75 protein-coding genes, 1 tRNA gene, 2 rRNA genes and 2 pseudogenes (1 of these 80 cut by a window edge) are annotated in these 86,624 nt (G+C 58.8%); 45 read left to right on the forward strand and 35 right to left on the reverse strand.

What is annotated here, in order from left to right; all coding sequences use genetic code 11:
* The 8 genes from Z945_RS0118730 to dtd form a co-directional block, all read left to right on the forward strand.
* A protein-coding gene (locus tag Z945_RS0118730; RefSeq protein WP_025053624.1) for a 5-bromo-4-chloroindolyl phosphate hydrolysis family protein crosses the window boundary here: on the forward strand, positions 1 to 790 show its 3' portion. 101 nt of this gene lie to the left of the window's left edge; 790 of the gene's 891 nt are visible here — the last part of the coding sequence; its start codon lies off the left edge, out of view; its stop codon occupies positions 788 to 790.
* A gap of 39 nt (positions 791 to 829) precedes the next feature.
* On the forward strand, positions 830 to 2,026 hold the full coding sequence (locus Z945_RS0118735; protein WP_025053625.1) for a toxic anion resistance protein: 1,197 nt from the start codon (positions 830 to 832) through the stop codon (positions 2,024 to 2,026).
* A 6-nt stretch (positions 2,027 to 2,032) separates the two neighbouring features.
* A complete protein-coding gene (locus tag Z945_RS0118740; protein WP_025053626.1) occupies positions 2,033 to 2,998 on the forward strand; it encodes a DUF2927 domain-containing protein in 966 nt (321 codons plus the stop codon).
* A gap of 34 nt (positions 2,999 to 3,032) precedes the next feature.
* Positions 3,033 to 4,151 carry an SPFH domain-containing protein gene (locus Z945_RS0118745; protein WP_025053627.1) on the forward strand — a complete coding sequence of 373 codons (1,119 nt, stop codon included), beginning with the start codon at positions 3,033 to 3,035 and terminating at the stop codon, positions 4,149 to 4,151.
* Between the two features lie 71 nt (positions 4,152 to 4,222).
* Positions 4,223 to 4,753, forward strand: coding sequence for a cytochrome b561 (locus Z945_RS0118750; protein ID WP_037971167.1), 531 nt, complete (start codon positions 4,223 to 4,225; stop codon positions 4,751 to 4,753).
* Between the two features lie 46 nt (positions 4,754 to 4,799).
* A complete protein-coding gene (locus Z945_RS0118755; protein ID WP_025053629.1) occupies positions 4,800 to 5,924 on the forward strand; it encodes a TFIIB-type zinc ribbon-containing protein in 1,125 nt (374 codons plus the stop codon).
* Entirely contained in the window at positions 5,921 to 6,595 is a 675-nt protein-coding gene (locus Z945_RS0118760; protein ID WP_025053630.1) for a nitroreductase, read from the forward strand. The genes Z945_RS0118755 and Z945_RS0118760 overlap by 4 nt, the downstream gene beginning before the upstream one ends.
* A gap of 1 nt (position 6,596) precedes the next feature.
* On the forward strand, positions 6,597 to 7,040 hold the full coding sequence (gene dtd, locus Z945_RS0118765) for a D-aminoacyl-tRNA deacylase (protein ID WP_025053631.1): 444 nt from the start codon (positions 6,597 to 6,599) through the stop codon (positions 7,038 to 7,040).
* Between the two features lie 63 nt (positions 7,041 to 7,103).
* On the opposite strand, the gene Z945_RS0118770 is transcribed toward dtd, so the two are convergent.
* The 4 genes from Z945_RS0118770 to Z945_RS0118785 all read right to left on the reverse strand — a co-directional run bounded on the left by Z945_RS0118770 (position 7,104) and on the right by Z945_RS0118785 (position 15,105).
* Complete coding sequence (locus Z945_RS0118770; protein WP_025053632.1) at positions 7,104 to 8,294, reverse strand: HlyD family type I secretion periplasmic adaptor subunit; 1,191 nt, start codon at positions 8,292 to 8,294, stop codon at positions 7,104 to 7,106.
* Positions 8,291 to 10,522, reverse strand: a complete 2,232-nt coding sequence (locus tag Z945_RS0118775) for an ATP-binding cassette domain-containing protein (RefSeq protein ID WP_025053633.1) — start codon at positions 10,520 to 10,522, stop codon at positions 8,291 to 8,293. The genes Z945_RS0118770 and Z945_RS0118775 overlap by 4 nt, the downstream gene beginning before the upstream one ends.
* Positions 10,519 to 11,769, reverse strand: a complete 1,251-nt coding sequence (locus Z945_RS0118780; protein ID WP_241434531.1) for a TolC family protein — start codon at positions 11,767 to 11,769, stop codon at positions 10,519 to 10,521. The genes Z945_RS0118775 and Z945_RS0118780 overlap by 4 nt, the downstream gene beginning before the upstream one ends.
* A gap of 135 nt (positions 11,770 to 11,904) precedes the next feature.
* Positions 11,905 to 15,105 carry an Ig-like domain-containing protein gene (locus tag Z945_RS0118785; protein WP_025053635.1) on the reverse strand — a complete coding sequence of 1,067 codons (3,201 nt, stop codon included), beginning with the start codon at positions 15,103 to 15,105 and terminating at the stop codon, positions 11,905 to 11,907.
* Positions 15,106 to 15,415: 310 nt separating this feature from the next.
* Here Z945_RS0118785 and Z945_RS0118795 point away from each other — a divergent pair, with 310 nt between their 5' ends.
* The 6 genes from Z945_RS0118795 (at position 15,416) to Z945_RS0118820 (ending at position 23,555) form a co-directional block, all read left to right on the forward strand.
* The gene (locus Z945_RS0118795) at positions 15,416 to 17,410 is read left to right on the forward strand and encodes a CocE/NonD family hydrolase (RefSeq protein ID WP_025053636.1); all 1,995 of its coding nucleotides are present in this window, start codon (positions 15,416 to 15,418) and stop codon (positions 17,408 to 17,410) included.
* Between the two features lie 118 nt (positions 17,411 to 17,528).
* On the forward strand, positions 17,529 to 19,133 hold the full coding sequence (locus tag Z945_RS0118800; protein ID WP_025053637.1) for an ABC transporter substrate-binding protein: 1,605 nt from the start codon (positions 17,529 to 17,531) through the stop codon (positions 19,131 to 19,133).
* 12 nt (positions 19,134 to 19,145) lie between these two features.
* A complete protein-coding gene (locus tag Z945_RS0118805) occupies positions 19,146 to 20,102 on the forward strand; it encodes an ABC transporter permease (protein WP_025053638.1) in 957 nt (318 codons plus the stop codon).
* The gene (locus Z945_RS0118810; protein ID WP_025053639.1) at positions 20,099 to 20,914 is read left to right on the forward strand and encodes an ABC transporter permease; all 816 of its coding nucleotides are present in this window, start codon (positions 20,099 to 20,101) and stop codon (positions 20,912 to 20,914) included. Before Z945_RS0118805 ends, Z945_RS0118810 begins: the two co-directional genes overlap by 4 nt.
* Entirely contained in the window at positions 20,914 to 22,566 is a 1,653-nt protein-coding gene (locus tag Z945_RS0118815; protein ID WP_025053640.1) for an ABC transporter ATP-binding protein, read from the forward strand. Before Z945_RS0118810 ends, Z945_RS0118815 begins: the two co-directional genes overlap by 1 nt.
* A 152-nt stretch (positions 22,567 to 22,718) precedes the next feature.
* The gene (locus Z945_RS0118820) at positions 22,719 to 23,555 is read left to right on the forward strand and encodes an alkaline phosphatase family protein (protein ID WP_025053641.1); all 837 of its coding nucleotides are present in this window, start codon (positions 22,719 to 22,721) and stop codon (positions 23,553 to 23,555) included.
* Between the two features lie 18 nt (positions 23,556 to 23,573).
* Here Z945_RS0118820 and Z945_RS0118825 read toward each other — a convergent pair whose 3' ends face one another.
* The 5 genes from Z945_RS0118825 to Z945_RS0118845 form a co-directional block, all read right to left on the reverse strand.
* Positions 23,574 to 24,512, reverse strand: coding sequence for an alpha/beta hydrolase (locus Z945_RS0118825; protein WP_025053642.1), 939 nt, complete (start codon positions 24,510 to 24,512; stop codon positions 23,574 to 23,576).
* Complete coding sequence (locus Z945_RS0118830; RefSeq protein ID WP_025053643.1) at positions 24,509 to 26,374, reverse strand: acyl-CoA synthetase; 1,866 nt, start codon at positions 26,372 to 26,374, stop codon at positions 24,509 to 24,511. Before Z945_RS0118830 ends, Z945_RS0118825 begins: the two co-directional genes overlap by 4 nt.
* A 198-nt stretch (positions 26,375 to 26,572) precedes the next feature.
* On the reverse strand, positions 26,573 to 27,004 hold the full coding sequence (gene lysM, locus Z945_RS0118835) for a peptidoglycan-binding protein LysM (protein ID WP_025053644.1): 432 nt from the start codon (positions 27,002 to 27,004) through the stop codon (positions 26,573 to 26,575).
* A gap of 69 nt (positions 27,005 to 27,073) precedes the next feature.
* A complete protein-coding gene (locus tag Z945_RS0118840; RefSeq protein ID WP_025053645.1) occupies positions 27,074 to 28,876 on the reverse strand; it encodes an ABC transporter transmembrane domain-containing protein in 1,803 nt (600 codons plus the stop codon).
* 133 nt (positions 28,877 to 29,009) lie between these two features.
* Positions 29,010 to 29,083: transfer RNA gene (locus Z945_RS0118845), tRNA-Gly, on the reverse strand.
* Positions 29,084 to 29,224: 141 nt separating this feature from the next.
* On the opposite strand from Z945_RS0118845, the gene Z945_RS20895 reads away from it, so the two are divergent.
* The 6 genes and pseudogenes from Z945_RS20895 to Z945_RS20905 all read left to right on the forward strand — a co-directional run bounded on the left by Z945_RS20895 (position 29,225) and on the right by Z945_RS20905 (position 31,809).
* Positions 29,225 to 29,662, forward strand: coding sequence for an SDR family NAD(P)-dependent oxidoreductase (locus Z945_RS20895; RefSeq protein WP_241434532.1), 438 nt, complete (start codon positions 29,225 to 29,227; stop codon positions 29,660 to 29,662).
* 9 nt (positions 29,663 to 29,671) lie between these two features.
* The gene (locus Z945_RS20900) at positions 29,672 to 29,851 is read left to right on the forward strand and encodes a Rossmann-fold NAD(P)-binding domain-containing protein (RefSeq protein WP_241434533.1); all 180 of its coding nucleotides are present in this window, start codon (positions 29,672 to 29,674) and stop codon (positions 29,849 to 29,851) included.
* 27 nt (positions 29,852 to 29,878) lie between these two features.
* Positions 29,879 to 30,202, forward strand: a complete 324-nt coding sequence (locus tag Z945_RS0118855) for a UPF0149 family protein (RefSeq protein WP_025053646.1) — start codon at positions 29,879 to 29,881, stop codon at positions 30,200 to 30,202.
* A 90-nt stretch (positions 30,203 to 30,292) separates the two neighbouring features.
* Positions 30,293 to 30,415, forward strand: coding sequence for a hypothetical protein (locus Z945_RS20980; RefSeq protein ID WP_277618922.1), 123 nt, complete (start codon positions 30,293 to 30,295; stop codon positions 30,413 to 30,415).
* 87 nt (positions 30,416 to 30,502) lie between these two features.
* A pseudogene (locus tag Z945_RS21050) lies at positions 30,503 to 30,565 on the forward strand (SEC-C metal-binding domain-containing protein); the annotation flags it as partial.
* Positions 30,566 to 31,236: 671 nt separating this feature from the next.
* Positions 31,237 to 31,809, forward strand: a pseudogene (locus Z945_RS20905) (tyrosine-type recombinase/integrase).
* 337 nt (positions 31,810 to 32,146) lie between these two features.
* Here the strand turns inward: Z945_RS20905 and Z945_RS0118870 are convergent.
* Genes Z945_RS0118870 through Z945_RS0118890 form a run of 5 tightly spaced genes read right to left on the reverse strand, consistent with a single transcriptional unit; the run spans position 32,147 to position 36,238 of the window.
* Entirely contained in the window at positions 32,147 to 32,611 is a 465-nt protein-coding gene (locus Z945_RS0118870) for a nuclear transport factor 2 family protein (RefSeq protein WP_025053647.1), read from the reverse strand.
* A gap of 6 nt (positions 32,612 to 32,617) precedes the next feature.
* Positions 32,618 to 33,085, reverse strand: a complete 468-nt coding sequence (gene cynS / locus Z945_RS0118875) for a cyanase (protein ID WP_241434534.1) — start codon at positions 33,083 to 33,085, stop codon at positions 32,618 to 32,620.
* A 17-nt stretch (positions 33,086 to 33,102) separates the two neighbouring features.
* Complete coding sequence (locus Z945_RS0118880) at positions 33,103 to 34,008, reverse strand: ABC transporter ATP-binding protein (protein WP_025053649.1); 906 nt, start codon at positions 34,006 to 34,008, stop codon at positions 33,103 to 33,105.
* Between the two features lie 10 nt (positions 34,009 to 34,018).
* On the reverse strand, positions 34,019 to 34,852 hold the full coding sequence (gene ntrB, locus Z945_RS0118885) for a nitrate ABC transporter permease (protein WP_025053650.1): 834 nt from the start codon (positions 34,850 to 34,852) through the stop codon (positions 34,019 to 34,021).
* 3 nt (positions 34,853 to 34,855) lie between these two features.
* On the reverse strand, positions 34,856 to 36,238 hold the full coding sequence (locus Z945_RS0118890) for a CmpA/NrtA family ABC transporter substrate-binding protein (RefSeq protein ID WP_025053651.1): 1,383 nt from the start codon (positions 36,236 to 36,238) through the stop codon (positions 34,856 to 34,858).
* Positions 36,239 to 36,436: 198 nt separating this feature from the next.
* On the opposite strand from Z945_RS0118890, the gene Z945_RS0118895 reads away from it, so the two are divergent.
* Positions 36,437 to 38,290, forward strand: a complete 1,854-nt coding sequence (locus tag Z945_RS0118895) for a sigma-54 interaction domain-containing protein (protein WP_025053652.1) — start codon at positions 36,437 to 36,439, stop codon at positions 38,288 to 38,290.
* Between the two features lie 328 nt (positions 38,291 to 38,618).
* Here the strand turns inward: Z945_RS0118895 and Z945_RS0118900 are convergent.
* Together Z945_RS0118900 and Z945_RS20750 are read right to left on the reverse strand one after the other, a co-directional pair.
* A protein-coding gene (locus Z945_RS0118900; RefSeq protein ID WP_152541145.1) for an IS3 family transposase occupies positions 38,619 to 39,729 on the reverse strand; the annotation gives its coding sequence in 2 pieces (ribosomal slippage) (positions 38,619 to 39,474 and positions 39,473 to 39,729; 1,113 coding nt in all).
* 189 nt (positions 39,730 to 39,918) lie between these two features.
* Entirely contained in the window at positions 39,919 to 40,077 is a 159-nt protein-coding gene (locus tag Z945_RS20750; protein WP_174412339.1) for a hypothetical protein, read from the reverse strand.
* A 424-nt stretch (positions 40,078 to 40,501) separates the two neighbouring features.
* On the opposite strand from Z945_RS20750, the gene Z945_RS0118915 reads away from it, so the two are divergent.
* Entirely contained in the window at positions 40,502 to 41,596 is a 1,095-nt protein-coding gene (locus Z945_RS0118915) for an efflux RND transporter periplasmic adaptor subunit (protein ID WP_025053655.1), read from the forward strand.
* Positions 41,593 to 44,673, forward strand: a complete 3,081-nt coding sequence (locus Z945_RS0118920; RefSeq protein WP_025053656.1) for an efflux RND transporter permease subunit — start codon at positions 41,593 to 41,595, stop codon at positions 44,671 to 44,673. Before Z945_RS0118915 ends, Z945_RS0118920 begins: the two co-directional genes overlap by 4 nt.
* A gap of 11 nt (positions 44,674 to 44,684) precedes the next feature.
* Here the strand turns inward: Z945_RS0118920 and Z945_RS0118925 are convergent, their stop codons facing one another.
* The 7 genes from Z945_RS0118925 to Z945_RS0118955 all read right to left on the reverse strand — a co-directional run bounded on the left by Z945_RS0118925 (position 44,685) and on the right by Z945_RS0118955 (position 52,470).
* Positions 44,685 to 45,230, reverse strand: coding sequence for a YaeQ family protein (locus Z945_RS0118925; RefSeq protein ID WP_025053657.1), 546 nt, complete (start codon positions 45,228 to 45,230; stop codon positions 44,685 to 44,687).
* A gap of 78 nt (positions 45,231 to 45,308) precedes the next feature.
* Complete coding sequence (locus Z945_RS0118930; RefSeq protein WP_025053658.1) at positions 45,309 to 46,937, reverse strand: thiamine pyrophosphate-binding protein; 1,629 nt, start codon at positions 46,935 to 46,937, stop codon at positions 45,309 to 45,311.
* An 86-nt stretch (positions 46,938 to 47,023) separates the two neighbouring features.
* The gene (locus Z945_RS0118935; RefSeq protein WP_025053659.1) at positions 47,024 to 48,526 is read right to left on the reverse strand and encodes a tripartite tricarboxylate transporter permease; all 1,503 of its coding nucleotides are present in this window, start codon (positions 48,524 to 48,526) and stop codon (positions 47,024 to 47,026) included.
* 12 nt (positions 48,527 to 48,538) lie between these two features.
* Positions 48,539 to 48,964 (reverse strand): tripartite tricarboxylate transporter TctB family protein, encoded by a 426-nt coding sequence (locus tag Z945_RS0118940; RefSeq protein WP_161634104.1) that lies wholly within the window; start codon positions 48,962 to 48,964, stop codon positions 48,539 to 48,541.
* Between the two features lie 72 nt (positions 48,965 to 49,036).
* Positions 49,037 to 49,984 (reverse strand): Bug family tripartite tricarboxylate transporter substrate binding protein, encoded by a 948-nt coding sequence (locus Z945_RS0118945; RefSeq protein ID WP_025053661.1) that lies wholly within the window; start codon positions 49,982 to 49,984, stop codon positions 49,037 to 49,039.
* Between the two features lie 33 nt (positions 49,985 to 50,017).
* A complete protein-coding gene (locus Z945_RS0118950) occupies positions 50,018 to 50,989 on the reverse strand; it encodes an MBL fold metallo-hydrolase (RefSeq protein WP_025053662.1) in 972 nt (323 codons plus the stop codon).
* A complete protein-coding gene (locus tag Z945_RS0118955) occupies positions 50,986 to 52,470 on the reverse strand; it encodes an FAD-binding oxidoreductase (protein ID WP_025053663.1) in 1,485 nt (494 codons plus the stop codon). The genes Z945_RS0118950 and Z945_RS0118955 overlap by 4 nt, the downstream gene beginning before the upstream one ends.
* A 164-nt stretch (positions 52,471 to 52,634) precedes the next feature.
* On the opposite strand from Z945_RS0118955, the gene Z945_RS19905 reads away from it, so the two are divergent.
* The 10 genes from Z945_RS19905 (at position 52,635) to ureG (ending at position 59,555) form a co-directional block, all read left to right on the forward strand.
* Entirely contained in the window at positions 52,635 to 53,330 is a 696-nt protein-coding gene (locus tag Z945_RS19905; protein WP_025053664.1) for a GntR family transcriptional regulator, read from the forward strand.
* Positions 53,330 to 54,271, forward strand: coding sequence for a DMT family transporter (locus Z945_RS0118965; protein WP_052862752.1), 942 nt, complete (start codon positions 53,330 to 53,332; stop codon positions 54,269 to 54,271). Before Z945_RS19905 ends, Z945_RS0118965 begins: the two co-directional genes overlap by 1 nt.
* Positions 54,272 to 54,378: 107 nt before the next feature.
* A complete protein-coding gene (locus Z945_RS0118970) occupies positions 54,379 to 55,266 on the forward strand; it encodes an urease accessory protein UreD (RefSeq protein WP_241434535.1) in 888 nt (295 codons plus the stop codon).
* A 1-nt stretch (position 55,267) separates the two neighbouring features.
* A complete protein-coding gene (locus tag Z945_RS0118975; protein WP_025053667.1) occupies positions 55,268 to 55,570 on the forward strand; it encodes an urease subunit gamma in 303 nt (100 codons plus the stop codon).
* An 18-nt stretch (positions 55,571 to 55,588) separates the two neighbouring features.
* Positions 55,589 to 55,759 (forward strand): hypothetical protein, encoded by a 171-nt coding sequence (locus Z945_RS20745; protein WP_169736954.1) that lies wholly within the window; start codon positions 55,589 to 55,591, stop codon positions 55,757 to 55,759.
* Positions 55,756 to 56,061: an urease subunit beta gene (locus Z945_RS0118985; RefSeq protein WP_025053668.1), complete on the forward strand. Its 306-nt coding sequence runs from the start codon at positions 55,756 to 55,758 to the stop codon at positions 56,059 to 56,061. The genes Z945_RS20745 and Z945_RS0118985 overlap by 4 nt, the downstream gene beginning before the upstream one ends.
* Positions 56,061 to 57,821, forward strand: a complete 1,761-nt coding sequence (gene ureC, locus Z945_RS0118990; protein ID WP_025053669.1) for an urease subunit alpha — start codon at positions 56,061 to 56,063, stop codon at positions 57,819 to 57,821. Before Z945_RS0118985 ends, ureC begins: the two co-directional genes overlap by 1 nt.
* 9 nt (positions 57,822 to 57,830) lie before the next feature.
* Positions 57,831 to 58,286 (forward strand): urease accessory protein UreE, encoded by a 456-nt coding sequence (locus Z945_RS0118995; RefSeq protein ID WP_025053670.1) that lies wholly within the window; start codon positions 57,831 to 57,833, stop codon positions 58,284 to 58,286.
* Entirely contained in the window at positions 58,252 to 58,923 is a 672-nt protein-coding gene (locus Z945_RS0119000) for an urease accessory protein UreF (RefSeq protein ID WP_241434536.1), read from the forward strand. The genes Z945_RS0118995 and Z945_RS0119000 overlap by 35 nt, the downstream gene beginning before the upstream one ends.
* Positions 58,920 to 59,555 (forward strand): urease accessory protein UreG, encoded by a 636-nt coding sequence (ureG, locus tag Z945_RS0119005; RefSeq protein WP_025053672.1) that lies wholly within the window; start codon positions 58,920 to 58,922, stop codon positions 59,553 to 59,555. The genes Z945_RS0119000 and ureG overlap by 4 nt, the downstream gene beginning before the upstream one ends.
* On the opposite strand, the gene Z945_RS0119010 is transcribed toward ureG, so the two are convergent.
* The 9 genes from Z945_RS0119010 to Z945_RS20655 all read right to left on the reverse strand — a co-directional run bounded on the left by Z945_RS0119010 (position 59,552) and on the right by Z945_RS20655 (position 69,442).
* Positions 59,552 to 61,162 (reverse strand): N-acyl-D-amino-acid deacylase family protein, encoded by a 1,611-nt coding sequence (locus tag Z945_RS0119010; protein WP_025053673.1) that lies wholly within the window; start codon positions 61,160 to 61,162, stop codon positions 59,552 to 59,554. The two genes, ureG and Z945_RS0119010, sit on opposite strands and share 4 nt — an antisense overlap.
* Positions 61,163 to 61,174: 12 nt before the next feature.
* Entirely contained in the window at positions 61,175 to 62,464 is a 1,290-nt protein-coding gene (locus Z945_RS0119015; protein ID WP_025053674.1) for a TRAP transporter large permease, read from the reverse strand.
* Positions 62,461 to 62,994 (reverse strand): TRAP transporter small permease, encoded by a 534-nt coding sequence (locus tag Z945_RS0119020; RefSeq protein ID WP_025053675.1) that lies wholly within the window; start codon positions 62,992 to 62,994, stop codon positions 62,461 to 62,463. Before Z945_RS0119020 ends, Z945_RS0119015 begins: the two co-directional genes overlap by 4 nt.
* 68 nt (positions 62,995 to 63,062) lie before the next feature.
* Positions 63,063 to 64,061 carry a TRAP transporter substrate-binding protein gene (locus tag Z945_RS0119025; protein ID WP_025053676.1) on the reverse strand — a complete coding sequence of 333 codons (999 nt, stop codon included), beginning with the start codon at positions 64,059 to 64,061 and terminating at the stop codon, positions 63,063 to 63,065.
* 550 nt (positions 64,062 to 64,611) lie between these two features.
* Positions 64,612 to 65,175 (reverse strand): hypothetical protein, encoded by a 564-nt coding sequence (locus Z945_RS0119030; RefSeq protein ID WP_025053677.1) that lies wholly within the window; start codon positions 65,173 to 65,175, stop codon positions 64,612 to 64,614.
* Positions 65,172 to 67,415 (reverse strand): xanthine dehydrogenase family protein molybdopterin-binding subunit, encoded by a 2,244-nt coding sequence (locus Z945_RS0119035; RefSeq protein ID WP_025053678.1) that lies wholly within the window; start codon positions 67,413 to 67,415, stop codon positions 65,172 to 65,174. The genes Z945_RS0119030 and Z945_RS0119035 overlap by 4 nt, the downstream gene beginning before the upstream one ends.
* Positions 67,416 to 67,417: 2 nt before the next feature.
* Positions 67,418 to 67,876 (reverse strand): (2Fe-2S)-binding protein, encoded by a 459-nt coding sequence (locus Z945_RS0119040; RefSeq protein WP_025053679.1) that lies wholly within the window; start codon positions 67,874 to 67,876, stop codon positions 67,418 to 67,420.
* A 100-nt stretch (positions 67,877 to 67,976) separates the two neighbouring features.
* The gene (locus Z945_RS0119045) at positions 67,977 to 69,089 is read right to left on the reverse strand and encodes an S-(hydroxymethyl)glutathione dehydrogenase/class III alcohol dehydrogenase (RefSeq protein WP_025053680.1); all 1,113 of its coding nucleotides are present in this window, start codon (positions 69,087 to 69,089) and stop codon (positions 67,977 to 67,979) included.
* A 215-nt stretch (positions 69,090 to 69,304) separates the two neighbouring features.
* Positions 69,305 to 69,442 carry a hypothetical protein gene (locus tag Z945_RS20655; RefSeq protein ID WP_161634105.1) on the reverse strand — a complete coding sequence of 46 codons (138 nt, stop codon included), beginning with the start codon at positions 69,440 to 69,442 and terminating at the stop codon, positions 69,305 to 69,307.
* A gap of 233 nt (positions 69,443 to 69,675) precedes the next feature.
* On the opposite strand from Z945_RS20655, the gene Z945_RS0119060 reads away from it, so the two are divergent.
* The 5 genes from Z945_RS0119060 to Z945_RS0119080 all read left to right on the forward strand — a co-directional run bounded on the left by Z945_RS0119060 (position 69,676) and on the right by Z945_RS0119080 (position 74,088).
* Entirely contained in the window at positions 69,676 to 70,590 is a 915-nt protein-coding gene (locus Z945_RS0119060; protein WP_025053681.1) for a metal ABC transporter substrate-binding protein, read from the forward strand.
* A gap of 19 nt (positions 70,591 to 70,609) precedes the next feature.
* The gene (locus Z945_RS0119065; RefSeq protein WP_025053682.1) at positions 70,610 to 71,494 is read left to right on the forward strand and encodes a manganese/iron ABC transporter ATP-binding protein; all 885 of its coding nucleotides are present in this window, start codon (positions 70,610 to 70,612) and stop codon (positions 71,492 to 71,494) included.
* Complete coding sequence (locus Z945_RS0119070; protein ID WP_025053683.1) at positions 71,494 to 72,369, forward strand: metal ABC transporter permease; 876 nt, start codon at positions 71,494 to 71,496, stop codon at positions 72,367 to 72,369. The genes Z945_RS0119065 and Z945_RS0119070 overlap by 1 nt, the downstream gene beginning before the upstream one ends.
* Entirely contained in the window at positions 72,369 to 73,217 is an 849-nt protein-coding gene (locus tag Z945_RS0119075; protein WP_025053684.1) for a metal ABC transporter permease, read from the forward strand. Before Z945_RS0119070 ends, Z945_RS0119075 begins: the two co-directional genes overlap by 1 nt.
* A 151-nt stretch (positions 73,218 to 73,368) precedes the next feature.
* On the forward strand, positions 73,369 to 74,088 hold the full coding sequence (locus tag Z945_RS0119080; RefSeq protein ID WP_025053685.1) for a flavodoxin family protein: 720 nt from the start codon (positions 73,369 to 73,371) through the stop codon (positions 74,086 to 74,088).
* Between the two features lie 53 nt (positions 74,089 to 74,141).
* Here the strand turns inward: Z945_RS0119080 and Z945_RS0119085 are convergent, their stop codons facing one another.
* Entirely contained in the window at positions 74,142 to 75,014 is an 873-nt protein-coding gene (locus Z945_RS0119085; RefSeq protein WP_025053686.1) for a MurR/RpiR family transcriptional regulator, read from the reverse strand.
* A gap of 135 nt (positions 75,015 to 75,149) precedes the next feature.
* On the opposite strand from Z945_RS0119085, the gene Z945_RS0119090 reads away from it, so the two are divergent.
* The 7 genes from Z945_RS0119090 to Z945_RS0119120 all read left to right on the forward strand — a co-directional run bounded on the left by Z945_RS0119090 (position 75,150) and on the right by Z945_RS0119120 (position 82,816).
* On the forward strand, positions 75,150 to 75,893 hold the full coding sequence (locus Z945_RS0119090) for an N-formylglutamate amidohydrolase (protein ID WP_037971535.1): 744 nt from the start codon (positions 75,150 to 75,152) through the stop codon (positions 75,891 to 75,893).
* Positions 75,890 to 76,459: a TRAP transporter small permease subunit gene (locus tag Z945_RS0119095; RefSeq protein WP_025053688.1), complete on the forward strand. Its 570-nt coding sequence runs from the start codon at positions 75,890 to 75,892 to the stop codon at positions 76,457 to 76,459. The genes Z945_RS0119090 and Z945_RS0119095 overlap by 4 nt, the downstream gene beginning before the upstream one ends.
* On the forward strand, positions 76,459 to 77,784 hold the full coding sequence (locus tag Z945_RS0119100; protein ID WP_025053689.1) for a TRAP transporter large permease: 1,326 nt from the start codon (positions 76,459 to 76,461) through the stop codon (positions 77,782 to 77,784). The genes Z945_RS0119095 and Z945_RS0119100 overlap by 1 nt, the downstream gene beginning before the upstream one ends.
* Before the next feature lie 44 nt (positions 77,785 to 77,828).
* A complete protein-coding gene (locus Z945_RS0119105; protein WP_025053690.1) occupies positions 77,829 to 78,866 on the forward strand; it encodes a TRAP transporter substrate-binding protein in 1,038 nt (345 codons plus the stop codon).
* Between the two features lie 61 nt (positions 78,867 to 78,927).
* A complete protein-coding gene (locus Z945_RS0119110; protein WP_025053691.1) occupies positions 78,928 to 80,292 on the forward strand; it encodes a glutamine synthetase family protein in 1,365 nt (454 codons plus the stop codon).
* 4 nt (positions 80,293 to 80,296) lie between these two features.
* Positions 80,297 to 81,667 carry an aldehyde dehydrogenase family protein gene (locus Z945_RS0119115; protein WP_025053692.1) on the forward strand — a complete coding sequence of 457 codons (1,371 nt, stop codon included), beginning with the start codon at positions 80,297 to 80,299 and terminating at the stop codon, positions 81,665 to 81,667.
* Between the two features lie 3 nt (positions 81,668 to 81,670).
* Positions 81,671 to 82,816, forward strand: coding sequence for an iron-containing alcohol dehydrogenase (locus tag Z945_RS0119120; protein WP_025053693.1), 1,146 nt, complete (start codon positions 81,671 to 81,673; stop codon positions 82,814 to 82,816).
* Positions 82,817 to 83,303: 487 nt separating this feature from the next.
* On the opposite strand, the gene rrf is transcribed toward Z945_RS0119120, so the two are convergent.
* Both rrf and Z945_RS0119130 read right to left on the reverse strand, forming a co-directional pair.
* Positions 83,304 to 83,418: ribosomal RNA gene (rrf, locus tag Z945_RS0119125) — 5S ribosomal RNA — on the reverse strand.
* A 110-nt stretch (positions 83,419 to 83,528) separates the two neighbouring features.
* A 23S ribosomal RNA gene (locus Z945_RS0119130) occupies positions 83,529 to 86,359 on the reverse strand.
* Positions 86,360 to 86,624 lie beyond the last annotated feature (265 nt).

Here is an 86,624-nt window from a genome sequence, read left to right on the forward strand (position 1 = left end):
CCGCAGCAATGTGATGTTCATTCCCGCCGTCGTGCTCTTGGCCACCACAATTTCTGATGGTGCCGTGGCGATGACGCTGGGCTTGGCGGGGACTGCGATCTGGACCCTGTCCGCTTGGCTGTTGACCGAAGGATTGCAAGCCGAAGCCGCGTTCGCCGAGCGCAAGATTGCCCGGCGGCCGGCGCTTCCACGCAAAATTCTGGCCGCTTTTGGCTTTGGCATCGGGACGTCACTGGCGGTTGCCGCGCATTTTGAGGACACCACCGCCCTTCTCGCCCCGATCCTCTATGGTGTTTGCTCTGGTGCTTTGCATCTCGTGGCCTTCGGCATCGACCCGCTGAAATCCAAAGGCATGGAAGGGATCGATACCTTTCAGCAAGACCGCGTTGCCCGTGTGGTCGACGAGGCCGAGAAACATCTCGCCGCCATGTCCGATGCGATCCGCCGCGCCGGGGACCGGCAGTCCACAGCCAAGCTTGAAGACTTTCAGGACAGCGCTCGCACGCTGATCCGCACTGTCGAAGAAGACCCGCGTGATCTGACCGCTGCCCGGAAGTATCTTGGCATCTACTTGCAGGGTGCGCGCGATGCGACGGTAAAATTCGCCGACATCTATAGCCGTACCCAGGACCGCGCCGCGCGGGATGATTACTTTGCCCTGCTTGACGATCTTGAGCAGAATTTCACCGCCCGCACGCAGAAATCCCTGTTGGATGACCGCAGCGACCTGACCATCGAAATCGACGTGCTGCGCGAGCGGCTGTCACGCGAAGGGGTGCGTCTGAAATGACAAACCCACTTTATGTAAAACTTTAAGGGATCACCATAAATGTCTGAGACTGTTCGTGAAAAAGCCAATCAATCCGTCGCATTGGTCGAAGAAGTGACCGCGCTGGTTTTGCCCGAACCGGCCGAGGCCGGCGCGATTATCCCGCTGGAGAAAGCCGACAAGCTTATGGGTGACGAGATCAAACGCCGCATGGCCGAGATCGATATGGACGACACCCAGTCGATCGTGTCTTTCGGCTCCGCCGCGCAGGCCGAACTGCAAGAGATCAGCCAGTCCATGTTAGCAGATGTGCGCAACAAGGACGTGGGGCCAGCGGGCGACAGCCTGCGCAACATCGTCAGCACCATCCGTGGTTTTTCCGTGTCGGAACTGGACGTGCGCCGCGAACGCAGCTGGTGGGAAAAGCTGCTGGGCCGGGCCGCCCCTTTTGCCAAATTCACCGCGCAGTTTGAAAAAGTCCAAGGCCAGATCGATCGTATCACCGACAATCTGCTGAGCCATGAGCACACGCTGCTTAAGGATATCAAATCGCTCGACATGCTTTATGAAAAAACCTTGCAGTTCTACGATGAGCTGGCGCTATACATCGCCGCCGGCGAGGCCAAACTGGCCGACTTGGACAGCAATGTGATCCCGCTCAAGGAGAAGGAAGTCGAAGCCGCTGCCGAGGACAATGCCGTCATGGTAGCCCAGGAACTGCGCGACATGCGCGCCGCCCGCGACGATCTGGAACGCCGGGTGCACGATCTGAAGCTCACCCGTCAGGTAACGATGCAGTCCCTGCCCTCGATCCGGTTGGTGCAGGAAAATGACAAATCGCTGGTCACCAAGATCAACTCGACCCTCGTCAACACCGTGCCCCTGTGGGAAACGCAACTGGCGCAGGCCGTCACCATTCAACGCTCGGCCGAGGCCGCATCAGCCGTCCGCGAAGCCAACGATCTGACCAACGAATTGCTGACCTCCAACGCGAAAAACCTGCGTGACAGCAACAAGATCATCCGCCAGGAAATGGAACGCGGCGTCTTTGACATCGAGGCCGTGAAACAGGCTAATGCCGACCTGATCGGCACCATCGAGGAATCGCTTCAGATCGCCGATGAAGGCAAGGCCAAACGCGCCGCCGCCGAGGTCGAGCTGCAAGAGATGGAAGCCAAGCTGCGCGACACGCTGGCCGCCGCCAGAGCCATGAAGACCGGTCTGGGCGAGACCGCTTCCGGTTCCGTTCCGGGCTAAGGTGGCATGATCCGCCGCTCTCTTCAGACGCTGGGAAAAGCAGGTGCCGGCATGGTCCTGCTGGCGGCACTTATGTCTTGTGCAGTGGCGGTTGAAGAACCCGTAGCACCTTCGCTCAAACCACAGGCCCGGCCGGCAGCCCCGGCACCGCCACCCGTGGTGGCCAAACCCACGTCACAGGCCAGCGCTCAGCTGCGCCAGTACCTCAATCAGGTGGAACAGGCGCAACTGGGCCAGGGCCTGCTGCGTCAGGATGGTGGGGGCACGGATACGCCGTTCAGCGCGGATGTTCTGGCACGAAATTTTGAGCAAATCGCCTTTTATAACGAATACAACAGCGCCTTTACCGGGCGCGGCGGGGCCAGCCCCCTGCGCCGTTGGGCGACACCTGTTCGGATGCAGCTGATCTTTGGTGACGGGGTGCCTCCGTCCCAGCGCCGCAAAGATACCGAGAGTGTCAAAAAATATGCCGCACGTCTTGGTCGTGTAACGGATCATTCAGTCTCTTTTGGCGGCACACCGAATTTTCTGGTCATCATCGCCTCCGAAGACGACCGGAACGCCGCCCTCGACATCGCCGCAACGCGGGTCGCAGGGATTTCAGCCGGTTCTTTGCAAGCCCTGCGCAATATGCGCCGCGATACCTATTGCGCAGTTGCCGCCTATGCCGCCGGTCCGGATGCGAGCACCTATACCGCCGCTGTCGCCGTGATAAGGTCTGAAAACCCCGATCTGCTGCGCCTGTCCTGCATTCACGAAGAATTGGCCCAGGGCCTCGGCCTTGCGAACGACAGCCCCGGCGCACGTCCTTCAATCTTCAACGATGACGACGAATTCGCCTTGCTGACCCGCCATGATGAGCTCTTGCTCAAGATGCTGTACGACCCGCGCCTGCGCCCCGGCATGACTGCGCAGGATGCCGCGCCCATTACCCGCATTCTCGCACGCGAATTGACCGGCGGACCGCTGTAACTCTTTCAAGAAACCGACGTAAAGGACCATTATCATGGGCATTTTCGACTTCCTCTCAGGTGAATTCATCGACGTCATCCACTGGACCGACGACACCCGCGATACGATGGTCTGGCGGTTCGAGCGTGAAGGCCATGCGATCAAATATGGCGCGAAGCTGACAGTACGCGAGGGTCAGGCCGCGGTCTTTGTGCACGAAGGGCAACTGGCCGATGTCTTCACGCCCGGTCTTTATATGCTTGAAACCAACAACATGCCGATCCTGACGACCCTGCAACATTGGGACCATGGTTTCAAAAGCCCGTTCAAGTCGGAAATTTACTACGTCAACACAACGCGGTTCAACGATCTGAAATGGGGCACCAAGAACCCGATCATCGTCCGCGACCCCGAGTTTGGCCCTGTGCGCCTGCGGGCCTTTGGTACCTATTCAGTGCGTGTCAGCGATCCGGCCCGCTTCCTGACCGAAATCGTCGGCACTGACGGCGAGTTTACGATGGACGAGATCAGCTACCAGATCCGCAATATCATCGTGCAGGAATTCTCCCGCACGATCGCCCGCGCCCAGATCCCCGTGCTGGACATGGCCGCCAACACACGCGAGCTCAGCAAACTGGTGGGCAAGGAAATCGAAGCGCAGCTTGCGGAATACGGGCTGGCCATGCCAGAGCTGTACATCGAAAACATCTCGCTGCCGCCCGCCGTCGAAGAGGTCATGGACAAACGCTCTTCCATGGGCGTGATCGGCAATTTGAATGAATATATGCAGTTTCAAGCTGCCGAAGCACTAGGGCGTGATGGTGGTGGCGCGGCCGCGATTCAAGCGGGACTTGGCGCGGGTCTGGGCATGCAGATCGGCCAGGCTGCCGCCACGCAGGCCGGACCCTGGGGCGCACGGCCGCAGGCGGCTGCCGCCGCAGCCGCACCGCCGCCCCCCCCACCGGTGGAGCATGTCTGGCACATCGCCGAAGGCGGCAAAACGACGGGCCCCTTCTCCAAAGCCGCAATGGGCCGCAAGGCCACCGAAGGCAGCCTAAGCCGCGAAACATACGTCTGGACCCCAGGTCAGGACGGCTGGCAGCGCGCCGAGGACGTGACCGAGTTGGCCCAGCTCTTCACGGTGCTGCCCCCGCCCCCACCAGCTGCGTCATAAAAAGGCCTGTGGCAGGGAATCACGTTGGCGGCGGCCTGAAACTTCAGCGCCACAGCCATCGTGAATAGCCTATGCCCAGCCGCCGTACCGCTCTCAAAGCTCTCCACTGGATGATGGTCCCTCTACTGGTCTGGTTCCTCCTTGTCACGCCAGATGACGTCCTGCCCTTCGGCCCGCGCGCGTTTCAGGCGCATTCGATGCTGGCACTGATTTTTGTAACCCTGTGCCTACTCTGGACAGCCGATTATCTGCGTCGGGGTCTGGCCAGCCGCCCCGGGCCAAAGCTCGGCCCTCGCGCAAGGGTGCTGCACCAACTGCTGCACAAAACCCTCATCTGGGGCCTTTTCGGCATCGCAGTGGGCGGTTTCCTGTTGGGCCTCACCTCCGCCACCTTGCTCAAAGCCGGAGGGTTTTTGCCCATCGCGCCCCCGCTAGGGTTGAGAGAAGCCAACGACATCATTGGCCAGATACATATTTTCGAGTTTTACCTCGTCGCTTTCATCGCACTGATACACGCAGCGTTTCACATCTGGCGGCACATCCACCTCAGGGACAACGCCCTGCGCATCATGGCCCCGAAAAGCTTGCATCGCTATTTATGATCCGGCCCATCTGGCGGCACCGCGCGTTCAGCGCTATGTCTGACCCATGTCGCCTGATCCAACCCCCTTTCACACGCCAGATACGCCATTGGCCGAACACCGGTTTCCCTGCGATACCTGCGGATCCGATCTGCGGTTCGAGCCGCGCACCGGTGATCTGGTCTGCGATCACTGTGGCAACACCCAACCCATAGATGGCCGCAGCACGCTGCCACGCCCCATCGCGGAACTGGACCTTGCCGCTGGGATAAGGGCCGATCTGCCAGCAGCAGAGATGGAAGAAACCCGCGTCACCTCCTGCCCCAATTGCGCGGCTCAGGTGGAATTCGATGCTGGCAAACATGCCACCGAATGCCCTTTCTGCGCCACGCCTGTTGTCATCGACACAGGAACCAACCGACACATCAAACCCCGCGCTGTCCTGCCCTTTGCTTTGGCCCAGAACGCGGCTCGCGATGCCATGAACGACTGGCTGGGGTCACTGTGGTTCGCGCCGAACGGGCTGCAGGAATACGCCCGCAAAGGCCGCGCAATGCAGGGTATCTATGTGCCCTACTGGACCTATGACGCGAACACCCGCTCCAGCTATCGGGGGGAGCGCGGCACCGTCTATTACGTCACCCAAACCGTGGTGCGCGATGGCAAGCGCCAACAGCGGCGGATCGCGAAGGTCCGCTGGAACAGCGTATCGGGCCGGGTGGCGCGGTTCTTTGACGATGTGCTGGTGCTGGCCTCCACCTCCCTGCCCAAACGCTTTACCGACGCGCTGGAGCCTTGGGACCTGGCCGCACTTGAACCCTATGCCCCCGAATACCTTGCCGGATTCCGGGCCGAGGCCTATGCCGTCTCGCTTCAGGATGGCTTTGTCGAGGCCCGCGCACAGATGGACCGCATTATCCTGCGTGACGTCAAGTTCGACATCGGCGGCGACCGCCAGCGCGTGCACAACGTGGACACGCAACTCAGCGATCTGACCTTCAAGCACATTTTGCTGCCGGTCTGGCTGGCGGCCTATAAATACCGTGGCAAGACCTACCGCTTTGTCGTGAATGGACGCACCGGACGGGTGCAGGGCGAACGTCCCTGGTCCGCTCTCAAAATCACCTTTGCGGTGATCCTCGGCGCGATTGCCGCAGGCATCATCGGCTATTTCGTGGCACTGAACCAATGACCGCATACGATACCCTGACCGACACCCTTAAAGCCCGCTACTCCTGCCGTGCATTTAAACCCGATCCCGTGCCGGACGACACCATCACTCAGATCGTCAACGCCGCGCGTCATGTGCCCTCATGGTGCAACGCACAGCCCTGGCAGGTCAGCATCACCAAAGGGGCCGCGACCGAGGCCTTCCGCACGCTGATGATGGAGACCGCAAGCGCAGGCACACTGCCGCAACCCGATATGGACTGGCCCACGAAATACGAGGGGGCCTATGGCGAGCGGCGCCGCACCTGCGGCTTTCAGCTTTATGATGCGGTCGGCATCACCAAGGAAGATCGCGCGGGCCGCGCCCGGCAAATGCTGCGCAACTACGCGCTGTTTGACGCGCCCCATGTGGCGATTGTCCATTCCCCCGCCAGCCTTGGCCCGTACGGCGCGATGGACACGGGCGGCTTTGTGACCGCCTTCACGCTGGCCGCGACAGCGCTAGGTGTCGCCACTATCGCGCAGGCCGCCATCGCCGCCTACGCACCGCAAGTGCGTGACCATCTGGGCATCGCCGACGACCGAATGGTCCTCTGCGCGATCTCATTTGGCTATGCCGATCCGGATGATCCCGCCAACCAGTTCCGCACCGGTCGCAGCAGCACCGACCACATTATCGACTGGAAGTCCTAAGATGCGCGCCCTCTTGCAACGTGTCACCCAAGCCTCCGTCACAGTCGACAGCACCGTGATTTCGCGCATCGGACCCGGCCTGCTGGTCTTCGTCTGCGCCATGCCAGACGACACCCAAGAGACCGCTGACGCACTGGCCGCCAAGATCGCCAAACTGCGATTGTTCAAAGATGCGGAGGGCAAGATGAACCTCAACCTTGCGCAGACCGGCCGCAGCGCCCTGGTGGTCAGTCAGTTCACCTTAGCCGCCGACATGTCGCGCGGCACCCGCCCCGGCTTTTCATACGCGGCAAAGCCGGATCTTGCCCGTACTCTCTACACCTATTTCGCGGACCAACTGGCCAGCCTCGGCATCCCGACAGAGCGCGGCCAGTTCGGTGCCGATATGTCCGTGGACCTAACCAACGATGGCCCCGTCACCCTTTGGCTGGATACGGAAAGCTAACCGCTGGTTTGGGTGAGACCCGCAGCCTCTGGCCATAGGCGACGCATGGATGAGTAACGCCGATCAAGGCTCGCGGAAGGCTTCCTTAGACTTATAAAGCGGCTTCAACAGATATTGCAGAACCGTCTTTTCGCCAGTGTGCAATTCCACCGATGCCTGCATGCCCGGCCTGATTTGCAAAGACGCTTGTCGCTCGGTCAGATGCTCCACATCGACCTTCAGCGTCACCTTGTAGTGCGGATCGCCCGCAGGGTCCCGCGCCCGCTCGTCCTTGAACGTATCGGCCGAAATCAACACGACCTCGCCCTTCAGTGATCCGTAGATCGTATAGTCATAGGCCGACAGTTTGACCGTCGCCTCCTGCCCCGGACGCACACCCGCGATGTCCTCAGGCTTGACCCGCGCCTCAACGAACAGTTCTTCGTCCATCGGAATGATTTGCAAAATCTCTTCGCCAGGGCGCACAACACCACCGATGGTGGTCACGCTCAGATTGTTCACAATGCCCCGCATCGGGCTGGTCAGGACGGTCCGGTTCAACTGGTCGGTCGATGCTTTCAGGTTCTGGCGCAGCGTTGCCAGCTCTTTCAACACATCGGAATATTCCTGCGCCCGGTCCAGTTCGGTCTGCGTGGTCACTTCGTCGAACCTGATCTGCGCATCGGCATAGGATTTACGCGCCCGCGTCGCCTCGATCAGCGATACGATGTTGCGGTCCAGAAGGTCGTTCATCAGGTTGGCCTCGCGCTCGGCCTCGACCAGCACCCGCTTGGCCCCGTCTGACCGGGACACGAAATCGGACTGCCGCGCCCGCAAGAGCGCACGTTCCGATTCCACGATGCCAGGCGTCCGTGTCACCCACTCGGCGGGTACGGTAAAATCGAACTGACCCGCCAGTTCGGCCTCCAACCGCAAGCGCCGGATTTCAAAGGCCGAGATCTGATCGCGCAGATCATCCACGGACGATTGAAACTGCGTGCCGTGCAGCCGCGCCAGCACATCGCCCCGGTTCACCACGTCCCCTTCGGCCACAGCCAGTTCCGCCAGAATACCGCCCTCAAGGTTCTGGATGATCTGGGGCCGCGAGGATGAGATCATCGACCCTTCAGCCCGCACAATCTCGTCCACCCAGGCAAAGGCCGCCCAGACCAGAAACACGACTACCGACGCGCCGGACAGCCAGATTACGGCTGAAGGCCCGCGCATCTGGCGGCCCATTTGCGCATCAAGCTGGGTTGTGTTCGCGAAAGTCATGCCGCCTGGCCTTTCCGGCTGGCAATATGGCTCAGCACCTTGTCCTTGGGTCCGTCAATCGTCATCCGTCCGGCCTGCAAGACCATTGTGCGATCGGTCAGCGCCAGGATAGGCGCGCGGTGCGTGGCGATGATGGCCGTACGGCCTTCCATCCATTTTTCCAACCGGCTGACCAGTGTGGCCTCCAGCGTCTGGTCAAGTGCTGCCGTCGGCTCGTCCAGCAGGCAGATCTTGGGGTCCTGCAGCCACAGCCGCGCCCAGCCGATGGACTGGCGCTGACCGATGCTCAGCCCCGCACCGTTGTCCTTGATCTCCAAATCCAGCCCTTTGTGGTGTTCTTTAACAAACGGCCCAAGCCCGGCAAAGTCGAGCGCCCGTAGCAGCCGTGCATCGTCACGCTCCAGCATGGTCAGGTTCAGGTTGTCGCGCATGGTGCCGGCAAACAGGCGCACGTCCTGCCCCAGATAGCCGATCAACCGGCGCAGATCGCGCGGCTCGATCTGGCTGAGTTCCGTGCCGTCGATCATCAAGCGGCCCGTTTCCGGCGCATAGAGCCCGCTGAGCAGTTTGAGCAAAGACGATTTGCCCGATCCATTAACCCCCAGCACTGCAACTTTCTGCCCCGGCAGGATTGCCAACCCTTTGATATCGAGCGTCGGTGCGCCGTCTTCCTCATAGCGGAACGTCACATCACGCAGCTCGAAATGCCCGTTCAAGCTGTCGCGGCGCAGATAGCTACGGCTGGTATCTGAATCCTGCTCGACCTGTGCAATCGCCTCCAACCCGTCCAGCGCAGATTTCACGTTGCCCCAGCGCGCCATCGTGCCCGCAAGCTGCGTGAGCGGCGCAAGGGTGCGGCCTGTCAGAATGCCTACCGCAATGATGGAACCTACGGTGAATTGCCCCGCGAACACCAGATAGGTGCCGGTGATCACCGCCGCTACATAGGTGCCCTGCTGCACACCTTGAGACCAAAAAGTCAGGGTCGAGGCGAGCTTGCGCTGCTCTGACGATTTCATCGCCTGAAGCGTGTTCAGCTCCTGCCACAACCGCGCCACACGATCTTCGCCGCGCTGGGTCTTGAGCGTATCAAGCTCGAAAATCGTCTCGTGCAACAGGCGCGAGGATTTGGCGCTGGCCCCTTGGGTTTCCTGCGTCAGGCGGATCATCTTTTTCTGCAACAGGAATCCCGGTATCACCATAAGAATGCCGCCCAGCACCAGCACCCAGACCACGTTGCCCGCGATGCTGGCCACGAGAAACAGGAACACAAAGATGAAAGGGATGTCAGCAATCGTGCCGATGGTCGAAGCTGTAAAGAACTCGCGAACAGAACCGAACTCGCGCATCGCCGAGAACACCTGATTGGGGGCCTGCCCCTTTGCGTCAGAGCGCATGCCAAGGATGCGGGTCATCAGCACCTGCAAGACCGAAATCTCGATCTGGCGGCCGGAGCCATCCATCAGACGCGCCCGCGCGATCTTGATGAAAGCCTCCATCAACAGGGCCAGACCGGCACCTGCGGCCAGCACCCAAAGCGTCGCTTCGGACTGGTGCGGGATCACGCGGTCATAGACCTGCAAGGAGAACAGCGCCACGGCCACAGCCAACAGGTTCGCGACGAAGGACCCCAAGGCCACCTCGGCCATCTGGCGTTTAAAGCGCCCAAACTGACCCCAGAACCAATGCGGTGCCGCACTTTCGGTCTTGTGGGTCTCGGCAACTTTGGCCAGCGGCGCTTCGGCCCGTACAACCATGCCGCCAAAATAGGGTTCGAAATCGGCAATCGGCACAATGGCACGATTGTCAGGACAGGTTTTGTCGAAAATAATCACATCGCCGCGTGTTTGGCCCATGACCAGCAGCACCTGACCTGAGGTCATATAGGCCAACGCAGGCCAAAGATCGGCCGTTAGCCCATCGGCGCGTGATACCTGTGCCAAAAGCCCAAGGCTGCGCAATCCATGCGCGATGGCCCCGGCTTCTTCCTTGGCGCCCGCGCCTTCGCGGGTCGCCGTGCCAATGGCTTCGAACAGATCGCGTTGCACGGCCTCGGCACCCAGCAATCCTGCATAGATGGCGGCCAGTTCTGCGCGCACACCGATCCGGGTCTCGAAGCTGTCTGCAACAACAGGCGCATCCGCCGGTTCCGCTGCGGTATTCGCCGCCGCGAGCCGCCCTTGGTTGCCGTTTGTAATCGTTAAAGTGAACGCACGTTTCTGACTCAAATCTCATCCCCGTCGGCAAGAACCCCCAACAGGCGTGCCAGTGAGACCTGCAACTGCTTGGCCTCATATTTCAGTGTGATTTCGGTTTGCTGCTGACGGGCAAAGGTCTCATAGACCCCGACCACATCCATGACCTGTCGTTGTCCGGCCTCGTACTGCTCCTGAAAGATATCGAGGTTGGTTTTGGCCTGCCGGGTCAACCCGGCCGCTACCTTAGCCTGACGGGTCTTGGCTGCGATCTGGGCCTCAAGTTTGCGCAGTTTGCGGTTGCTGTCTTCGGTCGCCTGCGCCACGCGGCGGGCAGCAGCATCTTTGGCCGCCTCGATCGCGCGGAGGGAGGCACCGGTGCCAAAGCCCAACAAGGTGTCAGAGCTTACGCGCAGCCCGATATCGGAATTCTCGCCAATGGTACCGCCTGCCGAAAGTCCGGGCAGTTGGTCGGCGCGGTCAATCTTGGCAGCCGCGATGGCGCGAACACGTTCGGCATCAGCCAGCACCACCTCAAGCGGTTCAGCCGCTGACGACAACACTGTGAAAGCCGGCACACCGCTCAGGCCCGACAAAGGTTCAATCGCCATTGCGTTCAATTCGGCCAAAGCTGTGGTTGCATTTTCGGCATTCGTGGCGCGGTCGGCTTTGATTTCGCCCAATTTCTGGCGCAGAATGTTCAGGTCGGAATTGTCCGAGACCCCGCCACGCACCCGCTCTGACATGATATATTCGAACCGCCCCATGTCGCGCAGGGCCACATCAGACAGGGCCGTTTTTTCGCGACCTTCGGCAGCGCGCAGATACAGCTGCAAAGCAGTCTGGACGCGGTCATTCGTGTCTTGCGCCAGTGATACGGCAGCGACTTCGACATCCGCGATGGCAAACTCGCGTTCGCCCTTCATCCGGCCATTATCAAAAAGCACCTGATCAACCACCAGATTGGCCACGAGCGACCCCAATGATGTCAGACTGATTTGCGGTCCGATCTTTGGTAACCAATTCTTGCTCGCCGCTTCCGAGCGCAGCGTCGCCGCGCGCAATTCAGCTTCGGCAGAGCGGCTGTTGGCGGCCAGAACCGCAGTGGCCACTTTGTCGTAGGTGCTGCCGTTTGGCAGCGCCGAGCGGCGGTTGACCAGCCCCTGGATAATCGTGCTTTCGGAATTGATCTTTTCGCTGTGGGTGGGCCGCGCCACCGAATTTGGGTCCGGTGCACGCATCCGTGCCACGAAATCAGCCGCCCCGCCCGCATCGGACAAGCAACCGCTCAGGGTGCATGTGACCACACACACCCCGACTGCCCTTTTTACACCTTGCCTCATGTCCCGCCCTCAACGTGCCGGTTTTATTGGGGGCGCGGGTCATTTGCCGCCCGCGCCTCTCCGTCTTCGTGTTTAGGTAATCACGTTTACATCGTCTTCGACGATCACTTTGCCTTCGGACCCCAAACCGTAGATTGTGTGGCCTGCGCCATCGCTGCCCTGACGGACCGCGCCTGCAATGGTCAGCGTATCGTCGCTGCCGCCCATGACCAGCAATTCGTTGGAGTTGCCGGACAGTGCCAGCAAGGAAGCTTCATCAATCGTCAGTCGTGCTTCCTCGGCAAAGCTGAGGTCGACGGTTTCGATGTTGTAGTTGCCCAGCGCCGGGTTGGAGATGGCTACAGTCGAGTTGGCCGCGCCATCATCCAGCACAACATATGTGCCCGTGGTGTTCTGTGCGCCATCTGTGGCCGTGACCACCAGATGGGAGCCATCAGGCACATCGGGGTTGAACACGATGTCTGTCTCATTGCGCAGGGCCGAGTTTTCGCTGGCGGAGGACACCTCTGTCACCGAGCCGTTGGCCTGCACTTGGTACACATCCAGATCATCGGTTGTCAGGTCCGTGGAGATGCCACGGAAGCCCACACGCCCTTCGATCAGCGATTCAATCACCGGGCCTTCGGGTGCAGCCGTATCAATCGCCAGCGTGTCGCTGATGGTATCCACGTTGCCGACCGCGTCGGTCGCGCTGACTGTGATCACGGCATTATAGGAACCCGTACGGATTGCCGATGGCGGGATTGTCACGCTCCAGTTGCCAGCCGTATCGACCAGCGCGGTGTGGTTGGTGCCGTCAAAGTTGACCACAACCTGCGATCCGACCTCGACTTGGCCGCCCAGATCAATGCCTGTTGCCGCTTCGGCGATGTTCACGGTACCATCAACGCCACCCGCACCGGATGTCATATTCAGCGGCACCACTTCGGTGTCGACAAAGACCACATCAGATGTTGTTGCTGTGTTGCCCGCCCGGTCTGTGGCTTGCACCGATACGCTTGCAGTGTAGGTGCCCTCGGTCACCTGAGCGGAGGTGTAGTTTGCTGTCCAGTTGCCGTTGGCCGCGACTGTCGCGGGCACCGACACGCCATTCAGCGTGACGATCACCGATGTCGATCCGACCTCTGTTGTGCCGGTGACTTGTACGCCGCCGCCTTCGATACGCTCAGCGCCGTTGATCACGCCATCGCCTTCGACAATGCTTGCGCGCACATCAAGGTTATCGACACGGGTGTCGACCTCGACGCTGTCGCTGGCGTTCAGCGTGTTGCCTGCAGGGTCGGTTGTCGTGGCTGAAATCTGCGCGGTATAGACACCCGGCTCCACTTCGGCGTTGGAATAGTTGGCCTGCCAATTGCCCGCCGCATCCGCGTTCACAGTCTTGCTGACACCGGCCAGCGTGACCGTCACAACAGCGTTGGGGTTCGATGTACCCGTGATCACCACACCGTCGCTGGCTTCCAGCTCGTTGATGATGTCATCGCCTTCGATCGGCGCAGGGCTGATTGTCAGGATACCGCCATCGCGGTCAATCTCAACGTTGCGATTGATGGTGTCGACATTGCCCGCAATATCCGTGGCAACAGCTGTCATCACCGCAGTTTGTGTGCCGGTCGGAATTTCACCCGCCGCGAAGTTCACTGTCCAGGACCCGTTGGCCGCAACCGTTGCTGCGTGCGTCGCACTGCCGAATGTGACCATCACGGTCGAGCCCGGCTCTGTTGTGCCGGTCATGACGAGACCCATTTCAGCCTCGGCGGCGTTGATCACGCCATCCGCGCCACCCGTGCTGCCTGTAAAGGCAAAATCACGGACGAGCGTGTCGATATCGACCATGCCAGTGGCGCTGCTGGAATTGCCCATCGCATCCGTGGCCACCGCTGTGACCTCTGCCTGCATTTCGCCGGTCGGCACTTCGCTCATGGCAAAATTAACGGACCAGTTGCCACTTGCGTCAACTGTGGCCTCGTGGCTGCCTGTGCCGAAAGTCACAACAACAGTCGATCCCGCCTGCGCCGTACCTGTAAGGGTCACGCCGTCTTCGCGCTCTACCGCGTTGACGGTGCCGTCTGTTTCCACGTTGGCAGTATCGATTGTCACCTCGGATACGGTGTCAATCAGAACCGTATCGGTCACGGTCGTCGTGTTGCCAAAGGCATCGGCGCTCATGATTGTTAGGCCGGTGGAATACTCGCCGCCTTCCAGCGATCCTGCAGCCCATGAGACAGACCAGGTGCCATCAGCCCCTACTATCGTCATCTGCTCGATGCCGCCGATGGTTGCCAGGATAGAGGCACCCGCCTCGCCGTTGCCCGAAATGGTCACGCCATCCGCAAAGCTGACCGCGTTGAAGAAGTCATCTACGGAGACTGTGCCGCCTGTCACTTCGATCAGCGGTGGGGTTGTGTCGATCACAAAGCCGGGACCGTCCAGAACGATCTCGCCATCGCCCGTCACCACGGTAACAACCGCTTCATATGTGCCATCCGCAGGGAAGTTTTCGCCCTCAAAGATACAGACGAAGTGCCCTTCCATATCAATGACGGTCTCGATCTGCTGGTCGCCCAGTGTCACGATCACAGCGTCGCCCGGTGTGCCACCGCCCGAGACTGTCGCGCTCAATTCCGCATCATCACCGCCCAGATTGGAAGAGCTGTCGGGATCATTGACGTAAGGCTCGCGTGTCAGATCACGGTCATTGTCGTCACCGCCGATCTCGCCGCCACCGCCGCCTTCGCCGTCACCGCCGCCGCTTGTACCCAGCACAGCCGCGCCACCAACAACGGCAGCTGCTGCCGCTGCACCGCCGCCGCCCAGCAGACCAGCTGCACCCAGCAGCGGAGCCGGAAACAGCGAGACTTCGTCATCGGCATAGCCTGTACCGGCAAGCTCGGTCCGACCCAGATAGATCAGATCATCAGAGGGGCTCCATTTGCCCCACTGCTCTGTCGGGCCGTACTGCGCATAAAGCTCGCCTGCGCCGGCATCCACAAAGGCCACCTCGTTCAGGTAGCCATCCGCAGAGATGAACAAACGGTTCGGGGTGCCCGCCGCGTTGAAATAATTGTTGATCGTAATCTCGCGCCCGTCGGTCAGCGTAATAACAAGATCATTGCCCGACCGCACCTGGGTCTGCATGTCGATCTGTCTGAGATTAAGAGATATCTGCTGGCCTGCGCCTGCCTGAATATCATGCGCTTTTGCGCCACTTGGCACGGTTCCACGCTGCAAGCCGCCCGCATTTTCGCGAACGACGAAATCAATCGCCTTCATAACACCACCACTCTACCTCGAGGCACCCGTTCTATGCAGGTCCTCTTCTTGTTTTGCCAAAAGCCGGTCCGTTCAAGCGCACCGTGCATTCGTTATTCTGCCTGATTTGGTAGCCGCTCGGCTTTCATTTTGCCAGTATTTTTTGAATAATCCTGCTAATTCAACCTATTGGTGCGTCTAAATAAGACCCTGTTTATGCCCACTTTTCACCGCTCTGTCGCCGTTGAGCCAATAAAAACCGCCCAACGGCCAACCCACGGCAACAAAGACACAGTTGACAACATTCTTGCCAAGACAAAGGCTTTGACCCATGAGCCAAGCCCCCAATACCCTCCGCGAAATTACCGAAACGCCTGATTTGGGCATCACCCTGTCCGATGGATGCCGCCTTTCGGCGCGCGTCTGGATGCCCGAAGATGCGGGAGATGATCCTGTTCCTGTGATCCTCGAATACCTGCCCTACCGCAAGCGAGATGGCACCTGCGCGCGCGATGCCCTGACCCATCCATGGTTCGCGCGGCGGGGATATGCCTGCCTGCGTGTGGACATTCGCGGCAATGGCGACAGCCAAGGGGTGATGGAAGACGAATACACCCCGCAAGAACTGGCTGATGCGGTCGAAGTGATCGACTGGGTCGCAGCGCAGCCGTGGTGCAACGGCAAGGTCGGCATGATGGGGATCAGCTGGGGCGGGTTCAACGGCTTGCAGGTTGCAGCACTTGCGCCAGACCCGCTGAAAGCTGTGATCACCTTGTGCTCTACGGTGGACCGGTTCGCGGATGACATCCACTACAAGGGCGGCTGCTTGCTGAACGAGAACCTGGGTTGGGGGGCCACTATGTGGGCCTATTCCTCCCGCGCGCCTGACCCAGCACTGCGCGAAGACTGGCGCGAGATGTGGCGGGAGCGTCTGACGGCAGAGCCTTTCCTGCCCGCCGTTTGGCTGCGGCACCAACGGCGCGATGCCTATTGGCAGCACGGCTCGGTGATCGAAAATTTCAGTACGATCAAAGCCAAGGTACTCGCTGTAGGCGGCTGGGGCGATGCCTATAAGAACGCCGTGCCACAACTGGTCGAAGCGCTGCCGGGGGCCAAAGGGATCGTCGGGCCCTGGGTCCACAAGTACCCGCATTTCGCCGCACCTGAACCGCGCATTGGCTTTCTACAAGAAGCGCTGCGCTGGTGGGACCGTTGGCTCAAGGATTTGGACACCGGGGTCGAGGATGACCCGGACTACCGTGCTTACCTCATGGACGGCGTGCGCCCTGCCGCGTGGTACACCGAACGCAAGGGCCGCTGGATTGCAGAGAACACAGGCGCGACCTCACACCTGCCAACCGAAACCCTGCACCTGACCGACGCAGGACTGACACCGACCGCCGGGACGTTAACGCAAACGGTGACCTCCCCTGCCCATACAGGTGCGGCTGCGGGCGAATACTGTGCCATCTGGCTTGGCCCTGAAATGCCCGGCGACCAGCGCGGCGATGATGCGCTCTCGACCACCTTTGACAGCGAACCGCTTGCAGCAGACATGAACATTGTCGGTGCGCCCAAGATCACGCTGGGACTTGCCGTAGATCAGCCGCAGGCACAGATCGCCGTGCGGCTGAACCACATCCATCCCGATGGTGCCGCCACGCGGATCACCTACGGCGTGTTGAACCTCTCCCACAGACACTCCGCCGCTGACCCCACTCCGATGACACCGGGCAGAACGGAAGAGATTACGCTTGCGCTTGATCACATCGCCTACCGCGTGCCGGCAGGGCACCGCCTGCGTGTTTCAATCTCCGATGCCTATTGGCCGCTGCTCTGGCCCTCGCCTTCCAAGACTGAACTTGCCCTGAGCGCAGGCAAGATTGCCCTGCCCCAACGTCCCGGTGGCAGTAACGACGAATACGCCTTCCCCCCACCCGAGGCCGCTGACCCTTGGGAAACCCAGGAACTACGCCCCGAATCCCATATCAGGCGACAGGAGACCGATATGGTCACGGGTGCCGTCTCGCTTGTGATCAAGGATGATTTCGGCAAGGTAAGGGACGCAGATCACGGGCTGATCGCCGGCTCTATTGCGCGCGAACGCTGGTCCATTCACCCCGACGATCCCCTGTCGGCCACCGGTCACTGCCACTGGACCGAAGAACTGGAACGCGATGGCACTGCCCTGCGCACCGAGACCACCAGCACGATGACCAGTGACGCAACGCATTTTCACCTGACGGCGCGACTGGAGGCCTACGAGAACGATATTCTGATCTATGAGCGCGATGTTACGGACAGGATTCCACGCGATAATCTGTAAATTTATGTTTACGATTTCGGGTGGATTAGCGCTTGCGATGCAGGCCCAAATGCTTAACCTTGACTCATCAATCAATAAAATGTGCGCAAAAGCGCGATCACCTCACGGGAGACCACCTATGAACGACCAACTGAAATCCATGACCGCTGATGTGGCCAAAGGCACGATGACGCGCCGCGAATTCGTCGGCCGCGCTGCTGCCCTCGGCGTGACAGCCGCCGTTGCAAACACCATGCTCGCAAATTCCGCACAAGCGGATGGCCATGGCACACCTGTCCGCGGCGGCATGATGAGAATCGGCTCTTCGGGCGGTGAATCCACAAACACCCAAGACCCGGCACTGACAGCATCCGAAGCACCGCTGAACAACATCCGCGCTTGGGGTGAACTGCTGGTCGAAGTCGACGCGAAAGGCGAACTCGATTACCGGATGGCCGAAAGCGTCGAAGCATCTGCGGACGCCAAACAGTGGGTTTTCAAAATCCGCAAAGGCATCCCGTTCTCCAACGGCAAGGACATGACGCCGGACGACGTGCTTAAGACGATGCAGCGCCACTCAAACGAGGAGTCGAAGTCGGGTGCCCTGGGCATCATGAAGGGCATCTCTGAGATGAAGGTCGACGGTGACAACTTCATCGTCAACCTTGACACGCCCAACGCCGACCTTCCCTTCCTGATGGCCGACTATCACCTGATGATCCAGCCCGGTGGCGGCATGGACGATCCGGGTGCCGCAATCGGTACCGGTGCCTATACGCTTGAGATTGACGAACCCGGTGTGCGCCACGCCTTCAAACGCCGTGATGATTACTGGGACGCAGATAACCGTGGTTTCGCAGATGAGATTGAACAGCTGGTGCTGAACGATGCCACCGCGCGTACCGCCGCTTTGCAGTCCGGTCAGGTCCACATTATCAATCGCGTCGACCCCAAGGTTGCTGCCCTGCTCGACCGTGCGCCGAACCTGCGTGTTGAATCCGTCGCCGGCCGTGGCCACTATGTATTTATCGCGCATAAAGACACCGCACCTTTCGACAACAACGACGTGATGCTTGCGCTGAAATACGCCATCAACCGCGACGAGATGGTCGACAAAATCCTGCGCGGCTATGGCACCAAAGGCAACGACATGCCGATCAACGCGGCCTACCCGCTGTTTGACGACACCATCCCGCAGCGTGAGCACTCCATCGAAAAGGCCAAAGAGCATTACGCGAAATCCGGCCACGACGGCTCGCCAATTGTGCTGCGCGTATCCGATGGTGCCTTCCCCGGCGCGGTCGATGCCGCGGCCCTGTTCCAGCAGTCCGCGCAAGCCGCCGGTATTCCGCTGGAAATCAAGCGTGAGCCTAACGACGGGTATTGGTCCGAGGTCTGGAACGTACAACCCTTCTGCGCCTCTTACTGGGGTGGTCGTCCGGTGCAGGACCAGATGTACTCAACGGCCTACCTGTCGACCGCAGACTGGAACGACACCCGTTGGAAGCGCCCGGAGTTTGACGAAATGCTCAACGCGGCCAAGGCCGAGCTGGACAACGCCAAGCGCAAGGAAATCTATTCCAAAATGGGCCGTATGCTGAACGAAGAAGGTGGTCTGATCCTGCCGATGTTCAACGACTTTGTGAATGGTGTGTCCAACAACATCGGCGGTTGGGCTAACGATCCGAACGGTCCTGTGATGAACAACAAATCACACATTAAATGCTGGGTGATGGACGCTTAAGGCGGCCTGATCATGCACCCCATCCTAAAACTGATAGCTCAGCGCGTTGCGCTGGGCTTGATGCTCCTCTTCGCAGCATCCATCCTTATCTTCGGCGGCACGATGATGCTGCCCGGCGACGTGGCCCAGCAAATCCTTGGCCAGTCCGCGACCCCCCAAAGTCTTGCAAACCTGCGCGAAAGCCTCGGCTTGAACGAACCCGCCATCAGCCGCTATTTCAGCTGGCTCGGCGGTTTTCTTCAAGGCGATCTGGGCACAGCCCTCACCAATGGCCGCGATATCGGCGAAAGCATCAGTGGACGGCTGGGCAACACGCTGTTCCTGGCCTTCTGGGCGGCTGTCATTTCAGTTCCCCTGGCAATTTTCCTTGGCCTGCTGGCGGTTCGCTACAAAGACCGCATTCCTGACAAGCTGATTTCGGCGGTCACCCTCACCACCATCTCGATCCCCGAATTCATGATCGGCTATGTGTTGATCTATTGGATTTCGATCAAACTGGGCTGGTTCTCTTCTGTCGCGATCATCAACGACAGCATGACGCTTGGCCAAAAGCTCAACGCGATTGCGATCCCCGTGATGGTGCTGACCCTTGTGGTGTTGGCGCATATGATGCGCATGACCCGGGCCGCAATTCTGAATGTGATGCAATCGGCCTATATCGAAACGGCCGAGCTTAAGGGCATGGGAATGCTCAAGATCATCCGCAAACACGCCTTTCCTAACGCCATCGCGCCCATTGTGAATGTGGTAATGCTGAACCTCGCCTACCTGGTTGTCGGGGTTGTCGTGGTCGAGGTGGTCTTTGCCTATCCTGGCATGGGGCAATACCTCGTCGACCATGTTGCCAAACGCGATGTGCCGGTGGTGCAGGCCTGCGGTCTGATCTTTGCTGCCGTCTACATCGGACTGAACCTGATCGCGGACATTGTGTCGATCCTTGCCAATCCAAGACTTCGGCACCCAAAATGAAAAACATCCCGCTTGCCGCCCTCATCGGCCTTTTCTTCACCGGCCTCTTCTTCCTCATGGCCCTTTTCGCCCCCCTGATCGCTCCTTACGGCATGGCCGAAGTTGTGGGCGACGTTTGGGAACCCTCCTCGAGCGAGTTCCTGCTGGGAACCGACAGCATCGGTCGCGATCTGCTGACGCGCTTGATCTATGGCGGACGCACCACGATCTTCATCGCGACCATGGCCACTTTGCTCAGTTTTACACTCGGCTCCATCCTCGGCTTCTTTGCTGCTGTATCGGGTGGCTGGGTCGATCAGGCCATCAGCCGTTTTGTCGACCTTATCATGTCGATCCCGTCGCTCATCTTTGCCTTGGTGGTCCTGTCGGTCATGCCGACCACGACAACCATTCTGATCCTTCTGATGGGCTTGCTTGATTCCACCCGCGTCTACCGCCTCGCGCGGGCAGTCGCCGTGGACATCACCGTGATGGACTATGTCGAAGCGGCCCGTCTGCGTGGCGAAAAGATTGGCTGGATCATCTTTCGCGAAACGCTGCCCAACGCGCTGTCGCCGCTGGTCGCTGAAATGGGCCTGCGCTTTATCTTCGCGGTGCTCTTCATCTCGACGCTCAGCTTCCTGGGCCTTGGCGTACAGCCGCCGATGGCCGACTGGGGCGGCATCGTGAAAGAGAACAAAGAAGGCATCAACTACGGCATCCAGGCCGCGCTTTACCCGGCCTATGCCATCGCGATCCTCTGCATCTCGATCAATCTTGTGGCCGACTGGATCCTGCACCGGACAACATCCCTCAAGGGAGGACGTGGCTGATGTCAGAAGCCCCAAGCGACACCCCTCTTCTCAAAGTGCGTGGCCTCAAGATCGGCGCTACCGTCTATCCCACTGGTGAGCGCCCCCGCCCCATCGAAATCGTTCATGGGATCGATTTTGATCTGGCACCGGGCAAGGTGCTGGGCCTGATCGGTGAATCCGGAGCTGGCAAATCCACCATCGGTCTGGCAGCGATGGCGTATGGCCGCGGAGGCGTGGAAATCACGGGTGGCGAAGTCACTGTGAACGGCCGCGACATCCTGAAATCCGGCCTGCGCGACGTGCGCAAACTGCGCGGAGGCGAGGTTACATATGTCTCGCAATCTGCCGCTGCGTCTTTCAATCCGGCGAAGCGGATCATGGAGCAAGTGACCGAAGCTGCGATCTTTCAGAACAAGTTCTCCAAGAAGGAAGCCGAGGAACGCGCGGTGGATCTCTTCCGCAAGCTCGGCCTGCCCGATCCCGAAAACATCGGCTCGCGCTATCCGCATCAGGTCTCGGGCGGCCAGTTGCAGCGTTGCATGACAGCCCTTGCGTTGTGTCCGCAACCCGATCTGGTGGTCTTTGACGAACCGACGACGGCCCTCGACGTGACCACCCAGATCGACGTGCTCGCAGCGATCAAGGAAGCGATCCGCGACACCGGCGTTGCCGCCCTTTATATCACCCATGACCTCGCCGTGGTGGCGCAGGTCAGCGATCACATCATGGTGCTGCAACAAGGCACAATGGTCGAATACGGCACCACCGACCAGATCATCAACGACCCGCAAGAAGAATACACGCAGGCGCTTGTCTCCGTGCGCTCTATCAAACACATCGAGAAAGAGCCGACCGACACGCCGCTGCTGCGGGTTGAGAACATCACCGCCCGTTATCGGGGCACCGATTTTGATGTGTTGAAAGGCATCAACGTCGAGCTTCACCCCGGTCAGACCCTCGCGATTGTTGGCGAATCCGGTTCGGGTAAATCGACGCTGGCCCGCGTCATCACCGGGCTGCTTCCGCCCTCTGACGGTACGATCACCTTCGACGGGCGCACCCTGTCGCCGGACCTGTCCACCCGCAGCCTCGAAGATCTGCGCGAGTTGCAGATGATCTATCAAATGGCCGACACCGCGATGAACCCGCGCCAGACGGTCGGCACCATCATCGGGCGTCCGCTTGAGTTTTACTTTGGCCTCAGGGGCAAGGCAAAACAGACCCGTATCCAAGAACTGCTGGACGAGATCGAACTGGGCGAAGGGTTTCAGGACCGCTATCCGGCGGAACTGTCCGGCGGGCAGAAACAACGCGTCTGCATCGCCCGCGCGCTTGCGGCCAAACCCAAGCTGATCATCTGTGATGAGGTCACCAGCGCGCTTGATCCGCTGGTCGCGGACGGCATCCTGAAACTGCTGTTGAAGCTGCAAAAGATCGAGGATGTTTCGTTTCTTTTCATCACCCATGATCTGGCCACGGTCAAAGCCATCGCAGACAGCATCGCTGTGATGTTCCAGGGCGAAGTCGTGCGTTACGGCCCTAAATCGCAGGTCTTGTCCCCGCCCTTCGACGCCTATACCGATTTGCTTTTGTCCTCCGTCCCTGAGATGAAAATCGGCTGGCTGGAAGAGGTGATCGAACACCGCCGTATGGAGAGTGCCGGCAACTGATCCGCTGCCGGACTTCTACCGTACACTGACCGCCGGAGAAGCAACGGTTCATCGTGGTGACGACGCTGTCTTTTAGCGTCACTCAACTGCTTAAGCGTTGCACCTGCGCACCGGCTCATCCACCATGAGCACAGCAAAAACCGGAGCCTGCAATGGACAACAAACTTCTGCTGATCATCCTTGATGGTGTCCCCTACCGCAATTTCCGCCGGCTGTTTGGTAATTTGGAAGGCTGGGTCGACAATGGCGATGCCCGCGTCTGGAAACACCGCGCTGTGCTGCCCTCCATTTCAGCCGCCTGCTATGCGTCGATCCACACTGGCGTCGCTCCGGCAGAACATGGCTGTACCGGCAACGGCAATGTATTTCGGTTGAAACACGATGATGTTTTCGCCCAGACCCGCAAGGCAGGCGGCGTCACTGGTGCCGTCGCGCACAGCTTCTGGTCCGAGTTCTTTAACCGCCATCCCTTTGATTACGTCCGCGATATTGAATACGACGAGCCGGACAGCAGCACCATCAACCACGGTCGGTTTCATACAATGACAGGCTATGGGCTGGTCAACCAGATGACGCCCTCGGACGTCGACCTGTTCGCAACCCTGACCAACCTTTGCCTGCGCTTTGGCCTGAATTACGGGATGCTGCACACCTGCACGCTGGACAGCATGGGCCACCGGTTTTTCCACGACTGTCAGGAAATAGATCATGCCTGCGCCGTGATGGACGAGATGCTGGCACCCTTCATCCCACAATGGCTGGCGGCGGGATACGAGGTGATCGTGACCGCCGACCACGGGCAGGACGAGCGCGGACATCACGGGGGACGTGGAGCTTTGCAGCAGGAAACTGCGCTCTACTACTTCGGCCCCGCCGAAGGCCCGCCAGAGGATACCGTGATCGACCAGAGGCAACTGGCCCCCACGATCCTGTCACGCCTGGGTGCGGCACCCGCCAGCACGATGAAGCAAAAAAGCTTTCTGACCTAAACGGGTGACAAGCTCACCCTAAGCATAGGGCCAATCGCCTTTGCCGAGGGCCGCAACCCCACCGACGACCCGATCGAAAAACCCCGCAGCCCGCGCCGACATGTTTCGTGCGCGCAGACAGGCATGGACCATACCTGCCTCGTTGAACCACACCGCCTGCCCGCCTGCGGATAGCAGCGCATCACGGTAGGCACCGCCGTCGCTGGCCAGCGGGTCACATTCTGCTGTGATCAATACAGTCGGTGGTAGGCCGCTGAAATCGCTGTCTTTCAAAGGCGCAAAACGCGGATCATTCTCATGACTTGCATCACCGCCTGACCGGACCTCGCGATAGAAATCAAGATCAGTCACCGTCAGCTGCGGGGCCTCGGCATGGGTGACATACGACCCTTGGCTCTGGTCCCCGCCCAGCCCCGGATAGATCAGCACCTGCCCGACGATCCGTCCCGCCACACGTCCCCGCGCATGGTGTGCAACAGCCGCCGCCAGATTTCCGCCCGCACTGTCGCCACACAGAACAACGACACCGCTCCGCGCGGCAGTGATCCCCACAAAAGCGGACCATGCATCGTTGAAACACCCAGGAAAGACGGTTTCAGGTGCCAGCGCATAGTCCACTGAAATCACATCAAACCCCGTGCGAGCGCAAAGCTCTGCACATATGTCATCGTGGCTTTCCAAACCACCGACCACAAAGCCCCCGCCATGATAGTAAATCACCGTTGGCCCGACATCGCCGCTGGTGTAGTGGCGGCACGCCACCCCGCCAAAATCCACATCCTGCGATGTGACCCCGGCAGGGCGTTGGGCGTGGAACACGCGGCACATGATGTCATAGGCCGCGCGTTGATCTGCAATTGACATCTCGACAGAATCCGGCGGATAGGCCGCATCAAGCCGCGCGATATACGCCCATGTCTCAGCGTCGATCAGCGCGGCATAATCGGGTGCGCTCAAGCGGCGTCCCATGGTGTGTTGAAGTCGCCCAGCGCGCCATTCACATCTGCATCGGAAGCACCATGCATTGCCAGTTTGGCCACCAAACCACGTTTCTTGTCGTCAATTACATGGTCCACGCGGGCTGAGAGACCAGCCTTTTCAAGAGCTTGATCAAAGATCCGCGTAATCGCATGTTTGCGCAAATCGGGCTTGAAGATCTTGCCCACCGCCGTCTTCGGCAGCTCATCCATGATGGTGATATGCTTGGGCTGTGCTGCGCGTTCCTTGACGTGCTCGGTGCAATAGGCAAGCAGTTCGTCCTCGGTGACGGAGGCACCTTCCACCAATTCCACAAAGGCACAGGGCAGTTCGCCCGCATGGGCATCAGGCTGGCCGATCGCACCGGCAAAGCTAACCGCATCATGGCCCAAAAGCGCCTCTTCGATCTCGGCGGGATCAATGTTGTGACCGCCACGGATGATCAGGTCTTTGGAACGGCCCGTGATCCACAGATAACCATCGCTGTCCACGCGGCCCAGATCGCCCGTGCGCAGGAATTTACCGTCGTGGTACAGGTCTTTGTTCTTCTCGGCTTCGGTGTAGGTATTGCCGACATAGACGCCGGGATTGGACACGCAAATTTCGCCCACCTCGTCGACAGCAACTTCCTTGCCATTGTTGACGATTTTGACTTCGGTATAGGGAAACGGAATGCCGATCGAGCCGATTTTCTTCAATCCGTCGACAGGGTTACCCGAAACCAAGCACGTGGCCTCTGTCATACCGTAGCCTTCGACGATGGTCATGCCGGTGGTTTTTTCAAACCGTTTGAACAACTCCATAGGTAGGGGCGCAGAGCCGGAGAAAGCCGTCTTCACGCTTGAGATATCGGCATTGACCGGACGCTGCATGGTCGCGGCCAGCGCTGTCGGGACAGAGACCACAAAAGTCACCTTGTAACGCTCTACCAGCTTCCACAGGTTATCGAAAACACCTTCGCCACGGTAGCCCTGCGGCGTGGGGAACACCACATGCGCACCGGAGGCCACGGCCCCCATCAACATCACCTGACAGGCCATCACATGGAACAGGGGCAGCGGGCAAAGCATCACGTCATCAGCGCTCAGCAGCGTTTCCGCACCGACCCAGCCGTTATAGATCGCGCCGGAATAGAGGTGCTGCGCGACCTTGGGCATGCCGGTGGTGCCGCCGGTGTGGAAATAGAACCCAACACGGTCTTCCTGCACGTCCTCAAAAGCCAGCGTAGTGCCGTGTTTTGCCATCTCGGCGTTAAAGTTCATGTATTTGGCTTGGTTGCCCACCAACCCCTTGGGCCGGATCAGTGGCACGATCCATGATTTCGGTGGCGTCAGATAACGCACCAAATCAACTTCGAGCACCGTGTGCACGCCCGGTGCCAGCTTGACCGCCTCAGCCGTTTTCTCGGCCACATCCGTCTTGGGGAAAGGCCGCAGGGTCACGACAATCGACGCGCCCGTTTCGCGAAGGATGGAGCCGATCTGTTCGGGGTCGAGCAGCGGATTGATTGGCTGTGCAATGCCGGCAACAGCGCCGCCCAGCAGGGTCAGCACAGTCTCGTTACAATTGGGGAGCACATAGGCGACCACATCCTTGGGACCGATCCCAAGATCGCGGAACATGTTCGCCGCCTGCGTGACCTTGCCGTGCAGCTGTTTCCAGGTGAAGGTTTCAGCCTTGTCCTTCGGACCCGACAGGATCTGATACGAGATCGCATTGTGGTTCGGAAACTTGTCGGTTGTCTGCGTCAATTGCCCATAAAGCGTCTTTGGCACATCGCGGTCTTCCCACGGCATTTGGGCCTCAATCGCAGCGCGGTCTTCCATCCCGGCGTATGTCATGTCTTTCCTCCCCTATAGCCCTTTTCGGGCCGATTTTTATGGCTTTTCACAAGATGCGGTGAATTCACCTTTTTCGCAAGCATTGGTAAAGGCAGAACGCCGCGTCACCTAAGGGCCTGCCATATGAAAGGCCGTCGCACCGAATGGATGCGACGGCCCTAAGACGATCTATGCTACCGGTTGCCCGGCGATACCGGATCAGGCGGCGGGAATCCGCAGGACCTGCCCAGGATAGATCTTGTCGGGGTGCGTCAACATCGGCTTGTTCGCCTCAAAGATCTCAGGGTAGCGGGACGCTTTGCCCAATGTCTTTTGTGCAATCGCCGACAGGGTGTCGCCACTCTCGACGGTGTGGAAGGTCGCTTCACCCTCGCCGCCTTCAATCTGGTCGTCCACTGCGGCCACGCCTTCGACGTTGCCCACAGCCAAAATGACTTTCTCTTTCATCTCTTGGCTGACAGCCTTGCCGCTGACCTTGACCTGATCGCCCTCGACCTTGATGTCGAGCCCTTCGGCATCCAGACCCAGATCTTTCAACTCGTCCTGAAGGGCGGCACCCGATACTTCCGCATCATCGTCGCCGCCAAAGACCTTCTTGCCGGCCCCTTTAACAAAACTCCACAAACCCATGTTGGTTCTCCCCATTTGGTGTTTCCGTGCGCAGTATGAGCACCTGCCACTGCAAAACAAAAGGGGGAATTATTCTGCGGCAATCCCATCGGTGAATTGCAGGCGGGCCAGACGTGCGTAAAGCCCGCCCTTTGCAACCAGTTCGTCGTGGGTCCCTGTGGCAACCACGCGGCCTGCTTCCAGAACCACGATGCGGTCGGCTTTCTTTACCGTCGCCAGACGGTGCGCAACGATCAGCGTGGTGCGGTTTTCGCTTAGCAGGTCCACCGCTTGCTGCACCGCGCGTTCGCTTTCGGCGTCAAGCGCACTTGTTGCCTCATCCAGCAGCAGCACCGGTGCGTCGCGCAGGATGGCGCGTGCAATAGCGATACGTTGTTTCTGACCGCCCGACAGCATCACACCGCGTTCCCCGAAATAGGCATCATAGCCATCCGGAAGTGCGGTGATAAACTCATGCGCAGCGGCGGCTTTCGCAGCAGCCTCAACTTCGGCATCGGTGGCCCCAAGACGACCAAAGCGGATGTTCTCGGCCGCGCTGGCGGCAAAGATCACCGGATCCTGTGGCACAAGCGCGATGGATTGGCGAAACGCGGAACGGCCCAAGTCACGCAGGTCAACACCATCCAACGTGATGCGACCTGCTTGCGGGTCATAAAACCGTTGGATCATCTGGATGATCGTGGTCTTGCCCGCCCCCGAGGGTCCGACAAAGGCCACCGTTTCACCCGGTGCGATGTTCAGGCTGACGCCATCCAGTGCTGCGATGGCAGGGCGTGCAGGGTAAGAGAAATGAACGTCTTCAAAAGCGATATGACCCTGCACCGGTTGCGGCAACACCGCCCCCGCGTCAGGGTCGCGCACGGTGTCCTCGGTTTCCAGCAGTTCGACCAACCGCTCTGTCGCACCTGCGGCCCGCTGCAATTCACCCCAGATTTCCGACAGGGCGGCCACGGCTCCTGCCACCATCACCGCATAAATCACGAACTGGATCAAAGCGCCGGGCGTCATATCGCCCAGCCGCACATCACGGGCCCCGATCCAAAGCACGCCTACGATACCGCAAAACGTCAGGAAGATCACTATCACCGTCATGAAGGCACGGATCCTGATCCGTGTCTTGGCCGCGGCAAAGGAGCTTTCAGTGATCTGGGAGAATTGCGCGCGGCTGGCGTTCTCGTGGGTGAAGGCCTGCACAGTCTGCACCGCTGACAGGCTCTCGGACGCATTGCCCGAGGAGGCCGCGATCCAGTCTTGGGTTTCGCGGCTAAGCACGCGCATCCGCCGACCCAATGTCAGGATCGGGACAATGACTGCCGGTACAATCAGCAGCACAAGCCCTGACAGTTTGGCGGAGGTCAGCAGCATCAGCACCAGCCCCCCCAGGAATATCAGCAGGTTGCGAAGCGCAATTGAAACGGACGACCCGATCACCGATTGAATAAGCGTGGTGTCTGTGGTGATCCGGCTCAGCACCTCACCCGTCATAATGCGTTCATAGAACGCCGGGCTCATTCCGATCACACGGTCAAATACGGCCTTGCGGATATCAGCCACGACACGCTCGCCCAAAAGTGTCACAAGCGCATAGCGCAAGGCAGTGCCCACGGCCAACAACCCGGCAATGGCAAGGGCTGCCATAAAATATTGGTCCAACAGAGCCGCATCTGACGTGCTGAAGTTATCGACCACTCGCCGCACCGCCAAAGGCAGCGTCAAGGATACCATCGCAGTCAACACCAGTGCAAGACCGGCCGCGATCACCAATTTTCGGTAAGGCCAAAGGAACGGAGCCAATGCTTTCAGCGCTCTGAAATTGCGCGACTTCTCGCGTTCTTCCGTGGAGTTCGGTGCAGGGGCAGGCGCGCGTGCCATAAACGATCCTCAAGTAGTCGTGCGGGCGTGATGACGCGACAGCGCGGCGGGGTCAAGCGTCACAGATGTCACAGCGCTGCTGCACAGTTTGTCGAAAGCCTGACACAAAATGCGGTTTGGAAAAGGGAGCTCCTGGAGCGGGCGGCGGGAATCGAACCCGCGTCATCAGCTTGGAAGGCTGAGGTCTTACCATTACACAACGCCCGCTCGGCGTGATACGACCTATGTCATGCTCGTTCTGAGGTCAAGTATGTGGTAAACACTGGGGAAGGAATTTCGATGACCAGACCGATTGCTGTGATCATAGGCGTAAGGGATGGGCAGTGAGCCGCGCTGGTGAGAAACCTGATGGCGGATTATTCTTTGACCCTTGCGGCATGCAGCGCGGACAAGATGCAGTCTCTGGCCGACGAAACGGGTGCCCGCACTGTTCTGTTGGATGCGACGGACGAACACGCTGTTGCGGCCCTGTTCGATGAGCTGCCGGACGCGCCGCGGGTTGCAATCTACAACCCCTCTGCGAGCGTACGCGGGCCGATCAGCGATCTGTCAGTGGAAGACGTTAGACTGGCTGTCGATGTAAAAGCGATAGGCTCTTTTTTGACCGGCAAATACGCCGCGAGACGGATGCTCAAAGCGGATCCGATCGACGGTACCAGAGGCAAAATCCTGTTCACTGGTGCTTCGGCGGGTGTCAAAGGCTTCCCGCAGTCTGCCCCCTTTGCCATGGGCAAGTTCGCTCAACGCGGGCTGGCCGAAAGCATGGCACGAGAGCTGCATCCTTAGGGCGTACATGTGGCCTGGATTAACATCGACGGCGGCATCCTCAACCCTAGCCGAACCGAGCCCAACGACAAACCTGGCTCCATGCTGCGTCCGGACGCGATTGCCCCTACCTACCGTCACCTGATTGACCAAGACCGTAGTGCGTGGTCAAACGAAGTCGCCGTGCGCCCGTGGGTCGAAAAATTCTAGGCGGATCTTGAGGGCAAGAAGCTGAATATGCTGACCGAAGACGAACTGGGCCAACTGAATTCACTGCTGCTGCCCCATACGGATGAACACGGCATGCTTCTCGGCGAGTTTGACGGCCTCTGTACAGGACTCATCGTATGTCCGGAGATGGTAATGCCCGGTAAGTGGTTGCCCTGCGTCTGGGGCAGCATTCCTGAGCGCTACGAACCCCTGGAAGACGTACAGGCCGCGATGGACCTCATTATGCGGCATTACAACGACGTGGCACTTTCCCTGACCCCGCCCGTAATTGAATACGGCGCTCTCTATGATGAGGATAAACGGACGGGGGAGATCCTCTGGGAGTGGTGATGTGGCTTTGAGCACGCGCTGCGACTGCGTCCGGACACTTAGAAACGCATCGTTGAAAGCGAAGACGAAGCAGCGGCCTCTTCCATCAACATGATGCTTGCACTCTACAACATCGCCGGCGGTCAGAGCGTTCTACCAAACGCTTCGATCAAGGCACTGATGAAAGAGGCCCCCGACCCTATCCCGAACCTGGTTCTGGCGATCAACGACTAGACGAAATCAGGTCTGATAGACGCACCCTTGCCCGCATGGTCAGCGGCAATTCAACCCCATGCCCCGGCCTAGGGAAATAAAGTCGGCAGAAACGCCCCATGCCCCTGCGGCTCAGGCCGCAAGTATAAGCGATATTGTGGGGCCAACTGAAAACTTTAGTCTCTTTGCAAACTGTCAGGCTCGAACCTGCGCAGGTGAACAATTAGTTTGTTGACACCTCAGGCAGAGACCTTGTGTCCGTCCTGCTCTGCCGAGCTCTGGCCACCAAAAATGCTGCACAACACATGAATGGCCGGTCTGACGGGACGCGCCGCAGCGGTGCCACGGTGTAGTCAATGGCAGCAAAGGGCCGTTGGTGTCGTTGGGGCGCGCCTACGTGAAGGGCGGAAACCGGATCTTAGCTGCACCTGCAAAACATCATTTTGCAGATCGGTGAAAGCGGTCATTCGAGACCCCGAAAGCCTTACCAACCATGCTGCGCCAGCCATCAAGGTCAGCTATGCGCAGGAAGTGACCTTAGCAAAGTTTGGGCAGTTTACCGAAAGCGCCTATTCATGCTTATTGCAGCGAATGCCGGATGAGAGCCCAACCTGTGAATTCGGAATTCTCGCTGCATGCGCGCGCAGCGAGAAGATCGCCGCATATGCAAAGTGCATTGCGACATTCTGCAACCGAGGAAGCGGCCGTTCAGGATATGCTACGTTTCGGCAGTCAGCGCTGTGCTGATGCGTGGTCGCGGAGGGTGGAGTGGAGGGCAAATCATGCCAAGAGTTCAACTTCCCGCAACCACGCCGAGACGCAGAGCCTGAAACAAAGGGCGTATCATCGGCCAAAAACGGCCGTTGCTTCCTAAGCAAGTATGGGCGATCCGCGCACGTCTAGAACTTGCGGGCAGCCTCAGAGACCTGACATTGTTCAATGTCGCGATCGACGGCAAGCTGCATGGCTGCGATTTGGTCAAACTCGCGGTAAACGATCTTGTTAAGGATGAGCGCGTTCGCGAAAGGGTTTCGATTATCCAGAGCAAAACCAAGCGCCCCGTTCAGTTTGAACTAACGGAACACACGTGCGAGTCGGTACTAACGTGGGTCAAGTCATCAGAGATGTTCGCCTGCCGGTTCTTGTTTCCCAGCCGGTTCAACGACCGGCCACACATATCGACGCGCCAGTATGGCCGGATTGTACGCGATTGAGTGACCGCGATTGGCCTAGAGCCGAGCGGTTACGGCACGCACTCGTTGCGCAGAACTAAGGCTGCGGAAATATATCGCAAAACTGGCAATCTCCGAGCCGTCCAATTGCTGCTTGGCTACACAAAGGTCGACAGCACTGTTCGATATTTCGGCGTCGAACTCGAAGATGCACTGAGTATCGCAGAGCGTATCGATATTTGAGTCAACTTGGCCAACGGTCCTGCCGTTCGCCATCTCAAAGCGGCCGCCAGCCCCTTACGCGGCGTTGATCGGTGTTGGACCCAGCCTGTGAATTCGAGTTTCTCGCTGCCCGCACACTCAGCAACAAGATCTTAGCAATTTCGCAATGTTGAGTACTGCGGGGCAACCGCTATTCTTTCGTTTGACACAGCTTCAGGACGGAAATGTCGAGTTGCGGACCAAGAAGCCAAGCACAGAAATGTGACGCGGTCATGGCACGCATTGGCGTCAGCGTCCAAAGGCGGTGGATATTTACAGTAAAGTTGGCGATCTTCGGGCTGGCCTGCTGGCTGGTTCTTTATAGGCCCAGATCCGACAATCCAGCATGAACTACCGGCCGTGGTCCGTGAGGCCATTGAAACAGCCTTTCTGACTCTGCGATTGCGACGTCATTGATCGACGCGTGGCGTACGGCCATGTAGCCCTCAGCGTCAAATTCCCAATTCTCGTTGCCGTGTGCGCGGTACCAATTGCCATCCGCGTCGTGGTATTCGTAGCAAAAGCGCACGGCGATGCGGTTTTCGCCATGCGACCAAATTTCTTTGATTAGCCGGTACCCATTTTCTTGCGACCACTTGCGGGTCAGAAAATCGCGCACCTCGTCACTACCATTCAGGAATTCAGAGCGGTTGCGCCACTTTGTGTCTGGTGTGTAGGCCAGCGACACCTTTTCAGGATCACGCGTATTCCACGCATCCTCTGCCATACGAACTTTCTTGACCGCATTGTCGTAGGAAGAGGGCGGCACTGGCTTACGGGTCATTGCTGATTACCAGCTGTTGTAGCCAAGGTATTTGCCCGACATTTCGACCTTTACGCGGTCACCCTTCGGGTTCTCCACTCGAGTCACCGTCATATCAAAGTCGATGGCAGACATAATGCCGTCGCCGAATTTTTCCTGGATCAGCGCCTTGAGGGTCGGCCCGTATACGCCGACGATTTCATAGAAACGATAGATGCACGGATCCGTCGGCACCGCTTGTTCCCAAATCTTCGTGGGGCTTTCCGCCAGCACGCTTTCAGCCTCTTGCGGCAGGCCCATGACACTGACCATCAGCTTGGCCTTTTCGGGCGAGAAGGCGTTCATTCCCATAGCGGCAGAGTGAGTCCAGACTGGGGACATGTCGATCTTTTCGGCGATCTCTTCCCATGTAAGGCCAGCCTGTTTCTTGGCCGACAGGATCATGGCGGTGACGTCTTCTTTGGTCATCATCTCAGTCATTACGAGGTCTTTCATGTTGTTCTCCTCCAATCTTAGCTGTTGACCGCCTTGAGGGCGGGTCGTTTGTCTTCGGGGTCTTCTGCAGGGTCTGCCAGATCGATCCGAACAGTTTCGGGTGCATTGGTCTGGCCGGCCTCTGTTGGCTGTCCAGCCAGTTCCTTTGATCGCTTGCCAAGGAACTGGACCAAATGATTTCGGATCGCATAGTAGTTGGGGTGTTCCACGATTTCGGTCCGGTTGCGCGGGCGCGGAATGGTGATTTCAACGCTTTCCGCCACGCGTGCATTCGGCCCGTTCGTCATTAGCAGGATGCGGTCGGCCAGCAGGATTGCTTCATCGATGTCATGGGTGATCATGAAGACTGTTTGCTCCATCTGGCCCCAGATTTTCAGAAGCTCATCCTGAATTGTCCCGCGTGTTAGCGCATCGAGGGCGCCGAAAGGCTCATCCAGGAGCAGCAACTTGGGATGGTTGGCGAAGGCCCGTGCAATAGACACCCGCTGGCGCATGCCGCCCGACAACTGGCTCGGTTTGCGGTGGATCACATCGCCCTCAAGCCCCACCATCGCAAGAAACTTGGTGGCGTGTTCTTCGACTTGGCTTTTGGTCCATTCAGGATGGCGCGCTTTCACGCCGAACATGACGTTCTTCAACGTCGTGAGCCACGGCAGCAACGAGTAGTTCTGGAACACTACCCCACGGTCAAGGCTTGGTCCCTTGACCTCTTGGCCATCCATAATCACAGCGCCGCTGGTCGGGTCGGCCAGACCCGCGAGGATGTTCATGATCGTAGATTTGCCGCAGCCAGAATGGCCAAGGATCACTACGAACTCGCCTTTCTCGACACCGAACGAGGCGTTTTCGAAGACGGTTAGCTCGCCGCCGGCACCGTCCGGGAACCGTTGGGTCAGCTTCTCGATACTTAGATACGGTTTCATGAGATGCCCTTTATTCGGCGTAGGTGACACGGCGCTGCAGCACGCCGAACATCGCGTCCAGAAGCATGCCCACCACACCGATAACGAGGATTGAGAAAACGACGGAGGTCAGATCGAGGTTGTTCCATTCGTTCCACACGTAGTAGCCGATCCCGGTCCCACCGACGAGCATCTCTGCCGCCACAATCACCAGCCACGCGATGCCGATGGAAATCCGCATACCTGTCAGGATAGTTGGTGCCGCAGCGGGCAGGATCACGGTGAAAGCAGTCTTGATTGGGCCAAGTTCGTGGGTGCGGGCCACGTTGACCCAGTCTTCCCGAACACCTGCCACGCCAAAGGCGGTGTTGATCAGCATGGGCCAGATCGAACAGATAAAGATCACAAAAATCGCAGAGGCTTCACTGTCACCAATGATGAACAATGCAAGCGGCATCCACGCGAGCGGGGAGATGGGCCGCAGCACCTGAATGAACGGGTTGAACGCCTTGTAGGCGACCTGACTCATCCCAATCAGGAAACCGAACGGAATGGCGATCAGGGCAGCAAGGAAATAGCCGGTCAGCACCCGGTAGATCGAGTATCCGATCTGTATGCCAATGCCTTTATCGTTCGGCCCGGCATCATAGAACGGATTACTCAACTGCTCCCACGCCTTGGCGAAAACCTGGCTGGGCGGTGGAACGCCAGCCTTGGGCGCGCCTGCGCCGGTCAATATTTCGTATTCCGTCAGCTCTTCTACGGCTTTTTGCGCGGGTATCGCGGCCTCCCATATCAGGAGGCCGACAACCAACATCAGAACGGATAACAAAGCCGCACGTTGGTTCAGTGAGAGGGTGCCCATGAATTACCCTTTCCCGATTGGGAAGCTGCTGACATATTCTTCGGGCGTCGCAGGATCAAACGTCTTGCCCATGATCATATGCGACTTGTAGGTCACGTCGGGCGCGTCGTATCCGAGGTCTTCCATGACCTTCTTGCAGTCGGCTGCCAGATAAACCTGTTCCGCCACGCCGCGGTAATCCACGTTACCTTCGATATAGCCCCAGCGTTTCATCTGGGTCAGGATCCACACGCCCATCGAATGCCACGGGAACGGATCGAAATCGATCCTGTCGGGCACGCGCTGTACCTCGCCCAACCCGTCGGCATAGGTTCCTGTCAGAACCTGTTCAATAACGGTTACCGGCTGGTTCAGATAGTTCGTCGGAGCGATCGCCGCCGAAATTTCTTTGCGGTTTTCCGGAGCAGAGGCATATTGCGTCGCGTCAATGATCGACTTCAACAAAGCGCCGTAGGTGTTCGGCAGTTCTGTTGCGAAGGACAGCGGTGCAGCAAAGGCGCAGCATGGATGACCTTCCCAGATTTCCTTGGTCAGTACATGAATGAAGCCGATGCCCTCATAGACGGCACGCTGGTTGAACGGATCAGGCGACAGATAGCCATCGAGGTTACCAGCGCGCAGGTTCGCAACCATTTCCGGCGGTGGCACTACGCGGATCTGGATGTCGACATCGGGGTCCAGCCCAAACTCGGCCACATAATACCGCAGCAGGAAGTTGTGCATGGAATACTCGAACGGCACGCCGAAGGTGAAACCCTTCCACTGGCTCGGATCCCGCTTGTCGAGGTGTTCATTCGACAACACGATGGCCTGTCCATTGATATTTTCAACGGCTGGCATGATGTAGGGTTCCGCAACCGACCCCGCGCCCAGCGTCATCGCCAAGGGCATCGGCGTCAGCATGTGCGACGCGTCGTATTCTCCGTTCAGAGACTTGTCGCGGGCAACGGCCCACCCAGCGGTTTTGATTACCTGAGCGTTCAGACCATAGCGTTCATAGAAACCCAGAGGCTGGGCCATGATAATCGGGGTGGCGCAGGTTATCGGCACGAAACCGATGTTCAGGTCTGTCTTTTCAGGCGGTCCAAGTTCATCGAGGATCGCGGCTTTCGCCTCGTTCAGCGGAAAGACAGACGCAAGTGCTGCGGCCATGGTTGATCCGCCCATCATCCCCATGAACGACCGGCGTCCGATGTCGCTTTGGCCAAAGACTGACCGCACGATGGCGCTTTCAACGGCGCGCTCCATCATGCCTTCGGATGTAGACAGGTCAATGCTGTCTTCGGTGTCTGGCGTAGATGCGCTGCACGTGTGGCAACTGCAATCAGCGGCGTGCCGTAGATCAGTTTTGGATGAGAATGGATTTCCAAGTGATTTGACAGACATGATGCAACCTCTCTGTTGTTTCCATCATGTTGGCAGCGAGAAATCGACAAATGAAGGCACGCGTCAAAAACGCAAGAAATAGATTTTTCGATTAATTTCAGTGCAATGCAGAAGATTGGCAGCCGAAAAGGTTACGATAATTCGTAATTTACGAAATTTCGTATTGCAGCTTTGTGCGTTTGCGGTCCGCATAACAGGATGCTCGATACCGATACATCTTACGATTCTTTTCTTGCCGGGGCATTTGGTCCGACCCTTCTGATTGATCTTGGCCAAGATCTCATTCTGGCCACGACGGCAGAAGCTCAATCACTGCTTGCAGACGACCTGACGGGTGCCAATTTCGCCCCGTTCATCGCCGATGGACTGGATATGTTCGTTGTCTTCCTCACTGAGGTCGAGCACCGGGGTGTGGCAAGGACACGACGAGTAACCCTGCAAAGCGCAAATCAAAAATCTCTTAACAGCGAGATCACGGGGCGGGCGGTTCGCCACGAAGGACGCCCCCTGTTGCTGCTTCACATGCTCGACTTTGAAACCCTCGAACGCCGCGCTGCCGACACCGCTGCAGGCAACCTATACAACGGCGGTTTGCTAGAATGGCAAAGGGCGCAGAGTTTCTTTTCTGATCTCGAACGTGAAAACCAATTGATCCTCAACGCCGCTGGCGAGGGCATTTATGGGGTCAATGCTGATGGCAAGACAACCTTTGTGAACAGAGCCGCTCAAGAGATGCTCGGATGGACCAATGAGGATCTACTCGGTCATGATATCCATTCGAAGATCCACCATCATCACCTAAACGGAGAGCATTACCCCTCACATAAATGTCCGATCTACCAGTCTTTCCGATTTGAACAGGTGAAACGGATCGAGGACGAGGTGTTCTGGCGCAAGGACGGCAAACCGATCCGCGTCGAATATGTCTCGACCCCGATCTATGACGGCACCCAGTTGGTCGGCGCGGTGGTGATCTTTCGCGACATAACAGAACGCTGGGAGAGCGAGCGGAAATTGCGCGAGGCGATGGATCAGGTCGCGGCCCTTCACGATCAGCTCGAAGAGGAAAACGCGTACCTTCAGGAAGCTATCAACATCGAACGCGCTCATCATGACATCATCGGGCGCTCTGAGGCGATACAGGGGATCATCAAACAGATTGAGCTTGTAGGACCGACCGACGCAAACGTTCTGATCCGGGGCGAAAGCGGCGTTGGTAAGTCTCTTGTGGCGTCCGCTGTTCATGATGAAAGCAACCGCAAGCGCCGCCCCATGATCCATCTTAAGGCTGGGGCCGTGAATCCCGAGAATATCGAAAGCGAGTTGTTCGGGCAGGTTCGTGGGGCTTTCGCCGGTGCGCTGAAAGATCGGCCAGGCAAACTGGAACTGGCGCATGGCGGAACCTTATTCATTGATGAGGTCGCGGACATTCCCTTGGAAGTTCAAGGGCACCTTCTCGATGCCCTTCAGAAACGTGAGGTTGTCCGCTTAGGAGATGACCGTGCCCGTAGCCTTGACCTGCGTATCATCGCATCAACGACCAGAGACATTGACCGCGAGGTACAGGCGGGCCGCTTGAGACAAGACTTGATGCTGCACCTTGGTGTATTTCCCATTTTCTGTCCGCCGTTGCGGGTTCGTCCCGAAGACATTCCAATACTGACAGCTCACCTTCTGCGCATCGCTTGCAAACGGCTCGGGCGCAAGGTGCCAATCGTAACAGAAGGCGCAATGCGCAGGCTGCAAGACTACCATTGGCCAGGAAACGTGCGCGAACTAGCCAACGTGATTGAACGCGGTGCCATTGTTTCACAATCCAACAAATTGCAAGTAGAGATCCAAAGCCATGTTGTACCGGGTGCTATGCCGACTTCCGCGTTACTAACGGAAGCTGATGTAGAACAATTCCGCAGAGCCAACATCGTTGCTTGTATGAAAGAAGCAAACGGCCGGGTTGCTGGAAAAGACGGTGCAGCAGCACTGCTTGGGATCAAACCGACCACGCTCTACTCGCGGCTCAAAAAACTTGGACTGAGTGAGAGCGATTGGTAAAACATCGACCGCTCATTCACTCTTTCAATTAAACGGCTACAGCCGGAAAGCTTGTTCGAGGCGTGGACAAGTCCAACACCTGTGAACGACCGATCTCGCGACATATGCTACGCAGCGCCGAAAACGTTGCTGCACCAGCGAGAGAATGCTGCGTCAGCAGTAGCTGCGTGAGCAAAAGGCCGGTTTGTCCCGCATCTTAGCGGTTCGCGACCTGCGCGGCGAAGGTCAGCTATCGTAAATTCGCGTCAACGGGCGAGAGTCTGTTTTGAGCTGACAGCAGTCATCGGGACAACTCAAAGAAAGTGACCTGCTCCCTGAGAGTCCTCGATTATGAGTTAGCTCTGTTCAGGTTCTGGTCTTCCTTTGACCGATTAGCATATTCCCACGGTGTCATGCCAGTCAGGCTTGAGTGTGGGCGGTGGTGGTTGAAGTCGTCGCGCCATGCCGCCCCTAAATTGCGGGCATGGCGCAAGCTGTCGAACAGGTGCTCGTTTAGCAGTTCATCGCGCATGCGACCGTAGAAGCTTTCAACGAAGCCATTCTGCATCGTCTTGCCCGGCGCGATGTAGTGCCAGTCGACCTTGCGGTCCTCCTGCCATTTCAGGATGGCGTTGGAAGTCAGCTCCGTCCCATTGTCGCCGACCACCCTGCAGGGGTAGCCTCGCATCTCTGCGTTCCGGTCCGGTTCCCGGCCAACCCGGATGCCGGACAGCGATGTGTCGACAACGGCCGCCAGACATTCCCGGCTGAAGTCGTCGATCACGTTCGGAATCCGGAACCGGCAGCCGCAGGACAGGCTGTCGGAGACGAAGTCGAGGCTCCACCGCTGGTTCGGCCCCTGTGGGATCGCCATCGGGGATCTGGTGCCCAAGGCACGCTTTCTGCCACCGCGTTTGCGCACGGTCAGCCCCTCCTCTTTGTAGATCCGGTCGAGTTTCTTCCAGTTCACAGACCAGCCTTCGCGCCGCAGCAGAAAATGCAGACGTCGATACCCGAACTGTCGCCGCTCAGAAGACAGGTCCTTCAATCGTGCCCGCAGGTCAGCATCTTCCGATCGGGTCGGCAGTCGCCGATGGACACGCGGATCGATCCCTGCCAAAGCGCAGGCCCGCCGCTGACGGTATCCCTTCTGTGTCATGGCACAGTCCACGGCACGCCGCCGCGCAACAGGCCTCAGAAGTTTTTCCCAGCATTTCCTTCAATGTAGACACGTCCATCATCTGTTCGGCCAGCAGCTTCTTGAGCTTTGCATTCTCGGCCTCCAGCCCTTTCAGCTTCTTCGCATCTGACACTTCCATGCCGCCAAACTTGGCACGCCATTTAAAAAAGGTCGCATCGCTGAGGCCGTGCTTACGACACAGCTCCTTCGCGCCAAGCCCTGCCTGATGCTCCTTCAGAATACCGATGATCTGTTCTTCCGTGAACCTTGATCGCTTCATCGTCTGTCTCCTTCGATAGGAACAGACTAACCCAAAACTGCGCACTTTTCAGGCGAGCAGGTCAAGGATTTTTGCCCCTCTTAAGCAAGAATCTTATCTGAAACGCTCGAAACGTTGACGAACGGCTGCTTTAGCAAATGCTCGCTACCTTTTGTGTCGCAGTTTCTCAATAAATAAAGCGCATGACGCTCAGCTGCCGCAGTAGTTGCATGAACTGGGGTGCACATCAGCGATTGTTGTTTCCCCCAGCCGCTGCACAAGGCCTTTGATTTCGCCATCCCAGAACTTCTTCGTGCCGCTTTCAGCAGCGGGGAGCTTCTTTACATAGGTGTCGGTGAGATTTGGCATTTTGTCGGCTACAACATCAAACAGTAGGTGACAACAGGATGCACTATGCCAAAAATAAGTCAATTGAACCATACATTTAAGGGTAATATGCGACAGGGTGATACCTAGGTCACTTGCTTGTAAGGCTGAGGTCTTACCATTAAACAACGCCCGCTCGGCGTGATCCGACCTATGTCATGCTCGTTCTGAGGTCAAATATCTGACAGGGTATCTCCTGCAATTTCGCGCAACCCAGTGCCGGCGGAATGAGGTCGGATCGGAACATTGTACACGGGCTTGCGTCTTCCGAACCAAGCTGGTCCAAAACAGCAGTCTTTTGGTTCAATGCACGGACCAAGCACCATCACGCGCTTGTGCGTGACCTTTGGTAAAATTGCGCTATCGTGTCGCCATCAATCCAATTGACCTACGGCGGACGGTAAGCATGACCTCTTTCTGGAAACAACTTGTGATCTGCGCCGTTCTGATCGCCGGTGCTGCCCTTTCCTGGCAGAACCGAGAAGGATTGATGAACCTCTGGAGGGCGTCGGCTGCCCCTGCCCCGCAGCGTCAGGCCCAAGCGGATGGTATCCCCGTGATCGCGGCGCAAACCACCAGCGTTCAGGATGACCGAAGCCTCTCGACCATCGGCACCGGTTTTGCCTTCCGGTCCATTACCCTGCGCGCGCCCGCCAGCGGTGCTATCACCGAATTCAACATCGCACCGGGCCGCAACTTCGCCCAAGGCGATATCCTGATGCGTCTGGAAGATGCCGATGAACGTTTTGCCGTGTCTCTGGCACAGGCGCGGCTGAATCAGGCCAGTGATGAACGCGACAGGTTCAGCCGTTTGCAAGGCAGCGGCGTCGCCTCTGCCAGCCGTTTGGAAGAGGTGCAGACCAACTTTCAAGTAGCCAAGATCGAGTTCGAACGGGCCGAGGAAGACCTGAGCAACCGTGTCCTGCGTGCGCCCTTTGACGGAATCACCGGCCTCGCATCTGTTGAGATTGGCGACCGGATCGCCACCGATGACACCATCGGTAATTATGATGACCGCAGCAGTATTCTGGTGGAATTCGATCTGCCCGAGGCTTTACTCAGCCGCGTGTCCATCGGCCTTGGCGTTACAGCCCGCACGCCTTCTGTTGAAGGGCGCAGCTTCGAAGGCCAGATCAGCGCTATCGACAGTCGCATCAACCCCACCACCCGCACGGCACGGGTCCGGGTCGCCATTGACAATACGGCAGACCTTTTGCGGCCAGGCGCGTCCTTTGCGCTGCAACTGGATCTGCCGGGCGATACATTTCCTGCGGTGCCTGAGCTGGCACTGCAATTTGCCGATGGCGCACTCAAGGTATGGCGTGTGACCGAGAGTGTCACTGAACAGGTCGAGGTGCGTCTGGTGCGCCGCCGGGGGGGGCTGGTGATCGTCGACGGCCCGCTAAGCGAGGGTGATCTGGTGGTGGTAGAGGGCACGCAAAGGCTGCGCAGCGGGACCAAGGTCAATGTGCTGAACGCGCCCGAAGGCCCTAGCACATGAAATTCGCGGGTCAAGGCATCAGCGATCTCAGCGTGCGCCGCCCCTATCTGGCGGCCGTTTGCAGTTTGCTGATCGTCCTTGCGGGCATCGGTTCGCTGTGGGGCATCGAAGTGCGGGAATTGCCCGATGTGGACCGGCCCATCGTGACGGTCCGCGCAAATTACCCGGGGGCTTCTCCCACCACCGTGGATGCGGAGGTCGCATCATTAGTCGAAGGGGCCGTGGCCCGTGTGGCGGGTGTGCGCTCCGTGCGGACGTCTTCGGAAGAAGGCAATTTTCGCATGCGGGTCGAATTCACCCCCAGCCGCAATCTGGACAATGCGTCAAACGATGTGCGCGAGGCAGTGGCACGGGTGGAAAACCGTCTGCCCTCCGGTGTCGAAGACCTCTTTGTCGTAAAATCCGAACAGGATGCCGACCCGATTGTCGATATCGCGGTCTGGAGCGACACAAGGTCCATTGACGAGCTCACCCGACTTGTCGAAGACGCAATCGCCACCGAATTCACCGCCCTTGATGGCGTGGCCGAGGTGGCGCTGTTTGGGGACCGAGCACAGGTCTTGCGGGTTGAAGTGCGCCCTGACCGCTTGGCCGCTTTCGAGCTGTCGATCGGCGAGGTGGCCGAGGTGCTGCGCGCAGCGCAATTCGATGTGCCTGTGGGTAGCTTTGGTTCTGGCGCATTGGAGGTACTGGTCCGTGCCGATGCAACCGTGTCCAGCCCGGAACGGATCGAAGACCTGATCTTGCGCGACAACATTCGGCTGGGCGATGTGGCAACCGTCTTTTTCGGCCTCGCCTCCCCCGAAAGCGTGGCGCGGTTGGATGGCCGGATGATCATCAGCCTCGGCATCGTGCGACAGGCGCAATCAAACACGGTCAGCATCTCTAATCAGATGGCCGCTGCTGTCGAAAGGCTCAAGCTGCGCTTTCCCGATCTGGGGTTCCAGATTACCAGCGATGCGGCGGTGTTCATCAAAGGCTCCATCGCCGAGGTGGTCAAAACACTCGCCCTTTCGCTGATCATTGTGATTGCCGTGATGTGGGTGTTCTTCGGCAGGCTTTCTGCGACATTGATCCCTGCGATCACCATCCCTATCGCCCTGATCGGTTCGATGGCGGGCATCTGGCTGCTGGGCTTCTCCATCAACCTGATCACCCTTCTGGCGATGGTTTTGGCGACCGGATTGGTTGTAGACGACGCCATCGTGGTGACCGAAAACATCCAGCGCCGCAGACAGGAAGGCATGGGCCCAAAAGCCGCCGCTGTTCTGGGCTCGGGTCAGGTGTTCTTTGCCGTGATCGCCACCACCATCACGCTGATTGCGGTCTTTGTGCCGATCTCGTTCCTGCCCGGTGAAGCAGGCAGGCTGTTTACCGAATTCGGTTTCGTACTGGCCTTTACCGTTGTCATTTCGTCCTTTGTGGCACTGACCATGTGTCCGATGCTGGCTTCCTTGGGCGATCCTTTGGGCAAGGGGGGCGGGCTGTTTGCAAAACCGGGTATCTGGATTGCGAAACTCTACGCCGCCATAGTGCGCCCGATGACCCGCGCACCCTTGGTCACGATTGTTGCGGCCAGCATCCTCGCCGGTGGCGCGTTACTGGTCTACGGCGATCTGGGCGAAGAGCTGGTTCCGCCGGAGGATCGGGGGCAGGTCTCGGTTTGGATACAGGGGCCGGATGGCACCAGCCTTGATTACACCGACCGTCAGGTGGTGCAGGTTGAAGAAATCCTGCAGCCCTATGTCGACATGGGCGTAGGCGAACCGCTCTACTCCATCACTGGGCGGTACGACCTGAACCGCGGCGCAATAACGATGGGTCTGATCCCCTGGGAAAACCGGGAGATGTCTCAGGCAGATATTCAAGCTGAAATTCGCGGCAAGCTGGCCCGGATCCCGGGCGCGCAAAGCCGCATCCGCAGCGGCAACAGCCTTGGGTTGCGAGGATCATCGGGTGGTGGGCTGAGCATTGCGCTGACCGGACCGAATTACCCCGAAATCGCCGCGGCGGCTGATGCCTTTGCGCAAGACCTGAACGAGGTTGCGGGCCTGTCAGGCGTACGTATTCAGTATCAGGCGACGCAACCACAGCTGAGCATCGGTGTGGACCGTGCCCGTGCCTCTGACCTGCGGGTGCCGATGTCGACCCTCTCCGCCACGCTACGGGCGCTGGTGGACGAGGACGAAATCGCGGAGCTGACGATCGATGACAAGGCCGTGCCAGTGATCCTGCAATCCGCTGCCGGAGCCGTGCGCGACCCTGTAGATTTGATGAGCCTTTACGTCCGCTCTGACGAAAACGAGCTGATCCCGCTGAGCCAGATCGTTACGCTGGAGGAAAAAGGCGTCGCTGCGGAGCTGGACCGCCATGCCCAGCGCCGCGCCATCGAAATCGACGCCTCTGTCGCACCCGAAGTAAGCCTGCGGGAAGTCATCGAAGACGTCCGCGCCCTGTCACAAGAAAAATTGCCCGATGGCATCGGCCTTATCTTTCTGGGGGAAGCCGCCTCGCTCGATGAAACCTCATCGGCACTGATGGCAACCTATGTCATCGCGCTGCTGGTGGTGTTTCTGGTGCTGCTTGCGCAATTCGAAAGCCTGACCAGCGCCATTGTTGTGATGATGACCGTCCCCTTCGGCGTCTGTGCGGCGATCTATGCCATGCTGCTGACCGGGACCACCATCAACATCTACAGCCAGATCGGCATTCTGGTATTGATCGGGGTCATGGCGAAAAACGGCATCTTGCTGGTCGAATTCGCGAACCAGCTGCGTGACGAAGGCAGTACCGTGATCGAGGCCGCACTCGAGGCTGCCAAGGCGCGCCTGAGGGCGATTTCCATGACGCTGATCTGCACAGTTATGTCAGGCCTGCCCTTGATCCTTGGGAGCGGGCCGGGGGCCGAGGCCCGCGAGGCGATTGGTTGGGTCATTGTCGGCGGGTTGGGGCTGGCGGCGGTGTTCACGCTGTTTCTGACCCCTGCGGCCTATGCGCTGGTCAGCGGGCTGACCGCCAGCCGCGCTTCAAGCGCGAAGGCGTTGGAAGATGAATTGGGAGCCTTGGAAAAGGCGTGAGCTAGGAGGTCTCAGGTTGTGGGCGTCCACGGTTCGGGGGTCACATAGACCATGTCATCCCCGGCGCTCACCAATACCTCACCGTCCTGAATATTGACCTGAAGCTTCATTGCCCGGCTCGCGATTTTCGCCAGCGCTGCGGTTTCGGCCTCCGGCAGGTTCACCACCTCAAGATTATCAAACCGGGTGGTGCTGTTTTTCACCTTGTCCCACCAGATTTCAGCGGTCTTGCCACCGTAGGCGTAGATGACAACCTTTTCCGCTTTGCCACAGGACTGTCGCAACACCTTTTCACTAGGCAGCCCCAAACTGATCCAGACATCCAATTGACCGCTCAGGCTTTTCTGCCAGATGTCCGGCTCGTCATCAGTGGACAGCCCCTTGGTCATTTCCAGATGCTCATGGGCGTTCAATGCAAAAGCGACAAGCCGTACCATCAGCCGCTCATCCGTCTCGGACGGATGCTTGGCCACGGTCAGCTTGTGCGTCTCGTAATAGTGGCGATCCATATCAGAGACGGAAAGTTCGACTTTGTAGATGGTGGCATTCTGCGCCATAGCTGTTCCAGACTATCAGAAGGGGTGTATGTCCCTTTCTGATCGTCTTTGATCCGCCGGCACAAGGACAAAGCGCTTTTAGATACGCATGCGTGGCACGCTGTCGGGGTCAAGCTTCAACTCCACGACAATCGGGCCGCTGCGGGCATTTACCGCCTCGATCGCGCTTTCCAATTCTTCTGGCGAGGTGACTGTCACCCCTTCCCCGCCCAGCGATTGCGCAACAGCGGCAAAAGAAGGCCATGTGAACTGTGTCAGGCCCGGATCCATCTTCCGGTCGAGCATCTGGATATGCTCGGCCCCATAGGCCGCGTCGTTACAGATGATCACGATCAGATCGCGCTTGGTACGCACAGCGGTATTGAATTCGTTCAGGCCCCCCATCATGAATCCCCCGTCCCCGGTGAACAACACCACAGGCCGGTCCGGTGCGCCATGTGCCGCGCCGATGGCCTGTTGCATCCCCTGCCCGATGGCAGCGAAATTGTCACTCATATGAAAGCTGTTGGGGTCCGGTACGCGCACCCGGCACCAGACTTCGGTGATATAGCGCCCGCCATCGGTCAACATGATGCGGTCTTGCGGCAGCGCTTCGTTCAAGCGGTCCAGCGCAAATTCTAGGTTGATACAGCCCTCGGGTGCCTTTGTGGCATCTCCCTTGGGGTGCTGGGAAATATCGTGATCCGGCAGTTCCTTGGCAAAGCCTGAGGGCGTAATCTCAGCCTCGTCCAACCAATAGAGGATGTTGTCGGCTGTCAGCGCTGCATCGGCGATCAGCGTAGCGTCTGCCTGATAAAAGCGGCCTGTGTCGGCGGGGCTGTTGTTGATATGGACCACACGCTTGCCCTCAAGCAGCGCGCCGCGATCCGTCGTCAGAATATGCAGCCACGCGCCAAAGGCGATTACACAATCCGCTGCTGCGATCACGTCATAGGCCTCTGCCGTGCTGAGTGTGCCGAAATAACCGATGTTGTTGGGGTGGCCTGCAAACAGCCCTGTGCCTTTGAGCGTCGTCGCCAGCGGGGCCTCCATTCGTTCGGCCAGCGCGATCAGGTTGTCACGCGCACCGACGGCCCCCGCCCCGGCAAGGATCAGCGGGCGCTTGGCCGAGGCGATCATACCGATGGCCTTTTCGTGCACTGTGCCTTCCGTCACTACAGTTGGGGCGTGCTCAAAGGGAAAGACAGCGGGCTTATGCGCAACCTCAGCCCACATCAAATCGGACGGAATGTTCAGAACAATCGGCCGCCGTTCCTTGCGCGCACGATAATAGGCCGTGGCCACATCGCGGGCGGCGGTTTCGGGCGATTTGACCTGCTCAAACCCCGCGCCGGTGGCTGTGACCACTTCACGCTGGTCGATGTTCTGCATGTGGAACGGTGCTGTCACCGGCGTGTCCCCACACAGCAGGATCATCGGCCGACGCCCCACCACGCCTTCGCGCAGGGCCGTGAAACAGTTCGTCAGCCCCGGACCCTGGGTCACGGTAGCAATACCCACCTTGCCGGTCACTTGGGTATAGGCAAGCGCCATCAGCACCGTGCCCCCTTCATGCGCCGCAGGGACCATCGTGCCACCACACCCGGTCACAAAATGGTTAGCCAGAAACAGATTGGCATCCCCCACCAGCCCGAACAGCGTATCGCTGCCGTGGTCCTTCAGAGCCTGCGCGATGGATTGATGCATGTATTTGATTTTCTCTGACATTTCTGTCCCTTGTTATCTCTCTTGGGCTGTCTGCGCGGCCTGACGCACGCGCGGATGCTTTTGTAAATTGCGAAGTTGCGCTCTGGTCATTCTGCGTCGTCCTGCACGTTCTTGCGCAAGAACCAGATGAACGAAGCTACCGACAGTATGAGAAGTGCCGCCGCGACGGGGCTTTTGAAAACCTGCGTCAGATCGCCGTTGGTCAATGACAGCGACTGGGCGATGGATTTCTCGAACCGAGGCCCCAGAAAGAAGGCGATGATGAAGATGACCAGCGAATAGCCAAAGCTGGCCATGACATACCCCAGCACTGCAAAGATCAGCATGATCGACACGCCAAAAAGCCCGTTTGTCGCCATCGACACCCCGACAAAGCACAGCAGCAAAGCCGAGGAAAAGATGATCGATTCCGGAGCCGAGACGACCTTGATCCAGAACCGCAGACCCAATTGCCCGACCCAAAGGTTCAGAAAATTAGCCATCAGCATCGCACCGAACAGACCGTAGACCAGACGCCCTTGGTTTTCGAACAAGAGCGGCCCGGGCTGCATCCCGTGGATCATGAAAGCGCTGATGATCAGCGCGGCCCCTACGCTGCCTGGAATGCCCAGAGTCAACAGCGGTATCAGGTTCGCGCCGACCACCGCCGAGTTGGCCGATTCAGCCGCAGCGATGCCGTGCAGATTGCCTTTGCCAAAGCTTTTGGGGTCTTTTGATCCTGCCTTGGTCATGGAGTAGGACATAAAAGCCGCCGCCGTCGACCCGATGCCCGGCAGTGCCCCCAGAACCGTGCCGATCAACGCGCCACGCATCATGGTATAGCGGCAGGTCCAATATTCGATCCATGTCACACGCCGGTCATCGGGGTTACCGGTGTCGGCCACAGTGATCGCCGCCCGTACATTGCCATGCGCCAGAGACAGCCGGTGCAAGATCTCCGAAATCGCCAGAAGCCCGATGGCCACCGACGGCAACGGCAGCCCGTTAAACAGATCCCAGAAGCCGAAGATCAGGCGTGGGGTAAAGTTTTCGGGGTCGGTGCCGATGGAGGCAACCAGCAAGCCAAGTGCAGCGGCGATGATGCCTTTGGTCAGCGAAGTACCGACCAGTCCTGCAAGGATCGAGAAGGCAAAGATCATCAGGGCGACAATTTCGATCGGACCCATCCTCAGGGCCAGAATGGCCAAAGGTGCGGAAATGGTGATCAAAACAATGTCGCTGAAGGTATCGCCGGTGACCGACGAAAACAGCGCCATCTTGGTGGCCTTCAGCGGCTTGCCCTGTCTGGCGAGCGGATAACCGTCCAGCGCCGTGGCCGCCGCGTCGGGTGTGCCGGGGGTATTCATCAGCACCGCGGGTACAGCACCACCGACCAGACCGCCTTTGTTTACGCCGACGAGAAAGGCAATCGCGGGCAGCGGATCAAGCCCGAAGGTAAAGGGAATGGCAATCGCCATCGCCATGATCGGGCCGATGCCCGGCACCGCACCGACGAATTGCCCCAGCACCACGCCCAGCAAAACAAACATCAGGTTATAGAGTGAGAAAGCGTCGGAAAATCCGGCGAGGATTGTCGCGAAATCAACCATGATCCATGTTCCTCATGGCAAACCGCGCCCCAAAAGCTGTGTGACCACAAACCAAATCAGGGCCGGCATCAGGACCACGCCACTGATCAGCCACAGCGGCCTGCGCTCTCCAATCATCCACATCAGGGCAAAGGCAAGCACGGGGGCGACAAACTCGAACCCGAACTTCGACATCCCGTAGATGCCTGCAATCAACAGCAGCACATAAAAGCCGGTGATCGCCATCCGGCGCGGATCGCGCATCTGGTGCTTGGTTGGTTTGATCACCAGAAACGCGCCACTGACGGCGATGATGATCGAAATGATATTGGGAAGCGTGTTGGGCGCTAGGCTGCCGCCCTCTGCTGTTTCGACGTAGACCGGGATGACCAGAAAATACATCGCCAGTCCGAAGAGGCAGAAAAATGCGCCTGAAATACGGTCTGAACTGCTGCTCATTGCGGTCCCTTTCATATGCAAAAAGCGCTCCATGCCGGTGCGGGCACGGAGCGCCTGTGTGTTGCAGTTCGCTTATTCTGCGAACAGAACCTCAGCCGCGGCCAGACCATCAGTCATCATCTGCTGCGTGCCTTCGGGGCCCATGTTGATCGGCGCGCCCTGCACGGCGTTCTTCACAATTTCCGCAATCTCGTCAGATTTGACGGCTTCGGCCATTGCGGCGGAAATTGCTGCAACCGCAGCCGGATCAGTGCCGCCTGTCATCGCCAGAAAGAACACCGGGTCGACAAATGCATTCACGCCGCTTTCGACAAAGGTCTTCACCTCTGGCGCATAGCTGAGGCGCGACTGGTTTGCGGAAGCGATCACTTTCATGTCGCCGGATTCCAGATAGGGCACGTGCTCACCCGAGCCGAAGCCCGCCAACACCTGACCACCCAGGATCAGTTTCATCACTTCGGCCCCGCCATCTGCGGTGACAAGGTTGAACTCCGCGTCCTTGACCCGGCTGGTGGCTTTCATCATCAGCACCTGAGGAGGTGCCATCGTAGCCAACGGCAGGCCGCCTTGCTTTTTGGCGTAGGCAATCATGCCATCAAGGTCATCAAACGGTGCGTCTTTGCTGGCCACCAGCGCCAATTCCGCTTTGGCGATTGTACCAAGATAGTCAAAGCTGGTCGTGTCGAAGGGCAGCTGATCGCCGCGCTGGACCAATTGTACCAGGACCGGAATGCTCACCCCCATGCCGATGGTCTGACCGTTTGGCGGCATTTGCGACAGGCCGGTGAACATAGCGACACCGCCGCCACCGGGTTTGTTTTCCACGATAATGTTCCAGCCGGTATTGTCGGCCATCACCTTGCCCAGAATACGGCCCATCGTGTCCGTGGACCCGCCGGCCCCAAAACCGATCTGGATTGTCAGCGGCCCATCCGGTGCCCAGTCCTGCGCCATCGCAGGTCCGCTCAATGCCATCATGGCTCCCGCTGCAAAGGCGAGTAATTTTGTCTTCAGTTTCATGGTGGTTCCTCCCTTATTTTCAGTCTGTCGTGCCTATTTGGATTGTTCAACTTCGAGCCGTTTGACCGCCCGTTCGCGCAATCCCGCGACCTGATCCAGCAACCCTTGTGGGTCAACAAAGACATTCGGCTCGCCATCCTTGCGCATCTCGTGCTGTTTGCGATTCTCGTCCAGTCCAGCCGAAAAGCCATGCGTTGTCAGATGCACTTTGACGGGTTTATCCTCAGCCTCGACCAGCGCGCGCACGCGGTCAACACTTTCGATATAGGCCTCTACCTGTGACGGACCTTCGATAGCATTCAAGCCAAGCCCCCCGATGGTGATTGCGCGAAACGTATCATCACCGTCCTGTACGTCATACAGATACGAGGCCGTCCCCCACGTATGACCCGGCGTCTCTACCACGGTAAAGGTATTACCGCCCAAAGTGATCTCGTCCCCGTCGGCGACCACGATTTCCGGTTCGATCATATTCCAAGCACGCGGGCCGCCCTGAGATTCCGCAGCGGATGCCAAGGCCTCATCCCAACCTGTCTGCGTCATCACAAATTGCGCATTGGGCAGCACCTCTTTCAGTGACGCCGCCCCGCCCACATGGTCAAAATGGCCATGTGTCATCAGAACATATTTGATATCCGCAAAGTCAGTGCCGGTTTTAGCGATATTATCGACAATCATCTTCTGAAAAGGCCCATAGGCGGTGTCGATCAAGACAGCGCCCTCTTCGGTGTGGATCAACCATGCCGACACCCAGCAGATGCCGATGTAGTCCACGTTGTCAAAAGGTTGCCAAGGCGCGACCGCCTGATCGGCTGGCGTGTTCAGCCATTTGCCCAAATCCTGGGGCATCTTACCGCTTTGGCCAAACTTGATGAAGCTCTGCATGATCTGTCCGGAAGGACAGCCTTCAAACATCGATTCAGCCGAAGCAGAGCCAGCCGCGCCAAACGCCAAGAGAGCCGCCGCGCAGACACCATTTGTGAATTTCTGAGTAAACCTTGTCATTCTATATCCTCCCTAAGATTTTTTTTCACATCCGGGATCAGTTTCCCCGGATTCATAATATCAAGCGGGTCCAATGCCGCTTTGATCCTGCGCATAATTGCCAGTTGCGCGGGCTCTTTGAGATCTCGCATGACCGGCAGTTTGCTTTGCCCGATGCCGTGCTCGGCACTGAAGGATCCGTTTAACTCGGTCAGCTTGGCAAAAACCTGGTCCTTGGCAGCCTCAAGCGGCAGATCACCCCATGTTTCACCTGCGGCTGCAGAGAGCGCATAGTGCAAGTTGCCATCGCCCAGATGCCCTACGGTCAAAGGTTGAAACCCAAGTGCGGCCATCACCGGATCCATTGCCTCGACAAAGGGGGCGATATGCGCGAGCGGCAGCGAGATATCCAAATGATAGGCCGGACCATTGTCGGTGATCGATTCCAGAATGCGCTCGCGCATTTGCCAAAGATTGCCGCGCTGCTGCTCGGATTGGGCTAACATGGCATCCAGCACCAGACCTTCTTCCATCAGCTCGCCTAAAAGTGCCATCACCTCGCCTTCAAGCCGGATGCTGCCATCCTCCAAAGGCTCGCCGTCGCGGGGGCGGGACGAGGCAACCTCGACCAGGATACCTGTGGGCGCGTCCTCATCCAAAGGGCGGCGCGTTTCGGGAAAGACCTGACAAATCACATCGATCGCTGCCTTGGGCATATACTCGAACGCGACGACCGCACCGCCGGTGTGATCTTGCAACCGGTTCAACACTTGTATCGCCGTGTCGAGCGACGGCACCGATAGAAAGGCCGTGGACCGTGCCCGCGGCTCGGGAAACAGCTTGAACACGGCGGCGGTGATGATGCCCAGCGTGCCCTCCGCCCCGATCAGCAGGTCCTTTAGATCGTATCCCGTGTTGTCCTTGCGCAAACCCGTTAGCGCATTGATCACTGATCCATCGGGCATGACCGCTTCGATCCCCACACACAATTCGCGCGTGGTCCCATAGCGCACTACGTTAGAGCCCCCCGCATTGGTCGAAAGGTTGCCCCCGATTGTGCAACTGCCCTTCGCGCCGAACATCAGCGGGAAGATCAATTGATGCTCCAATGCCGCCGCTTGCAGCTTTTCGAGCACCACGCCGGCTTCTGCGGTAACTGTTCGGCCGGCCGGATCCAACGTCCGTACGGCATTCATACGGGTCAGGGACAGCACAATGGAAGATTGGCCAACAAGTGGAACGCCGCCGCCACACAAACCGGTGCGTCCGCCCTGAGGCACAACCGCTATGCCCTCAGCCGCGCAAAGCTTGACCACTTCGGCAACCTGTGCAGTCGATCCGGGTCGCACCACGGCCAACGCGGGGGCGCTGTACTGCCCCGTCCAGTCCTCAAGATACCCGGCGACATCGCTCGCTTGGGTCAGTACATGTGCCGCCCCGACAATGCTGCAAAGCGTATCGGATAGCGACGCGAAATCTGCAGCGGCCTGCTGTAAGGTCATGTTCCCCTCCCCCGGCGGCAACGCTGTCGACGCGCCGCATCGCGCCTGCGATGAAACTACCATCCAACATGGTAGATATATCTGTCAAGCACCATCTACCATGTCAGATGTTCTTGCGATACGATCCCGAAAAACGCCCCGCCGAGCAGCAAGGACCCGCATGAATGCAACCCGTCGAGCATCCTAAATCGCTGAATGAAGTCACCGCCGATAAGATTCGGAACGCGATTGTCGAAGGTGAACTGGCCCTGGGGGCAAAGCTGTCAGAGCAGCGGCTGGCCGATCTGCTGGGGGTCAGTCGTTCGCCCGTGCGCGATGCGCTTGCCGCTTTGCAGGCAGAAGGTCTTGTGGTGATCTCGCCCAAGCGCGGGTCGTTTGTTTTTACGCCCGATTCGCATGTGGTTGATGAGCTTTGCGAACATCGTGTGATCTTGGAAACCGCAGCCGTGCGCCTTGGCATCACACGCAACCCGTCAGAGCTGACCCGACAATTGGCAGCGTCTTGCGATGCCATGCAGTCGGCGTTGGACGCCGGTGATCCCCACGGGTACACGCGTGCCGATCACCAGTTTCACAACGCCATTATTGAATCAGCAGACAATCGAGCGCTGGCCAAATCATATGTCCTTATGATTTCCCCGCTTAAAGCGTTGCGCACACATCTGTTCACGATCATGACCGAAAACACCGACCGTTCGCTGAGTGAACACCACCTTGTGCTTAATGCCGTCAGGGACAAAGATCCCGACCGAGCTATCAGCCTACTATCCGCACATGTCGGACATCTGGCCGAAGCGTTCCGCGCTAATTTGTCGACTTCTCAAGACGGTAAAATCAGCCCAGCGACGTTAGAAGCATGATGCGTGCACCGGCATTGAGACTTCAAGGGCTCACTGCGGCCTGGGGCAAGCAAACCCCTGCGTTGCACGGCATATTGCTGATGTGCCTCTCCACCGTTGCTTTTTCGATCATGCACGGGTTGGTGCGCTATGTGTCGGAGGGACTACCGCCCTTCCAGATCGCATTCTTTCGCAACATCTTCGGGCTCGCCTTTCTGATGCCGCTGCTTATGCGGTCGCGCTTCACGGTCCTGCGCACCCGCCGGATCGGGCTTCATGCGCTGCGCGGCATCGTGAACATCGTGGCCATGCTGATGTTCTTTACCGCCCTGTCTATGTCGCCCCTCGCCAAAGTCACAGCACTCAGCTTTACCGCGCCCATCTTCATGGCCGTGCTCGCCGTACTGGTACTGGGCGAACGCTTTCGCCTCTACCGCTGGATGGCCATTGCGCTGGGTTTCCTCGGCATGTTGATCATCCTGCGCCCGGGTCTTGTGGCGCTCGACACAGGTGCCCTGCTGGTTCTGGGGTCTGCTGCCCTGTGGGCCGTGGCCATGGTCATTATCAAAGTGCTGTCGCGCACAGAATCGAGCCTGACCATTGTGGCCTATATGGGCATCTTCCTTGGCGTGTTTTCTATCTTTCCGGCGCTTTGGGTTTGGGAGCCTTTCGGGCTGCAAACCCTCGGCTGGTTGGTCCTGATCGGCCTGTTCGGCACCATTGCGCAGATGGCGCTCAGCCAATCGCTGAAAGAGACGGACCCAACCGCCTTGATGCCCTTCGACTTTCTGAAACTCATCTGGACCGCGTTGATCGGCGCATGGTTCTTCGCCGAAATCCCCGACATCTATACCTGGGTCGGCGCGGCAGTGATTTTCTCTTCGGGATTGTTCATTGCTCTGCGCGAACGCCGCAGCGCACGGCGGGCCGTGATCGAACCGATTGTCCCTCCGCCCGGCTAGACACTGGCCATTGCTGCCTAATTATTAGGCAGCGCGGCGCATTGGCAGGCAGTCCAGCACGTTTAAAGGCGGCCATGCTGGAAGTGCCAGAAACGCTCTGACAGACTTTGCGCAATCGCATCTGCCGATTTGCTGCAACTGAACTGGATTGTGCCATCAACGCGCCTCTGCCCCATCCGCTTTGTCCGCTGACGCCCGCGCCCCCGCGCGCGCGTGGGGAGGCTGTTGTATCTGCAAAGCAGCGCGGCGCAGGCTCGGTCATAGACGAATTGCGGCAGGCCGGATCGCTGAAACTGGTGTTTCCCCGCCCCGCTACTCATGCGCTCGACGCGGTGATCGTCAACACCGCAGGGGGCGTCACAGGCGGCGACCGCTTTAGCCTGACGGCGACAGCACAGGCTGGCACCGCGCTTCACCTGACGACACAAGCCGCCGAACGTGCCTACCGCGCGGAACCCGGCGAACCAGGCCGGATCACGACCAGACTAGCCGCCGAGGCAGGGGCATCAGTACACTGGTTGCCGCAGGAAACCATCCTGTTTCAGGGTGCAAACCTTGAACGCCGCTTGTCTGTTGATCTGGCTGCCGACGCCCGCCTGCTCCTTTGTGAACCACTGGTTTTTGGGCGCAGGGCGATGGGGGAAACCCTTAACACTGCACGGTTCAATGACCGCATCGAAGTCCGGCGGAACGGTCAACTGCACGTCCTTGATGCGACCCGCATGAGCGGCGATATCGCCGCCCATCTGGCGCGCCGCGACATCGCAAATGGTGCGGCTGCCCTCGCCTTTGTTCTCTATATTGCGCCGGATGCCGAAGCGCATCTCGCCCCGGTCCGCGCCCTGCTTGGCCCTAACTCCGGCGCCAGCTTGCTGCATCCCGATACCCTCGTGATCCGCGCGTTGGCCGAAGACAGCTTTGTGCTGCGCCAATCCCTGATCCCCGTCCTGACGCAGCTGTCAGGCGGCCCCCTGCCCCGACCCTGGATGATCTGACATGAACCTGACCCCCCGTGAAAAAGACAAACTACTGGTGGCGCTGGCCGCCGAAGTGGCCCGGAAACGGCTGGCCCGCGGCGTGAAGCTGAACCACCCCGAGGCCATCGCCCTGATCACCGACGCGGTGGTCGAAGGCGCGCGCGATGGTCGGTCCGTGGCCGACATGATGGAGGCCGGCGCTCAAGTCATCACCCGCGATCAATGCATGGAGGGCATCCCCGAGATGATCCACGACGTGCAGGTCGAAGCGACCTTTCCCGATGGCACCAAGCTGGTGACCGTCCACAACCCCATCCGCTGATACAACCAGGAGCCTCAGATGAAACTTGCCCTCCCCATCCTTTTGCTCACCGCAATGCCGGCACTCGCCCACCCCGGCATACACATCCACCCGCATGACGGGACGGACTGGACCATTCTTTACGGCGCGATGGCTCTTATCGCCGTGGTGGGCGGGGTCGCCGTTTCGCGTATGTGGTTTCGCAGATGATCCCTGGAGAACTCTTTCCCGCGACTGGTGAGATACAGCTGAACCCTGAGCGCAGCGCGGTGACGATGATGGTCGCCAATACTGGCGACAGACCCGTGCAGGTCGGCTCACATTACCATTTCGCCGAAGCCAATACCGCGCTGGATTTCGATCGCGCCGCCACCCGTGGCATGCGTTTGGATATCGCCGCAGGCACTGCCGTGCGGTTTGAACCCGGCCAGCGCCGTGAGGTCAGCCTCATTCCTTTCGCCGGAAGCCGTAAGGTCTTTGGCTTCAATGCAACTGTGATGGGAGACCTCTAATGCCCGCCTCCATCTCCCGCCGCGATTATGCCGCCATGTTCGGCCCCACTGTGGGCGACAAGCTGCGCCTTGCTGACACCGATCTGATCATCGAGGTCGAGCGTGACCTGACTGCCGAACTGGCGGGTGCCGCGCAATCGGGTGGCACAGGCGGTAACGCGCTGTCTTACGGTGAAGAGGTGAAGTTCGGCGGCGGCAAGGTGATCCGCGACGGCATGGGCCAGTCGCAGGCCACCCGCGCTGAGGGCGCTGTCGATACTGTTATTACCAACGCGCTGATTGTAGACCATTCGGGCATCTACAAGGCTGACGTGGGTCTCAAGGACGGGCGCATCCACAAGATCGGAAAGGCAGGTAACCCCGATACACAACCGGGCGTCAATATCATCATCGGTCCCGGCACCGAAGCCATTGCGGGCGAGGGCCGCATCCTGACGGCAGGTGGCTTTGACTCACACATCCACTTCATTTGCCCCCAGCAGATTGAGGACGCGCTGCACTCCGGCCTGACCACCATGCTGGGCGGCGGCACTGGCCCCGCGCATGGCACGCTCGCCACCACCTGCACACCGGGACCTTGGCACATCGGACGGATGCTGCAATCGGCGGATGCCTTTCCGATGAACCTTGCTTTTGCGGGCAAGGGCAACGCATCGCTGCCCGCAGCCCTTGAGGAACAGATCAACGCCGGGGCCTGTGCCCTGAAACTGCACGAGGATTGGGGCACCACCCCTGCCGCCATCGACTGCTGCCTGACGGTGGCCGATGCTATGGACGTGCAGGTGATGATCCATACCGATACGCTTAACGAATCCGGCTTTGTCGAGAACACGGTCGCGGCGATGAAAGGCCGCACTATCCACGCCTTCCACACCGAAGGCGCGGGCGGCGGCCATGCGCCCGACATCATCAAGATCTGCGGCGAGGAACATGTGCTGCCGTCCTCCACCAACCCCACGCGCCCCTTCACGGTGAACACGCTGGAAGAGCACCTCGACATGCTGATGGTCTGTCACCACCTTGATAAATCCATCCCCGAAGACGTGGCCTTCGCCGAAAGCCGCATCCGCCGCGAGACGATTGCCGCCGAGGATATCCTCCACGACATGGGTGCCTTTTCGATCATCGCATCCGACAGCCAGGCGATGGGACGTGCGGGCGAGGTGCTGATCCGCACTTGGCAGACTGCCGACAAGATGAAGAAACAGCGCGGGCGTTTGCCCGAGGAAACCGGCGAGAACGACAATTTCCGCGTGCGCCGCTATATCGCGAAATACACCATCAATCCGGCCATCGCCCACGGTCTCAGCCGCGAGATCGGCAGCATCGAGGAAGGCAAGCGCGCCGATCTGGTGCTGTGGAACCCCGCGTTCTTTGGCGTGAAGCCCGAAATGGTCCTGATGGGCGGCACCATCGTGATGGCCCAGATGGGTGATCCGAATGCGTCTATTCCCACGCCGCAGCCGGTCTATTCACGGCCGATGTTCGGGGCCTTTGGCCGCTCGGTAGAACATTCCGCCGTGACATTTGTGTCGGAGGCCGCACAAGCCGCAGGCATCGGGGCCAGTCTTGGTCTGGCCAAGCAGACCATCGCGGTGGAAAACACCCGCGGCATCGGCAAACGCGACCTGATCCTGAACGACGCCCTGCCGGTGGTCGAGGTGAACCCCGAGACCTACGAAGTGCGCGCAGACGGCGAATTGCTGACCTGCGAACCCGCCGAAGTGTTGCCGATGGCGCAGCGCTATTTCATGTTCTGAGGCTCCGATATGACCCAACCCATCACCCAGACCCCCATTTGCCAGACCATCGTCCACGACCATCATCCCGATGATACCGTGACCCTTACCTACGACGACCGTTTTCTGCGCCGCAAGGTGCTGACCTCGGACAGCGGTACGCAGTTCACCGTTGATCTGGAGCAGACCACATCGCTGAACAACGGCGATGCCTTCGTGCTGCCCGATGGCCGCAAGATCGGCGTGCGTCCGGCACCGGAAGCCCTGCTCGAGATCACCGGCCAAGACCTTGTGCGGCTGGCTTGGCACATCGGCAACCGCCATATGCCCTGTCAAGTCGAACCCACCCGCCTGCTGATCCAGCGCGATCATGTGATCCGCGACATGCTGGGCAAACTGGGGGCCACCCTGCGCGAGGTTGATGAACCTTTCACGCCCGAAGGCGGCGCATATGGCCACGGACGCACCCACAGCCATGCCCACTGACGCCCATATCCTGACGCTGGCGCAATGGTTTTCGCCCGCCTATCCGGTGGGGGCATTCAGCTATTCACACGGGCTCGAAGCCGCAGCCGAGGCGGGCGATGTGACGGACGCGACCAGCCTCCACCGCTGGATCGCGGATGTGCTGCGCTTTGGGACGGGGCACGCGGACGCATTGTTCATCGCCGCCGCCTATCACGCGCCGGACAACACGGCGCTTGACGAAATCAACGCCACCGCCCGCGCCTTTGCGCCCTCCGCCGAGCGGCTGCGCGAGACGGACCTGCAAGGGGCTGCGTTCTGCAAGATCACCGCCGAGGTTTGGGACACACAAACTACCGCAATGGCCTATCCTGTTGCCGTGGGCCATGCTGCCCGCGTGCACGGCATGCCGCTGGCGCTGACCACGTCGATCTACTTGCACGCCTTTGCCGCTAATCTCGTCGCCGCTGGTCAGCGGCTGGCCCCCGTGGGCCAATCGCAGGCACAAAAGATCACCCGCGCCCTCGCGCTGCTGTGCCTTGAGATCGCGCAGGACACAGGGGACGGCGATCTCGGCCGCCTCACCTCAACCGCATACCTGACCGACATTGCGTCGATGCATCACGAAACCAAATACGCAAGGATATTTCAAACATGACACGCATGAACGGCCCTTTGCGCATCGGAATCGGTGGCCCTGTGGGCGCGGGCAAAACCACGCTGACCGCCGCCCTGTGCGAAGCTTTTCGTGACACCCATTCGATGGGCGTCATTACCAATGACATTTACACCCAGGAAGACGCCGAAGCGCTGATGCGGATGCAGGTGTTGCCGCAGGACCGCGTGATCGGCGTGGAAACCGGCGGTTGCCCGCATACGGCGATCCGCGAGGATGCTTCAATCAATCTGGCCGCTGTGGCGCAGATAGTAGAGCGGCACCCTGAGGTGGAAATCCTGCTAATCGAAAGCGGTGGCGACAACCTGTCGGCGACGTTTTCACCGGAGCTTGCGGACCTCACGATCTATGTCATCGACGTGGCGGCGGGCGAAGAGATTCCGCGCAAGGGTGGCCCGGCGATCACACGGTCCGACATTCTGGTGATCAACAAGACCGATCTGGCCCCCTACGTCGGTGCGGATCTGTCAGTGATGGAACGGGACGCGAACAAGATGCGCGGCACGCGGCCTTTCATATTCACCAACCTGCGCGCGCGCGAGGGGGTTCAAGCGGTGCGCGACCTGATCTGCGAGATTGGGGCTGTGGGCGAAGGGATCAAGACGCCCGCTTAGGCCGCCGCAAACTCTCGCAAAACCGAACCTGCATTCACTTCCGTCCGCTTGCCGCTGCGCATCGACAGCTTGCCGTTGACCAGCACATGCGCGATGCCGGACGCATAGCGGCGGGGATGTTTGGCCGTGGCGTTGCTGGCAATCGCGGCTTTGTCGAAGACGCAAATATCGGCGTGATACCCTACTTTCAGCACGCCCCGTTCCTTGATGCCCAGCCGCGCCGCGGGAATCGAGGTGATCTTGGCGATGCCCTGCGCCAGCGTCAGCACGCCCCGGTCGCGCACATAATATTGCAAGAACCGCGCCGCCCAGCCGTAACCCGACAGCGAGCCAATATGATCCTTGAGGATGCCGTCATTGGCGATCGCCACCGTGTCGGAGATCACCGCGGAGGCGTCCTGCTGCAAGCATAGGTCCACGTCCGAATTGCGAAAGGACTTCGACGACCACATGCAGGCCATCATCGCCTCGCCTTCCTCCAACAGAATATCCAGGACCGCGTCATAGGGATGGCAATTGCGCATGCGACCAATCTCGGCAAAGTCCATGCCGACGATGTCTTTGTTCACCGTGGCATTCAGCAGCACGATATCCGACCACCGCTCGGCCTTGACGATCAGCCACATGGGCTGCGGGTTCGCCTTGATCCGCTCTCGGTCTTCGGGGTTAGCCAGCCGTTTCATCACCTCGTCCACGCCGCCCGCCTGCGCCCATTTCGGCAGGATCGCCGCCATCAGCGTGTGGTTCCAGTCGTGGGGGATCACGTCGAACGCGATGTCACAGTCAAACCGTCGCGCCATCTCGATCATCTCGAGCGTGTGATCCATTGCATAATCGGGCGCGCCGTACTTGGGCTGGATATGGCTGATCTGCAGCTTTGCCCCTGATTGCCGCGCGGTGGCGATCGCCTCGGCAAAGCCCAGATCATAATGCGTGTCGCGGTTACGCACATGGGTTGCGTAAAGCCGCCCGTGCGAAGCTGCAACTTCGCACATAGGCACAAGATGTTCGGGTGCCGCCATGATGCCGGGGAAATACTCCAGCCCGGATGAAAAGCCGCCCGCGCCTTCATCCATGCACTGATCGACCAGCCGTGCCATATCGGCGACTTCCTCGGGCTCTCCGGCCCGCAATTCACCACCGACAACAGCGCGGTGGATGGTGCCATGCCCGACAAAGGCCATGACGTTTACGCCCAGATCAGTGTCATCCAGCACGTCCAGATATTCACCAAACCCCAGCCAGTTTTTGTGCTTCGCGTCCCCTGTATGCCACGGAGCCACCATCTTGATCGCATCATGGCTGACCACGGGCGCGCAGGAAATGCCGCATTGCCCGATGACCTCGGTTGTGACCCCCTGATGCACCTGGCTCTCGGCGCGACCATCGGCGATCAGGGTGAAATCGGAATGGGTGTGCATGTCCACGAACCCCGGCGCAATGGTCAGGCCTGACACATCGATCACCTCGGCGGCACGGGCTTCGTTGATCTGACCCTGCGCTGCAATCTCGACAATCCGCCCGTCCTTTATGGCAACATCCCCGACAAAACCGTCCGCTCCCGTGCCATCAAAAACCTCGCCATTCTTCAGGATCAGATCGAACATGTGAAAGACTCCTTACAAAGCGGGGCCATACAGCCAGTTGGGCAGGATCGTCGCAATCTCGGGGAAGGCGATCAGGATCAGCATGCCAATGATATAGGCTCCGATGAAAGGCAGCACGGCGACCGATATCCGCTCGATCGAGATGCCGGATATACGCGCCGCCACCGTCAGGTTCGCGCCAAGGGGAGGCGTCAGAAAACCGATCTCACAGGTGATTACGGTAAAGATGCCGAACATCACGGGGTCAATCCCGAGGGACAGCGCCAACGGCAGAAACACGGCCGTGAACAGCACGATCTGCGCAAGACTTTCCATGAACGTCCCGATGAAGATGTAGAAGACACCGATTAGCAGCAGCACCAGATATTTGTTCGTGGTGATCGAAGTGATCCCTTCCTGCACCGCTGCTGGCACATCGTAGAACGCAGTCAGTTGTCCGAACGCCAGCGTTGGTGTCAGCAGGATCAGGATACCCGTCAGCAAGGCGGTGAACCGCAGCGCCTCGATCAGCTTCTTCAGCGTAAGCTCGCGGTAGACGAACATGCCGACAAAGAGCGCATAGAACACCGCAACCCCGGCAGCTTCGGTCGGGGTAAAGGCCCCACCATAAATGCCGCCTAGGATCAGAACAGGCGCACCGATGGACCATTTGCCATCCCATGCCGCCCGCAGGAACGGCCCCCACGAAAACGGATCGCCATTGCCGCCATAGCCGCGCCGCCGCGCGATGATATAGGTCGTGATCATCAAAAGCATCGTGACCATGAAACCGGGCAGAACGCCCGCGAGGAACAGGCGGGGGATCGAAGTCTCAGACACTAAGCCGTAGATAATCAACAGGTTCGACGGCGGGATGAGACTGCCCAGCGCCCCCGCGCTCGCCGTGATCGAAGCGGCGAAAGGCACGTCATACCCTTCGCGCTTCATTGCGGGCACCGTAACAGAACCGATGGCAGCGGTGGTCGCAGGGCCGGAACCGGAAAGAGCCGCGAAAAGCATGCAGGCAAAGACCGTTACCAGCCCCATCGAACCGCGGTAGGCCCCTACCAGATTGGTCGCGATGGAGATCATCCGGTTGGCCATGCCGCCCACTTCCATCAGCCGCCCGGCCAGAACGAACAACGGAATCGTCAGAAGCGGAAAGGGTGTCAGGCTGCCGTATCCCGTCTGCGCGATGAGCGTATAGGGAATGTCGATCATGTAGATGGCCAGCGCCGTGGTCAGGCCCACCGCGACAAACAGCGGGATGCCCATGATTGTTAGCACCACAAAGGCGATGGCGAGAATGGCAAGCGGACTCATATGTGGGCCTCGTCTTCTGGCGCATCGCCGGTTTCGGCCAGCATCCCCGGAAGGCCTTCGGCGCCGTCATGCCACCAGGTGATATAGGTCTGGATAAGCCGGATCAGCATCAGCCCATACCCGATGATCAGGATCGTTTGCGGATAGAACTGGTTGATGCCAAGGCTGGGCGAGGTTTCAGGAAAGCGCCAGAAGATGTAGAGATAGTCCCAGCTGACCCGCAGCATAAAGATGCAAAACCCTGCCCACATCGCATCCGCCAAAAAGATCACAAAGCGGCCAAACCGCGTCGGCAACGCCTGCACCGCGACCATGATGCGGATGTGAAACCGTTCACGCACACAGAGGGCCGCGCCGGTATAGACTGCCCAGACCATCGCCATCGAGGCGGTTTCCTCGGTCCAGTGCAGCGCCACCTGAAAGACGTAGCGTGCAATGACCTGAGCAAATACCGCGACCGCGATGATCACCAGACAGGTGCAGCAGATCAGTTCTTCAAAGTGTCGTTCCAGCCATCTGAGGGCTTTCATGGCTGTATCCTTTCGTTGGCGGGCATGAGAAAAGGGGGCGCAGCCGCCCCCTTCAAAATGCCCGCCGCTTAGTTCGCCGCGTCCTGGATGGCTTTGACCAACTCGACAAAGTCTTCGCCGCGCTGTTGTGCGAAATCCTCCTGCACACCCTTTGCCGCCTCTACGAAATCGGTCTTGTCCGGCGTGGTCATTGCCATACCGCCCTCGGACGCCAGCCAATCGCGCACTTCCTGCGTTTCAGTGGCCAGCTCTACTGCAAACTCTGCACCGGCATCTTTGGCCGCCCGCATGATCTGTTCACGCTGCTCGTCGCTCAGCTTTTTCATGAATGCATCAGATGCAAAAAGCGGTGCGAAAGACACGAAATGCTCAAGGATCACCAGATGCGGTTCAAACTCGTAAAACTTCATATCGCGGATGAACGACGTGCCATTGTCGCCCCCGTCCACCGTGCCGGTCTGCAAAGCCGTGGGCGTTTCGGACCAGGCCAGCGGCACGGGATTTGCCCCGAACGCCTCGAACGTCGCGATCATGACTTCATTCTTCGGCACACGAATTTTCAGCCCATCCATATCCGCCATGGTATTGACGGGCCGCACAGAATTGTAAAAGTCGCGGTACATAGCCGGACCAAAGGCCAATAGATGTACCGATGTATCGGCCTGCAGCTTGTCCTTCATTTGCTGACCCACCTCGCCATCCAGCACACGGGCAAGGTGATCGGCGTTCTGGAAGATATAGGGCAGCACGGTCACATCCATCAGCGGCCAATGCGGCGAGACGTTATTGGCGGTGATGAAAAACCCGTCCACCGTGCCAAGCTGCATCGCCTTGAACCCCTCATCCTCTGAAGAGATCTGGTTACAGCAGCGCAATTTCACATCGACGGCACCGTTCGTATACTCTTCGGCCTTGGCCTCGAAAATCTTGCCGAATCGGCCGTAGAGCGATTCTTCGGGCGCGCCAAAGCCCACGTTCATCGTGATATCAGCGGCCAATCCACCGCCCGCCGTCAGGGCAAATGCGAATGCCGATGCGGTCACAGTCTTGAAATTAAGGTGTTTCATAGGGGACTCCATGTTGATTGGTTGTTTTTGTCCAATACTTGCACATCGCATTTTCCAAGTACACTTTTTTCACGATGTAAAGATGCGCTAGGGCAGTCTTTGATTGGGCCTTGCCCCTCAGTTAGATATCCCGCGTACCTGCCTGTTTCGCGCTTGCTGGACCACCATCGTCACTTCGGTGCTGATCCTTACCCTTGCCGCCCCGCGCAACCCGGCGATCCTCCAATACTCCAGCCAACGCACATAGTCTTCGGGCGCGCTCCCATAAGTTCCTCAAGCGTGCCCGGGATCTGCAGCATGTTACGCATGGTCATCCAATAGGAGGTGGTTTGTTACATCCCGCCCCTGTCACCGCTGATTGTGATGACTGCACCTTACAGTCTTATGGCACTATCGATCGCGCAGGCCTCGATCCTAAAATACCGCTGATCTGGTGGGGCGCGATGCGCCGGTTCACGCCAGGCACCCGCAAGGAAAGCGCCACAGCCCGCAAAGCACCGCTTTCTCTTTTTGGCCTTATATACCGAAGAACGCCCTCACACCGCGCCCGTCATTGGCAAGGGCTTCCCGCCGCGCCCCACAGGTCCACGTCCGCTGCGATCTGCGCGACACTCCCGGGCGGCACCGATCGCCCCGGACCCGGCGCAAATCCCCAAGCCACGAAGGCAGAGGTTTCCAGATGTACGACCAAATCGGCAATATCGCTGCCATCATTTCGCTCTGGATCACGCAATTGCGCACAAACGGATGCGCTGTCCTCGCCCAGCCAATCCATCTCGACGGGGGGCAGACGCCAGGCATCATCAATTTGCGCAGGTGCGGGCGACGCCACATTCCGTCCTTCGGCTGTCACATGGCAGGTCCGGCAGGGCATGCTTTCTGCGCCGATGCGGCTCCCGTCCGCCTTGACGCCCATGCCGTGCGGCGTGCCTGCTTTATAGTGCAGCCCTTCCCACATCGGCTCCTGCTGCGCGCCCACATGGCAATTTGTACAACGCGGATGCGACGCCACAGCATATATCCGCTCCCAGGCCGCCAATCCCTCTTCGCGGGTCACGGTCTGCGCATGGGCACCGGCCCCCGCGAAGAGCAAAGCGAAGAGCAGCCCCCTCATAGAAAATTCACCTCTTTGGAGAACGGCAACTGCCTGATCCGCTTGCCTGTCGCTGCAAAAATCGCATTGCCCAACGCCGGTGCCGCAGGGGGCACACCCGGCTCGCCGATCCCCTTGATCTTGGGACCATTCTCTAACCCGCGCACCTCGATCACCGGGACCTGGTGCAACCGCATCCCCTCGAAGACGTGGTAGTTATCCTGCTGAGCCACGCCGCCATCATAGGTCAGCTCGCAATTCATTGCATGACCCAGCCCCCAGATCACACCACCGGACAGCTGCGCTTCAAAGTTCACCGGATCCAGCACCCGGCCCACTTCCGCCGCCACAAAAACCTTGTCGATGCGGATGGCTCCATCAACATCCGTCACCTCGACAACCTCTGCTACCGGCACACCAAATGCTAGTGTGAAGGCGAGGCCGCGTCCGCGCCCGGTGCCCAGATCACTTCCCCAATCCGACATCTCGGCCACCGCTTCCAACACCTTGCGCGACAGATCATGGTTGCACAGGCGCAACCGCTCTGCCATCGGGTCAGCCCCCGCTGCGTGGCACAATTCATCCATGAAACTTTCGTGCATGAACCCGTTGCCCGACGCCCCGACAGAGCGCCACGAGCTGATCGGCACCATCGCAGGCACGCGGTATCCGGTCACACGATAGTCGGGCACGGCAAAGGGCTGATCCCACGCGCCCGCGACAATGGCCACATCGGGGCCCATCGCAGGTTGGCCCCAGCGCGCGAGCGATGATTCCGCCACCGAAGGTGCCGCGATCGCCAGATCAAATGCCGCGACTTTGCCCTCAGCCACAGCACCGCGCGCCCGCGATATGGCCAGCGGGCGGGGAAAATCATGGGTCATGTCTTCTTCGCGCTGCCACACCATCTGCACAGGCGTTCCCGGCATCTGCACCGCAATCTCAACGGCCTGGCGCACATAGTCATCCTCCAGCCGCCGCCCGAAACTACCTCCGGACATCAGCACATGGATATGCACATTTTCAGCGTCCAGGCCGCTCAATTCCGCCGCGCCATCCTGCATAAACCGCGGGATCTGCGTGCCGGTCCAGATGTCCAGCCGGCCTTCTCCGAAAAGCGCCACAACACTCATCGGCTCGAGCGGGGCATGGGCCAGATAGGGAATGCGGTACTCCGCCTCAAACACGGTGTCGGCAGCGTCCAGCGCCGCCTCCACATCACCTTCGTCCTTGAACCGGCTGTCCTGACGCTCTTTGACGAATGACGCCGCCACTTCGGCAAATTGTGCCTCCGTATTGCCGATATAGGGCGCATCGCCCCAGTCGCAGACCACGGCCTGTGCCGCCTGAAAGGCACGCCATGTGTTATCGGCCACCACTGCAATGCCATCTGTAATAGGAAGGACAGCCTGCACGCCGCGCATGGTCTCCGCTTCACTGGCATCAAACCCCAGAATACCGCCGCCCAGCGCCGGGTTGGTGCGCGTGGTCGCATGCACCATACCATCCATCCGCAGATCAATCCCGTAGTCCTGTGTACCGGTCGACTTTGCGACGATATCAGTGCGTTGATGCGGTTTGCCCAATACGCGCCAGCTGGCAGGATCGCGCAGCGCCACGTCCTCGACCACCGGCGTTTTCGCAGCAATCGCGGCCAGATCGATATAGGCAATCCGTGTCCCATCGGGCAGAACAACCGCGCCTGCATCTGTTTTCAGCTCTGCCACATCCAACCCGGTTTGCGCTGCTGCTGCGGCCTTCAGCGTTTCGCGGGCCACGGCCCCGGCGCTGCGCAAGCGGTCGTACATATCGGGCACTGTTGTTGAGCCGCCGGTAAGTTGCAGCCCCATGATCTTGCTCACCACATCCGCGCCGCCGCGCCCTGCACGGGCCAAAGTGGTCTCGGATGTAGCGGCGATCGGCACACCTTCGGCCGCGACAACGCCGTTGTAATAGGCGGCAGAGGGCGGTCCGGGTTCGATACGGACCGCCTCAAGATCGACATCCAGCTCCTCGGCAATCAGATGGGCCTGCACCGAATAGGCACCCTGCCCCACATCCGCGCGTGGCGTAATCAGCGTCACTGCCTCGCTGTCGATTTTCACATAAGGATTAAAGGTCGCCGCGCCGGGCTCAAGCCCTGCTTCAAGCGGGTTCTCCACCTCGCGTTTATACAGATAGGTGCCAAAGGCGACACCGCCGACAATCGCCGCCGATCCCACCAAAAAGCTGCGCCGCGCAATGGTTTTTACCCGCCCCATGCTCAGACCCCCTGCAAGCGGCTGGCCGCCGTTTTCACCGCAGCCCGGATACGCGGGTAACTGCCGCAACGACACAGATTCCCGCTCATCGCGGCATCAATCTGGGCGTCATCGGGCTCGGGGTTCAGATCCAGAAAAGACGCCGCCTGCATGATCTGTCCGGACTGGCAGTAGCCACATTGCGCCACCTGATGTTCAATCCAGGCCGCCTGCACCGCGTGCAGTGCCTGCGGCGTCCCCAGCCCTTCGATGGTGGTGACTTCGCCATCCACATCTGCGGCAGCCAATTGGCAGGACCGGACCGAAATACCGTCTACATGCACCGTGCAGGCTCCGCATTGCGCGATCCCGCAACCGTATTTCGGCCCTGTGATGCCCAGCTCGTCGCGCAAGACCCACAAAAGCGGCATGTCGTCTTCGACATCGACCTCATGTTCGGTTCCGTTGACGGTCAATTTCATGGCGCTGCTCCTCGCTGAACTCTTGGTTCAGTCTAGAGCCGCGCCAGTGTCAGACAAGGCAAACCTTGGGGAAGGGGTGCCCGCCCCGCCGCCAGTCGCCTTAAAACTCTACAACGGCGCGGATGCTCTTGCCCTCGTGCATCAAATCGAAACCGTGGTTGATCTCGTCCAGCGTCAGTTTATGCGTGATCATCGGGTCAATCTCGATCTTGCCGTTCATGTACCAGTCCACGATCTGCGGCACATCGGTGCGCCCCTTGGCCCCGCCAAAGGCCGTACCGCGCCAGACGCGGCCCGTGACCAACTGGAAAGGCCGAGTGGAGATTTCAGCACCCGCCGGGGCCACACCGATAATGATGCTCTCGCCCCAGCCTTTGTGCGCACATTCCAGCGCGTCGCGCATGACCTTGGTGTTGCCCGTGGCGTCAAACGAATAATCCGCGCCGCCCTTGGTCAGTTCGACCAGATGCGCCACCAGATCACCGTCAACCTTGGTGGGATTTACGAAATCAGTCATGCCGAAATATCTGCCGGTCTCCTCCTTATCGTCGTTCAAATCAACGCCGACAATCTGGTCCGCCCCTGCAAGGCGCAGGCCCTGTATGACGTTCAGACCAATACCGCCTAGACCGAACACCACGCAGCGCGCACCGATCTCGACCTTGGCGGTATTGATGACAGCACCGATGCCCGTGGTGACGCCGCAACCAATATAGCAGATCTTGTCAAACGGTGCGTCCTTGCGCACCTTTGCCAGCGCGATTTCGGGCACGACGGTATGATTGGCAAAGGTCGAACAGCCCATGTAGTGATGAATAGGCGTGCCATCCAGCATGGAGAAGCGCGTCGTCCCATCGGGCAACTGACCGCGCCCTTGGGTGATACGGATCGCCTGACACAAGTTGGTTTTGCCAGAGAGACAATATTCGCACTCGCGGCATTCAGGTGTGTAGAGCGGGATGACGTGATCGCCGGGTTCCAGCGTGGTCACACCCTCGCCCACTTCCAGCACAATGCCTGCACCCTCGTGACCCAGGATCGCGGGAAAGATGCCTTCGGGGTCGTCGCCCGAGCGGGTGAATTCATCCGTGTGGCACAGACCCGTCGCCTTGATCTCGACCAAAACCTCGCCGCGCTTGGGGCCTTCGAGGTTGACCTCCATGATTTCAAGCGGTTTTCCGGCTTCAACGGCGACGGCGGCGCGGGTCTTCATCATGGGTCACTCTCCTTTGTTTGTTGACCTCAAGTGGCCTTAGCACCGGCGCCTTGTCAACGCCCGATTGGCCTAACCTTCGCAGGTTTCGGCGACGTAAGACCACCGCTTGCCCGCATCAAGACAGGCGTCTATCGCCATGCTTTCACGCGACTTTACCCAAAAGACCGCGGCGATGAATGCGATCCCGATCGCAAAGAAAAGGCGCAGTTTTATCACCGGAGCATGGCCTTGCCCATTGGGCCAAAGGCCACCGGCGTTACATCCGTCCAACCCAGCTTGGCAAGATGATAGAGCACAGAGGCACCCACACCTCTGCCCCCGATAACAACATCCCTATCGTGCGTATTCATGGCGAGGCTCCCCTGACTGATGGGTCACAGAAAACAATCGCGCCCCATACGCGTCAAGGTCGATTCCCGACAGTAGATGTCCCAAAAGGCCCCTCGACGCATGCTCCGACACAATACGGCGGGAAGCCTTGATAAAGGGTGAGAGACAGCTAAATGAGAATAAGTCGCAAGTGCATTGACAATACCCCGCCAGCCTTGCAACGCTTGCAACATGCCATTTTCGGGAGCTATCCATGCCGTTCCGCACCACCACTGCCCTCTTGACCAGCATCTTCGTTTTGTCTGGCACGCTGACCGCCGCCGCGCAGGACCGGCTGAAAGTGGTCACGACCTTTACCGTCCTGGCCGATATGGCGGCAAATGTGGCCGGTGACGCCGCCGATGTTGTTTCAATCACCAAACCGGGTGCCGAAATCCACGGATACGAGCCGACTCCGCAAGATATCGTGCGCGCCTATGACGCCGATCTGATCTTGTGGAATGGCATGAACCTCGAGCTGTGGTTCGAGCAGTTTCTGAGCAATCTGGGCGATATTCCCGCAGCCACGCTCAGCGACGGGGTCGACCCGATCTCAATCGCCGCTGGCAGCTATACAGGCAAACCAAATCCCCACGCCTGGATGGGTCTGGATAATGCGCAGATCTACATTGATAATATTGAGAGCGCGCTGTCCGAAAACGACCCTGACAACGCCGCGACCTATGCGAGCAACGCCGCCGCGTACAAAGAAGAACTGCGCGCGACGCTGGAGCCGTTGCGCGAGGCCATCGCTGATGTAGCCGAAGACCAGCGTTGGCTGGTGACCTGCGAAGGCGCGTTCAGCTATCTGGCCCGCGACATGGGGCTGCGCGAACTGTACCTCTGGCCGATGAACGCCGATCAGGTCGGCACACCCCAGCAGGTGCGCGCGGTCATCGACGGTGTGCGGGACAACGACATTCCGGTGGTGTTCTGCGAAAGCACCGTCAACACCGCCCCCGCCGAACAGGTCGCCCGCGAGACCGGTGCCGCCTATGGCGGGGTGCTTTATGTGGACAGCCTGAGTGGCGAGGATGGCCCGGTGCCCACCTATTTGGACCTGCTCCGCGTCACCACAACCACCGTGACCGATGGGCTGACCGGCAAGGCAAACGGAGCGATGAACTGATGAACAAGGTTGGAGCCGTATGAAACACGACCACCCCGCCACAACAGAGGCCGAGCAGGTGGGTCTGACGGCACGGGATGTGACCGTGACCTACCGCAATGGCCATACAGCCCTGTGGGACGCTAGTTTCGACATTCCGCGCGGCACAGTCACGGCCTTGGTCGGCATCAACGGTGCGGGTAAATCCACCCTGTTTAAATCCATTATGGGCTTTGTGCCCGTGGCCAAAGGCGACATTCGCATTCTGGGCATGGAGGTGAAAGAGGCTCTCGCCCGCAACCTCGTGGCCTATGTCCCGCAAGCCGAAGAGGTCGATTGGGCCTTTCCGGTCCTCGTCGAAGACGTGGTCATGATGGGCCGCTACGGTCACATGGGGTTCTTTCGCCGCCCGCGTCAGGCCGATCACGATGCCGTTGATCAGGCGTTGCGGCGCGTGAACATGCAAGACTTCCGCGACCGCCAGATCGGAGAACTGTCAGGCGGCCAGCGCAAGCGGGTATTTCTGGCGCGCGCTTTGGCACAAGACGGTCAAGTGATCCTACTCGACGAGCCCTTTACCGGCGTCGATGTCACCACCGAGGAGCAGATTGTCGCCCTGCTGCAAGAACTGCGCGCCGAGGGCAGGGTGATGCTGGTCTCGACCCACAACCTCGGGTCGGTCCCCGAATTCTGCGATCGCTGTATTCTGGTCAAAGGCACCGTGCTGGCCCACGGCCCAACGGAGAACACCTTTACCCGCGAGAATCTGGAGCAGGCCTTTGGCGGTGTGCTGCGCCACTTCACACTGGGCGGCGATGCGCTGCACGATGACGAGGACGCCCGCGCCGTGACCATCTTTACCGATGATGAACGCCCCTTCGTGCAATATGGCGACAAAACCCAACGCACAGACCGGGGCACATGATGGAGGTGCTGCTTCAGCCCTTTGCCTACGGGTATATGGTGAACGCTATGTGGGTGTCGGCGCTGGTCGGCGGCGTCTGCGCGTTTCTGTCGTGTTATCTGATGCTTAAAGGCTGGTCGCTGATCGGCGATGCACTGTCCCACTCGGTTGTGCTCGGCGTGGCGGGGGCTTATATTCTGGGCCTTCCCTTCGCGCTTGGGGCCTTTGTCGCGGGCGGTCTAGCCGCAGGTGCGATGCTGTTTCTGTCCGAGCGGTCAGGCTTGAAAGTCGATGTGATCATCGGGCTGATCTTTACGTCCTTCTTTGGTCTGGGCCTGTTCATCGTGTCGATCAACCCGATGTCGGTCTCTGTCCAAACCATCACCATGGGCAACATTCTGGCCATCACGCCCGAAGACACCCTGCAACTCGCGCTCATCGGCTTTGTGTCCCTCGCCGTACTGCTGGCCAAGTGGAAAGACCTGATGGTCACCTTCTTTGATGAAAACCACGCCCGCACCATCGGTTTGCGCCCCGGTTTGCTTAAAGCGGTGTTTTTTGTGCTGCTGTCGGCATCGGTTGTGGCAGCGATGCAGACTGTGGGGGCTTTCTTGGTCATCGCGATGGTCGTCACGCCGGGGGCCACGGCCTACCTACTGTGTGACCGTTTTCCCCGCTTGATCATCACCTCCGTCGCCATCGGCACGTTGACCAGCTTCGTCGGTTCCTACGCCAGTTTCTTTCTGGACGGGGCGACGGGCGGCATCATCGTGGTGCTGCAAACACTGATCTTCCTGACTGCCTTTGTCTTTGCCCCCAAGCACGGGCTGCTGGCCGCACGCGCCAGATCCCGCCGCGCCTTGCGCGACGGGCCACAGCACCGCGAGGCAATCTGATGGACATTGAGACGCTTACCCTGCCCTTCCGCTTTCCCTTCATGCAGAACGCTTTTCTGATTTGCATCATCGTGTCGGTTCCCACGGCCTTGCTGTCGTGCTTTCTGGTGCTGAAAGGCTGGGCACTGATGGGCGACGCGGTTAGTCATGCGGTACTGCCGGGGATCGTGCTGGCTTATATTCTGGGCCTACCGCTGATCATCGGGGCCTTCGTTGCCGGGATGACTTGCGCGGTCGCCACAGGCTATCTAGCAACGAACTCCCGCGTGAAACAGGACACGGTGATGGGGGTCGTTTTCTCGGGCATGTTCGGCCTTGGCATTGTGCTTTATGTCTCGATCGAGACGAACGCGCACCTTGATCACATTCTCTTTGGCAACATGCTGGGCGTGGACGCGGGCGAGTTGTGGACCGCCGGCATCATCGCCCTGATCGTCGGAGGGGCCTTGGTGCTGAAATGGCGCGACTGGCTGCTACACAGCTTTGATCCCGCACAGGCTCAGGCTTCCGGCCTATGGGTGAACTGGCTGCACTACGGGATGCTGGCAGCCCTCTCGCTGACCATTGTGGCGACCCTGTCGGCGGCGGGTTTGATCCTTGCCATCGGCCTGCTGATTGCACCGGGGGCAATTGCGTTCCTGCTTGTACGCACTTTCCGCTCGATGCTGTGGGTGTCTGTGCTGATCTGCATGGCCTCGATGTTGGGGGGCACCTATGCCAGTTTCTTTCTGGACAGTGCCCCTGCCCCCACGATCATCCTCATCCTGACGGCGGTGTTTCTGGTCGCCTTTGTGCGGCGGCAGGTGCAGACACGGCGCATGTCGGCGCGGATGGTGGCGGGGGAATAAGAGCCCCCCCTTTTGCGACCGCCCCCACCCCGCGAGAACTTGATTAGACAAATTTGAACCGCCCAAATACGGTTTTCGAACACTTATCCTGAGTGCTGCAAAGCGCGCAGCTGCGGGAAAAACTCTGGCAATATATAGAAAAGTTGACCCAATGGCTGAATTTTCCGACCTCACTGCCCTCTTCATCAACACATCATTGAAGCGCGAACCGACGGAGAGCCATACCAAACTGCTGATGAACGCATCGGCAAGTATCATGCAAGAGCAAGGCATATCGGTGGAGCATCTGCATATGCTTAGCCATCAAATCCCGCCAGGCGTCTACCCTGATATGACGGAGCATGGCTGGGACAGCGACGATTGGCCCGAGGTGTGGAAGAAAGTGCTCAAGGCCGATATTCTGGTGATCGGAACCCCGCTGTGGCTGGGCGAGGAATCCTCGGTGTGCCGCATCCTGATAGAACGTCTTTATGGCATGTCCGGCGAGCTGAATGACAAAGGGCAATCGGTCTTCTACGGCAAGACGTCGGGATGCGTCGTCACAGGTAACGAAGACGGGATAAAACATGCCGCGATGACGATTGGCTACGCGATGAGCCATCTGGGCTATACCATTCCCCCTCAAGCTGACTGCGGCTGGATCGGTGAAGCGGGCCCGGGCCCTTCCTATGGTGACAAGAAGGATGATGGTGGCCGCATTGGATTTGACAACGAATTTACGCAACGCAACACCACAATCATGACATGGAACCTGATGCATCTTGCGCGCATGCTGAAAACTGCGGGCGGATACCCCAACGAAGGCAATGATCGCAACGCTTGGGACGCAGGTGCACGCTTTGGCTATGAGAACCCGGAATATCGTAGCTGACGAGGGTCAAAAGCCTTAAATTTTGCGGCGATTGTTGAGACAGGAACTTTGTCTTAGGTGAACTTCCGAAACAATCGCGTTTGGTCGAACATCTCTTCAAGCTCTTCCATCCGCGCCTTGGTGCCCTCCCAATGCAGGTTCTGCACCGACGCGACCATTGTTTCGACCAGCAACATCGTCGTCGCGGCGGAATCCCAGGCGGATGGCACCACGATACGGCTGGAAAAACTATGGGTGGCAAGCTGGTGGACCGGACTGCGCCACTGGTCCGTAAACAGGATGATCTGCGCCCCCCGCGCATGGGCCATCTCGGCCAGCTTGAGGGTGTTGTTCTCATAGCGGCGCACGTCGAAGATGATGAACACATCCCCCTTGCCCGCATTCAGCAGGTAATGCGGCCATGAATTGGACGTCGATTGCACATGCGTCAGGTTGGGCCGGATGACCTGCATGTGCAAAAACAGGTATTCGGCCAGCGTATGGGTGATCCGCCCGCCCACGATATAAAGATGCCGGTCCGCATCGCCTGCCAAGGCACAAGCGGCGTCAAAGGCGGCCGGGTCGATCTGACCCAGCGTGTGGCGGATGTTGTCGATGACCGCATCGGTGAAACGGTTGAGCATATGGCCCGATGGGGCCGCCTCGGCCCATGTGTCATGTTTTGCAATCGGGTTTTTGGCTTTGGCGCGCAGTTCCTCGCGCAGCTCGGACTGGAATTCGGGATACCCTTTGAACCCCAGCTTTTGCACCATCCGCGCCACCGTGGGCACCGAGACATCAGCATCCTTGGCCAATGCGGTCAGCGGCCCGAGACCTGAGGCTGGGTAATTTTCTAGAATCGACAGGGCCAACTGCCGTTCCGCACGGGTCAGATCGTCCAGCTTGTGCTGGATGCGGTCCGAAATGGTCAGCGTCTCCTCTGCCATAATGCCCCCTGGTTGCGGATAAATTTATCAAGTCACATCCATGTGTGATAAATATTTCACAATTGTGTTGACATAATCGCCCGCTGGCAAGACCTTTGTGCAAACGGGGGTGCTATGCTGCAAACGAATGCGGACATGACTGAGGCGGTATTCGAGGTGGTGAACCCTGCAGGGACATCGCCCATCGTGCTGGTCTGCGAACATGCCAGCGCCTACATACCGCCGCAGCACAACAATCTGGGGTTAAGCGGTGATGTGCTGACCAGCCACGTCGCCTGGGATCCCGGTGCGCGTGCGGTCGCAGTCGATATGTCTCGGCTTTTGGACGCGGTGCTCGTTGCGTCGAAAATCTCGCGTTTGGTCTATGATTGCAATCGTCCGCTGACTGCGCCGGGGGCGACGCCCGCACGAAGCGAGATCTTTGATATTCCCGGAAATCTGAACCTGAGCCAAGCTGTACGGCAGGCCCGGCATGATGCCTACTACAGGCCTTTCCACACCGCAGTTGAAAGTGCCTTGCAAGCGGTCTCTGCGCCGATCCTCGTGACGATGCATAGCTTCACGCCTGTCTATCACGGTGCCCCCCGCTCCGTCGAAATCGGGCTGCTCCATGATACAGACAGCCGTTTGACGGACGCGATGCTGGAAACCGCCGGGGCGCATACCGGACATATTGTGCAGCGCAACGAACCCTACGGTCCCGCCGACGGCGTGACCCACACAATCGCGCAACATGCGACACCACGCGACTGTCCTTCGGTGATGATCGAAGTGCGCAACGATTTGATTGCGGTGCCCGAGACACAGGCCGACATGGCCAAACAGCTGGCCGGATGGCTGGCAGAAGCCATCACCCAAATGAGCGGAGCGTCACAATGACCGGATTGATGCGTGGCTATATCCGGAGCGTCGATGCGGTGAACCTGCGGATCGGGCGGATCGCCATGTACGGCATCTTTGCGCTGATGGGAATCCTTCTTTATTCCTCGGTGTCAAAGACCTTTTTCCTGCCCGCGCTCTGGACGCTGGAAATGGCACAATTCGTGATGGTGGGTTACTATATTCTGGGTGGTCCCTATTCGATCCAGCTGGGATCGAACGTGCGGATGGACCTGCTGTATGGCAATTGGTCCGTGCGGCGCAAAGCGTGGTTTGATCTCCTCACCGTCTGTTTGCTGATTTTCTATCTCTGCGTGCTGCTTTATGGCGCGATCAGTTCGACCGCCTATTCGCTGGGCTACTGGAAGTCCGAGCCGATTTCGTATCTGTTCGGCGTCCTGACCGGCACCGAAGAAGTTGGGCGGCTGGAGCAGTCTTCGTCTGCATGGCGGCCCTATATGTGGCCGATCAAAGTTGTAATGATTGTGGGGTTTTTCCTGATGATCCTGCAATGTCTGTCTGAATTTTTCAAAGACGTGCTGCGTCTAAAGGGTGAACTTGCCTGATGCCCTATGAGATGATCGCGACCCTCATGTTCTCGACCATGATGCTGATGCTGCTTACCGGCCAGCGAGTGTTTGGTGCCATCGGCTTTGTCGCCGTTGTGGCCGCTCTTCTGCTTTGGGGCGACCGGGGCGGCTTTGACATCGGCTTTGCCGCCGCGATGAAGCTGATGAAATGGTATCCGCTGCTGACCCTGCCGATGTTCATCTTCATGGGCTATGTGCTGTCGGAATCCAAGATTGCCGATGATCTCTACAAGATGTTCCACGTCTGGATGGGCGGCCTGCGCGGCGGGCTGGCGATTGGCACGATCGGCCTGATGGTGCTGATCTCGGCCATGAATGGCCTCAGCGTGGCCGGCATGGCGATTGGTGCCACGATTGCGCTGCCAGAACTGCTTAAACGGGGATATGACAAACGCATGGTGACGGGGGTGATCCAGGCGGGATCAAGCCTCGGCATCCTCGTCCCGCCTTCGGTGGTCCTCGTGCTTTACGCGATGATCGCGCGGCAGCCTGTGGGGCAATTGTGGCTGGCGGGCGTGGTGCCGGGGCTGATGATGGCAGCGATGTTCATCGCCTATATCGCCATCCGCTGCCGTATCAATCCTGAGCTTGGCCCGGCGCTGGCGCTTGAAGACCGCGATATCCCGCGCGCCGAAAAGCTGCGCCTGCTGCGGGCGGGCTTGCTGCCGCTGGTGATCTTTGCGGTGATGATGGTGCCTTTCGTCAACGGCTGGACCTCGCTGGTTGAAAGCTCTGCCATCGGGGCGCTGGCAGCTTTCATGGCAGCGGTGCTCAAGGGTCGGATGACCCGTGAAGTGTTCGAGAATTCGGTGCGCAACACGTTGGCCATCACCTGCATGTTCATGTGGATCATCCTCGCGGCCCTCGCCTTCGGCGCAGTGTTCGACGGGCTGGGCGCGGTGAAGGCCATCGAGGCGCTGTTCACCGAGCGGCTGGGCCTGAACCCCTGGGTGATCCTGATCCTGATGCAGCTGAGCTTTATCGTGATGGGCACATTCCTAGATGACACCGCGATGCTGGTCATTGTAGCCCCGCTTTATGTTCCGCTTGTCGGGGCGCTTGGGTTTGATCTGATCTGGTACGGCATCCTCTATACGATCACCTGTCAGATCGCCTATATGACCCCGCCTTTCGGCTATAACTTGTTCCTCATGCGGGCGATGGCCCCGCCCGAAATTTCGCTGCGCGACATCTATGCGTCGATCACCCCATTCGTCATCGTTATGGCCTTTGCCCTCGCGCTGGTAATGATCTTTCCGCAGGTCGCGCTGTGGCTGCCCAACTATGTTTACGGAAACTAACCAAGAACTCCGTTAACGGAGCCTAACCCTTCAAGGAGAACGATATGACGACCAGACGTAATTTTATCCGCAACGCCGGCCTCGCCGGTGCCGCGACGCTTGCCGCGCCTTCCATCGCCCGCGCACAGGAAGCCATCAAATGGCGGTTCCAGACCTACGCCGGATCGGCATTGGGCGAGCATGTGACAAAGCCCGTCATTGACTACATCAATACAGCCGCCAACGGCGAGTTGGAGATCGAGCTGTTTTACGCGGACCAGATCGTGCCAACCGGCGAGCTGTTTCAGGCGCTGCAGCGCGGCACCATTGATGGCGTGCATTCGGACGACGATTCAATGGCGTCCCCCACGCCACTTCAGCAGTTCGGCGGCTATTTCCCATTCGCGACCAAGCACATCCTCGACGTGCCGGTGCTGTTCAACCAGTACGGGCTCAAGAAAATCTGGGAAGAAGAATACGCCAAGGTCGGCGTCAAATGGCTGTCTGCAGCAGGTCAGGACCCCTGCAACTTCAACACCAAAAAGGAAATCACGTCTGTCGCTGATCTCGATGGGCTGAAGCTTTATACATTCCCTACCGCGGGCCGGTTCCTGACGCAGTTCGGCGTTGTGCCGGTGAACATCCCCTACGAGGACGCCGAAGTTGCCGTGCAGACGGGCGAACTCGATGGCATGGCGTGGTCGGGCATCACCGAAGACTACACCGTGGGCTGGGCAGATGTGACCGACTACTTCCTGACCAACAACATCTCGGGTGCGTGGATCGGGTCCTGGTTCGTAAACGAAGAGCGTTGGGCCGACCTGCCAGATCACCTGAAAGCCATCGTCATGGCGGGCACCGAAGCAGGCCACACCTACCGCAACCAATGGTACTGGGGCGGCGAAGCGGCGCTGCGCGCCAATGGCGACAAACTGCAACTACGCGAAGTGCCTGGCGATGAATGGGCCGAAGTCGAAAACGCGGCCAAGGTGTTCTGGGATGAGGTCGCTCAGGAAGGCGAAGTACACCAGAAGATCATCAACATCTTCAAAGAGTACAACAGCGTGATCAATCAGGCTGGCGCCCCCTACACCAACGGGTAAAAGACCCAAGGGCGGGGGCACTGCGGTGCCCTTGCTCTGACACCAAACAAAGGAACACCCCATGTCCGGCACATTGAATTTTGACGATCTGAAAGCCCGCGTTGCGGACGGCAGCATCGACACGGTGCTGGCCTGTTTTGTGGATATGCAGGGGCGTCTGACCGGTAAGCGGTTCCATGCTGTGAACTTTTGCGAGACATCGTTCAAAGAAACCCACTGCTGCAACTATTTGCTGGCCACCGATCTCGAGATGGCCACGCCTGAAGGCTATGCCTCAACCTCTTGGGAGACGGGCTATGGCGATTACATCATGGCCCCCGACCTCAGCACGATCCGGCTGACGCCATGGTTGGAAGGCACTGCGATGGTGCTTTGCGATATCCTCGACCATCATACCCATGCGCCCGTGCCGCACGACCCGCGTGCCATGCTGAAAAAGCAGATCAAGCGGCTGAAAGAGCTGGGTTTCGACGCGATGATGGCGACCGAGCTTGAATTTTTCCTGTTCGAAAAGGGCTTTGAAGAGATCCGCAAAGGCGGGTTTCAAGATCTCACTCCGATCAGCGGCTACAACGAAGATTACCACATCCTGCAGACCACCAAGGAAGAGCATGTGATGCGGCCGATCCGCAATCATCTGTTTGCTGCCGGTCTGCCCATCGAAAATACCAAAGGCGAAGCCGAAGCAGGGCAAGAAGAGCTGAACATCCGTTACGCCGCCGCACTTGATTGCGCCGATCACCATTCGATTGCCAAACATGCGATCAAGGAGATTGCTTGGCAGCAGGGCCACGCCGCGTCTTTCTTGCCCAAGTGGCACAAGGACCGTGTCGGCAGTTCCAGCCATGTGCATCAGTCGCTGTGGAAAGACGGCCAACCCGCGTTCTATGACAAGGGCGCGGATCTGAGCATGTCGAAGCTGATGGGCCACTATATGGCCGGGCTGATCGCCTATGCGCCTGATTACACTTATTTTCTGGCCCCCTATATCAACAGCTACAAACGCTTTGCGAAAGGCACCTTTGCGCCCACGAAAACCGTCTGGTCCGTGGACAACCGCACGGCAGGCTTCCGCCTTTGCGGCGACGGGACAAAGGGCATCCGCGTGGAATGCCGCATCGGCGGGTCCGACCTGAACCCCTATCTCGCACAAGCCGCGATGCTGGCCGCTGGCATCAAGGGGATCGAAGACAAAATGGACCTTGCCGCCCCCACCAAAGGTGATGTTTATGCCGACGCAAAAGCTGCCGACATTCCCCAAACGCTGCGGGCCGCCACCGAAACCCTGCGTGGCTCTGCGATGCTGCGCGAGGCGATGGGTGGGGATGTGATTGACCATTACAGCCGCGCCGCCGAATGGGAGCAGGAAGAATTTGACCGCACCGTGACCGATTGGGAAATCGCACGCGGTTTCGAAAGGGCTTGAAGAAATGATCACTTGTATTTCGCCGATTGACGGCTCCGTCTACGCCGAACGCACCCCGCTGACTTCGGGTCAGGCACAGGCCGCCGTTGCGCGCGCGCGCGATGCGCAGGCCGCATGGGCAATGCTTGAACTGCACGAGCGCATCGAATTGGTGATGGCCGGTGTCGCCAACGTTGGCCGGATGAACGACGAGATTGTGCCCGAACTTGCGCATCAGATGGGCCGTCCGGTCCGCTATGGCGGCGAATTTGGCGGGTTCAATGAACGCGCCACTCATATGGCTGAAATCGCGCAAGATGCGCTGGCCCCGATCGAGGTTGAGGACAGCGTCAAATTCAAGCGCCTGATCAAACGCGTGCCACATGGTGTCGTGCTTGTCGTCGCGCCTTGGAACTACCCGTATATGACGGCGATCAACACGGTCGCACCGGCATTGATCGCTGGCAATACTGTGCTGCTGAAACATGCGTCGCAAACCCCGCTGGTGGGGGAACGCATGGCGCAGGCTTTCTATGACGCCGGTGTGCCGGAGGACGTCTTTCAGAATGTCTTCCTCGACCACCAGACCACCTCGGATCTGATCGCGGCCAAATCCTTCGGATTTGTCAATTTCACCGGCTCCGTTGGCGGGGGCAAGGCGATTGAGCAAGCGGCCGCAGGCACCTTCACCGGATTGGGGCTTGAGCTGGGCGGCAAAGACCCCGGCTATGTCTGCGATGACGCGGATACCGACGCGGCAGTGGACACATTGATTGACGGCGCGATGTTCAACGCAGGCCAATGCTGCTGCGGGATCGAACGGATTTATGTGGCAGAAAAACACTTTGACGCTTTCGTGGAAAGGGCCGTCGCGATTGTGAGTGCTTACAAACTCGGTAATCCGCTGGACTCTGAAACCACACTCGGCCCGATGGCGCAGGCCCGGTTTGCCGAAGCCGTGCGCAAGCAAACCGCCGATGCCGTGGCCGCCGGTGCCAAAGCCCACATTGATCCCGCCCTCTTTCCCGAAGACGGCGGTGCCTATCTGATGCCGCAAATCCTGACGAACGTGACCCACGACATGGCCGTGATGCGCGAAGAAAGCTTTGGCCCTGTAGTTGGCATCATGCCCGTCAAAGACGACGATGAAGCCATCGCCCTAATGAATGACAGCGATTACGGGCTGACCGCGTCGGTCTGGACCGCAGACACCGCCCGCGCAATGGCAATTGGCGACCGCATTGAGACGGGCACCGTGTTTCAGAACCGCGCCGACTACCTTGATCCCGGTCTGTGCTGGACGGGATGCAAGGACACCGGACGCGGCGGCGGGCTGTCGGAAATCGGCTATCACAACCTGACACGCCCAAAATCCTATCATCTCAAGAAAGCCTGACCCATGACGCTGACTGCCAACTGGTCCTACCCCACGTCCATCCGTTTCGGCGCGGGCCGTATCTCGGAAATCGCCGAAGCCTGTGCTGCGGCGGGCATCACGAAACCCTTGCTGGTCACCGACCGCGGTCTGGCTGAGATGGAGATCACCAACCGCACGCTTGACCTGCTTGAAGCCGCAGGGCTGGGTCGTGCGCTCTTTGCCGATGTGGACCCGAACCCGAATGAGAAAAACGCCGAAGCCGGTGTTAAGGCCTACCGCGAGGGCGGGCACGATGGGGTTGTGGCTTTTGGCGGCGGCTCTGGTCTGGACCTGGGCAAGCTGGTAGCGTTTCTGGCTGGTCAGACGCGCCAACTGTGGGACTTTGAGGATGTAGGCGATTGGTGGAACCGCGCCGACGCCGATGCTATCGCGCCGATCGTGGCTGTGCCGACCACCGCAGGCACCGGATCGGAAGTGGGCCGTGCCAGTGTCATCACCAATTCGGAAACGGCTGAGAAAAAGATCATCTTCCACCCCAAGCTTTTGCCTACGGTGGTGATCTGTGACCCTGAGCTGACAGTTGGAATGCCGCAATTCATCACCGCAGGCACCGGCCTTGATGCCTTTGCCCACTGCGTCGAGGCGTTCTGCTCGCCGCACTACCATCCGATGAGCCAGGGCATCGCGCTGGAGGGTATGCGCCTGGTCAAAGAATACCTGCCCCGGGCCTATGCCGACGGCACCGATATCGAGGCCCGCGCGCATATGATGTCAGCGGCGGCCATGGGGGCCACTGCCTTTCAAAAGGGACTAGGGGCCATTCACGCGCTGTCGCATCCCATCGGGGCCATGTACCACACACACCACGGCACAACGAACGCGGTGTGCATGCCAGCGGTCTTGCAATTCAACAAACCCAAGATCCGCAGTACCCTTGCGCGTGCTGCCAATTACCTCAGCATTCAACGCGGATTTGACGGCTTCTGCGCCTATGTAGACGAGCTGAATGCATCGCTGGGTATCCCCAAGACGCTGACCGACCTCGGCGTGGAAAACCCCGATATCGACCGCATCGTTGCCGGCGCGCTCAGTGACCCAAGCACGGGCGGCAATCCGGTGCAGATGACAGAAGAGAATACACGAAAGCTGTTGTTGGACTGCTTGTAAGTCCGCAAGTACGGAGCCTTGCGAGGCAATTGCAGGTAGCCGGCGTTAGGTCTAACAACCTAACGCCCGAGCTTTCGCGCGCCTGTCTCTAGGAGTGCTCCAGCTTCCGCGCGCTTGTGCTTGGAAGCACCATCGCGCCCGGCAGCGGGGCCGCCTCCAATACGAACAGGATCAACAGGCCGGAATCAGATTGGCCTGTTAAAGGTAGCAGTCCGTACCCCCTATTACGACTTCTGATGGCCCCTTAAGGAAACTCACGCCCGATCAGATCTTCAAGAGCAATCCAATCGGCCGCGGGTCGGCGGAGATCATAGATAATTCGTCTATTTCCCGCGTACTGGGTTCATTGGAGTGTCTGGGTGTTGCGGCTTGGGGGTGTTTTGTGGCCGCGCGGGTTAGAAACGCGTATATCCCGCCGAGGCGGGTTGTTTGGATTGGGTTTTGAGTGAAGCATCGCAGAGAGATACGTATTCAGAGGACTTATTAGGTTTGGCGATGACCTACTCTCCCACGTCTTAAGACGCAGTACCATCGGCGCTAAGGCACTTAACGGCTGGGTTCGGGATGGGACCAGGTGTTTTGCTCTCGCTATGATCACCAAACCGAATAAATCCTCTGAATAACGTTGCCGGATGACAACGTCCAAGTCGTGTACATCTAATGTACTGTGTATGCTTTTTGATAAGTCTGTAGAGTCTTGCTTCTACTGGATCAAATCAAGCCTATCGAGCAATTAGTACCAGTCAACTGAACGTATTACTACGCTTACATCTCTGGCCTATCGACGAGGTGGTCTACCTCGGCTCTCAGGGATACCTTGTTTTGAGGGGGGCTTCCCGCTTAGATGCCTTCAGCGGTTATCCTGTCCGATCATAGCTACCCAGCACTGCTATTGGCATAACAACTGGTCCACCAGTGGATCGTTCACCCCGGTCCTCTCGTACTAGGGGCAACTCCTCTCAAGTATCCTACACCCACGGAAGATAGGGACCGAACTGTCTCACGACGTTCTAAACCCAGCTCACGTACCTCTTTAAACGGCGAACAGCCGTACCCTTGGGACCTGCTCCAGCCCCAGGATGAGATGAGCCGACATCGAGGTGCCAAACACTGCCGTCGATATGGACTCTTGGGCAGTATCAGCCTGTTATCCCCGGCGTACCTTTTATCCGTTGAGCGATGGCCCTCCCACTTGGGACCACCGGATCACTATGGCCGTCTTTCGACTCTGCTCGACTTGTCAGTCTCGCAGTCAGGCTGGCTTCTGCCATTGCACTCAACGAGCGATTTCCGACCGCTCTGAGCCAACCTTCGCGCGCCTCCGTTACGATTTAGGAGGCGACCGCCCCAGTCAAACTACCCGCCACACAGGGTCCCGGATCCGGATAACGGACCGCGGTTAGACATCAAGCAGAACAAGGGTGGTATCTCAAGGGAGGCTCCACCGAAACTGGCGTTCCGGTTTCAAAGCCCACCACCTATCCTGCACATGTTCGGCCTAATGCCAGTGTGAAGCTGTAGTAAAGGTGCACGGGGTCTTTCCGTCTAACCGCGGGAAACCTGCATCTTGACAGGTAATTCAATTTCGCTGAGTCTATGTTGGAGACAGCGGGGAAGTCGTTACGCCATTCGTGCAGGTCGGAACTTACCCGACAAGGAATTTCGCTACCTTAGGACCGTTATAGTTACGGCCGCCGTTTACCTGGGCTTCAATTCAGAGCTCTCACCCCTCCTTTTAACCTTCAGGCACCGGGCAGGCGTCAGACCCTATACGTCGTCTTACGACTTCGCAGAGCCCTGTGTTTTTAATAAACAGTCGCCACCCCCTGGTTTGTGCCCCCAGCCCCTAGTTGCCTAGGAACCGGGCCTCCTTCTCGCGAACTTACGGAGGTATTTTGCCGAGTTCCTTCAACATAGTTCTCTCAAGCGCCTTGGTATTCTCTACCAGTCCACCTGTGTCGGTTTAGGGTACGATCTAGCGATGGAGCTATTTCCAGGAACCTCTAAGCAGCCCATTCAATCCGATAAGGATGAACTACCCTCGAGATCCGTCACTTCCATCTGGCCCAGGAATATTAACCTGGTTCCCATCGACTACGCCTTTCGGCCTCGCCTTAGGGGTCGGCTTACCCTGCTCAGATTAGCTTTAAGCAGGAACCCTTGGACTTTCGGCGAGAGTGTTTCTCACACTCTTTGTCGCTACTCATGTCATCATTCTCACTAGTGATCTCTCCACCGGATCGCTCACGCGCCGGCTTCACAGAAAACTCCGCGTCTCCAATTCCACCGAAGTGGATAAGGAGACATGGAATTATGTCACACTACGCTCTGCTACCATGCAATAAATGCATCCTCAGCTTCGGCTCATGGCTTGAGCCCCGTTACATCTTCGCCGCAGGACAACTTATTTAGACCAGTGAGCTGTTACGCTATCTTTAAAGGATGGCTGCTTCTAAGCCAACCTCCTGGTTGTTTTGGTCGTCCCACCTGCTTTCCCACTTAGCCATGAATTAGGGGCCTTAGCTGGAGGTCAGGGTTGTTTCCCTCTTCACGACGGACGTTAGCATTCGCCGTGTGTCTGCCATCTAGTACTCCTCGGTATTCGGAGTTTGGTTAGGATCAGTAAGCCTGTGGGGCCCCATTACCCATCCAGTGCTCTACCCCCGAGGGTATTCGGATGACGCTCTACCTAAATAGATTTCGCAGAGAACCAGCTATCTCCGAGTTTGATTGGCCTTTCACCCCTAGGCACAGCTCATCCCGATCTTTTTCAACAGATGTGGGTTCGGTCCTCCAGTAAGTGTTACCTTACCTTCAACCTGGCCATGCCTAGATCACTCGGTTTCGGGTCTGATCCCACAAACTCAACGCCCTATTAAGACTCGCTTTCGCTACGCCTACACCTAACGGCTTAAGCTTGCTTGTGAGACCAAGTCGATGACCCATTATACAAAAGGTACGCTGTCAGGGCGTAAAGCCCCTCCAACTGATTGTAGGCGTTCGGTTTCAGGTACTGTTTCACTCCCCTCGTCGGGGTGCTTTTCACCTTTCCCTCACGGTACTGGTTCACTATCGGTCAGTAAGGAGTACTTAGCCTTCGAAGGTGGTCCTCCGATCTTCAGACAGAATTTCACGTGTTCCGCCCTACTTAATACGTCCAATCATGCTTCTTATACGGGACTATCACCCACTCTGGTTGCGCATTCCAACGCATTCTAACCACACTCATGGCTCGGCTGGTCCCCGTTCGCTCGCCGCTACTAGGGGAGTATCAATTGATTTCCTTTCCTCCGGGTACTTAGATGTTTCAGTTCCCCGGGTTTGCTTTTTTAAGCCTATATATTCAGCCTAAAAATACCTGGTTTACCTCATTATTAGCTACCCCGAAGGGTAGTAATAACAAAGTATCAGGTGGGTTGCCCCATTCAGAAATCCATGGATCAAAGCTTATTCTCAGCTCCCCATGGCTTATCGCAGAGTATCACGTCTTTCATCGCCTCTTACTGCCAAGGCATTCACCAAACGCCCTTTTCGCGCTTGATTTGATCCAGAAAAAGCAAGACTTGATTAAAGCTCAACCTCACATCAGATCCTCAAGGGTAATTTAGACCCTCTCAAAACCGATACTCAGCGGAACAACAAATCTGCGCGGAGAACAGAAGCTGGTAAGAAACTGTTCGCCCTTATTCTGGTCAAAAGCATACTTTTTCCCGCCCACTCTAACGAGTGGACAACGAGACATGCAGATAGCTGTCAGCCGTGCGGGCAAACAGCGTCATGTCTCTGGTTAGTGTACTTGACTTGGACA

The organism is Sulfitobacter noctilucae (assembly GCF_000622365.1).
In the GTDB taxonomy this organism is placed as follows: Bacteria; Pseudomonadota; Alphaproteobacteria; order Rhodobacterales; family Rhodobacteraceae; genus Sulfitobacter; species Sulfitobacter noctilucae.

What these genes read in the sequence shown, in the direction of transcription:
- Z945_RS0118735 (WP_025053625.1), top strand. Translation starts at nt 830, where the DNA reads ATGTCTGAGACTGTTCGTGAAAAAGCCAATCAATCCGTCGCATTGGTC.
- Z945_RS0118740 (WP_025053626.1), top strand. Translation starts at nt 2,033, where the DNA reads ATGATCCGCCGCTCTCTTCAGACGCTGGGAAAAGCAGGTGCCGGCATG.
- Z945_RS0118745 (WP_025053627.1), top strand. Translation starts at nt 3,033, where the DNA reads ATGGGCATTTTCGACTTCCTCTCAGGTGAATTCATCGACGTCATCCAC.
- Z945_RS0118750 (WP_037971167.1), top strand. Translation starts at nt 4,223, where the DNA reads ATGCCCAGCCGCCGTACCGCTCTCAAAGCTCTCCACTGGATGATGGTC.
- Z945_RS0118755 (WP_025053629.1), top strand. Translation starts at nt 4,800, where the DNA reads ATGTCGCCTGATCCAACCCCCTTTCACACGCCAGATACGCCATTGGCC.
- Z945_RS0118760 (WP_025053630.1), top strand. Translation starts at nt 5,921, where the DNA reads ATGACCGCATACGATACCCTGACCGACACCCTTAAAGCCCGCTACTCC.
- dtd (WP_025053631.1), top strand. Translation starts at nt 6,597, where the DNA reads ATGCGCGCCCTCTTGCAACGTGTCACCCAAGCCTCCGTCACAGTCGAC.
- Z945_RS0118770 (WP_025053632.1), bottom strand. Translation starts at nt 8,294, where the DNA reads ATGACTTTCGCGAACACAACCCAGCTTGATGCGCAAATGGGCCGCCAG.
- Z945_RS0118785 (WP_025053635.1), bottom strand. Translation starts at nt 15,105, where the DNA reads ATGAAGGCGATTGATTTCGTCGTTCGCGAAAATGCGGGCGGCTTGCAG.
- Z945_RS0118795 (WP_025053636.1), top strand. Translation starts at nt 15,416, where the DNA reads ATGAGCCAAGCCCCCAATACCCTCCGCGAAATTACCGAAACGCCTGAT.
- Z945_RS0118800 (WP_025053637.1), top strand. Translation starts at nt 17,529, where the DNA reads ATGAACGACCAACTGAAATCCATGACCGCTGATGTGGCCAAAGGCACG.
- Z945_RS0118805 (WP_025053638.1), top strand. Translation starts at nt 19,146, where the DNA reads ATGCACCCCATCCTAAAACTGATAGCTCAGCGCGTTGCGCTGGGCTTG.
- Z945_RS0118810 (WP_025053639.1), top strand. Translation starts at nt 20,099, where the DNA reads ATGAAAAACATCCCGCTTGCCGCCCTCATCGGCCTTTTCTTCACCGGC.
- Z945_RS0118815 (WP_025053640.1), top strand. Translation starts at nt 20,914, where the DNA reads ATGTCAGAAGCCCCAAGCGACACCCCTCTTCTCAAAGTGCGTGGCCTC.
- Z945_RS0118820 (WP_025053641.1), top strand. Translation starts at nt 22,719, where the DNA reads ATGGACAACAAACTTCTGCTGATCATCCTTGATGGTGTCCCCTACCGC.
- Z945_RS0118830 (WP_025053643.1), bottom strand. Translation starts at nt 26,374, where the DNA reads ATGACATACGCCGGGATGGAAGACCGCGCTGCGATTGAGGCCCAAATG.
- lysM (WP_025053644.1), bottom strand. Translation starts at nt 27,004, where the DNA reads ATGGGTTTGTGGAGTTTTGTTAAAGGGGCCGGCAAGAAGGTCTTTGGC.
- Z945_RS0118840 (WP_025053645.1), bottom strand. Translation starts at nt 28,876, where the DNA reads ATGGCACGCGCGCCTGCCCCTGCACCGAACTCCACGGAAGAACGCGAG.
- Z945_RS20895 (WP_241434532.1), top strand. Translation starts at nt 29,225, where the DNA reads ATGGCGGATTATTCTTTGACCCTTGCGGCATGCAGCGCGGACAAGATG.
- Z945_RS0118855 (WP_025053646.1), top strand. Translation starts at nt 29,879, where the DNA reads ATGCTGACCGAAGACGAACTGGGCCAACTGAATTCACTGCTGCTGCCC.
- Z945_RS20980 (WP_277618922.1), top strand. Translation starts at nt 30,293, where the DNA reads ATGATGCTTGCACTCTACAACATCGCCGGCGGTCAGAGCGTTCTACCA.
- Z945_RS0118870 (WP_025053647.1), bottom strand. Translation starts at nt 32,611, where the DNA reads ATGACCCGTAAGCCAGTGCCGCCCTCTTCCTACGACAATGCGGTCAAG.
- cynS (WP_241434534.1), bottom strand. Translation starts at nt 33,085, where the DNA reads ATGAAAGACCTCGTAATGACTGAGATGATGACCAAAGAAGACGTCACC.
- Z945_RS0118880 (WP_025053649.1), bottom strand. Translation starts at nt 34,008, where the DNA reads ATGAAACCGTATCTAAGTATCGAGAAGCTGACCCAACGGTTCCCGGAC.
- ntrB (WP_025053650.1), bottom strand. Translation starts at nt 34,852, where the DNA reads ATGGGCACCCTCTCACTGAACCAACGTGCGGCTTTGTTATCCGTTCTG.
- Z945_RS0118890 (WP_025053651.1), bottom strand. Translation starts at nt 36,238, where the DNA reads ATGTCTGTCAAATCACTTGGAAATCCATTCTCATCCAAAACTGATCTA.
- Z945_RS0118895 (WP_025053652.1), top strand. Translation starts at nt 36,437, where the DNA reads ATGCTCGATACCGATACATCTTACGATTCTTTTCTTGCCGGGGCATTT.
- Z945_RS20750 (WP_174412339.1), bottom strand. Translation starts at nt 40,077, where the DNA reads ATGCCAAATCTCACCGACACCTATGTAAAGAAGCTCCCCGCTGCTGAA.
- Z945_RS0118915 (WP_025053655.1), top strand. Translation starts at nt 40,502, where the DNA reads ATGACCTCTTTCTGGAAACAACTTGTGATCTGCGCCGTTCTGATCGCC.
- Z945_RS0118920 (WP_025053656.1), top strand. Translation starts at nt 41,593, where the DNA reads ATGAAATTCGCGGGTCAAGGCATCAGCGATCTCAGCGTGCGCCGCCCC.
- Z945_RS0118925 (WP_025053657.1), bottom strand. Translation starts at nt 45,230, where the DNA reads ATGGCGCAGAATGCCACCATCTACAAAGTCGAACTTTCCGTCTCTGAT.
- Z945_RS0118930 (WP_025053658.1), bottom strand. Translation starts at nt 46,937, where the DNA reads ATGTCAGAGAAAATCAAATACATGCATCAATCCATCGCGCAGGCTCTG.
- Z945_RS0118935 (WP_025053659.1), bottom strand. Translation starts at nt 48,526, where the DNA reads ATGGTTGATTTCGCGACAATCCTCGCCGGATTTTCCGACGCTTTCTCA.
- Z945_RS0118940 (WP_161634104.1), bottom strand. Translation starts at nt 48,964, where the DNA reads ATGAGCAGCAGTTCAGACCGTATTTCAGGCGCATTTTTCTGCCTCTTC.
- Z945_RS0118945 (WP_025053661.1), bottom strand. Translation starts at nt 49,984, where the DNA reads ATGAAACTGAAGACAAAATTACTCGCCTTTGCAGCGGGAGCCATGATG.
- Z945_RS0118950 (WP_025053662.1), bottom strand. Translation starts at nt 50,989, where the DNA reads ATGACAAGGTTTACTCAGAAATTCACAAATGGTGTCTGCGCGGCGGCT.
- Z945_RS0118955 (WP_025053663.1), bottom strand. Translation starts at nt 52,470, where the DNA reads ATGACCTTACAGCAGGCCGCTGCAGATTTCGCGTCGCTATCCGATACG.
- Z945_RS19905 (WP_025053664.1), top strand. Translation starts at nt 52,635, where the DNA reads ATGCAACCCGTCGAGCATCCTAAATCGCTGAATGAAGTCACCGCCGAT.
- Z945_RS0118965 (WP_052862752.1), top strand. Translation starts at nt 53,330, where the DNA reads ATGCGTGCACCGGCATTGAGACTTCAAGGGCTCACTGCGGCCTGGGGC.
- Z945_RS0118975 (WP_025053667.1), top strand. Translation starts at nt 55,268, where the DNA reads ATGAACCTGACCCCCCGTGAAAAAGACAAACTACTGGTGGCGCTGGCC.
- Z945_RS20745 (WP_169736954.1), top strand. Translation starts at nt 55,589, where the DNA reads ATGAAACTTGCCCTCCCCATCCTTTTGCTCACCGCAATGCCGGCACTC.
- Z945_RS0118985 (WP_025053668.1), top strand. Translation starts at nt 55,756, where the DNA reads ATGATCCCTGGAGAACTCTTTCCCGCGACTGGTGAGATACAGCTGAAC.
- ureC (WP_025053669.1), top strand. Translation starts at nt 56,061, where the DNA reads ATGCCCGCCTCCATCTCCCGCCGCGATTATGCCGCCATGTTCGGCCCC.
- Z945_RS0118995 (WP_025053670.1), top strand. Translation starts at nt 57,831, where the DNA reads ATGACCCAACCCATCACCCAGACCCCCATTTGCCAGACCATCGTCCAC.
- Z945_RS0119000 (WP_241434536.1), top strand. Translation starts at nt 58,252, where the DNA reads ATGGCCACGGACGCACCCACAGCCATGCCCACTGACGCCCATATCCTG.
- ureG (WP_025053672.1), top strand. Translation starts at nt 58,920, where the DNA reads ATGACACGCATGAACGGCCCTTTGCGCATCGGAATCGGTGGCCCTGTG.
- Z945_RS0119010 (WP_025053673.1), bottom strand. Translation starts at nt 61,162, where the DNA reads ATGTTCGATCTGATCCTGAAGAATGGCGAGGTTTTTGATGGCACGGGA.
- Z945_RS0119015 (WP_025053674.1), bottom strand. Translation starts at nt 62,464, where the DNA reads ATGAGTCCGCTTGCCATTCTCGCCATCGCCTTTGTGGTGCTAACAATC.
- Z945_RS0119020 (WP_025053675.1), bottom strand. Translation starts at nt 62,994, where the DNA reads ATGAAAGCCCTCAGATGGCTGGAACGACACTTTGAAGAACTGATCTGC.
- Z945_RS0119025 (WP_025053676.1), bottom strand. Translation starts at nt 64,061, where the DNA reads ATGAAACACCTTAATTTCAAGACTGTGACCGCATCGGCATTCGCATTT.
- Z945_RS0119030 (WP_025053677.1), bottom strand. Translation starts at nt 65,175, where the DNA reads ATGAGGGGGCTGCTCTTCGCTTTGCTCTTCGCGGGGGCCGGTGCCCAT.
- Z945_RS0119035 (WP_025053678.1), bottom strand. Translation starts at nt 67,415, where the DNA reads ATGGGGCGGGTAAAAACCATTGCGCGGCGCAGCTTTTTGGTGGGATCG.
- Z945_RS0119040 (WP_025053679.1), bottom strand. Translation starts at nt 67,876, where the DNA reads ATGAAATTGACCGTCAACGGAACCGAACATGAGGTCGATGTCGAAGAC.
- Z945_RS0119045 (WP_025053680.1), bottom strand. Translation starts at nt 69,089, where the DNA reads ATGAAGACCCGCGCCGCCGTCGCCGTTGAAGCCGGAAAACCGCTTGAA.
- Z945_RS20655 (WP_161634105.1), bottom strand. Translation starts at nt 69,442, where the DNA reads ATGAATACGCACGATAGGGATGTTGTTATCGGGGGCAGAGGTGTGGGT.
- Z945_RS0119060 (WP_025053681.1), top strand. Translation starts at nt 69,676, where the DNA reads ATGCCGTTCCGCACCACCACTGCCCTCTTGACCAGCATCTTCGTTTTG.
- Z945_RS0119065 (WP_025053682.1), top strand. Translation starts at nt 70,610, where the DNA reads ATGAAACACGACCACCCCGCCACAACAGAGGCCGAGCAGGTGGGTCTG.
- Z945_RS0119070 (WP_025053683.1), top strand. Translation starts at nt 71,494, where the DNA reads ATGGAGGTGCTGCTTCAGCCCTTTGCCTACGGGTATATGGTGAACGCT.
- Z945_RS0119075 (WP_025053684.1), top strand. Translation starts at nt 72,369, where the DNA reads ATGGACATTGAGACGCTTACCCTGCCCTTCCGCTTTCCCTTCATGCAG.
- Z945_RS0119080 (WP_025053685.1), top strand. Translation starts at nt 73,369, where the DNA reads ATGGCTGAATTTTCCGACCTCACTGCCCTCTTCATCAACACATCATTG.
- Z945_RS0119085 (WP_025053686.1), bottom strand. Translation starts at nt 75,014, where the DNA reads ATGGCAGAGGAGACGCTGACCATTTCGGACCGCATCCAGCACAAGCTG.
- Z945_RS0119090 (WP_037971535.1), top strand. Translation starts at nt 75,150, where the DNA reads ATGACTGAGGCGGTATTCGAGGTGGTGAACCCTGCAGGGACATCGCCC.
- Z945_RS0119095 (WP_025053688.1), top strand. Translation starts at nt 75,890, where the DNA reads ATGACCGGATTGATGCGTGGCTATATCCGGAGCGTCGATGCGGTGAAC.
- Z945_RS0119100 (WP_025053689.1), top strand. Translation starts at nt 76,459, where the DNA reads ATGCCCTATGAGATGATCGCGACCCTCATGTTCTCGACCATGATGCTG.
- Z945_RS0119105 (WP_025053690.1), top strand. Translation starts at nt 77,829, where the DNA reads ATGACGACCAGACGTAATTTTATCCGCAACGCCGGCCTCGCCGGTGCC.
- Z945_RS0119110 (WP_025053691.1), top strand. Translation starts at nt 78,928, where the DNA reads ATGTCCGGCACATTGAATTTTGACGATCTGAAAGCCCGCGTTGCGGAC.
- Z945_RS0119115 (WP_025053692.1), top strand. Translation starts at nt 80,297, where the DNA reads ATGATCACTTGTATTTCGCCGATTGACGGCTCCGTCTACGCCGAACGC.
- Z945_RS0119120 (WP_025053693.1), top strand. Translation starts at nt 81,671, where the DNA reads ATGACGCTGACTGCCAACTGGTCCTACCCCACGTCCATCCGTTTCGGC.